A 115,343-nucleotide genomic window follows, 5' to 3' on the forward strand; every position below is an offset into this window, starting at 1 on the left:
GAGTAAAACTGTTGGGGAGTCATTCCTAAGCGACAGTTAGCGTAAAGCTGAATCAACTTTTGCTCTCGTTCAGTTATGGGACGAGTTTTGTTCATGATGCTGCTGCTGGAGTGAAAGGTTCGAGGTCTTCTTCCCAAGCCGTATCAGCAATTGTCCAGGCTGCGCTAGGACTATCTTTAGCCAACCAAATCAGGTAGCGCCACATCCAACAGCAGCGATGGGGAGCAAAGCTGTAAAATCTGCCGATCGCAATTCCCCAATCTGTGACATCATCAGACGAAACCCAGCGTAGTTTGTCGCCGTACAAAAAGCGAGGTATTTCGACGTTGGGGAAATGATTTGGTAACTCAATCGACGGCGGCGGAATTTCTAAATTAATTTGACCTAAAAGTAAATCAGATTTGCCTTGCTCAATAGCGCTTAAATAACTGGCGATTAAATTACTTTCGAGGCTATTCGTTAACCTTTGGATGAGTATTACTGCTAGGTTTTCTAGCTCTTGTTTCTCCACCAAGTATGCTGTATCAACATCTGGATGGGAAAAATTGCTTAACCGTGATAATAGCTGTGTAATGCCAAAGTCATCTAAAGCCTGTTGATAAATATCCGAGCGATCGCGTTGAACACTCACAGGGTTTACCATAGATAAAATCTCCTTGAATGGGGAAACCAGAAGCCAGCGTCAGCCGTGGAAAGTTGGGCGCTGGCTTTTGGTATTTTTTTTGGCTGCTCAAGTTCAGCAGTGAAGTCTAAATGTTGCCAATAGACTATGGAAGTTAGGATAGACCAAATGGGTCAGTTAATGCAACTGCTGTAGTTGCCGTATTTTATCTGCACAGACCAAATGCCACAATAAGGCTAATTCGTGTTGATAGGGCAGTTGTGACAGAAGAAGATAAGACAGTAAATTTCCGAGTTTTTCTGCCGGAGCCAGAGAGAACCAGATTCAAGATTGCCTGTGCCAAGCATCGAACAACGATGAGTCAAAAGGCGCTTGAGTTAATTCGTGCATGGCTGGATGCTGAAGAACAAGAAAACCCCTCATCCGGCAAGAGATAAGAGATTAATGGTGCAATTTCGCTCCTTCAAATCTGATATAAGACCTTGTTGTGACACTCCTGAGTTAGCACAGCTATTCATCATTGCTGTCAACAGGTTGCTGGTAGCGGATGTAGCATAACCACTGGCATCAATTATTTTTCTATCATCTAGAGACGTGGTTAAATTCACGTCTCTTTTTGTTGCCAAATTTTGATGAATAGCAATATAGCAAGGAACAGCCTTGAAACCCGCCTAGTGTCAATGTTTGAGCATTAGTTCTTGTCCTAATCTATGCTTCAACTGCTATATCAGCCAAAAATCTCCAGCCACTGACTACCTTTATCTCAAAATTTCTTTCTCAAGATATGCTTGTACTATTTCAGAGCAATTTTCACCTAACCTAAGAACTGTATCGAGTTTGGAATGGTTCCCAACTTCTTGGCACTTTCTACCAAAATCTGGAGAGTAAAGGGATTAGCACAACCATGTAATAGCTATGACAGGCAATGCTGTGATACTCCTTTAGCAGCGCAAATAATCATTGTCGTTAATGGCTTACTTGTACCGACGCAGCATAAAATACAAAGCATTTATCCCATCACTTGGAGAGGTGAATTGAATTACCTGTCTTTCTTCAATGCTTTATCAAGTTCACTGTCCAAAAATGTGTTGACTTTTTCAGAGCAATCCTCCCGCAAAGCAGCAAGTCTCACTACCTTCCAGCCCATAATTTCTTCTCCACATTCATCAAGCAGCTTGATTGCCCACTTGATTCGGCGCATCTGAAACTCTTCTACAGTTTCAACGACTGATTCCAAATAAGCCTGTGTTAAAGGCATTTGGTCAAGGTGTTTTTCCAGTAATGCAAGTAAGCCGATGGTTTTTCCGACCCTACTAATAGAAATTCTCTCTGGTTCATTTGCGTTAAGTAGCGATCTCACTCTATCTTGAACCTGAGTGAGAATTTGCTGATCTCGCTCATGCCAATCCACTCTCGCTACAGAAGGAACAGCAACTTGTAATGCGGGTGAGTTTTGATTGAGCCATTCCCTATCATTTCTGTATAGCCAAGTATAGGTTGCTGGTGCTAGCTTTCTCAGAGTTGTCTTTGAAGCTTCAGGATTTTGTGCTTGTAAAGCTATCCAATTTTGCCTGTGTTTGCATTTAAGTTCAGCTGCATAATTGGGATGTATTTTTGGTACTTCTTCTAAGTCTACAGAGCTATTCTCTTTTCTAGCCTGCCAATAAGCTGTCAGTTTGAGCAGAGATACATAGCGTTTGATAGTTCTGGCATCAACATTTAATCTTCTGGCTGTCTCCCGCAAACCCAACTTTTCAACTTCCACCAACTCTTTCAGCTTTTGCTCCCATAGTTGACCGAATGCCTTGACTTTACCGATGCGAAGTTTGTCTTCATCTGTTTCATCAGGCCCAGTCCGGCAATAAATCATTCCACAAGAACAAGAAAAAGTACCTACAGGCTTTTTTGTATCGCTGCATAAAGTAATGACTAAATTGGTAATCACTGGTTGTAGATAATGTTCTGCGGCAGCATTGAGACACAACCAAGGAGATTTGCCAAAAGGCTTGTATTCAGTATCTTGCTTAAAAAATTCTTCTACTGATGTTTTCAAAAAACGCATCATCAGCAGATGTCTAAGAGGATGGAAAGATTTCCTATGCTTCCTGGCAATACTAGTAACCCAGTTGCTTGAATCATTATGAGTTACCATTGAATCAACGGCACTGAGCATTTCTCGACCATAAAAAAACAAAAAATTATCCAGTAGTCTTGTCTGGTGAATTCGACCAGTTGCAGTTGCAAGACCTTGCTCAATCATCAGATTGGTATATTGTTTGCGAAACCACTGTGGTTCTTGAGAAAGTATTTCACTATTTATTAACCACCAAAAATCTTTGGCTAATACCTGTAATTTTTTCAGCGTATCAGTGCTAAAAATACTTGGTTCTCTAGTAATAGAACAGTTGTCTGTACTAGCTGCATAATATTCATGCTTATTAAAACCGTGTAAGGGAGCTAGACTATTTTGCAAAAATTCACCATGAAATGGACAAACTAAAACCCCTGGTATTTGATGGATGCGATGCCAGTAGAGTTCGCCATAATTTTTTAAGTCTTCTTCCTGGCAAGTTGAACAAAACCGAAAATATTTTGGCATAGTAATTGAGCTTGCCATAATTCCGGCTCTTGTATGAATATCTCCTCCATAATCTCCTTTCATAGATTCTAGAATCTGACTAGACCTATTTGCAGGCAGAAAAGGGCTGTATAAAGGATAGAGAGTATGTTTATATATGAAATCTTCAACTTGGTAATTTGAGATAAATTGTAGGTTTTGAATTAAATTATTAAGATTCGATGGTAAATCTACTGTTGCCACAGTAGTTTGTGAATTAAATAACTCTTGAAGTGTAATTTTTGGACTCGTATTGCCGCATCTAATATGATAACGAGTAATGACACTATATAAAATTTCATCTGGATAAGGTTTAGGAAAAAAACTAACCATATAGCCTTAAAAAATGCCGAAATTATCTAGCAGATTTTGATTAATCTGAATGGGGCAACAAGCAATTAATGCTTGCCCATGACGACTAAGCCGTTGAGATGTTGATGAATCAAACGGTGCAATTAGTAGCTCATATTCTTACAAAAATCATCTTTAGGCATTGCGCAATACCTAAATTATCTAATTAAATTAGGGATTACACAATACCTAGAGTGTTTGATAAAGTTTTAATATTTAACTTAAGTTCGGAATGTGTTTACTATGATGGGGAGGAATGTCAAAACTAGACGGCAATGGGTAAGAAAGGGCAAAAAGGTCAAAAAGACGTACCAGAACTGTACGATGAGGTAAAGAAACGAGTTAACCTAGCCCTAACTCCTACTGGGATTGATGGATTAGATGCGATCGCCGAGAGCATGGATTTAAGTCGGTCTGAATTTGTGGAGAGAATTGGTAGAAAGCTGATTCCAGTCAATGTGAGTTCTCTGAGCTTGGAGGATCAGCAAGCAATAAAAAAGCCCTAAACGAACTGATTGCTCTCTACCGTGAACGGTTAACCAGTCAGGGTTTGCCTGTTGATGATAGACAAGATTTAGGCGATCGCAAATTGCAAATACAGAAGCAAATTGAGGAATGGGAAAAAATTATCGCTAAAATTTCTTGGAAAGACGAGACTCAAGAGGACTAGTTTTGTACTCAGTGAGAACGTATTTATACTCACCAGTTGCCTCTTAAGGAAAGCAATTCATCTGTACTGGTGAAAGATATCAGTATATTAAACGCAAATACTTGAGCCTATCTTGTTGCTCAACGCCTAATAGCATCTCATAATGTTGAAGCACCCGCTAGATATTGAGGATAGATAAATTGAGCATTGTCCGGCTCAACGCCTAACGGCATCTAATGTTGAAGCACTCCTACATGGTTTGAGGTTTTTGGGACATCTTTATCTGCTCAACGCCTAACGGCATCTAATGTTGAAGCACACCCAATTCCTCAGCCAGCATCTGCCGTGACATCTGCCTGCTCAACGCCTAACGGCATCTAATGTTGAAGCACGGCGATCGCCAAACTTGTTGACTTGCCTAAGCTCTAGTTCAATTTTACAAGCATCTATCACTCAGGATTAGTCCAGTTGCAAAAATTAATAGCTATTCATAGCACAAGGAAAGTTGTTCAAGCCGTAAACTCTTGTGTTGAGTGTGTTACAGGAAATTGCAAGCATCTAGGATGCATATAAAATCCCTAAAAGGCTTGTCAAATAAGACGACAAGGCTATTGCTCATGGTATTGAGATTTCCCAAGCAAAGGTACTTGCAAAATAAAATAATAGCCTCTAATCACTTTGAACTGAAGTCCAAGATAATTCAGGTGGTTGCAATACTTGACATTCTTGAATCTCGTAACTTAACCATCGTGTTCCCCGCGAACCTACATGGTCTACCCAATAAGGTAAAGTTAACAACCCGTATTCATCTTGGATTAACCATCGCATTAGTTCTGCATAGTAATTTTTTGGTAAGAGGGTAATATCATTTACTAAATCCCGACTTTCACCTAAACATAGTCCACCAAACCTATTAATAGAAGCTGGGTTAGTAAATGCCTCTTCTAAACGTTGCACTAAATTGGGTTTCGCTTTATCTACCCCAGCGTCTACCCAAACTACAAACTCAATATTAGTTAGTAACTCCTGGTAATCAGGTTTATTATTTTTAGGGTCATGAATATTCTTCGTTTTCAATCTGTGAAAGGTACGAATTACAGTTGACTTTGCTGGTTCAGATATAAGTGCGATCGCCAGCTTTACCCCACAGTGTTTGTATCTATTAACTTCCCCTACAAGAGACAGTAACATCCCATATACTGTTGATGGTGGTGGTACAGGATAGGTTTCTACATACTCCCTAGCACGAGACTGGCGAAAACAAGCAATAGGGACTTCTACTTTTAAGGCAATAGTCGTCACATTATGAACTCCTTGGTGGGAATTGTAAGTCTCGTGTAATGACCTTTAGTAATTCTTCTACTACCTTCTTCACACCTGGGAACACATTTGCACCCAAATTTCCTAAATCTTTAGCAATTGCTCCTCCAATCCATAATTCCTTTGGGTCAATATCTTCAGCTTCTACCCGTCTAACCAAATCTGGAACTGATATATTTCCCCATTCATCTTGTTCAAAACAATACAAAAAACGAGGCGAGAAATCATGTGTCCAGCGTAGTATTATGCTATCTGGGGAAAAATCGTATAAAAAACGGGCATGATTTCCTCCCACTTCTCCAATTGAAATTAAGCCATTCAAAACTGCATTGATCCGAGATTTATCTTGGAGACTGTTAGGTGTCAACGCAAAACCATACTGATAACGAGTAGCATGAACTTCTGTTCCATAAAGAGAAGTTCGTCCTTTTGTTCCACTGACTGCATTAAAAGTAATGTTTCCCCCATAGGGAATCAATGATACTGCACGAGTAACCTCTAGTACACCTCTTTTAGCGGTGACTCTCCCTTGTGGCCTTTCTCGTCCTTTGCGTTGCGAAGTTTTTTTACGCTTGCCTTTAGAGCTTGTTGCCTCTTCATCTTGGGATACATTTTGAATTTCTCCTGCAGATGCTTCCTGGACTTCACCTCCAGATTGATCACCTGCTTCAACTCTTGCTGCTTCTGTTTGCATAAATCCTAAAACATCATCATCAATGAAGCGAACATTATTAAAGTTGATGTCTTGCAAGATATGAGCAGCAAGTGGTTGGGCATTTTCATCCCAACGCCGATTCACTTCATAACCAGAATTTTGCCAGTAGTAACGCAGTGCCCAACGAATTGCCTCTGCTGAGACAGTGGTGTTAACTTCGCCCTTCCAGTTTATTTTTTGTAGGGTAGTAATATTACCTTCATTTTCACCTCGATTATTAGCAGCAGTACCATAAATAGTTAAAATGTTACCAAACAGATGAGACATTCAGGATTTACCTAAAAATTGAAATTCATTGATTTCAGAAAATAGAAAAAATTCTAATCATTCACTAATTGTCTGAGATATTTCTGATGATTCAGGCTTAATGTTCTTACTTTTGGGATAACTAGCAATTGCAATAAAAGTTAAATCCCTAGCCATTTTCCAATTCATAATACCTGTTGTTATAGGTAGTAATTCTTCCCAGTGTTCTTCTAGAATTGACAGTTGCCCTGCTTTACCCCAAAATTCCGCAATAAATTTCCTAAAATTTTCAGCATTAGTGCAGCGTCCTAGTTGAGATATAATTTTTGTATTTTCTCTTTCAATTTGAGCGTATTCATTTTCCTTGGTTCGGGAATAAATTTTGGCGTATGTTACCTTTAATGCTTCATGACAGGCTTTAATAAACAGCTTTTGCGATTCTATGTCCCATTCAGACTCTTGAATCATCGTATAAATTCCTTGATTTTCGTCAGCTATTTGATTAAATAACTTACTAGATATAAGTATGTTGCCAAAATCATTCCACCAAGGCGAACCTAAGCCTAAATTATTAGCAATTATTCCTTGCACCAGACTTGTAAGAATAAAATGTTGATTTTGATAGTAAACGATTCGGCAATGGGGGAAACAACTGCGACCAAGCTTATAGTAGAAGCTCACTTTTTCCGTTAGCTCTAATATTGCTGTTTCTGTACGAACTTTTTGCTGTTCTGACCAAATTAGCGTACCAAAAGAAAAAACCTGACATCGTTTAACACAATTTTGGTTTACCTGTACTGCTGTTTCATCAGTCAGGAATTTTAATCCAGCGTCTCTTAAGCTAGATACATGAAAATCTCTGTAACTTAAATTACTCAGATTCCAGCAATGCTGGGCGTAAATCTCTAAATTATTTACTTCAGGGACAACCAGAATATACTTTGTAGATTGGGGTTTGGTGTGCGATCGCCAAATAAAATAGTGGCACGCTACAGGAGCAAACAACAAAGCTAGTGCATACTCTGGGTTTTCTTCAAATTTGGTTTGTTTTGCAAAAGCAAAATGACGAACTACTGCTCCTGGATACAGCCAACCTACTATACCAATTGGCTCTTGTAAAAATTGCCCAGATTCGTCACACAACTGTTTAGCAAAGTGCTGGTGAGCATAAGATATAGCACTTTTGTACTCAGTCACAAATTTTTTGCCGTCAACAATTATAGACTTTAATTTCTTGTTTGAAGATTTGAAAAACTTATTATGCTGTAAAAAAGTTCCTGTAATACCTTGATGGATTATTATTCGTCTTTCAAAATCCATTGTTTGTGGATTTAATCCTGTCAGAGCAATTAAGCCCTCATCACTAATTTGAAAAGATTGCTTTAGCAACCAGTCCAAAGCTGTGAAATCCTGTCCTTCCCAGTTAAGATTGATGCTATGGGGTGTCAGCACCCAGGTTAAATTACCAGTACGTTGAGCAGGATTCGGATATATGTTTTCCAACTGTTTAAGCGTCATCCAAAATCCTGCTATCCCTGCGCGATGTAACAAAGTAGTACTAGAGTCACCCAGATTTAACTGAATTTTGGAGTTAGCTGTTGTATTTATCATCTGCTTTTAAGCAACTGTTATCGCTTTTCGTTAACTGGTACAAACACTCCACAACCCATTTTCTGCTTTCCGCCGACACCGTATTTTTGCAAGGTTATTGAATCTTCATCCCTTAAATTTGTTACCTCTAATCCAAAACCTACTACTGTAAATTTCTTAATTTTGATACTTCTGCGTTCGGGTTTGCCATCAGCTTTGGTAGGTATACTGGCTATTCCCTGGATACCCAGTCTTTCCAGTTGACGCTGCGCTGCTGCTAAAAAAGCGTCTGGTTCTTCATATCCTTTGATAACCACAATACGCGATCGCAATTTCTCCACTGCCTGAAGGAGATACATTTGGGGAATTTCTAAACTAATCTTATGCCTGCCAATTGTTAGTGATTTACCCGCAAACGTATAAACTAAAGGTATTTTGTCTACTGGTAGCCGAATCCGAAGCCTAGAGTGGTTATTAAGATGAAGTGAATCTTTACCATCAGGAATACCAGGAATAGTTTGAATGCTGAGGTCATCTAGAGAATGAAGTTTGTCCTGTAAGTGAGTCAGTGCAGCATATAAACCATAGCCGTGGTCTATGGGTAAAGTCTGACCAATTACACGAAAGCTTAAGTCCACGTAGATTAACTGATGATTTAAAACCCCTGTGACATGGTTCTGAGTTGATAAGTGAAAATGATCAGCCATTTCTTTTATGTCTCAGAAAAATTACTACTTCTGAGGTTAATTGATGTTATTTCTCTACCATAATCTATTGCTATATCTTTAATCGTTATGCAATTTCAAGTAAATTAATATATTTTTTGCAAAAAAATATTTTGATATATTAAGTAGCCTAACAAGTATGTTATGTAAAAAATCTTTCTACAGAATTAGCTAAAAATTTTATTATCAATATATGTGTAATCCTGTCAATTACTGGATTCAGATCACAACCCAGTAAATAACTAGAAAAGTATTTCTCTGAATTTCTGATTAACTTTGGATTAATTATTTCTAGAAACTCTTGCCCATAAAATTTACAGATGGAATTTGAAAAAAATTTTTGGTTAAATCTAAATTTACCCCCAGGTAGGAGGTTCATAAACTTTTGATTAATTAAATAGTACTGATATTGATTGCGGAGCCAAGCCAAACCTTTAAAAGAAATATTGATATTACTTGTATCCCAAATATCCTGAGCCAAGATTAATAATTTTTCTACAGTGCTATCAGTATATTTGACTTGATTTTGATTGTACAGGCAGTTCTCTGGACTCGCAGCATGATAATGTATACCCTTAGAATCAACAGCTACAGAGCTATCATGCAAAATAATTCTATGGGTGGGACAAACTAATATACCTGGTATTTGGTGAATTCTATGCCAGTATGGTTCACCATATTCCTGTGTATCTTTTTCTAGACACACAGGACAAAACTTTAAAAAATTTGTTGAGTTTTCAGTAGGATGATTAACTACTTTTGCAACCTCTAGAATAGAGCCACTTAGCTTGTTCCTCATAGAGTCTTGTAATTGCCAAGCTTGCTGGGGTATTAAGAAAGTTGAATAAAAAGGGTATAGAGTATGATTTTGTAGCAAATCGCTGACTGTTAACTGAGAAAATAAAGACAAGTTTTTAACTAAATAATTCAAATTATTGGTTAAAGTAACTTTACATAGCTGCTGAGAACTGTAACCAAATAGTTCTAGGTCAGTTTGCTTGAAGGTTTTATTGCCACTTCGGATATGATATCTAGCCAAAGCACTATATAACAGTTCATCAGGATATAGGTTTGGGAAGAAACTAAGCATAGAATTAGGGGTTAGTGATAAAATCCTGGACTGGATCTTTGATAATTCCTGCCGATTTCAAACCTTCATATGCACTAGTTTGATTTTTCTTTGCTTTTTCAGCAATTTGTCGAATATCATTTACTTGATATTTTGGCTTTGCTTTGAGTATGCTAGTTCTCACTTTCGTTACAGTAGCCTCCTGAACTTGCCCCCCCAAAGCTAGAGTATAAGCTTGTTTTACCAACATAGGAATATCAGCATCTTCTTCGCCAGAATTAATTACTTGTGCTGCACATTCTTTGGCTAATTGTGGTTCTACATCTAATTCTAAAAGTTTAAGAATTATATGACGTTGTGTTGCTGATAAATGTCCATTTTCAGTTTGCTGTTTTTTCGCTAATCTGCTAATTTCTTGTAAATCTTTAGTTTCTAAATTAGATAAACAATTATTGTAATATTCTGTAGTATCAATAGGAGCTATATCTTTATACTTAATCATCCACTCCTTGTCTCCAGAGCGGATAGCATTTAGCATTGGTTTTACTAAAAATAATCCGTCTTTGGCAGATTTTTTAATTAAATTGACGTTTATTTCCTCTTTCCCACTCAGTGAAATAGCTCTCCATTGAACCATTTTATAAAGCTTAATGGCAATATCAATAATTCCTTGACTTTCATCATAAAAAACATCATTAAACTCATCGGAAAAATCAGTAGATATTTTTGTCCATTGATACTCCCACATGGTTTCCATGAAAAAGTACCATTCATCATCATTTCTCATCCTGTCCCAAATAACGCTTCCTTCACCAGTTCCCCTTCTAGCATTTCTAAAATTACCTTGAAGAATTGGAAAAGCTTCATTGGTACCAATACGAATAACAGGAACTCCAATGATGTTATCCATTTTTACTAAGAAATTCAGCATATCAGAGCAACTTCTTCTGGCTGTCACTAAATTTTGCATCTCATCAATCACTAAAACTCCCAAATGGTGTGTATGAGCGATTTGAGCGACTTGAGCCAGCATATAATCTTCAGAATTTCGTGATGCACCAAATTTTTTGAAATAGTTGGTTCCCAGTAACCTATCTATACCAAGAAATATATCTGTACATAAGCCTTTGAGAGAACCAGCATGAGGACAATCGACTTTTAACCAAACAATTTGGTAAGTGCTGTATTCTGGATGCAGAATTACTTGAGGATATAAATTAAGAATATTAATAAAATTAGTAGATTTACCCATCCCTGATGGGCCAATTAATGTTAAACCAGATGCGGATGTGGATGTGGGAACATTTACATAAACATCTAAATTTTTACCATCTCCCGCTTTTATTGCTTCATAAATTTGTCGGGATCGGCGTGCATAATCAGGTTTGGAAATATTACGTGCTATGTAGCCCTGCATTAATAATGCACACATAACCTGCTGTAAATTCACTGTTTTATTTAAAGGTTGAAAGTATCTAGATAATCGTTCAACGCAGTGAAATCGACGGTGTGCAGCCAATTCCCTCTCTTCAGGCGCGTAACTGGGAAGTATTATTGCTTTTTCAATAAATTCTTCTCCAGAAAGGATTGGAGGCAATGCTTGAATCAAAGGGTTATTATTGTACTCTGGTAATTTATGGTCATTATATTTAGCTACAGCAGCAGATTCACCATTTGGAATATCAACCCATGTCCAATCATCTATCTTGTTCACGCTTTCGTTCCTCTCGCTTCTGACGAAGAATATCAAGATAATTAGGCTGCAATGATTGTGGCTGTTCTACTTTTTGGATTTCATTATCCACAGTATTGCTAGTATTTTCATTATCACTCTTTTCTAGCTCAAAGCCTTCAATCTTTCTACGTTTAGACTTCTCAGCGCTTCTATTATCTCGAATACCTGCGGTTCTTTTTCTATTACTCAGTTTATCATCTTTCGTTTCCTCGGTCATTTTTTTTGCTTTATTCACGACACTTTCGATTTCTGCGATTAAGTCTACTTTCTGTTGTTGTTTTAAACCTTTATTTTTTTGTTTTTGTAGCTCTTCAAAAGCTAATAAATATTCAATTTCATGTAAATTTTTATTAAAATATCGTGATTCCGATTCTAAAAGAAAACATTTTTCAAAGTCTCTACCATCAGGAGAGCGAAGATATATATAATCAGGTTTTCTAATGTCATATGAAATTTCTAATTTTTTCTCTAACCTAGAAAGAGAATTACTTCTAGCTTTTTCAAACCAAAATTCGGTTTTTGCTTTTTCACAAGTGTAGTACATTCCTTTAAATTTAATGCCACGTTCGGTAATTGTTGCGTTTTCTGTTGGCATTAAATTTAGCTTAACAATATCTTCAGGAATAGTCCTAAGTCTACCTGACCGATTTGCAATTCCCCACTGCCATAATTGACTAGGTATGGGGGGAACATCATCAGCTATCATTGTCTCATCTCTTTCATAGTTATCTAAGTAATTTTCATTGTTGTGGTAGAGAATTATTTTAATAATAATTTCAGTAAACTGCTCTATATCAAGCTTGCTATCAAGTCGATAGTCTCTTGCTCCTCTTTCCCTGAAATCTTTGTCTATGTAACCTGGCACAAATGGTTTTATATGACCGTGGATGATGCCAAAATGTCTTTCTACTAAACCCTTCCAATCTGCTCGGTAGGGTGCAGCATTTTCGATACGAATACCGAGATTGGGAATTAGTGTTTCTACTTTCATACCTGCTAACTCGCCGCGATCGCCTAAAATTGCATCAGGAATATGATGACAAGGCCATTCATCTTCTGTAATCTCGATACCGTATTCTTTGCAAAATGCTACTTTATCACTGGCTGCATTTGCTAGAGCCATCATTGCTCCTATCCAAGAAGGGCCTTCAAGCCCAACATAAACTCCTGTTATCATTCGGCTAAAAACATCAATAACTACATAGATAACAGGTCTACCAACAATCCAGTTGCGATTGTAAGCAGAAACTAGGTACACGTCTGCAATCGTCGCATCTATTTGGTATCTAGAACCAGGGCCAATAGTTTCCATTGTGGAGTTTCCTGTAATTGCTCTATGTTCCAGAGCATATTTTTTAACTCCCCTGCGAGAAATTATTTTCTTTCTGATGTCCCCTTGCTCAACTTCATACCAATATTTAAACTGAGTTAATGTTGGCCTTTTATCTGGTGAAATTAATATATGTTTTTTGACACCATTCTCATCGTAAATAGTTTCCTCTGAATAGTAGTTTTTAACCATTAAATCATAAGCAGTGGTCAAAAAATTTTCTTTTCGATTGTGATAAAATTTAGTAACGGCTAATCTAAATATTTTTTTATCTTCGTTGGTTATATTAATACCTACACCAATTTCTGGCTCATGAGCATATTTTCTTGGTCTTCCTCTCTTTTTTTCTCCAGATGCTTTTACTTTGCCTTTGCCACCGGAATTTGCATAATCAGGTAAAAGAGAATTTTTATCTTTACCTCTTTGCCAGTATCTCCTTATAATCTGATAAACGCTTCTTTCAATTAATTTTCCTTCAGTCCTATTATGATTATAATTTTCAATAACTTGTTTAATGAGTGAGCCTCGTTTATCTCGATAGTATATAGATGGTTCTTGAATTACTATAGGTGAAATAATATCCCAATACTTATCTCTAATTTCTTTTTCTTTAGCGGATAAGTCTTCATCTCTAACGATTCTTGCCCAAGGATCTGTCCTCAGCTTCAATGCATGACCTTCATTAATTGCTTCTTGAATATCTGATACTCTTTTAGACACTGGAAATCCAGTTTTGATATTTATATCTATCGTAAAGGCAATGATATAGGCTTCATCAATCCAAAGAATTCTCTCTACAAAGTTGTTTCCTGATTCGTCAACCCACTCAATTAAGTCATTAACAAACAAATTATTATTCATAGGAATAACCAAGATAAATTTCTAGAAAATAATTCTTTGAATTTCTCGTGCTGAAATAGAACTAGATATTGCGCTTGTTTGCATATCCATGATTATTTTCTTATTGGCGAGGAGATGTTTAAAAATGTAGAGTGAAGTACCTACTTCTAAATTCATCTCTTTATCTAATAAGTTTGTAATTTTATTAATAGTGGAATCCCTTTCTTGCAATTTTGACTTTAAAATATTTGCGATGTTATGCAATTCATCAACATTGATTTCTGCGGCTGCTTCTAACTTATAACTAGAATGAATCCACTCAACATTCTTGACTAAAAACATGGGAATCTCTTTCTCTGTAATAATTCCCCAATCAATCCCTTTTGCTGCGTAATAACGCTTTTCTAGCTCAAATTTTTCAGCAATAGATTTAGTTCCTAAATCCTTAACCAGTTTGAAAGTGCGAGCTTTTTCAACTATCTGCTTCCCTTGCTTCACAGATAACATAAAGTCTGTAGTTAAAACATAGGGAGTCTCATTATTAGCATCTTTGGGATAGTCAATCCCCATTTCCGTAGCAATATTAATGGCTAAGTCTAAGTCAAGTAAAGGAAATTGCTCTCTTATATCAATAATGCTGTCCGACCACTCAAACAAATAAAATAACCGTTTCTCATTATCAGAGAACAGATGATGCTCTCGGTTTGTTTTCCAACCGGGTGGTCTGGATACCCTACCCTTTGACGGAAAATCTTGAATTTTTATCCAGGGTTGATAATTTTTTCCACTACCCTGACCTCGACCTTCCTTGATGTAGCGCTCAAACTTAGCTTGCGTCCACTCTTGCTTGGTTCTAGCCATAAAGACAATCTCCTACAGGTGGAATGATACTCACCCATAGGAAAAATTGTATAACTTTATTATGTGTTGTACAACTTTATTATTTATTGTACAACTTTATTATGTTTCCACAATTAAATGCGATCGCTCTCTAGAAACTATTCCACCGTTACCGATTTTGCTAGGTTCCTGGGCTGATCAACATCTAAACCGCGACGGGCGGCGATATGATAAGCCAATAATTGCAGAGGTATCACTGTGAGGATGGGAGAAAGCAATTCATCTACAGTTGGTACTGGTAATAAATCGTTGAAGATTTCCCCTGCTTCGCCATCTTTAACAGGAGTGACACCAATTAACCGGGAATCTCTGGCTTTGGCTTCTTGGGAGTTAGAAATAACTTTTTCGTACACGCTACCAGGAACTGCGATCGCAACTACTGGTACTTTAGCATCTAAAAGGGCGATGGGGCCGTGTTTCATTTCGCCGGCTGGATAACCTTCGGCGTGAATATAGCTAATTTCTTTTAATTTTAATGCACCTTCTAAAGCGATAGGGAAGTTGATTCCTCTACCTAAAAAGATCACATCTTGGGTTTCTGCAAATTCGTGGGCTAATTGTTCTGTTAAATTTTCTTGAATGTCTAAAGTTGCTTCAATTTCTTTGGGAATTTGTCGCAAACCTTCAATAATATCTGCAATTTTTTCCGGCGAAATTGTTTGCCTATGAACAGCTAAATCCAATGCTAAGGCGTAAAATGCCATTAATTGCGCAATAAAAGTTTTTGTTGCCGCTACCCCAATTTCAATTCCCGCTAAGGTATTAATTATATGGGGTACTAAATGACCAAGGCTGCTTTCTGGGCGATTGGTAATACCCAATAATTTGGCTTGATATTTACTTTCTTTACCTTGGCGACGTTCTTTTTCCATTGCTAAGGCTGCTAAAGTATCAGCTGTTTCCCCTGATTGCGTCACACCAATAATTAATGTATTCGCTATTAAAGGTGATGGCGCATAGCGATACTCAGATGCATAGTTAACTTGAGTAGAAATCCCGGCTAGTTGTTCTAACAGGTATTTTCCGACTAAAGCAGCGTGCCAACTCGTACCGCAAGCAACAATTTGTATTTGTTCGATGTCTGCGTAGAATGACTCAGGTAATCCCAGATTAATTGGTGACTGGGTATGACTAGAAGAATTATTTTCATTACTAAAGTAAGCTTCTAAAATAGCCCTTACCACTCCCGGTTGCTCGTAGATTTCCTTGAGCATGAAGTGCTTGAATCCCTGCTTCTCTACCATTGTGGGACTCAAGTTGAGTAATCGGGGCTGCTTTTTCAGCCTTTCGCCAGCAAAGTTGTAAATTTCTACGCCTAGAGGTGTTAAGCGGGCAATTTCCCCATTTTCTAATGGTAGCACGGCTCTGGTATAGGCAACGATCGCCGGCGTATCGGAAGCACAAAATAACTCACCTTGTCCAAACCCAATGACCAAGGGTGCTTGCTGGCGCACAACAATCAACTCATCTGGGTAATCAGCAGAAATAACTGCGATCGCAAAAGCGCCTTCTAGGAGGTTGACAGCTTGACGAACTGCTTCTAATAAAGAAGATGGAGATGTTTTGAGAATTTCGGCAATGAGATGGGGAATTACTTCTGTATCTGTTTCCGAACGAAATAGATGTCCTTTGGCTTTTAATTCCTCTCGTAACTCGCGGTAGTTCTCAATAATGCCATTTTGTACCACCGCCACTCGCATTGCCGTATCCAGGTGCGGATGGGCATTATATTCTTCTGGTTTACCATGAGTTGCCCAACGAGTGTGACCGATACCAATTTGCGCCGGAGTTTCTACTTGTTCTAGTTTAGAACGTAAATTTTGCAGTTTACCCTTAGCCCGCACGCATTGCACATCACCTTCCCAAATGGTAGCGATTCCCGCCGAATCATATCCGCGATATTCTAGTTTCTCTAAACCAGATAATAAAATTTCTGTCGCTGCTTGCGTACCAATATACCCAACGATTCCGCACATTTGTTTCACCCCCACCTGTGGATCATGACGCCGACTTTTTTAGTTGGTATCATAGAAGTGACATTTTAGCAAAGAAAAAGGAGCTTACCGCTCCTTGTAATTTTGATTATTTTTAAAGAACAATGCTGTAGGGTGGAAATTGCCACCCTACCATGCTAAAAATGCTTGCTAATGAAGACAGTTAATTGCGAGCAAAATCAAGATCCTAATAAGCTAGACCCATGCTGCGAGTTGTTTCAGCACCCAAGTAAACCCGGATGCTCAAAAAGTCTGTGGGACAAGCGGTTTCGCAGCGTTTGCAGCCTACGCAGTCTTCTGTACGGGGTGAAGAGGCGATTTGAGCAGCTTTGCAGCCATCCCAAGGTACCATCTCCAGTACGTCAGTGGGGCAAGCGCGGACACATTGAGTGCAGCCAATGCAGGTATCGTAGATTTTTACGGTATGAGACATTGAAAAAAGGCTCCTTTCGAGTGTTCTTCTCTGCGAAGGAATTATAATCAAGGCATAGTTTACCGCAGTGGCTGAGGCTCCGTAATCAAAAGGCTACATAACTTTAAACAATGTAATAGGCATCCAGTTAGATTAGCCTTGTGTCTATCGGTCTCTAGCGCCTGATTCCCCGATAAATCAACCAACTCATCAGCAGAAACTTACCCCCCACGCTTCCTGGAACAGCATAGACTTTGTGAAGATTTGTGAATTTAAATCAATCTCGATCCCACAGCGAAAGCGCAGGTAGAGAAGTTGGCGGTGGGACTTAGCAGGTTAAGTCAGGATGCAAAACTTAACTGAAGAACTGACTAAGCGATCGCCTGGGTTGATTTCGATGCCAATCATAGCATTTTGTCAATCTAATTTTGTAGTGCCCTTGGCGTTTATTGATGAGTTGACGGTTGACGGTTGACGGTTGACGGTTCAGAGAGATTTTCTTGTGATTTCTCCCTTGTCCTCCGCTCACTGAGCGAAGTCGAAGTGTGTCCTCCTTCCCTTGTCCCCCTTGTTTTTCTTCCGTGCTTGGTGAATGCTTAATTAGTGCAAACTATTAATTATCAGAAAAATAGGTCTAAAACCCCGTCCTTGTAGGACGGCTTTGGGAGATAATTTTAATAGGTTGTTGACCGTGAGAACGACGAGGAAACAGGTTAAACGTCCTACTCCGTGATCTCAAAATTCCTAGCAGTCAATGGTATTAAAGTAAATCCAAACTGTAAGGACGAAAAAAAGAAATAAACTACCGTAGGGCATACGGAAAGTTACGCTTGTGGGATTGACTCGTTAAGAGGCTTGCCCAATCGCGGGTGTAGTCGAGTCAGATATGATCGTGTAAGACCAAGATCAACATTGTTGGTGGAGGCAGCGATCAGCCCAAGAATCACCGCACTTTTAGGGCGGTGAGTTGTCAAAGTGTAAATCTCATCACATAAGCCTATGGAGCCAGACTCTTTACCAACCGAGGTGATATTGACGCATCCGCGTCAAACCCTCGGTAAAGCGCAACTGGATTGGACACCCCAACCGGGAAATTATCTCGATTTTGACGGCAAAACCTACGCCGTTTTAGAGCGCCGCCACAAATATCAATTAAAATCAGGGCGCTATCGCTTGCATAATATCGCCCTTTACGTACAATCTGCTCAAAGACCTGCTGAGAAAAGTTTCGTAGAGGGACGATGGGTAGTTGGCGATGCTACCTGTAGCTACAATGCACTTTCGGAAATTGTTCGTTGTGCAGTCAATCCCACCGGCCCTTGTACATCTTGCCGTTTTTATGAAAGGAAAAAGGCTGAAGCATGAAACTCATACTTTAGCCTTTTTCAATGATTTCGCCAACCGTTAAACGGCTACCATTAACAAAATCCCATCCCGACTGAGGACGTTTACCCGCTAGCTGAACTTCTCGCAACAACAACATACCTTCGCCAGTTTGCACAATCGCGCCAATTCCCTTGGTAATGCTCACCACTTCTCCCGGACTACCAGATAATGTTGACAAATCAGGTAATTTACGTATTATTTTCTCTAATTCTGGTGGTAGCTCATAGCTATAAGCAGAACCAAGGGGAACGGTAGCAGTAATTTTTAGCGATTGATTGCGAAACTTGGCACTACAGTTAGGGTAAAAGCCTCTGATTTGATTGTGTAATTCCATAGCGCTTCTAGACCAATCTAAGCCATAATCCTGCTTTTCAATTAAAGGTGCATAAGTCGCTTGAGAATCATCCTGAGGAATGGCGGTGATTTCTTGGCGTTCCAACTTAAATAAAGTATCCACTAGTAAATCTGCACCAATATCAGCTAGCCTTGTGGCTAAAGTGTGGGCATTGTCCAGTAACTCAATCGGTGTAGTGGCTTTTAGTAGCATGGCTCCCGTGTCCATTCCTGCATCCATTAACATGGTAGTAATTCCGGTTTCTGGTTCACCGTTATATAAACACCACTGAATCGGCGCAGCACCTCGGTATTTAGGCAAAATTGAGCCATGTACATTAATACAACCCAATTTCGGCATTGCTAAAATTTGTGACGATAAAATTTGTCCGTAGGCGACTACCACAAACGCATCCGCACCAGATTCTTTGAGTTTGGTTAAGGTAGCAGTATGCTTTTTCACTCGTTGTGGTTGCCATACTGGTACATTAGCAGAAATAGCGAGAGTTTTTATCGGTGAAGGTGTTAATTTATTCCCTCTTTCTCGGCGTTTATCAGGTTGCGTCACAACTGCCAATACCTCTATATTTGGGTTATTCAGCAATTTTTCCAGGGTAGGAACAGCAAACTGGGGAGTACCAAAAAATACGATTTTCATGTTAGTTAATCGGCAATAGTCAATAGTCAATAGTCAACAGTCAAGAGTCATTAGTCAAGGGTCATTAGTTGTGAGATAATAGCCAGTAGGCTATCTGGTATAAAGGTTTGACTGGCGACCATCATGCAATTATCTGGCAATATATAAATTTTTTGCTGCTAAAGTTGTTAAGTAATGGTGAAAGCAAAAATTCCTTGATAGACTTATAATTAGGTCTAAGTTAGCCAACATATCAGCTAGTAATAATTATTCTTATTTCTAGCGCCCTCAATGTTTGAGCAATGTCTGACGACTATTGACTGTGCATCTACCTGTTAAATTTAGTTTTATTGTGTTTCCTGTAATTAAGCTTTAGGTGTATTTACATCCAAATGTCAATAGGTTCTCACAATTAATGTAGAACAGATGACAATTGGTGAACTTGCGTAGATACTAGTATTTGGTTTTTCAGTAGGAAATATGTCGGGCGTCAGCTTTGCCAGTTTTTACGGTAACGTCTAAAATTTACCGAGATTCAGTTTCTGCGCTGTTGTCGCGGGTGATTAGGTAGAAAGTCCTAGACACCTAGGTACTCGAATCTCGGCTGTTGTTTATGTACGACTTAAATGATTAAGCTTAATACTCATTCGTGATTACCCCTAGGTAAAGTTGAGTATTAAATTTTGAGTATGCCTGTAGTGTATCTATAAGTATGCTTTGGATCGCCAAATTAATCTGTAATATTACTTGCTCGCAGGTTACTAAGCGAATATATTGAATGGTTATCAGATAAGGTGTTAACTATGATACTTGAGTTTTATAAAGCTGTAATAAATTTCAGGTAATTATCTCGTTAAAGCTTTTAGTTTCTTGTTATACCTATATCCATAGCCAAATTCATTGCTGCCCAGGTACGCTCCTCACACAGCAACTGCTACCCTCTAGAGAGTCAACCCATGCTAAAACCTCTTTTGCTGTCAGGATGGTTTCGCGCACAACCATTAGTTAAATATGCTGTCATTGCAGTACTGATCGCCCCTCTAGTAGCAGCATCAGGTCACTCTACCTCGGCTAATCAATCAGAAGTAGCAAATAACACTTCTGATCGTGAGAAATCCGGTTCAGCTACCGTAGAAATAGCGGCTGTTAGTGAACCAGATTTAGCCGATTTATTAACAGCAGATCCAAGCCACACCTCAACTCCAGAATCTGACTCTCAACTGCAAGGAATGGCTACTAGTGGAGAATCGCCATCAGGAGTAGAAAATCAGCAGTCTGCGGCTGGAGTGGAAGGTATTCTGCAACCAGGCTATGCTATTTCCCGCAGCAATGTAGGTGGTAAAGATCCATTAGCAGCCGTGGAACTTGCGCCATCAACAAAGCTAAATTCCGAACAATTAAATTTATTGCCAAAGTTAAAACACTCAAAAATTAAATCTTTACAAGCAGGAAATAATTCTCTGCCTAGAGATATAATTTTAACTCAATCACTGGCTGCAACTCAAGTTACACCTATTTTAACTCCGACCCAACCCAACGCGAACCCAGAAACATCGGTTTCTGAACAACCAGGTACAGAACAAGCAGCAAACGATCCCATAGGTAGTCCTCATCCGATTCCTTGGAAATGGATTACAGCGACTCAGGAAGCGATCGCATCTAATGGAGGTTCGGGAGTGCGTTATTACCGCAGCGTACCTGTAGCTTCTCCCGATGGTAAGTATGTGGTTTATAGTCGGGTAAGACTGGAAGTCAAACCCGAAATGTATAACAGCCGAGTTACTAGCGTGTTGTTTGTGGAAGAGGTAAAAACGAAGAAGTTGCGGGTAATTGCTTCAACTTCGGTATTGGGCGATCCTTTATTAAATGTTAAACAAACACCAGAAACCGGACAACCAGAAGGCACAATTGGGGTATTAGTTCCGGTTAGTTGGTCAGAAAAAGGCGATCGCTTTTTAGCGCGTCGGTTTGAAGGGATATTTAACACAGCTGATGCAACAGATCGCGCTGTGATTTGGGATAGCCAAAACAATCAAGCTAACACTGTTTCTCCTGTAGGCGAATCAGAAGAAGATCATGAAAAAATCGCTGTATTATTAGGCTGGAGTAAAGGTCAACCCGATCGCGTACTCTTCCGCGCTGGTCAATTAGGCGAGGAAGAATGGCCATTAGTACAGGTAGCAGCTGATGGAAAAATTGTCACTACCAACACAAATGCCGATCAGCCGATTACTTTTGGTCAAAAGCATACAGATGTATGGGCAGGGCCACAAGTTGCTTCTCGATAATTGAGTTTATCTAATCTTCATAATCCTGTTGTTAAATTTGTAACAACAGGATTTTTTTAGGGAATAAAAAGCCGACCCACTCCCATGTAATGCTAACTGGAAAATGGGCATTGGGCATGGGGCATTGGGCATGGGAAAGCGATATTTTCAAATTGGTATTAGTTCAAATTGATATTAGTTAACGATTTTAGAAATTTTAATTCTCACATCAAGATGTTAGCCATTAGCTGTGAGCTAATAGCCATAAAATCAAACAATAGTTAATAAAAAATTACAGCATTGTGGTTTCGCTGCTTTCTAATTCTTCTGTGGTTTCTGTTTCTTTAACTCGACGAATGGGTAAGTTAGCAATTAAGGCTGTGGTTCGTTGATTACTTTCTAGAGAAAACTCTAGATTCTCTGTATCAACTTCCACATAGCGACAGACAATTTCTAAAATTTCTTGTCGCATTTTTTCTAATTTCTGGGGATCGATGTCAGCGCGATCGTGGGCGATCACCAATTGCAGGCGACGTTTAACGTGAGTCCGACTGGTATCTGGTGCGCGAAAAAAAAGTCTTTCTAAAAGTTCGAGAATCATTGCTAATAGGTCTGCGGAGACGGAAGGATATAGTTATGCAAGTTTTGTCCACAACAATTTTCTTAATCGGGTAAAGATGTTGTCGTGAACTGAGTCTAGTTCAAGAAAAGGTATGGATTCCCCTTCTAATCTCCGTGCAATGTTCTCAAAGGCTGTAGCTGCTAAGGAAGGGGTATCAGATAATACCAGAGGTTCGCCACGATTGGTAGAAACAATTACACGCTCGTCGTCAGGGATGACGCCAATCAAGGGGATGGCAAGAAGTTCCTGAACATCTTGAACAGACATCATATCATTGGCTCGCACCATTGCGGGTCTGATGCGGTTGATTATTAGATGAATTCGCTTAATTCCTTGTGCTTCTAATAACCCGACTACACGGTCAGCATCGCGGACGGCAGAAATTTCCGGGGTGGTGACAATTAAGGCTTCTTTGGCGGGGGCGATCGCATTTTTGAAACCCATTTCAATCCCGGCTGGGCTATCGATAATCACATACTGGTACTTTTGCGCCAGTGCGTTTACCAATAACTTCATTTGGTCGGGGGTGACTGATTCTTTGGTGCGATTTTGGGCGGCTGGTAACAGTACGAGGTTAGTTTGCCGCTTATCTTTGACTAAAGCTTGTTCTAAACGGCATTCTCTGGCTAAAACTTCTACCGCCGTGTAAACAATGCGGTTTTCTAGTCCTAGCAGCAAGTCTAAATTTCTCAGACCAAAATCTGCATCAACTAAGGCTACTTGACGCCCAATTTTGGCTATAGCCATGCCCAGGTTTGCGGAAACTGTGGTTTTACCCACTCCTCCTTTACCGGAGGTAACGACAATAATGCGAGTCATGATCGAAACACGCTCAATTAGGGTTTAGAAATTATAGTAATTACTTACGGCTCTAGATTCATCCGATTTAATTGGTTACGGGAAAAATCTATCGCCCTAGCGATGCGAATACCTTGGGGTGTGATATGCGCTACTTCCGGGGAAAACTGGGTAGGCGATTTTTCTGGTGCCCTAGCTACGGCGTCTGCAATCCGCAATTGGGTAGGTTCCATTTGCAAGGACATGATCAGACATTCCCGATTACCACTTGCACCAGCATGGGCGACTCCGCGTAACCGACCCCAAACTAAAATATCTCCATCTGCTACTACGCTACCACCTGGATTTAAATCTCCGTAGATGATGACGCTACCGGGATGACGAATTTCTACTCCCGAACGTACTGTCATTTCCAGATACAAAGCATCTGCTAAGGGAGTAGGTGCGGCTTTGGTTTCGGAACTGAGAGAACTTTCTGGTTGTAGTTGTTCTACAGAATAACCAGAAGACACAGCTGCGATCGCAGTTTGGCGGCGACTGGTAGCTACAGATTTTAGTTGGAGTTGGACTTCATTTAAGACCTCAGCTAGTTCTTGCAGTTGTCTGCTATCTAACAAGCGGTCTTTCGCCAGCAGATGTACTGGTGTATTGGCTACCCGAAAGCGATCAGCTTGTAGGCGTTGGCGCATCTGTTGCCAAATTTCATACCAGCTAAAGTCTGCAGCGGGTACTTGGGCTTCTGTGGGTAAAATTAATAAAAGTTTTCCCTCCTGTGTTTTCCATTGAACTTGAATATTATTTTTGACTTTATTTTCTGGGGGTACTAAATCTAGGGTATTTAAATCAGACAAGGCGGAAATAAAGTCTAACTGAGAATTCGCCTCAGGTTGCTTTTCCCCTTCAGGATTTGCGGAATTTTCGACTGCATCTGTTGTTACAGAACTTTTCTCACCTTCTAGGTTGTCTTTTTTTATTTCCCCATCATTAGTCAGAGAATTTTGCTCTCCTTCCAGGCTATCTGCGTTTAATGGTGCATTAGCCTTTAAAAATTGCAGCACAGAATTTAACTCTGTGTCAGGGAGAATAGAATTTGACTCGCTAGGCGAAAGGTTAGATTGGGCTTCTGCATTAGGAATTGCAGAATTGGACTCTAAATTGGCAGAATCAGAAGTCATACAACACCCGCCACAAGAGAAAGAATAATCTGAGCAACGATCGCTAATAAATTAGTTGCAGTTGGCAATAACATCCTCACCCCAGAAACTACTGAGTGCAGAGTATATCAGATTGTGGTGAAAATATTCACGTTGCACTCTGCACTTTTTTGGTCAATCGCCGATAACTTGTTGCTAAAGCCTCAGCATCGCCAACATTACCAGGAAATAAGACGACGGGCAAATTCGGAAACTGGGGATGATCGATAGGTGTTAACACCATTGAACAACCTGCTAAAATTTGTCCCATTAATCGCGCTGAAGTTAAGGCTAATCCAGTACTTAAAACATCATTCGAGGTAATGCCGCCTTTACTAATCAAGAATCCTATATCAGATGGCAAACCTCGAACAATATCCATTAATAAACTAGAAACTTTGCTACCAAACTCTAATCTTGTATTGACATCCGCAAAAGTCAATTCTTGACGACTGGTATATACTACCGGTGTTTTACCAGCTGCATGTACTTCTTGAATAGTCGCTAAAATTTCCGTAAGTAATGTATCTGATGTATCTTCTTGGTTATCTAATAATCGCCCTACATTTACTTCAATGCCCACAGTACCATCTGCTTGCAACAGTGCTTCTAATTGTTGGGTAGTTTTTTTGACATGAGAACCAACAATAACTGCGCCTGGTTTACCATCACGAACATACTCTGCCATATTTTCGGCGGCGATGGGTTGGGGAGGTAAGGCAGCTAAAGCAGTTAAGATACTGGCAGCACTGCGGAATAAAAAGCGTTTACCTTGACTGGCGGCTGCTAAAATATCACCTGCTAATTTGTTGAGATCGGCTTGAATTTCGCCATCAACAACAACGCACTGATTACCAGTTAATTGTAACAATCGCTGCAAACTACCTGCACGGATATCATCTAATAGAAATCGGGTGACAGAATCAGCCGGAATTTGTCCTTGAGTTTTTTCTTCTACATATTTGGGTAAATAACTGTGATGGTAGGCGAAGACTGAATCACGGGCGAATTCAGTTTCATGGACTGGTTTAGGTTTACCCTCAACAATTAAATAATGGATGCTATCGATGGTGATGCGTCCCCCCTCAAAAAATGCGGGAACAAGAAAATGAGCATCAAAGGGGCCGAGTTCTTGAGCGATCGCATCTGTTTCGATGGGATAATGTCCGCGTAAAGTCGAATCAGAACGGCTAACCACCAAGAAGTCGGTAATATTTTCGGCTTTTAAAGCGACTTTTAAATTTTGGCAGACTTCTTTAGTTACTGCTGCGGCTGATTCTGGGGGAAGCGATCGCGTATTTGTGAGAATAAAGAAAATTGGCGATTCATCTTGCAAACCGATGCGTAAAGTCTCCACATCCCAACGCATCAGCAGCAAACAGCTGTGGACTGTTTGGGAACCTGTTGGATCGTCATCCAGAACAATAATTTTCGGTTTGTTGGTCATTGAAGTCAACGTTTTGGAGACTGTAATTTATTAATTTCTGCTTGCACATCCAAGGCAATTTGCAATGATTGATTGAGAAATTGCGCATATTCTCCCGCTTGATTGCTTTGTTGCAAAGCTTGGAGATTAGCTAAATTATTGACAAATAACTCTTGATTGTTAGCAAGCAATTTTTTATTATCACGTAAAATTCGTTCGGTTTTCAAAGCGCGAACTAAATCTTCGCGAATAAGTTGTAATGCGGAGATAACGCGATCGCGATCGTCGATGCTGCTTTGACTATTACCTGATGTGGCTAATTGATCGTTAATATCGATAGCGTGGATGACAGCGTGATATTTATCCACTTCATCTAAGAGGATAGTTAAACCTTGGGGACAAGTAAACTTGCGCCAGAGCGATCGCCCGACAAGTACAGCAATTGGTACTAAGATTAATAACAGAATGCCTAATTTAATTGAAGAACCAATAGCAGGCAGAATAATAAACGCATAAATTCCCCCGACAATAATCGGCGTTAACGCCAGCGCTACGAGTCCCTCATTAATCAAAAATCCTAATCGCTTCTCGCGGTCTGCCATAATAGAAGGTCGGAAAACGTCTTCTGGATCGAACCCAGTTAAGCGTCTCAATTCTCCTTTGCTAATTTCCAAACCTAATAAATCCGGCTGCACTGCTGGATACTCCTTAAGGAAGCGCGAGTTGCGTATATATTGTAGTCGGTTTGGCGTTGAAGCGATGGTTGTCTATCTTTTTTGCCAGCACATATAGACATTTACCAAAATTAAAGTTTTCATATCACATACTTGCACATTTATTTAAGAATTTTCTGTTGAAATTTGCAACGAAAACTTTACAGAACTTTTAACATTTCCCGACATAGCCCTGAAATTCTTGCACCATCAGACTTCGAGCATGATGCTTATATCCGCAAAATCACTAATATAAACTTGTGATTTCATCAAGACAGATCTGAAACAAGATAAGCAACGTAACTCTTTAATAAGATGTGTCACCATAAGTTAAAGCCATAGTGATACAACCGCATTTTGACTAATTTTTGGGTTATTAATGGGAAAAATGTTAAAAATCTGGGCTTTTACACCACGCTATCGCATCCTGCACCTCACTTGGATTGCATTTTTTGTCACGTTTGTAGTTTGGTTTAGCTTTACACCCTTTGCCACCACAATCCAGCAAGACTTAGCTTTGACATCACAGCAACTCAAAGTCCTGGCAATTTGCAATTTGGCTTTAACTATTCCGGCGCGGATTCTCATTGGGATGATACTCGATCGCTGGGGGCCAAGGCTGACTTTTTCTGGTGTCTTGATTTTTGCCCTTGTTCCTTGCTTAGTTACTGCAACGGCTGTTAATTTCCAGCAGTTGATCTGGAGTAGTTTAATGACTGGGATTATGGGAGCCGGATTTGTCGTGGGTGTACGCATGGTAGCAGAATGGTTTCCCCCCAGAGAAATTGGCACAGCGCAAGGAATTTATGGTGGTTGGGGAAACTTCGGCGCAGCAGCAGCTCAACTATTATTACCATCTGTAGCCGTAGCCACAGCTAGCTTTGCCGGTGGAAATGTGAACTGGCGGGGAACAATCGCAATCATCGGTATTATCTGCGCAATTTACGGAGTGATTTATTGGTGTACTGTGCAAGATACACCTCCAGGAAAAATTTACCGTCGTCCACAACACCACGGTGCTTTGGAAGTCACCAGCAGAGCCAGTTTTTGGGCAATGACAGCTTTAGATTTGGGACTGTTGTTATCGATAGGTTTATTGACTTGGCCTTTAGGAGAAACGGGGATTAATTTTTTGAGTCATTCCCAGATCGTGTTGATTTGGGTAATCTTAGGGATTTTATATGCTTTGCAATTTTATCAAAGTTGGCAGGTCAATCAAGAACTAATTGGTTCTTTAAATCCATTAGCACCAGACTTTCTCAAAAGTGATAAACGCTACCCACCAACAGAACGTTACCAAGTTCGTCAAATTGCCTTATTAGCTTTGACATATTTGACTAACTTTGGCTCACAGATTGCTGTTATTTCTGTGCTACCAACCTTTTTTGAGCAAACATTCCGCCTCAATCCGGTATCAGCAGGGTTAGTTGCAGGTAGTTATCCTGTATTAAATTTGATTTCCCGACCTAGTGGCGGCTGGATTTCCGATCGCTGGCGTCAACGCAAATGGGTGATGACAATTCTCACGGCGGGTATTGGTATCGGTTATTTACTCATGGCTGGGATTAACAGTAGTTGGTCATTACCTGGAGCGATCGCTGTGACAATGTTTTGTGCCTATTTTGTCCAAGCTGGTGCAGGCGCAACTTTTAGTTTAGTTCCTCTGATTAAACGTGAAATTACTGGTCAAATAGCTGGTAGTGTCGGTGCTTATGGCAATGTAGGTGGTGTCATTTATTTAACTATCTATAGCAGTAGCAACGCTCAAACATTATTGATGGTAATGGGCATTATTGCTTTAATTTGCGCTAGTTTGTGCGGTTTTTTTCTGCAAGAACCACAAAATTCTTTTACTGATGCTGAATAAGTCCGGAATTTGACGGCTGACACCAGTATTAATTCTAGGGGTGTATTTATCAATTACGGACTTAATTGCTGGAATTTACGCCTTTTTTAGCAGTTTAGGTTTAATAAACAGACAACTTTTTGTTGATATTGAGTAAAAAACGAGACTGAAAAATTTAAATTTTTCTTTGATTTCACAATTTAAACACAAGGAGGTATTTAACATTGCAGCAGCAAACATGGCATCAATCAGAATTACGAGAAAAAATTACACCAAAACAAGTCGTATCGCCGATATTATCAGAAGCAATTGACTATCTCAACCTGTTGCATCAAGAACAGCAACTATCATCAACGCAGATTCCCCAAAGATGGCAACAGATTCAGCAAGAAATTAGAACAACCGATACTTACTGGCAAACTATTGAAGAACTTACCTATGGAGCAAAATTAGCTTGGCGTAATAGTACACGTTGTATTGGGCGGATATTTTGGCAAAGTCTGATTGTGCGAGATTTACGTCATTTATCTAGCGCTGCAGAAATTTTTGCTGCTATTGTCGAACACATACAATTAGCGACTAATCAAGGTAGTTTAAAGTCTGTCATTAGTATTTTTGCACCCAATCAGCCAGGACAACCAGGAATCCGAATTTGGAATCCTTTATTAATTCGTTATGCAGGATATCAGCAAGCAGATGGTTCTATTCTTGGCGATCCTGCACAGATAAAACTCACCCAAATATGTCAGCGTTTAGGCTGGTTAGCGCCAGAAATTAAAACACCCTTTGATATATTGCCTTTAATCATTCAAATGCCAGGACAAAAACCTGAATTATTTGAAATTCCTGCTGATATTGTTTTAGAAGTCCCAATTTCTCATCCTGATTATTCTTGGTTTGCGGAGTTAGGCTTAAAATGGCACGCCTTACCAGCAGTGTCTGACTTACGTTTAGAAATTGGTGGCGTTTCCTATTCTGCTGCTCCCTTCAATGGTTGGTATATGAGTACAGAAATTGCTTCTCGTAACTTTGGCGATGTGCGCAGATATAATTTACTACCAAAGATAGCTGAATGCTTAGGGTTAAACACTCGTTCAAAATTGGCTTTATGGAAAGACCAAGCCTTATTGGAACTGAATAAAGCTGTTTTGCATTCTTTTGCAATTCACGGTGTATCAATTATCGATCATCATACTGCTTCCGAGCAATTTATCCGTCATATAGCACGGGAAGAAAGTCAAGGGAGAATTGTTCCTGCTAACTGGAGTTGGATTGTACCACCTATGTCTGGTTCGGCTACAGAGGTTTTTCACCGCGAATATGAAAATATCTGTTTTAAACCGAACTTTTTCACTCAACCAAATCCCGGGAATTATACTCAAGGTAGCGGAGGTTGTCCATTTCATTAATTTAAGCGATCGCATTTGCAAACAATTCAATTGCACCGCCTGACAACGGGAAAGTCTGAAAGTGAATCTAGTATTACCTATCCAAGGTAAACCAACGGCTAGCCAGAACCGCAAGCATCGCTATGATGGCAAAAATTTAGCTTTGTCACGCATTTGTCGTAGGGGCACGGCACCAGTAAGATTATTGTATATACCAGAAGATTGTAGATGCCGTGCCCCTACAGTGTTGTCTATTTACCTGAAAATTGCTGTAAGCTATGTACAGCAGATTGTCAGTTGGTTAGGTACAGATTATCGTTGATTGTAGGGGCACTGGCACTGCCATGCCCCGAAGCTTGTACTCATTTACCTAAAATATGCTGTATATTTACCTTGCGGCAATTGATGATGGGTGAAAAACTTTGTTGATAATTATTTAAGAGTTTGCACCCCAGAATATGCCAGAATTTTTGTGTCAACAGTTACTAACTGACAGCCATAAATTCTGGCAGTGGCTACAATAACTTGATCGAATGGATCTTTGTGAAAACCTGTGAGTTTGGTTGATTCAACGATAATTGGAATTGTTAGTTCGAGTAACTGTACTCCTGGGTAAGCTAAAGCTGCTGTTAACCAATCATCAACTGAAATCGAAAAAGATAGTTTATTATTTTCAACTAATTTAGCAACCTCCCAACAAGAAATAATACTGATTCCTAATCCTTGAGATTGATATTGTGCAATCCAATCTCGATATTTCTGAGTTAATCGAGCATTGTTATCAATCCACCAAATCCAAATATGGGTATCTAAGATTATCATTGCAGAACTTCCCAATCCTCTAGAGGTACAGGAGGCTCAAAAGGATCGTCATATTTAATAACTGTTCCCTCTAAAGGATAAGGATTAGATTTTGAAGGTTGAGAATCACGTTCTAAAATAATAATTTCTACTGCTTCGCCTGCCTGAAACGGTAAATCCTCAAGAATTAAGGTTCCATTTTGAGTTAACCTTGTTTCAATTCGGTGTGCTTTCATGGTTACTCTGCTAGTTATCAATCTAATAAATGAGCAAAAGATTTAATTTATTCTAGTTTACATGAGTTATCTTCGTAGAAGCATGGCAATGCCCGCGTCCCTATATTTATATTTATTTCACGCCGATTACAATTTGTTGTAACTAATGTATAAAATTTAATTTATGACAAATAAGAAGACGCAAAGCGCCTTGTCGTAGACATTAAATGAACTAATGACTCAAATAGCCCAGCACAACCCGAAAACCAACATTAATATATTTATTCTCCCGCGCATTACAATTACGCACAGCTGAGCGACAATTCCAAGGATTGAGATTCCAGGAACCACCACGCACCAAGCGATTGTGATTATCACTCAGCCAAACGCTGCCATCTGTAGGCGCACCGTTATAATTTTTATGCCAGTTATCTTGACACCATTCCCAAGTATTACCATGCATATCAAATAAACCGAAAGGGTTAGCAGGAAAGCTTCCTACATCGGTTGTTTGTCCCCGAAATTCGCCCTTTGTCCCAGAAGAATATACGTAATTCCCGTTATAATTAGCTAACTCAGTTGTAATCGTTTCCCCAAAGCAAAACGGCGTAGAAGTTCCCGCACGACAAGCATATTCCCATTCTGCTTCCGTGGGTAAACGATAAGGTTTTCCCGTAAATTGAGTCAGTCGCGCACAAAATTCAACAGCTTCATCCCAAGATACTTGTTCTACAGGTCGATTAGCACCTTTAAAATGGGATACTTCAGGATTTAAGGGAATATTTACCTTTTCAAAAGCCGCAACAGCTTTCCATTGACTCTGCGTTACCAGATACTTTCCCATGAAAAACGGTGGAATCGTCACTTTATGTTGTGGACTTTCAGAGTTATATCTTTCTGGTTCATCCTTTGGCGAACCCATAAGGAAGTCACCACCAGGAATTGCAACCATTTCTAAAACTATGCCACTATTACCTAATGTTTCAGCAAAAAATTTTGCTCGTCCGCGAATGCGATTAATTATCAAACTGTTGCTTTTCTGTACTAATTGAGATTTCACAGTCAGGGTAGCAAATTCAAATTCAAACAGTTGAGTTTTTACTTCCACTTTTCCATGTTGTGGTTTTTCGGGAAGTACTCTGGCTTCTATCACAGCGATATCTTCATCTCGTAATCCTAAATGTTGCTGATAATCTTGCAAATCTTTTTGCGTCGTCTCATTAAAAGGATAATGCTGTTTAACTGCATCAATTAAGACTTGTTCATATTCCTGTAACTTCTTTTGATATTCGCGATATGGTTGCAGAACTTGTTCGTGAATTTCTCGCGCCTTCTCTTCAGATAACCCTAACTCAATGCGTTTAGCTTCCAATATTTTTAACGCGAAAACGGAAAAATTTCCCTGTCCTTGTTGTGCGCGATTTCTCGCTTCTTGACGGTATACTTGCTCCACAGAAGGATTAAGCAAACGTGTTGGCGGTACTTTTAACGCTTGCAATGCTTCGCCAGCATGGGAATAGCGTAAACTAAAGTGACGCCGCACCATATTAGTTAATACTTCCGCCAAATGATCGTTAATTTGTACTTGATTGCGCCAGATAATTTCCCCTGTTAATGGATCTTCTGGTAATTGAGACGGTAAAATACCAGTTAATGCTTGAATAATGGTCATTCCCAAAGCATAAACATCGCTACCCAAGCAAGGTCTACCATTTTTTTGTTCTGACGCCATATACCCCGAAGTCCCGATGACAACGCTGGAATAGACTTCACCTTGAGAATTTACCATTAAAGAACCAAGTTCTTTAACTGCGCCAAAATCAATCAAAAAAATTCGCCCATCTTCATGTCGGCGCATTAAATTTTGCGGTTTAATATCGCGATGCACCACTCCTTTACTATGAATAAAAGACAAAACTTCTAGCGCATCTTGTAACAACTGAGTTGCATAATCCTCACTCAATCGCCTACCAGGAATAATTTCTTGACTCAGGTCTTGTCCTTCGATAAAGTCCTGAACTATGTAGAGAATTTCGTTCTCACTAAAATGTGCGAGTAATTGGGGAATTTGCGGGTGTTGTCCTAATTTTTCTAGAACAGCCGCTTCTTTTTCAAAGAATTCCACCACACGCGGATGGGATTGATTGGGACGCAATCGCTTAACGACACATAAAGGTTTGCTAGGTTGCAAATTATCCCTAGCCAGAAATGTTACAGCAAAACCACCGCCGCCTAGTTGCCGAATGATTTCGTAGCGTCCAGCCAGTGTGTTCAAGATGACTGTCAACCCCCAGAAACCTGATGAAGTTAAGTGTAATTGTCAATGATGGAATACAGCAAGAAATTTCAGGAATAAGAGTCTCACCCATAGATGCACACCTGTTGATCGCCGGGTAAAATCCTAATTTTATAACAAAGAAAGTTGCGTAGCGCCTTGATTAACTACATAAGTTACTGGTTTGTTATTTTTCTTCACCTTACCCTCAACTACAGCTCTATTTAACCAATCTTGCATTTGTGAGAGTCGGACATCTAAAGATTCAGCTAGAGATTTTGCATCTTTAGGTTGCTGTAAATGATTGAGAATAAAAGGTAAAACAGCCTCATAGATTTCTTTAGAATTACTTGTATTAGTTGCTTTTGATGTTTTATCCTCCTCAGTTGGTACTTGTGCAACTAAAGATGCAGTTGCTGTTAAAAGTTCTCGTAATGAATTATTCCAAGGTTCAATAGGAAAAGGTTTTGCTCCCTGATTATATAGTTGCTGATTACCTTCGCAAATATTCGGGTGCATCCGTACAAAAACAGGAATATCTTTGAGGCGTGATAGTGCTTCGACAGCACCAGCCCAAGTACCACCTTTACCAAAAGAGGAAGTGACGACAAGAGCATAATCAGCTAAAGCATAAATATACTTATTTCGTCCCATTGCATTACCAGTATTAAAACCAGCATCAGGATCGTAACTAGAAATTAAGGCAAGTCTACCTTCTTGGATACTGGAGCGATATTTGCTGTTTACTGCTGCTTTGGTTAAACTATCCGCTAGTATACCGATAGATGTGCCGCCAGCTTCTAATACACTGAGCATAGCTGCTTGATCTACTCCCTTTGCTCCACCTGAAACTACTTGCATTGCTTGTGCAGCGCAGGTTTGTCCTACTCTTTGGGTATAACTAACTATCTCTTCATCAATATCACGAGAGCCAAGAATTGCTAAACCCCCCAGAGACAAAAGTTCAATATTACCAACCCCATAAAGAATGGCGGGTGCAGAATGTTTTAATATCTGCTTTAAACGCTTGGGATAGTTTGCATCACTTCGTCCTAGTATCCATAATCCCAAGTTTGTCCACTTCTCCACTGCTAGACTCAACATTCCACCCCGTTCTAGTAAAGCAAAAAGCCTATTTGGGTTGAGTTTATTAATAGTAATTTTTTGTAACTGTTCTTTTGCTGTTAGTTCTAGTAAATCTGCTGGACGCATCTGATTTTCTCGCAACCAGTCTGCTAAAGAGTTATACTCACTCAGAGTCAGGGGTTGTGGTTCAATCTGACGATTTTGACCAAAACTGGCACACAAGAGCAAAATTGCTTGAGTATCTCGTGGTAGGACATGATTCAACATGATTTTTTAATCACTTTGACCTAATGAATTAAGTGCTAATGCTACGGGAAAAACCATACCACTGCCAGCATTACGCAACAGTGCTGCAATTATAGTAAAAGTCCAACGGGAATCTACCATATCATCAATTAAGAATACAGAACCATTGATTTCTGGACAAGAGTCAATAGCAAAAGCGCCATCCAAATTATGAGCTTGTTGGTAACTGTTACTCATATTTTTTTGTAAGTGGGTTTCGCGGATTTTGCGAACAATAGGTTTAAAAGGTAAGTTTAATTTTGCAGCCAAACTTTGAGCAAAATTAGGTACAAGTTCTGGGCGATTTAAAGAGGGAACACAAGTTACCCAAGTAGGAAATGATTGGGGTTGCCAACGTTGAATCATGTCATAAACACCTTGTACCAATGCATCATCAAAATGATTATTTATATATTTACCTTGCTTGACTAATTCTCCCCAACCAGCATCACCCCAAAGAGATAATGCCCTACCCATTTCTGCTTTGAAATTATCTTTAATTTTTCCAGAAAAACCATAAGTTGGTAAGGAATTAGAAATCCACATTTTACGTGGTTCGATAATTTGATCGCTACGACGTAAATATAGAATTGCTTGATTAATAAGTTCAGGTTGGCAATTTACTGGTAATAAAGGTTTACCTATGCACACAGCACATTTACCACAAGCTATGGGATCAGGATCGTCTAATTCTGTTGCCAAAAAAGTCATTAAACATTGTGGACTTTGCATATATTCCAACATTCGTGCTTGTTCTTGGCGGCGAATTTGGGTTAATTGTGCAATTTTTTGAGTATCAATTTGATAATTTATAGGCGTGGTATACCATTTGGAACCTTGCTTACTTATAGGTGCAGGAGATTCCAAGGACAGCAATTTTAAAACTTTATCAATTTGCCCTCGTGAAAGATTGAGTTGTTGTTCTAATTGCGGAACAGACAAACCATCTATAGCTTGATTGAGTACATTTAAAACTTGTTGGGTATGTACTTCGGGAGGAAAAGCCGTATTGATGAAGTAATTTGTAATCTCATCATCTTTATTACCACTCAGAAGAATTCCGTAGGCGATTTCAACCGCTCTACCTGCTCTACCTACTTGCTGATAATAGTGTACAACAGAACCAGGTCGTTGGTAATGAATGACAAAGCCTAAATCTGGTTTGTCAAAACCCATGCCTAAAGCTGTAGTTGCTACTAATACTTTTATTTCATTTTGTAGCAGTTCGTCCTCTAATTTAACGCGAACATCACTTTCTAAATTACTATGGTACGCTTTAGCATTTATATTTTGTATTTTTAACCAATCGGCTACTCTGTCAGCATCTCTAACTGTTAATGTGTAAATAATTCCGCTTCCTGGTAAGTTAGGTATATGTTCTGCTAACCATGCCATTCTTGCTGCTGGACTAGGTAGAAAAATATTTTGTAACCGCAAACTTTGTCTAATTAAATCTCCTCTTAAAATATTTATATTTGAACCTAATTGAGCGTTAATATCATTAACTACGCGATTATTAGCTGTAGCTGTTGTAGCCAGTACTGGGATATTTTGTGGTAAAGCTTGTAAAATTCTCACAATACGCCGATAATCAGGGCGGAAATCATGTCCCCAATCGGAAATACAATGGGCTTCATCCACAACAAATAAACCAATACGCCCTGATATAGGTAAAAGAATTTTGTCTCGAAATTCTTCGTTAGCTAATCTTTCTGGAGAAATTAGCAGAATGTCTACTTCACCTATTAGCAACTGAGTTTTGACAACTTCCCACTCTTCTGTATTGCTGGAATTAATTGTAGCGGCTTTGATGCCTATGCGTTGGGCGGCGGCGATTTGGTTTCGCATCAAAGCTAATAATGGCGAAATTAACAGTGTACAACCAGCACCGCGTTCGTCGAAGACGTTGGCGCAGCCATCGCGTAGCAAGCGAGTTGCTAAAAAATAAACCAAACTTTTACCCCAACCAGTACGTTGAATAACAAGTAACCGTGCTTGTTTTTGGAGTAACTCTTCAATAGCTTCCCACTGTCCGGCGCGAAAGTCAGCTGTTGAGTTATCCAAAGCCTGACGTAAAAGCAATAACGCTTTCTCTTTAAGTCTAGTTGTCATAAATACTCAGTACTTGGTTGCCATTTATGTTGTAACACTTGAGACAACACTCAACAATTAAATTGTGCAATTCTCAGTGTTAAAAAATACATAGTTTATCAAAGGTCAGCAAAAATAATTTCATCGCTTAGTTAATACTTACAGCAGTTTTCACCTATTTGAAACACATCTGTCGTAGGGAACACCAGTAAAATTATTGTATCTACCAAAAGATTGTCGATGTTCCCTACAGCGTGGTTTATTTACCTAAAAATAGCTGTAATTTCGCGATCGCCAAAAAAAGAGGCAGATAAATCATCCGCCTCTATTATGAGTTTAGTAATATAACTGGCTATTTATTTGCTTAAAACAAATGACAAATGACCAATGACAAATGACTATTAAGGATAAAGACCGCGATCGCTCAATGCTTGCGCAACTCTACCTACACCTAAAGTATAAGCTGCTAAACGCGGTGAAATCTGTCTTGCCTGAGATTGTTCCATCACTTGACGGTAAGCATTTACCATCAAATGTTCCATTTCGCGATTCACCCGTTCCTCATCCCAGAACAAATAAGAAAGTCCTTGTACCCATTCCAAATAACTCACTACAACACCACCAGCATTCGCCAAAATATCTGGTAACACTACTACACCCCGCGCTTCTAGTGCTTGGTTAGCTTCTAGAGTTACCGGGCCGTTAGCTGCTTCTGCTACAATATGCGCTTGAATTTGATTCACATTCTCTTGCGTGATTTGATTTTCCAAAGCTGCGGGAATCAAAACATCACAAGGTAACGTTAGTAAATCTGCGTTGCTAATGGGTACGGTTTGCGGAAAGCCTACAACGCTGCGATGATTCTTAGCTGTGTATGCTTTCAAAGCCGGAATATCTAAACCAGTTTCTGAATATATTCCGCCGCTACTGGTAGACACTGCAATAATAATTGCTCCAGCTTCATACAGCAATTCAGCTGCTGCCATACCCACATTACCAAAACCCTGAATGGCGACTCGTACACCTTCTAAGGATTTACCTCGATCCGCTAAAGCTTCCCGGACAATAATCATGGTTCCGCGTCCCGTCGCCATTTCTCGTCCTCTGGAACCACCAACGGAAATTGGTTTACCTGTAACAACTCCTGGTACAGCATGACCAACATTCATGGAATAAGTGTCCATCATCCAGGCCATTTCCCGCGCGGAAGTACCTACATCTGGTGCGGGGATGTCTACAGAGGGGCCGATATCTTTTATTAATTCGCTGGTATAACGGCGGGTAATTCGTTCTAATTCAGTAACGCTGTATTGTTTTGGATCTATAGCAATACCACCCTTTGCACCACCGTAGGGAATTCCTAACAACGCACATTTCCAAGTCATCAGCATTGCTAAAGCAGAAACTTCTCGCAGTGTGACAGCTGGATGGTAACGAGTACCGCCTTTATAAGGGCCTAAAATATCCGAATGTTGTACCCGATGTCCGGCAAATACTCTGATTTCTCCATTATCCAGTCTGACTGGAATAGAAACTGTAACTACTTTACGTGGATGGCTGAGAATTTCTAAAATTCCTGCATCTAATTTTAATTCTTTAGCTGCTGCTTCTAGGTAGCTACAAGCTTGATCGAAAGGACAAATATGGGCTGGAGTCGCAGGTTCCAGTGGTAATACAGGTGTTGCAACCATAAAATTTTCTCCTAATCGCGGTATCTTTGCGAACCGGAAATATATATATGCCTAGCTTATCCTTTCTTTTCAGGAAAATTAAAGTTTTTGTAGTTTTTGTTACAATTTTATTTAAATTTTATGCATACAGGTGAAAGCCGGGGCTTTAGTTCTAATTCTTCAACGCTAAATTGCATACTACGCAATTATCAAGATGAGGGAAATCTCAACAAAAGTTCATATTTTAACTAAATGCTTTAGGATCGATATGCTGCTGTGAATCTGTCAGGTTTAATGCTATGAAAACTACTCTGCCTTTACCTCCGGGTAACTTCGGTTTACCGTTAATTGGCGAAACAATCAGCTTTTTAAGCGATCCAGATTTTACTAATAAGCGGTATCAAAAATATGGATCGGTTTTCAAAACCCATCTATTTGGTCGTCCTACAGTAGTGATGATTGGCGCTGATGCTAATCGTTTTTTGTTAACTAATGAAAATCAATATTTTTCGATTAGCTGGCCGGATAGCACTAAAACTTTACTAGGCCCAGCATCTCTGTCTATACAAACGGGTGGTATACATCAAAAGCGGCGTAAGCTATTATCCGAAGCCTTTAAACCTAGAGCGCTGGCGGGATATGTCGGTAAAATGGCGGAAATTACCCAAGCTTATCTGCATAACTGGGAAAAGATAGGTGAATTGACATGGTATCCGGAGTTAAGAAAGTATACTTTTGATGTTGCCTGTAAATTGCTGATTGGTACAGATGCAGCTGCTGATAGTCATATTGCTGAGTTGTTTGAGGAATGGTGTGGCGGTTTATTTACTATTCCTGTAAGGTTACCTGGAACTAAGTTTAGTCGGGCGTTGCGTTGTCGTCAGCAGTTGCTAGATAAAATTGAAGAAATTGTACTTCAACGTCAACAACAACCTGATTCTTCTGAAGATGCTTTAGGGTTGCTTTTGCAAGCACGGGATGAAGAGGGTAATAGCTTAAGTTTGCCAGAACTAAAAGACCAGGTGCTACTATTACTTTTTGCTGGACATGAGACATTAACATCTGCGATCGCATCTCTATGTTTATTATTAGCGCAGAATCCAGCAGTTTTAGCCCAAGCTCGTGCAGAACAACAGCAATTAGCAATAGAGGAACCGCTAACGATGGCGCATTTACAACAAATGCAATATCTAGACTTAATCCTCAAGGAAGTATTACGAATTATTCCCCCAGTCGGTGGAGGTTTCCGTGAAGTGATTCAATCTTGCGAGTTTAATGGCTGGCGCATTCCTCAAGGTTGGTCGGTTCTCTACCAAATCGGCAAAACACATCATGATAGCAGTGTTTATACTGAGCCAAATCAATTTAATCCCCAGCGATTTGCACCAGAACAAGCAGAGGATAAACCGAAACCATTTAGCTATGTACCTTTTGGTGGGGGAGTCAGGGAATGTTTAGGTAAAGAGTTTGCCAAGTTAGAAATGAAGTTATTCGCCGCACTTTTAATTCGTGGGTATAATTGGGAACTATTACCAGAACAAGATTTAGATTTGGTGATGGTACCTACACCTAAACCCCGTGATGGTATGAAGGTAAGTTTTCGTTCTTTGAATTCAGAAGAAAAAGTATCTATATATACTGCTGTTTAATATCAATATACCCCACACCAATTTTGCGGTGTGGGGATGATGTCAATTAAGGTGAGACAAACACTTCAGGGGTGAAACTCCCGTGCAAACCGTAGGGTATATGATGCTTGAGATGCAAACGCGCGATCGCACTTTTATTCAAATCTCTTGCATCCAAAATTACCACATCTGAGCGATGATGAGCTGCATCATAAACTAAAGCCAATAACCAACCATCATCTTCTGTCTCTCCACCAGGACGAGGAACAAAAACCGGTTCACCTATAAACCCACGAGGTGCAGCACTCCAAAGTTGCTTTTCTCCCGAATCTAAATCAATTTTCAAAATCGCTTGTAAGGGAGCATTACCTGTTTCTGCGTGAGTTGCACCGATATATAAATAACGATATTGCTGTCCAACATTAGCCGGATTAATCGCCGGAAACTCACAGGCACGACCTTCAATTAATTTGCGTTCCACAGTTCTATTTTGCAGTTGCAATGCAAATCGCCAGAGTTTTCCTGGTGCATTGGCTTCAAAATTTACTTGGCGAAAATCGCTTTTAGGTTCAACTTCTGGTAAGGAATCGTAGCATATAGAATCAATCACAATTTCATCACCTACTTCAAAAGCATTAACGTGATGAAAGATGAAACCTGCTTGTGTTTCTAAAATTTTGATATCTTCTTTACCAGCTTTGGGGTTACGAGGAACCACGATTATCTGAGTAGGTCTATCCAAATGAAATTTAATACATTCCCCAGATGAACGGATTCCCAAAAGCATGGGAATGGGATTGAAAGTAACAGGATTTTGCAAGAAAATGCAGTAATTAGGAGTAATTACAAAGTCATGAACAAAACAGAACCCAGGTACTTTATGGGCTTGTTTTCTGATAACTTCCCCTGCTGGATTTAACTCAAAAATGGTTATTTTAGTAGAGAGTTGTGGCTGAATGGAAAAGTTAACCAAGCAAGGTGCGCCATTATCTTGCTGACAACGAGGATCTAATCGAGGATGAGCACTAAAAGGTTGGCCTTTAGATAACGCGCCATTAAAATATTCCTTTCCTAAAGTTTCTAAGGTATATGGATCTAGGCGATGGGGTTCAGTAGCTTCCCACAGTGCTAATAATTTACCACCCCAATAAATAACGTTGGTATTAGCAATAGTTTTAAGTTTGTAGTCGAGAAAATTAGCTAACCAACCACCAGGCCTTTGTGTACCAAATGCACCGCGATAAAGAATTTTGCCAGCTTTTTGTTCTGCTATATATTCTTCAGTCCTGACATAGCGATTGCGATAATGGGCACGACCATTAACAAAGCTAATACGGCTAATCATCCCATCACCATCAAAAGGATGATGAATGCGTTGACCATTAATATCTAATAAGCCAGGGCCATTTCTAAATAATGTACCTTGCAGTTCTGGGGGAATTTCGCCTTCAATATCATCAATCCAGTAATCGAATTCTTCATATAAAGATTCGTACCCTCTTTGCCAATCAGCACGAGTATAAGATTTTTCTAAAATGGTGTTTTCGGAGATGTTTGAACTCTGCATATCCTAAAATATCCTCTTGTTATCTTGCACAAAGACAGACAGGAAATTACAACACATTCAAGGCTTTATTTCTCCAGAAATAAAGCAATAAAGTGCTAGCTACAAAATAATTTTCATTTCCTTGTCTTTGGACAAAATATTTGCCTATTATCAACTTTGAATTTTGTTGTTTGTAGCTTCTACTTCAGATATCAACTCAGGCAAAAATAGCTCATTTGCAGAGGTTGGTTGCAATGAGGAAATCTGAGTTTGCTCTTGTGCGGCTGGTAGCCAGCTAAGAAATGGTAAAGGTAAAAGTGTGCTGAGGTTAGTAATTACTACTAGCAGCCATAGCAATTCAAAGTTAGTTTCAGTAATTCCTAACCAATGCATAACGATCGCCCCCAATTCATAGGACACCATGCCGGCAAGGTTACATACTGACATTAACAAAGCAAATAATGTGGCTTCTACTCCCGGAGGGCAGATTCTCGCCGCTAATACCAACACTGGCATATAGGCAATTTGTCCCATCACAGTAAGAATTAAGCTATCACCTAAACTAAACCAGCGATCGTCTATACCTAAAGCTCGGTTGGTATGGGTAACTAATAGCAGCATCGTCATTCCTAAAACTGTGGAAAGTACGGTACTCCAACCAAAAATGACGCGAAAAGGTACGTTTTTCAAGAAACGCTGGAAAACCCAAATACCTATTAAAGATGCAAAATTTGTAACTAAACGTACCCGTCCTAAAAATTCTGGTGCAAAGTGCAATTCATTGGTGCTAAAAAAGAAAAATGCGGCATCTGCTGTTGGGGTAGCTTGCCAAATAAAGACAAAGGCTGTAGGTAGCCAAATTGCTTTTTGGCTAATGGCTTTGCGTAGTTGTGTAAATTGATGTTTAACGCTAACAAAGTTATTTTGCTGAGGATTTTCTGGATCTTGATTAACAGGAGATTCAGCAATTAACCAAGCTACAGCTGAAACTAATAGGGGAAAGATAGCGGTAATTCCAAAAACAATGTGTGTAGAGAAATGTTCTAGAAGCCAACCGCTTAAATAAGCTGTGAGTAAACCACCAACTGCGGAAGCACCCCAGCAAATCGATTGTAATGAACCTGCATCGGCTTGGGATTCTCCTCTGGCGCGTTCAACTACTAATGAGTCAACGATCACATCACTAACAGCAACGGCAAGTGAGCCTAAAGCGATCGCTAAGGTCGCAGCCCAGGTAGTATGAACTATTGTTGCTAAACTTAACCAGGAAACTGCACCTAAAATTCCCGATAAAATTAAATATGGTCGTCTACGATAGCCAAATATGGGCAACCCGTCGGAAATAAAGCCAAATACAGGCTTGATAATCCAGGGTAAGGCGACTATACCCAACAGCGCCGACACCTGCGTCGGACTCAACAGCAGTTCATCTTTCAGGAAAAAACTCACAGCTAAACGTGCCAATCCTACGATACCTTGGACAAAGTAAACCGTAAGAATGGCAATTAACTCGGCATTAGGTTCATGACCGAAGAAAATTTTTGCTTTTACTGAGTCTTTGACCTTGGACAAGCCAGAGGATTGAATCAGCATTTGATGAATATTTTTTAAGTTTTGTCTACTTTTCTATCATATCTATAATCTATGAAGCTGGGCATGGGGCATTGGGCATGGGGCATTGAAACAATTTTGGATTTTGGATTTTGGATTTTAGATTGGAATCCAAAATCGCAAATCGTTCGACTGAGCGCTCACGACGAAGTCTAAAATCTAAAATTCCTTGTCCCCCCTGCTCCCTGCTCCCTGTCCCCTGCCTTATCCCTCTTCTCCATTCAGCAACGGCATAATTTCATCACACCAAGCTAACCAGCCTGTCTCATAGTATATTCCCCGCAATAAGGTCATGTATTGAAATCTTAAGCTTTTTGACAATTCTTGGGGGTTTTGGAAGTACTGACTCTGAATTTGTTGATAAATCGCTAGTCGCTGCTGATGTTGTTGGCGGTGGGTTGCTAGTTTTGCTATCACTATCTCGCCTGATACTAAATGTCCTGCATAAAGTTTCACGACTAAATCATCTTTGATGGCTACCATTTCCTCGGCTTCAGCAATCCACTGACACAACTGCTGTTTACCCAATGCTGTCACGGCATAAATTTTTTTATCGGGTCGATTTTCTTGTTGTACAGATTCGGCTTGTAGCCATTGCTTTTCTTCTAAGCGGTTCAGTTCTCGATAAATCTGCTGAAAACTAGCACTCCAGAAAAAACCAACCGAACCTTCTACAGAAGGCTTAAAGCGTTTGGCTAGATCGTAACCGCTACTGGGGGCGCTGACTAGGGCTGACAGAATGGCATAGGTAAGAGACATGGGCGATGAGTTGACATATTCAATTAATTGAATATACACTTAATTTTATATTCACTTAGTTGAATAATATTATTGTTGAATAGGTAGTTTCAAATCAAGAGGGGAAGTACGATGAGCTATTTTACTTACAAAATTGATTTACCCGAACATCCAGAAGCGGTAGTTTTTGTTAACGGTTTTTTAGTACGCGATCGCGCGGGATTTTTCTGGATGTGGAAAAATCTTTTATGGATCAAGAATGCAACTATTCAGGCTGAAGGCTGCGTACAAGTCAAAGCTGGTATTTGCGCACCCAATGAGGTAATTATGGTAAGTTATTGGCGATCGGAACTAGACCTCAAACAGTTCTTTCGAGGTGAAGCACATCGCCAGATGATGCAGTTTGTGATGAAAAACCCCCGTAGCCTGTGTTTGTACAATGAGACTTATCACCCATTGCACAGTGGAAAATATAGCCACGAACCGCAAGGTATGGCAATGCTTTACGCAAGTTTAGCCCGATAAAATTTGTTGATCAGCGATCGCTGTCAAAAATAGAAGTTAATTGTTTTCGCGATCGTTATTTAGAACTAGAACTAGGTACTGTTTCCGTAGTTGTAGCAGAAATTCGATTTACAACAAATATATTGCGATTCTTTTTGCCTACTCTTTCATAAGTAAACCTGTCTACACCTTGAATAGTCAGGTAAACTCCCAATCCCCCAATTTTGCGTTGCTCTATAGGTAAATCCATATCCTCTGGAAGAGCTTGCTTGGTGGGATCGTAGAATTCGCCAGTATCTTCCAAGGTAATGGTTAAACAATCATCTGTCAGTATCGCTTGGCAAACTACTGTGCCTTCGCGGCCTGCTTCTTCATAACCATGTACAATGATATTGGTTGCTATTTCGTCTACTGCCAGCCGGAGTTTATAAGAAGTCTTTTTGTCTAAGTTTGCACTAGCTGCGGCTGCTAAGACATATTTTGCAATATCGCTCAAAGAGTCAAGCGTTCCTTCAACCGTTAAAGGTTCCATAAATTATCTCATTGATTGCCAGTAATTTTTTTACTAAATAGCCTAGAGAAATTACTTAATTTCTCCTTCATTGATTATTTTCTAATCGCTGCACAGCCAGCATGGTAATATCATCAAACTGCGGAGCATTATCCATGTAGGCAAATAAGTTGGTTTTTATCCACTCTAAAAGTTGATTAGCTGAAGCTGGTGGTGGTTGAAACAAAGACAGCAGTCTTTGACTAGTAAACAACTTGTTATCAGGGGCCCGGGCTTCTGTGACACCATCTGTATAACCAATTAAGATATCGCCCGGAGCCAGTTGAATCTGCTGCACTTTAAATTTCATATGAGGCATCATTCCCACAGCCGGGCCTGTCGGCTTAAGAGTAGCTTTCACTCCTTGGGAATCAATCACAAATAGTGGCTCATGTCCACCATTGACGTAATAGACTATACCTGTTTTTGGATCTAAAACGCCAAAAAACAGCGTGGCAAACATGCTCATCTGGGCGTGCTGTTGAGCAATATAGTTATTGATCAGTGCTACAGCTTTCAGGGCTTCAGCTTGTTCTAGGTTACTGCTTATTTGCGTATCTGTGACAGCCTTTAATACCTCCTCATCACCAAGAATCGTGACATTACACAAATTAGTCTGTCCGGAGAAAATACGAATCAGACTGCGAAACAAAGCCATAAATAAAGCTGCACCCACACCCTTGTCGCACACATCTGCAATCACTAACCCTACATACCCACCAGGAAGCATGAAAGAGTCATAGAAATCACCTGCAACTTGTCTTGCGGGATAAAAGCAAGCTGCAATTTCCCAATCAGGAAGTTTTGGTAGATCCTCTGGCAGAAAATCTCGCTGAATCTGCCTACCTTTTTCTAATTCATAGTCCAAAGCTTGAGAATAAGCTTCTATCTCTTGTTTGGCTTGATCCAGAAAATTGTATGATTCTTCTAATTTGGCGTATAGTTCAGCATTTTCTAGGACTAAAGCGATTTCATTCGCCGTTTTTTGCATTAAGTTGGCTATTTCCCAACTAAAGCGATGAGGTTCGCAATGTAGCAATGTCAGAATACCTAACAAAGCATCTTCTCTGAGGATAGGTACAGCTAATGCTGAACGCACAGTATATGGTTGATTGGGCAGCTGTAACCAGCGTTCATCTTCTATGGTGTCGCTAATCAAGCCTATTTGGCGATGACGGTTCACCCATCCTGCGAGACCCTTGTCTAAAACGCTACCAATTAACTTTGATCGGGTATCTTTAGCTGTGGTCTTTTGTGTGAGAATACTGTCAGTGACCACTCCCTGATTGTTGAGTAAAAATAAACTGCCTGTTTCTGCCCCTGTGAGTTTGCAACAAACCTGTAATGCTTCTTCTAAGGTGATTTTGAGCATTTCCTCCTGTTCAGGAGAACGTGCCATTGCTACTACTTTTGCCAGCAGTTCTCTTTGCGCCTCAAAAGCAGCTTGTGCAGCTCTCAGTGTTATTACTTCTTGGCGCAACGACTCCAATTCCTCGTAACATTGGTCTTCTCTCAAAGGTTTGTGAGTATCCATAGATTTTATGTGGCGGTATATGGTAGGAGCCGTTTGGCGCTGCGGTTATCTCAATTTTGCTCAGAATTTAGTCAAGGCAGCGCATTAGTGACAAAATTTAAGAGTCACTTTGGCAGTAAGATTTTTTAAGTAAGGAAAATAAAGATGTTTCTCATTATACTTGAAAAGATTTGAAAATTTTGCTGGCAATCTAAAAAAAGCTAAAGGCTAAACAACTTTAGCCTTCATACTTCAAACTTTTTCCTAATTCGCCACTATGAGAATTAGGCTACTTCGTAGGTATCCTGGATAATTACACTTTGGTCAAAACCAGTTTTTTCTAGAGTCTCTAGAACCTGTTCTTGCCCACCGACTATATAAATATCAGCGTCAGTGCCCATCTTCTGTTTCGCGGTAATCAAAACGCGCAATCCAGCACTGGCGATATATTCAAGATCTTGAATGAATAACACTAACCGCTTAACTCCAGGAGTGCCGGCAGCATTTTCCACCTCTGCTTTAAAAATGCCTGCAGAACTCGCATCTAGTTCGCCAGTTAAGGTAATTTTAGCGGTATCGCCTGTAATCTCGAGAGTTGCACTAAGAGCCATAATTTTATTCTCCGTTTTGGTGAGTTTTGGTTGTTAATTAAAATTTCGTCATCTATTACTGACGAAACACAAAGATTTATTTACCTACGAGAATAGCTACTGAGCGATCGCCTAGTAAAATTCCCTGCTGATTTCCTAATTCTGGTTCTGTACCAGGTTCCCAGCTAGCTTCTGCAGCAGGCGCACCAGTATTAGCAAATACATGCCACTTCAAACCTGCTGGTGGTTGGGGAATTTCAAACCAGTGAGCTTCCCAGTGCATATTCATGGCAACGTAAATATAGTTATCATTAACTGTGCCACCTTTAGCATGTTTGCCACAAAGCATAAAAGCTAGGGTACGACTAGAATCTGACCAGTCTGCATTCCAAGCTTGAGTACCGTGCCAGGAAATATCAGCATAGCCGCTACCAACATAGTCGCGATTTTGGAAGTGCCAGTGATTTCTCAGTACGGGGTGGGCTTTGCGGAAAGCGATACAATGTTTGGCAAAGTTGAAGAGGTCGGCATTAGACTTTAACAGATCCCAATTCAACCAGTTCAGATCGTTATCGTGGCAGTAGGTATTATTGTTACCGTTTTGAGAGCGTCCGACTTCATCGCCCATAAGGAGCATGGGTACGCCTTGGCTGACTAACAACAGAGCGATCGCATTTTTCATCTGCCTTTGACGCAAAGCATTGATGCCTGGATCGTCTGTCCAGCCTTCTGCGCCACAGTTCCAACTATCGTTATCGTTGGTGCCGTCGTTGTTGTTTTCGCCGTTGGCTTCGTTATGCTTACCGTTATAAGAAACTAAGTCAGCTAAGGTAAAACCATCATGGGCTGTGATGAAATTAATCGAAGTTGCAGGTGCGCGTCCTGCCCAAGCATACAAATCTGGTGAACCTTGCAACCGTTGCGCCATATCGCCAACTCTTCCTGGTTCGCCTTTCAGGAATTTGCGAATACCATCGCGGTATTTACCATTCCACTCTGCCCAGCGACCAAAAGCCGGAAAAGAACCGACTTGATATAAACCGCCCGCATCCCAGGCTTCAGCAATCAATTTACATTTAGCCAAAATTGGGTCAAAGGCTAAAGTCTCCAACAACGGCGGATTCGCTAGAGGTGCGCCCCAAGGATCGCGTCCGAGAATTGAAGCCAAATCAAACCGGAAGCCATCGATATGATACTCTGCTGCCCAGTAACGCAAGCAATCAAGCACAATATTGCGCACAATTGGGTTGTTACAATTGAGGGTGTTACCGCAACCACTAAAGTTGTAATAGTAACCCTCTGGGGTAAGCATATAATATGTCTTATTGTCAATACCCCGGAAGGAAATCACTGGGCCATTCTCATTCCCTTCGGCGGTATGGTTAAAGACCACATCTAAAATTACCTCAATGCCATTAGCATGAAGTTCTTTTACCAGTGTCTTCAACTCATCAACCTGCATCCCAAACTTACCTGTGGCTGCATAACCTGCTTTGGGTGCAAAGAAACCCACAGTACTGTATCCCCAGTAGTTGACCAACAATTCGCCTGTTTGGGGATTGGGACGAGAATTTTCAAACTCGTCAAACTCATATACAGGCATGAGTTCGATGCAGTTTACTCCCAACTCTTTTAAGTAGGGGATCTTCTCTCGAATCGCCGCAAAGGTTCCTGGATGCTTCACCCCAGAGGATGGATGACGGGTAAAGCTGCGGACATGCATTTCGTAAATAATCAAGTCTTCTGGTGGAAGTTCCAGAGGTCGCTCTGATTCCCAATCAAAGTCATCAAAAGCAATCCGGGCACGATGATGGTAGATATCACTCCAATCTGGCGTCACTCCCCAAACATCCCGACCGCCAATAATTTTGGCATAGGGATCTAAGAGAATTTTGCTTTTATCAAACCAGTGTCCGGCTTTGGGATCGAAGGGGCCATCCATGCGATAGCCATACTCGATTTCTTCATAGTCCAAGTCAAACACCACCATGCAAAAAACATTCCCAATCCGAAACTCTTCAGGAAACGGAATTTCAGCAAAAGGTTCGGACTGATGTTTTTTAAACAGTACTAAAGAACAGGATTTGGCGTGACTGGAAAAAATAGAAAAATTTACCCCCCCTGGAATCAGTGTGGCTCCAAAAGGGAAAGGTTTACCCCGACGGAGTTTAAACCCGTCGTAGATATGGGTGGGATTAACGTCGATGCGCTCCATTGTTCTTTGCTAATGAGTGAAATGGCATTCAGATCCGCCAATGGTAGAGACAGGGACGCGGTATCCCAAACATTGGTTAACCGCGTCTGTTGCTGATGATTCTCAATCCTTGAGAGTTGATTCAGCCGGTAGAGAATCAGCTTCGACTTCGAGAGATGCTAAACCCGATTTTATGTTTTTGCTAATAGTGAAGAAGTTGAGAAATCCAGTAACCTCCATCGTATCTTGAATTTCTGGTGCAACTCCTACCAGTACCAATTTCCCTTCTTGATCGCTAAATTTGCGATGTAGGGATAGCAAGGCACGTAAGCCAGCACTGGACATATAAGGAACTGTTGTTAAATCCAGCAACAATTTACTTTTGGGTTTTACCAAAGGTAATACTTGATCTTGGACTTCTGGTGCAGTTTTCCCGTCTACATCACCTTCGAGCTCTACTAAAGTCACTTCTTCATGCACTTTTACCGTCGTACCGTTTTCCCCTTCTTTGGTTGCTGTTACTTTGATTGTTTTGACAATGATTTTCATAATTAATCACTTCCAGCAGACTAAGCGGCAGGGACAATTGTAACTTTGACTTTCACTTGAGCTTTGGTGTCTGGTAGTTTCACCGTTAAGCCTTCAGCGTCAAAATCGCTGTATGGTTCGCCGTCAATCCAGACTTTATCAATCTTGATGCTACCAGGAGGTAGAATATCTGGCTGCACTCGCAGGATGTTGTCCTTGAATGCACCTGGTTGGGGTTTAAAGTATAGGTCTAGTGGTTGCTTGGTAATCAGCAGGTTGGTATAAACTACTGACAAATAGCATAATTCTGTTGAGTGGTAAGCACTCATAGAGTGAGAGCCTTTGAAGCGTTCGTTACCCAACAGGTAAGGTAAGCCGTTGGCTAAAACGTTGAAGTAAACCGCACCGTCATCATGATCCAGGAAGAAGGCATTATAAAAGGCTGCGGCTTCATGGGCTTGAACTTTGTATTCTGGCTTGTTTAAGATACCGTAGAGAATGAGGTAAGCGAGAATAGCTTGTTCTTGTTGCCACCAAGCTTTGCGATCGTGCCAAACAAAGCGGTGTTGTTCTTCACCTTCAGCAAGAACTCTTTCAACTACGTCATACCAGCCGCCTCTTTGTTGGTCGCTACCAACTTTGGGCATGAGGTGAGCGATTTTTTCCGCTAGTTCTACATATTCTTCTTTAGACTTGAGGGAGTTCATCCGCATCAAGTTCCAAGCAATTTTTAGGTTGTGACCGACTACGGCGCGGTTTTGCTGCCAACCCCAGGTTTGGTCTTTACTCCAGTCTTCAAAGAATTTCTCTTGGACAAAGGGGCTGTCGTCGTAGTCGGGGAAATATTTGGCGATGGTGTCAAAGGTGTATTCGAGGAAGTCGGCATATTTTTTCTCGCCTGTGGCTAACCATAAGTTGATTAGGTAGGCGGGTGCATGGTCACCGACTGAGTTCCAGTTTTTGCGGGCGCGGTTGCGACCTAAAGATTCGGCACGGGGATCGAGAGTAATCGGGTCAATGTGGGAGAAATAGCCACCACCATCTTTGTCGAGGAAGAATTTATCAAATAAATCCACGGTCATCTCTGCGTCTTTGAGAATGCGCGGATCGCCTGTAATCCGGTAGGTTTGAATTGGCCCAGCTAAAGCGTAAATTTGTTCGTAGGCGGGGATAGCGTCGTAGTCATCGCTAAACTCGGAGGTGAGTAGCTTTTGTTCTCTGCGTCCGGTAACTTTTACACCGTGATACCAGTAAATGAGGTTTTCATCAGGATCGTAGAAACGCATGTGTTCGCGCAGGTAATCTGTGCCTCTTTCTGCTGCTTCGAGAAAGCGGTCTTCACCGGTTAACAGGAACGCTGAAGCAAAACCATAGACGAGACGAGAAATGGTATCAGTTTCTTGTAAGAAGTCGTCGCGTTTCTTACCACCAGCTAAGTGTAAATATGTACGATATTCGTGGTAATCAATTTCGCGATCGGGATAGTTAAATTGCCATTTGAGGTAACTATCAGCAATGGAACGGATTTGCTTAATCCACCAGTCTGGTTCTTCGTGGCGATAGGAACCTGGTTTATCGTTGGGGAAGACTAGGGACTTAGCTTCAAATTTGTATCCATCTCCCTGGGGATAAAAAACACCGTAAACAAATACGTGCTGACCTGGTACTAGCAGTTGTTCAATTTGTCCAGTACAGTCTCTATAAGGCTCTTCTAAGTTTTGGGCAATTCTGGCATAAACAGTTGGGGTGAGGTATGCTCTGTATTCTTGCTCCCCTGAGGTTTTAATACCAAAAGACTTATCACTGGGGTTAAAGTCAGTGACGTAACCAGTGATTGTGTCTGAGATTGAGAAGTTGAGTTTGTTCATCTTTGTTGTTACAGAAATAAAAGGATAGATATTGTCAGACTTCCGTCGGTATCCTGTGAAACTCGATGCTTTTGTGTTCTCAGCGTCGTGGGCGCTTGATATTTCTGATTTTGTGCCTGTCTATTTTGTTGCGAAATCTAAATTTTGACGTAGGTAATCTATTTAATTTAATTTCGCAGATTTATTACTTGTTGCATCGTCAGAGTAATTGTTTGTAATAGTCCTGGAATTTATCAATATCTAGTTCGACTATCAAAAAGCATTGCTGTTTTTATGGCTGGGAACGCTTTAACTGTCTCGACACTCATATATATCAAGATGAATTCCGTAAATTTTACTGGCTCAGAACAAGAGACATTCTACATGTTTTTGACGGCTTGAGTAGCAAAAAATGTAGCGATTCTCGTAAAACTGCTGAAAATGAAGTAGTTACACAAACCTACATAATGATTGTTCAAGCAGAATTTGCATAAATTACCCAACTCAGATGTGAAACGAACCTCGTAAAATAGTTTTCCATGAGTAGTTGATATTACGGTTCTAATGAACAAAAAATTATGGCAACCGCCAAGATTACGTATTGGTGAAGATAGTAGTCACGAAAGACGCGCTACTTGGCTAGAGCTGTTTTACGATTTGATATTTGTAGTAGCGATCGCGGAATTGGCTCACAATCTCAGTAAAGATGTTACTGTACTAGGTGTTGTCGGTTATGTTGCTCTGTTTATCCCGATTTGGTCTTGTTGGCTAGGTGCTACTTTTTACGCCAATTTGTTTGATACTGACGATCTGGCCGATCGCTTATTAACCCTCCTCCAAATGGTGATGATTGCGGCTTTAGCAGTTAATGTGCATCACGGTTTGGGTAAATCTTCTACTGGCTTTGCAATTGCTTACATTGGCGCTCGCAGTATACTCATTATTCAATTTCTCATTGCTAAATATCATGTGCCTGTAGCCCGTCCCTTACTTAATCGCTATATTGGCGGTTTTGGTCTTGGTGCTGGTTGTTGGTTATTATCCTTGTTTGTACCAGTTCCTTGGCGGTTTGCACTGTGGGCGCTGGGGCTGTTTATAGACTTGATTACTCCCTTAGGAACAGGTCATTTAGCCACTGAGATCACCCCAGATATCTCTCACATGCCAGAGCGGTTGGGACTTTTTACCATGATAGTTTTAGGCGAGTCGGTGGCCGCTGTAGTTAAAGGTGTAGCGGAAAAAGAGTGGAATCTATCCTCGGTTTTCACTGCCTTAATGGGAATGAGCATTGCTTTTAGCTTTTGGTGGCTGTACTTCGATAGTATCGATGGTTCGCCACTAGAAACAATGAAGGCAGGTAAAATTAGTACATTTATCACGTGGCTTTATTCTCACTTGCTACTAGCTATTGGTTTAGCGGCTACAGGGGTAGGCGTTGAGCATGTGATTTTCACCAGTACAAAGAATGTCGTCCCAGAAAAAGACCGTTGGCTACTTTGTGGTGCTGTTACCCTTTGCTTGCTGGTGTTAGCTCTGATTAACTTCACAACTTGTATTTTGGAGAAATACCGCAAAGGTAGAATTTTAAGCACTTATCGTTTAGGAGCAGCAGGATTTGTCTTAGTCTTGGCGATTGCCGGGATGAACTTACCGCCTGTATTTTTAACTACATTGGTTGCGATCGCTTGTGTAGTGACAGTTGCTCTAGATTTATGGAGCAGAAGCCGAGAACAATTTGTTTCTCAGGAGTAGATTCACAGCCGGTTGTGTGTTGACACAACCGAGTCTGCACCATCACAAATGTTTGCCATTTTGCAATTAAATTTGTTGAGCTAATTCTGGATTCCGCGAGCTAGCTTTCTCAATTTCTTTGACAAACTCTTCCATAAACTGGTCTACCATTCCCGGATGCTTACCTGTAATCAGGTTACCATCAATAACTAAATCGACTGTCATATCGTTTTCATAAACCACATCTGCTCCAGCGTTTTCTACGTCACAAATGATGTTATGGGCACAGGTAACTTTGCGATCTTTAATCAAATCGGGATCGGCACAGAACAACCACAAACTATGACAAATTGTCCCTAATTTCACATTCTCTGTTGCCATTGCTTTCCGCAGAAAAGCCACTGCTGGCGCTTGATTTTTTTGACCTTTCTTAACATTTACTTGATATCTCAGGCGATCCATTGCATAGGCTCCAATGCAAATTATGCCTTTATAATCAGCAGGGTCAATATCGTTAACTTCTGTGGTAACTGTGACATGGAATTCTATCTGGTCATTTTCCGGATTAGAGCCAAAGTGCAATTCTTTATTTCCCCATAGGTGAGAAATATACTCAACTTCATAGCCTTTTTCGGGAAAATACTCATTGAAGCGACGAAATTCTGTAGCATCAAAATGTTCTTCAATTAGTACACCGATTTTTCCTTTTGATTCAGTCACCATTTTGTTTTTAATCCTTAATTTTCAAAACACTCAAGGCTACTTTACAGTTTGAGCAAAAATTATCAACTATTTGTATAAGCCAAACAGTTAAAAACTCAAATTTTGCTTGAAATTTGAGATGAATATTTTTGACAACTTCATCTCAGGTTGTCCACTAATTATTCAAGAGCATCCCCTTGATTCAATGTATTGTTGAACACAATTAAAAAATTGCAGTTAATTGAATTGCTTGAGAAACATTTTTTTCAACTAGGGAATGCTCTTAATTAGTTTCCTTTTTAGCAACTCATTCTAGTAGAAGCTAAAGGTTGTTAATAACTCTCATAAATGTGTATTTGCTGATTTAGCGATCGCAACGCAATTGCTTCTGACTACTAACTTTGCCAAGGGGTCATATCAGCGTAAACTCGCCATTCACTGACCTTATTACCACGCATCCGGTAGATGTCACAGCAAGAAACTTTAACATGCTTTTTATTGTGAACCAATTCGTATTTGGCATCCATTTCGATGCTAATGATGTCTGGCTCTATCCAAATTTTTCTGGCATCATGACCATAAAACTTGGCAGTAGTTTTAAAGGTCTGTTTGAAGAAATCTACCACAGCGTTGGGGCCATACATTGGTTCGGCTGAACCCACCTTGTATAATAAATCATCAGTTAGGTAAGTTTTCACTCTTTCCCAATCTTCAGCCATAATTGCCGCAGATAGTTCCCCAACGGCTTTTAACTGTTCTGAGGAGGCTACTTTACCATTTTCGCTTTCAATAGACCATTTAGGACCAGCAGTTGACCATTTAGGCACATATCCTTGAGCGACTCTTTCTTTGCCTTCTGGATGCTCCGCAAAATGTCTTCTCATTGTTCCTGGCGGTAGAACATGCTTACCTTGGCTGACTGTCAGCACAGAAGCAGATTCAGGAACTGGGATAGTTGGATCAAAGACAGGATTCACATCCATGAAAATCCTCAATTCGCTGAACTTATCCCCCTCAACTCGGAAGATATCAAAGCAAGGAAGTGATATCATCGAGCCGTCTTTGCGCCAGTAAAGCACATCCATTTCCACAAATACCGCATCACCTTCTTCCCAAATTACCTTGATTTCGTGGTAAACGGCGTCGATTTTACTAAAGAAGGCATCGGCTGATTTTTTGATCGACTCTTTATCCAGACACACATCAAAGTTGCCAAACTGATATACTGGCGTATCTGTAAAAAAGGTAACAAAACCTGCCGAGTCAAATGCTTCACCCCTAGAGAACAAACGCTTGACTAGGTCTGTATTTGTTCCAGAAATTGGTTCTATTGCTGGATATTGTCTGTTTTTTGTTGATGCTTCTACCATCAACTGACCCATCATTGACTCGACGAGTTGACCAAAAACTACATGCACTTTACCAAGTGCTGATACCAATTCTTGGTGACTTAATTCATAGCCGTTCTCTTGAGCAATCTTCATGAATTGCTCGGCTGTATCAGCAGTATGAAGTTTTTGTTGTAGATTTGGCTGTTCAAATGCTGCTTGTAAAAGCTCTAGTACTTTATGTGACATCACTATCTCCTAGATTATCTTAGTTTTGCCAAGGGGTCATATCAGCGTAAACTCGCCATTCACTGACCTTATTACCACGCATCCGGTAGATGTCACAGCAAGAGACTTTAACATGCTTTTTGTTGTGAACCAATTCGTATTTGGCATCCATTTCGATGGTAATGATGTCTGGCTCTACCCAAATTTTTCTGGCATCATGACCATAAAACTTGGCAGTAGTTTTAAAGGTCTGTTTGAAGAAATCTACCACAGCGTTGGGGCCATACATCGGTTCAGATGAACCCACCTTGTATAATAAATCATCAGTCAGGTAAGTTTTCACTGTTGCCCAATCTTCAGCCATGATTGCTGCAGATAGTTCTCCAACAGCTTTTAATTGTTCTGAGGGTGCTTTACCGTTTTCGTTGCCTATAGACCATTTAGGTCCAGCAATTGACCATTTAGGAACAAATCCTTGGGCTACTCGTTCTTTACCTTCTGGATGCTCTGCAAAATGTTTTCTCATGGTACCAGGAGGGATAATTTGCTGACCTTTGCTCACTGTCAGCACAGACGCAGATTGGGGCACAGAGATCCTAGGATTAAAGACAGGATTCACATCCATGAAAATCCTGAGTTCGCTGAATTTATCTCCCTCAACACGGAAAATATCACTGCAAGGAAGTGATATCACTGAGCCGTCTTTGCGCCAATAAAGCACATCCATTTCGACAAATACCACATCTCCGGCTTCCCAAATCATCTTGATTTCGTGGTAAACGGCGTCGATTTTACTAAAGAAGGCATCGGCTGATTTTTTGATCGACTCTTTATCCAGACACACATCAAAGTTGCCAAACTGATATACTGGCGTATCTGTAAAAAAGGTAACAAAACCTGCCGAATCAAATGCTTCACCTCTAGAGAACAAACGCTTGACTAAGTCTGTATTTGTTCCAGGCAATTTATTGGACATTAAGTTTCCTCTATTAGTTGATGCTTCTAGTTTAAGATTGTCTTTTTTTTGTGTTTCTCGCTTTTCAGCAACTTCTTTGGCGCTGAGTACAGCTTGCTGAACTGCTTTGTGAAGTTTATCTGCAACTTTGGAACCCAGCTTTCGACCTTCTTCATTGACAGGTTCCCAGTTGAGCTTGTAGTTAATAGTTAGAGGAGCATTAGGCTCTTTTCCTCGGACAACTGTGTTAACGATTTTGCCTTGGAATAGCGGATTATCTACTAAATTATGGGTGATAGATCCGGCTTGCTCATCTATAAAGATTCTTTCTTTAACAACCATGCCGAGTGCATTCATTTGGCGGAGCATACCATCGTGATATCTCGCCAAAATTTGCGGGTTTTGAGCTTCAGGATTATAGCGTGCTGTATTTTCAATTTTGTCTTTGACTACATCCCAAACATTTGCCCAAGAAGCATATACAGGAACGCTAAATGTGAAATATAGCTCTGTTTTATCTGAGTTTTGGCCATTTGCACTTTGGTGAAAGCCGTTAACTCCTGAGATATTATTACCAACTTTAGCGTCGGGAAAAATGAAGGATGTACCGTTAGCTTGGTTATATTCCTCCATCGATTCTTGGAAGCGATTTTTCACCTTGCGGGTAACTTGGTTAAATTCCAATTGTTCGCCATTTGGGCCTTTGCAATAAAACAAAGACCAGCCTTCCATTGGATCTTTGCTCCAGTCTACTTCTGGTTCGCCGGCTGCGATCGCTTCTGGTTCATTCCAAAATTTAAAAGAATTGTATCTCAGCGCAACTGCTCTTCTTTCGGCTTCCGATTTGACATGGATAACGCGGTTACAAACCACATTTGTCATGCCTCTTCTGTGAGATTCTTCTTCCAATATTTTGGCAAATTCATTCAGATCAACGCCCTCTTTGACGTTGAAAGAAATATGCATAGCATTGACATGACCAATATGGGAAGGAATACTTTTCACTGAACCATAAGGAGCATTAGCTTTGCCAGCTTCTCTCACATAAATCAGTTCAACGACAGTATTACCAAAAGAAATAAATTTGACATCTAAAGCGTCTTGTTTACCACTGCGTAAATGCGGAATATCAGCTTTCTCTGGATCAATTCCTTTAGCTAATGCATCCAGTTCTTCTTTTTGAAAAAGTGTATTTTGGATGACATCACCGACTAACTCGCTTTCCCCAACAACTAATTTCCCTCCTAATACTTCTGTATAAAATTCGAGGGATTTAGCCATGTCATGAATTGTCACACCAACGTGCTGCACGCCTTGCAATAAATGACCCAGTCCAGAACTAGAAATTAGCTGATGTTTTTGCAGAGCATCTTGACCATTCTGAGCTAAAACTTTACCGTTTGCGTAATCAGTCTGACCATTAATCATTAGTGAAACAATATCATTCTGGATTTGGTTAGCAGCGCCAATTTTAGTAATTAAATCGGCTACCTTGGCACTTCGCTGACCGGCGAGAGTCATCTGACTGTTATATACAAAGGTATAAGCCGACCTTTCGGAAAAAGGTTGGATTTGTTTGATATATTTAGCTGCATCTTGCAACGCTGCGGCATAATCAGCAGAGGCAAAAAACTTTTCCCTGTCCAACGGATTCAAGAAAGCAATTTCACAAGCTGCATGATATTGCTTGGCTGGTGGTTCGTAATGACTCACCCCTGCTGCATCTGGGCGCGAATTATCAACTTCTTCAAATAGATGCAAGCGTAATTTAAGTACTGCATCATTGTTGCTGACTTTGGGTGCAAATGTCTCTGTCAGATAACGACGAAAAACTTCTGTACTTGCACCATCAGCTTTTTTGATTAAAACGTGGAATTTGATGACTCCAACGTCACCGTTGGGATCGCCTGTGGGGATACGATCTATATAAGTGATGGAATTACCAGGACTGCTGTTGTAACCGATAGCTTTACGAAACAGGTTATGCTCGTCATCCATGAGAATAGCTGACGCTTTGAACCATGTTTGCCGGTCTGCATCACTTTCAAAGGTTAACTCTGCAATCCCATCAAAGTTATCTTCAATGTCCCAGCTATAATCTAAACCGGGAATTTCTGGCCATAAACACCCTTCATTACGAGCTACATGAAATTGCCAATATTGATATTGACCGGGTAGTCTAGCACAGACCGGGCCGTGAACGTCTTTCCAGTAATTATCAAATAGCTCTAGGGAAATGGCATCTCGTTTCCACAGAAGGACGTAGAAAGCTACTTTTCCTTGATGATCCCGTGCTGAATAATCAGCTAGGTTTGATTGTTTGGTTGCTGAAAGCATTGCTGCTGTCCTTGGTATGCTATTTAAATTGTCAAAAATCTGGTTCAGGGTGCCGAAACAAGCCGCGACTTTATTAAAACCCGCATAAACGCATAGGAACAGCAGCAGCTCTTCAATTTCTTCGCGGGTGGCTCCCTGTTTGAGAGCCATATTTATATGGGCCGCGAAAGGGTTGCCAGCACCTCTATGATCCTGATTGACAACATCAATAGCGATGGTAATCAGAGCCTTAGTTTTTTGGTCAATTAGTGGCAGACCCCAGGCTTCACCTGCTACCCGAATTACAAAGTCACCAAACTTGGGATTGATTTGTTTTAAACTTTCTTGCAGTTCTTGGTCATCTAGGACGGCATTTTTATATGCTCTTTCCTGTTTCATTTTAAGCTGTGGTGATCAAGGTCAGAAGTTCATTGGCAGCAAATACATCGCGATAGAAAGTCAATTGTTCTGTTTTTAAATAGCAAGCACCACGATGACCTCGGCGTACCCAGGTGACATTACCTTTGGCTAAAGTTTCGTTGGTTTCGTCGTCTACACACTTCCATTCAAAGTATGTGTGTTCGCCATAAAACATGACGATGGGCCAGCACATGGTAACTCCTGGTTGCGCAATTAATGCCCACCAATGTTTTTCTCTTTCTTTTTGTTGTTCTAAACCTTGGTAGGGCCCATCTTGACACAAATAAACTAAATCGTCACGGTATTCTCCAGTTAAGATATCGCCTCTTCCTTGTCTCAAGGCTTCACAATGTGTCGGCCACCATTCTCTGTTTTCCCGTTCAATTTGTTCTAAGGTGTAGTATGAATTGATTTCTGGCAATCTGGGTTCTTTCATTGCCACAATTTTTTCTGCATCCTCAATTAGCTTTTTGGCTACGTAGGGGCTAACCAGTCCCGGACGGGAATAATCAGCTGACAAACCTTGGTAATAATTGGTGCGCTTCTTGGCGGGTTTTGGCTGGGTTGGGGTGGCTTGAGCCGAACCATAACCGTTGGTTGGAGAGCTGTAAAGATTGTAATTGAGCATGAGAGATGTGATGTCCTCTTGAAGTTGATTAACTGCACCGATATCTGTGATCAGTTCGGCTACTGAAGAACTGCGTTGACCGGCTAACGTCATCTGACTGTTATAGACAAAGGTATAAGCCGACCTTTCGGGGAATGGTTGGATTTGTTTGAGATATTTAGCTGCATCTTGCACTGCTGCCGCATAATCAGCAGAGGCGAAAAACTTTTCTCGATCCAGATGATTTAAAAAAGCAATTTCAAAAGCTGCATGATATTGCTTGGCTGGTGGTTCATAATGACTCACCCCTGCTGCATCTGGGCGAGAATTATCAACTTCTTCAAATAGATGCAAGCGTAATTTAAGTACTGCATCATTGTTGCTGACTTTGGGTGCAAATGTCTCTGTCAGATAACGACGAAAAGCTTCTGTACTTGCACCATCAGCTTTTTTGATTAAAACATGAAATTTGATGGCTCCAACTTCGCCGTTGGGATCGCCTGTGGGGATACGATCTGTATAAGTGATGGAATTACCGGGGCTACTGTTGTAACCGATGGCTTTACGAAATAGGTTGTGTTCGTCATCCATGAGAATAGCTGACGCTTTGAACCATGTTTGCCGGTCTGCATCACTTTCAAAGGTTAATTCTGCAATCCCATCAAAGTTATCGTCATTTTCCCATCTATAATCTAAACCGGGAATTTCTGGCCATAAACCCCCTTCGTTATGAGCCACATGAAATTGCCAGTATTGATATTGACCTGGCAATCTAGCACAGACTGGGCCATGTACGTCTCTCCAGTAGTCATCAAAAATCTCTAAGGAGATTCCTTGTCGTTTCCACAGGAGGACGTAGAAGGCTACTTTTCCTTTACTATCCCGTGCTGAATAGTCAACTTTTGCCGCCTTGTTGATGGTTGAAACCATGCTTGCTGTCCTTTGTCCACACTATGGTTGTTCTCTGGTGATATCACACTCTACTTATGTCACTTTAGGTAACCAAGAAAGCTGAATTTTAGGGAAAATTAAGGTTTTTGCTAGTCTTAACCTGAGTTTAAGCAGATAGTGACAAAAAAGCGTGGTAAGAAACTCCGATGCTCATAATAGCTATCAGCTATGATGAATATCAAGAGATGATTTTGTTTGTTAGGCGATCGCTATCCTTGATGCCTAGAAGAAATATTTCTTGTGCGATCCTGAATTTCTCAGATTGCAACTGTTTTGTTTGCTGACTCAAGCTCTAAAAACCTTGTGGGTTAATTTATCAGATGCGATCGCACAACAACTATCTCTGTAGTACAACAAGACAAAAGAATTCCAGATCTTATGCTCTAAGATTTCGATCCTGTGCCACCTGAAGGTTGGTGTTTGTCCTTTTGTACTTATTATTCTCTACATATATAGAGGAATAACATCTATATAGGCGATATCAAGAAGAAGTCTTGGGGAATCTCTCTCTATCTATACCTTACCAGAGCTACTTTGTAGGGCTACAATGCGGAATATACTGATTTCGGAAATTTGCCCCTGTGTTCTACTTGAGAATTTCGTTGAGCGTGCCAAAACAACCTGCCACTTTATTAAAACCTGCATAAACACACAGGAATAATAATAGTTCTTCAATCTCCTCCCTAGTTGCTCCTTGCTGGAGTGCCATATTCACATGCGCACCAAAGGGGTTGCCCGGCCCTACCTGATCTTGATTAACTACGTCAATAGCGATTGTGATCAGCGCTTTGGTTTTTTGATCAATGAGCGGCAAACCCCAAGCTTCACCGGCAACCCTGGTGACAAAGTCACCAAATTTAGGATTGATTTGTATTAAAGCTTTTTGTAGTTCTTTGTCATCTAAAACCGCATTTTCGTATTTCATTACCCAACTTTTCCCTAATTTTCTCAGTAGTGGTTATGAACTGTGTCAACTATAACTTCTTGCTTGGGATCGATTAAGTGTTTATGCAGCAAATCTAAAGATTTATGCAGTAAAACTTAATCATCACTTGATCGTTATTAAGCTAAGATTTCATATATATCGAATTAAGGGCGATCGCTTAGGTAGGTATGGGACTTTTGCCGATCAATTACGATCTCAGTTATAGAGCAGTAGTTTTGCTGTGACTTTAAGTCTTGACTGAATAACCGACAGTTAGTCGGGGTGTGCCGAGGGTTATCTCACTAAACATTTGACTGATAGTGAGGTTGAATTTTTAGTACCATATCTTAGCCCCGATGGCAAATGCGGGGCTAACAAGCTTGCTGCTTGCTTTATATGTACTTCTTACTAAGATATTGGCATGACTCTATTTTTTCATCACCCTGAATTTAATAACTTTTTACATCTGGATAAAAAAAACACCAGAAAAGCTTGCTGTGAAGGCAACATTCCTAAAAGTTGAAGTTGGTTCTAATCCCACCAATGATAATATCTTCATTGCTAGCATCTTGGTTGGGCGATGTAATCCAAATCAAAGAGGGACTAATAGAGACTTGCTCGGAAAGCTGGTGGCGATAATAAGCTTCGATATGCAATGAGGTATCATTTTTGAATTCTGCATAGGGCAGATTAGTTCTTAAACCTGTCAGGGTCGGTTCCATACCAACAATTAAGCCTCCCTGATTACCTTTTCTAAATAAATCGGGAAAGGCTGCTTGCACTGAGTAAGTCCAAATATCCGCATCACCTTTGCCAATGAGTCTAGCTTTGATCAGGTTAGCCCAGCCCCCAAGCAGTACTTTAGGACTAATGGCCACGAAGCCGCCAATCTGATAAGCATTAGTGCTAACCGCAGATGCATCGTTAAATAATACACCAGCATCATCAAAGCGATTTGCCAGGGCAGAACCAACAAAACCATTATCGCGAAAAGTTTGACCGTTATGAAAGCCAAAATTACCGGGATTAAAATAACCGTGTTGGTATAAAAGTTGTAAAAAGAAATTCGGGCTGGGATTATAGTTAATCTGGGCAGCAGCAATGTAGTCACCATTGAACCAACCACCTGCTTGGGATTCGTTGGCAAAGGTTCCTAAGTAAGTCAAAGTTAATACTGTCGAGTCAACAATTTTATAGCTAGCAGAAACACCAGAGCCTGCACCGACTAAATAAATTGGGGGTGCTTCTGCAAAGGCACTGGTAGGGCCTTGACCTAGCCGATAGTAAGGAGCGTATTGTGATAGTAAAAATGGGCTAAAACGATAGCGATTAGCAGCAACTACATCGATTAATAATTTTTCGCCAATGGGAAATTGATATTCTAAACCGATGAGGCGAGCGAAACTACCGGTGTCACCTGAGCCTGTAGCATCGCTAGAGCCTTCCCTAGTGGTACCAACATCTCTGCCATTGTTGGTGTTAGCCAGTTCGGGAAATTGGGTGTTAGTCACACCAATTGCCGTCAGCAATAAATCTCTACCCGTGAAACTACTGAGTAATCCCAAGAAAAGGTTGTATTGGATATTAGCACTAGGATTGCCATCACCGGAAAAATACGCATTAGTTTGTACTCTTAAATTACCAAACAGTTTGGTGGTGGTGGAAAACTGATTGGCTTCTAATTCCGTAGTACGTGCTTCTAAAGCATCTACCCGACCGCGAAGAGTGGCTAATTCACTAGCAAATTCTTCTTGTAAGCGCTTTAAAGTTTCTAGATCTTGTTTTGTGACTAACTCTTGAGTAGCCGTACCAATTAGTTCATTTATCCGGTCTAAACAAGCATTTAAACCTGCGGCAAATTCATAACGAGTCAAAGCGCGATCGCCACGGAATGTACCATTAGGATAGCCAGCTATACAGCCATAACGCTCAACTAAGGATTGCAGCGCCGTAAAAGCCCAATCTGTAGGTGCAACGTCTTGCAACTGAGAAATGTTGGTGACTTGAGCCATCGGATCTGTTTGGCCATCCTCTGCGTTCGATGGCGCTAACAGATGATTATCCCCTGCTCCTGGGGAAATTGTGTTTGGGTTAGATACAGGCTGACTAGTTGTTTGGGCAATAATTATCTGATGATTTTGTGCTGGTAAAGGGGTTTTGCTCGCGGTAACAGTTGTTGGTGACGATGGTAAAAATAGCAATTGGTCTGTTCCTGTGCCATCTAATAGCTGTTGCCCTGTGAGAGATTGAGCGCTAATTGTTTTAACTTCTTGTGCGAATACCTGGGTGTAATTAGGTAGTATTTGGTAAACTAAAATTGCTGAGATTGTGAGCAGTATCTGCCTGTAAACAGAACGATAGTTGCCTAGTAATTGCAAATTTCTCATGAATTTTCAGTATTTGGGTCAGGCGATAAACATTGTTAGGTTATACTTTACACCTTTGAGATGTCTATTGTTGTGTGCAAAAAAATTTTGAGTGCTGTCTTCACTCAGATCAATGAAACAGTCTGAAGCATCGGCAATATTGATGATGAGTTGCGTTTAGCGAAAACACAATCTAACGTCAGATAACCAGGACTTACGCAAAAATTATCAAAAATCTGAATTTATCGAATCGTCCTACCTTTCGGGAACGGGTTCAGCAGTGACGCTCCTACGTCGCTAAGGCTTCGCTAACGCAATCGACGCAAAGCATTAAGACTGCGACCGCTTTACCAAGATTAGTGCAGTGTCTCCCCTTGGCAGAAGAATTCGTAGAGTGTGCGTAAGTCCGAATAATTATAAAGTTTCTCTAAGCTTCAAATTCACTTGTACAATAACATCGTTAAAATCGCGATCGCCACCATTAGGTAAATCCTCAAAGCCAAAGATGTTATTTCCTAACAAACGAATATGATCGACCTTATCTGAGTTAGCTCCCAAGAATGGGAAGTAAACAGATGGATCGTTACTAGAGTTATTATCTAAAATTGCCTCTGGTCTACCTCGAACAATAATAAATGGTGCAAAAATGGAACCATCTGTGAAAATTCCACTATAAGATGCTGTACCTTGATTATTTACTGTTAAATCTATACCTGCAACCCGCCCACGCACTGCGGCTTGAGCATAGCCTGAGTCACCAGGACGCAAGTCAACATTACCATCGCCATTAATATCAATACCACCACTCTCGTCATTGACTTTATAGAACCCAACAAAATTGTCATAAGCAGCTTCTCTATTGACTATAAAATCAGCTGTCACTTGTTGTGTCACATTCCGTAAATCTATGACTTCTGTTTGTGAGTTTCCTTGCAAACCTACGCCGAGAGGTAATGGATCGTTAGTAACCTGAATTTTCACTGATAAAGCTTGAAAATCATTCACGTTGTTACCAGAAGCATCCTTCCAAGCTAGAGAAAATTCACCATTATTTAACTGTGTAATTTGGCTTGATGACTCAGCAAATAACACTTCTGTTGTAGAAGTAATTCCAGCCTGAACAGCATCAATAGTGCTATTTTTTACTAATAAAAACCTCAATTGAGTACCGGACTGTAATTCCAGCAACCTTGTAATATTGTCTATCTTAAATCCATTAGGAGTATTAGCAATAACGGAGAAAATAGTTTTTGATCGCGCTAAAGCAGCTTGAATATAACCTGCTGCACCAGGAGCAATACCATTAATTGTACCAGTACTATCATCAACAAAGAACAATCCTAGTTCATTTACTAAATTAGAATTACGTCCTATTAGAGTAACTTTGAGGTTTACTTTACCATTACCTTGAATGCCAAAAACATCATTATTATTTTTGATCAGGAGTGGAGCTAATGTGGCAGAAGCTGTAGTAATTACCGTCGATTCATATTCGTTTTCATCTCCTAAGTAAATTAGCTCATATTCACCATTTTCTTTACGGCTAAAAAGAACTGGTTCGCCTACAGCATCTGGTAAATCGGCAAAGGTTCCAGAAATTTCTCGAATGTTATCATCAGGAGTTAATGATGCATCAAGATAAAATTCATCATATTTATTGCCTTCACAGCAAGAGCAACTTTCATCATCATCATCATCATCATCATCATCATCATCATCATCATCTTGATCAATTTGACTTGTTCCCTTAAAAGTAAATACCTGAATTTGATCGCGACAATCGATGATAGAACCCTTAGCAATTGTTGTCAGGTTAGCATAATTGGTTTGAACAGGGTAGCCATTTGGCTCATCAGGTCTTTGGAGTATATAGCCAGAGGTCACATCTACCTCTTCTGTATATTCATCTCCATAAGGTTGGAATTCTTGAGACAACAGCGTTGTATGATGTGCTGTATCATCACCATTTAACGTACCTTTTTCAGCAATTAATTTGCCGCTATAAACTTCTACTAATCCACGTCCACCATTACCTTGAGCTACAATGATGTCGCCATAATTATCTCCGTTAATATCTCCTACTGCTAAATTAATTCCACCTTGAAAACTTTCTTCATGATGAAATGGAGTAATGCGACTAAATAGTTTATAGTCTTTACCACTATAAATTTCAATTATTGGAGTTTTCCCTTCACCTAAACCGCCTAAACCGACAACTATATCTGCGAAGCCGTCGCCATTGAGATCGCCAGAGCTAATGGATGCAACTTGAGTTGTTGATATAGGGATATCTGGAAAAGCTGTAATCTCTGTAATCAGTAAGTTTTTTTCATCACCATTAAAAGTCTTCGTTAACGCTTGTTTATCTATTAAGATTTTGCCATCAAATACTTTGACAGTAAATTTATCGTTTAGAGAATTACCTAAAGAACGCTGGATTGTGATGATGTCAGTTATATCATCACTTTTACTGATGCTACTGTCTTGACCATGTTTATAATTAACATCGGCAATAGCAAGGTCTACTCCCTTATTGAAGTTTGTACCATAGGGAATCAGCCTAATATTTTGTGTATTGCCAGTTGTAAATAAATTATTTGCTCTGAATAAGTCTATTTGTCCTTGGGCGTCATTTGAACTTAAACCCAACCAAATGTTTTGTGTATTCACCATAGTTTTAATAGCCATTATTTCGACAATTTTTATCCACTATTTCTATTTAATAGAATCATGAGATCAAGTACATTGCATCTCAATACTTTCAACTCAGCAGTACGAATGCGATCAGTTATTGTCAGTAAAGCATGAATAGCAATACTCAGCAATAAAACAAATTAGACGTAAATTATTGCACTCAATATTCTCTAAAACTATAGTATATTTACTTTATGTAAACAAGTATTAAATAGAACAAATATCCTTGACTGTGGTTATACATGCTGATTACGGGCAAGTCAAACAATTTTTATACATTTTTATACAATTTAATAGTTATTTACACTCTGCGAAAAGTGTAGTACATAGTGCATAATTTAAAAGCAATTATTCTTGAGGAGACATCTCTATTTTTATTTTATAATTCATCTACAACCTGCCATGTAAGTAAACAAATTTACTATGCATCAAGGGTTTCAGCCCATGAGTAATTGAGAATTTTGCAAAACTTGGTAAAAAGATAAGAATTGTAAACCTGGGCTGCTAATTTGGCTTATATGGCTAAGTACTTCATTTATTTTAAGTAAAAAATATTACTTAATTGCAACAATTAGCTGATGGTCGCAAACCTTTTGCCAATTTTGAGTAATTTTGTCCAGGAGATAGGCTGTTAGAACCGATAAAAGACAAGCTTTTGAGAGACATTTTTCTCGGTTCCAGAACACTGCTATCCCTGGTCATGACTTCTCTGTGTAGTAGTTTTTTATCCCAACAAAAATTAAGAATGATAGTATTTTTTTTGTCTCATAGATACTTGCACTCAAATAAAAGATGTTATAATTTTTACAATTTTGCGATTAAGCATTATCTAGCATTTTATTAGCGGTAGCTATGTAATAAACTCACGAATATGAATCTTTAATTTGGTTACTTTGTTAAAGGAAAAATTTCCCTTCTACTATAGAAGCTAAAACAGTTCATGGGTTCAATAAACTACTAAGAATTTCATGCTGTTAACTGCTGCCTACCTAGCATCAAATCTACTTACCAAGTATTAAGAAAATGACACATACTACAGGCCCAGTTTTTGCGATTGATGGAACAGTAACGCCCACTAAAGTTATTGGTGAATACAAGATAGTTAACCGGAACGATACATCTAACCGAGCGGTTTATGCTTCTGGTGACCTTTACACTTTCCTAACAAGTACGAGAGAGAGTGCTCGTTCTTTTAATTTCTTTGACTTTTTTCTGCCAGTAAATGGCGGGCCGCCCCCCCATATTCACCCTTTTGAGTCGGAGATTTGGCATGTCACTGATGGACAATTCCAATTCAACTTAGGTAACCAGGGAACTGACAGTTTAGTTGTACCTAAGGGAACAACTGTATTTGGGCCAAAAGACCTGACTCACGGATATCGCAACCTAGACTCTACAGCCACAGTAATCGGAAAAACGCCGGGAGCTAGAACCCTATCGATGACTGTGCCTGGGGCATTAGACTTATTCTTTGATGCAGCAGCAAAACGAGTAATAGATAGAAATGAGGAAATACCGACATTTTCTGGGCCTACACCCGATGATTTTCTTAATCTTGGCAAATTTAATGCCCGGACTAATGCTGGCATCATCTTAACAGCCTTAAGACCGGGGTATCAACCACCAGCAGATGCTCTTGATTATATACTCGTGCTGCCAGAAGACGCACAAGGAGAAGTAGTAGATAATGCTAAGTCGCTGATAGGTAAGCCTGGTTTCCAGGTTTATACCACTGGTAATCAGGAAGGGATTGAGAAGCGTCCGACCGTGGTGGGGCAGTTTGGGATCAACTACACTTCTTTGGTTAATTTTACAGAATCTGGGAATCAATTTTCCTATAACGAGTTTTCTCTGGCATCCCAACCTAGTAACCCTTATCCAGATCAAGTTGTTAGTGATAAAAATGAAATTTTCTATGTAGAGAAAGGACAACTTTCACTAAAGATTGGTGACGAAGAAAAGACAGCAGGCCCAGAAACCTATGTTTATATTGCACCTCAGACTCCCTATTCAATAGTTAATAAAGGAACAGAAACAGTAGAGGCGTTGGCAATTACAGTCAATCCTCAAGAATACCAACAAAAATACCTTGCTAGCCAAAATACATCAAACCGTCCGCAAGTCTATCAATACCAACCCGATCCGCTATTTCCCTCACCTCTAAATCCCCTACCATCTGTAAAACCAAATAAAATCATACACCTGAGCAATAATAACGATTACTTTAACGAGTCTGAGTCTGATAATCCTAATACCTTCAGGTATTTATTTGACGTTTCTGCAGGATATTCAGACTTTAATTTAGATCCACAGAAATTTAATGGATTACAGTATGATGGCACTTTTGAGACTGCTACTGTTAATCCATCTACAAATGAATTAGTTATAGATCAGGGTGTATTCAATGTTATTGATGGGCAAATTGGGGACGATAGTCAGTTGCATATTATTGAAATTTTACGCTACGACTATGCAGAGGCTGGTAGGAAGGGAGTAATTACTCAGGTATACTTACCAGAAAGCCAAGCACTCAGTACAGTGCCCGATGTAGTAGAAGAATTACCCACAGATACACAAGCGGGTTTATCAACTACTGACACAATAGTAGTATTACCCTTTGATGCGCCGCCAACACAGTATGATTTTTTAGTGACTCCGGCTGAGGAGTTTGCCTTTGATGTGTTCAGAGATAAACCAAAAGCTGAGGGTGGTCGTCCTGTTCCTATTGTAGGGGAAGGTTGGTCTGTAGAAGGGTTTGAGAGCCGACGCCTGATCTATGCTGGTAAGGGAGACGATGAAGTTTACGCTTCTAAGTATGATAGGGTGTATGGTGAACAAGGGAACGATATTTTAGATGCTTCTGAGGGTAAAGGGTGGAATAAACTGTGCGGTGGACAAGGTAGCGATACCATTATTCTCAACGTTAACGATCGCGGTTTCGGTGGTGCTGGAGACGATTTCATTGACGCTTCCGTTGGGATCGGTTTAGAGGGGCTTGACGATAAGGGTCACAACCTTCTCGATGGCGGTAGTGGTAAAGATACTCTGATTGCAGGTAGTAACGATCAACTGTGTGGGGGTAGCGGTAACGATAAACTTTACATCCGCCAAGGTGGTAATAATCTCCTTTATGGTGGTGCTGGTAAAGATCAATTCTGGATTGTGAGTGCTGGATTACCTACTGATACAGTGAAGGTTGAATATTCAGATTCTGCCAAGTCTCTCTTACCAGCTGGTTTGTCATACCCAGAACTGTCGGATACAAGAAACACGATCATGGACTTTAGATTGGGTGTTGACAAGATTTACATCCAAAAAGTTGGTGACATTGTTGAGTTTGATGATTTACAACTGTTGCCTACTTTTAGCGATCTTGGCAGTACCAGTATTATCGCTAAGTTTACGGATGGCGGAATACAGAAGGAGATATCCCTGGCAAATGTCAGAAACATTTATTTCAATGAATTTACAAGTAATGACTTCGTTTTTGTCTAACTAGCTCACAAAAACCTGGTTCTTAAACTCAACTTTTTCTGATTGCGAGGGCTTCGCTAACAAGGTAAGCCCTCTTTTATTGCAATACCTTCTCTGAAATAAGAGGGTAAAAAATTTTGGCAAAAACGACAAAATAACCTAAAAATAACCTATATATAAGCCAATACGGTTCAGTTAAGGATAATTGTAGGTTGGGCTTACCGTGTGTAAACCCAACAAACTCCTGGAAATGTTGGGTTAACCTACGGGAAGCCGCTCCGCGTCTACGTTCCTCAACCCAACCTACGCAGCTAAGAAGCCCAGGGAGCAAGATGCTCCCACTACTTTTAAAACTATGGTTCTCAAAATAGATGTGGTTTAAGTGTTGCGGAAATGATTATATTACAGAGTTGTGCTTGCAAATAGCGACAGATGATTAGATTATTCAAAAATAAATAACATCAGGAAACAAATATGGCTAATATAGACCATCAAATATCTGTAAATCGTCCTTTAAGTAGCAAAGTCGCCATTGTTACAGGTTCTTCTAGAGGAATCGGACGAGCAATCGCTGAACGTTTAGGGCAAGATGGTGCCAATGTAGTTGTTACTTATATAGGTAATGAAGAACGGGCACAGGAAGTCGTCTCTAAAATTCAGCTTACTGGAGCCGAAGCAATCGCAGTGCAGGTTGATCTGCGCAAAATTGCTGATGTTCGTAGTCTGTTCCAAAAAACCCTCAACCATTTTGGCAAGGTTGACATTCTAGTTAACAACGCTGCTGGGAAAAATTTATTCAAGCCAACTGCTGAAATGAATGAGGAGGAGTACGATAGTATGTTTGATATTACCAAAGGAGTTTATTTCGCGCTTCAGGAAGCAGCACGACATCTGGCAGATGGTGGTCGAATTGTCAGTATTTCCACAGGCGGCACATCAATGGCACTTCCTGCTGCGGGAGCTTATACTGGCAGCAAAGCTGCTATTGAGCAATTCAGCAAGGCGCTAGCCAAGGAAGTAGGTGTACGTGGGATTACGGTCAACACTGTTGCGCCTGGAGTGACTGAAACGGATGGATTAGTACTGAATCAAGAGCAAGTGAACCACCTAATCGATCAAACCCCTCTGGGACGATTGGGAAAACCTAGTGATATTGCAAGTACTGTTGCATTAATCGTTTCTCAGGATGCCCATTGGATTACAGGACAAAATATTCGAGCGACTGGCGGAATTGTTTGACACTGAACTACCTACGCTCACCGCTTGCGGTGAGCGTAGGCTTTGAAGTAGCCCTGAACTATCTATACTGAGTTCATATGGCCTTGGGGTTTCTACTTACCTTGTATTGAAGATTCTTTGCCCAGGAGAGGCGAGGGTATAAAAATTTACTCGCCGCAATTTCATGCTGTGCTTTGCAAAGATTCAACTCTTGTTTTCAGAGCCTCATTCATCTGTTCAAAGCCTTTGTCTGCATCACGCATCATCGGCGATCGCTGGAACAATGGACTTAACATCCCACTGTAATATTCTATATTTCTTAGCTGAGTTCGGTTGCCCTCAAGTTGCGTTAGTTCAAACCGATGTTCGCCATCAAAAACCCCTTTCATCATTGTCCTAGCTAGCCATGCAAAGCAAAGGTTTTTTTCGCATGTGATGACAGTAGGTTCAAATACAAAGCCTTTTCCGTCTGGCAAACGCAATTCCAACTTTAGCTTGCTGCCTACAATCGGATCGCCACTATGAAATAATAGTAGATCGTTCCACTGGGAGTAAGCGCCGAAATCAGTCAACACCTTAAAGACTCTGTCAGGTGGCGCATCAATGATAATGCTTGTATCGATTACAAATGCCATAGATTCCTTCCTCCTATTACGGACTTGTTTCAATTCATAAATGTGCTTTTTTTGTCAAAAAATTCACTTCTGCCCGCATTTGATTATACATGCTCTAGAATTCGAGACTACCTTACTTCTACTCACCTTGGAGAGTAAAAGCTGCCCAAGAATAAGGTGATTGATATTTGCGATCGCGCCACATTTCCCTTTTTGCTGCTCTGAGTGCGGCAGCAGGTTGCAAGTTATTTTGTAACATGAATCCATAAAACTTTTTCATTAATTCGGATGTTGCCTCGTCATCAACACTCCACAAGGTGACAACTACTCTGAAGCTACCGTTTTCCAGTTAGACACTCATTAATAAATTCCCCAAGCAAACATGAAAATCTCTCTTTGCTAACCTCTCATACCTAGTCCCTATGTTTTAATACTTTATTAAACTGCCCAAGAGAGACACAGGGGAGAAGCCAGCGAATTTTTATACCCAATGCTCAATGCCCAATGCCCATTATTTACCAACTTCCGATTGGCGTATACTATCCAGTATGGCTGTTACCTTGGGAGGAACAGCTGTAAACCGAATTTGAAAATGCTGTTCATTTTCTGGAGATTTTTTCAGCACCTTGGCATAAATATCGCCATCTCCCGGCGCAATTTCGGGAGCATTAACCAATTTCATTTTCAGATTCATTAAAGGTTCTAACGAATTCGGCGATCGCAATTGTCCGCCATTATCTGACAAGGAAACAAGCTCACCTGTAAATATAGTGCCTACAGCATGTTTACCTTCTAAAATGGTAAATTCTAGAGGAATTTCCTGTGATAAATGCAAGAAATTTTCTTGAGCTTGGGGTATGTAAAGATTATATTTACCACCAATACCGCCAATATCATAGATAGTAATTGGGGCTTTAATTCCCTTTGGTTCTACTCGCAATTCGCCATCAATTCTTAAGTCAATATTAGCATCTTTAATGGTTTCTTCAGAAATCAGAATTTGACCGCCCACGGTATAAGATTCAATCCGGGCGGTAAGATTTACATGACTACCAACAACAGAATATTTAGCACGTTTTTGCGAGCCAACATTACCAGCTACCACTTCGCCTGTATGTATGCCAATTCCCATTTCTAACAGTGGTAAATTCATTTGCTGGTTATGTTCGTTTACAGGCTTCATCGCTAATTGCATTGCAATTGCACAAGCGATCGCTCTTTGAGCATCATCTTCGCGGCTAACTGGCGCACCAAACATGACAAAGATCCCATCGCCAATAAATTCATTAATTGTGCCATTGTATTGATTAATCACATCCGCCATTGCGCCTAAATAGATATTGAGAATGGCTACTACCTGTTCTGGGGCTAATCGTTCCGATACAGCAGAAAAACCTCTTAAATCCGACATTAGCACAGTTACTTTCCGCCGTTCTCCTCCTAGCTTCAACCCTGAAGGAGTTTCGAGTAAATTTGACACTACTTCATCTGTTACATAACGCCCAAAGGTACGGCGCATTTCTGCTGCGCTACGGGCAATATACTGCGTAACTGCGATCGCCGATCCTGTTAAAGCTAACAGCGAGGGTACTACAGGAATCCACCAAGAAAAAATAAACGCCAGGTAACTTCCACCCAGTAAACAGGCGCTGATAATAAAGATGCTACCAGTACCATTAGCGATAAAAGGTATATGTCTTTTCTCAGTACTGCTATGTCTTTGTTGCCAACACCAAGTAGCACCAAAAATTGACCAAAATAAAATCCATAACCACTCTAATTCTTCAGGCAAAGTCTTAATTTCTGAGCGTCCTTGTAAGGCTGAACTTAATATTTGACTAATTAAATTAGCATGAATTACTACCCCAGCCATTCGTTCAGGAGAGGTAAATAAATTACTACTATATGGCGTCCAAAATAAATCTTTTAAACTCTCCGCCGTCGAACCAATTAAAACGATTTTACCTTGCATCAAGTTGGGGGGAATACGGTTTGTTAAAACATCATTGATAGATATTTTATGAAACTGATTCATTGTTCCTCTATAGTTTAAGAGGATTTGATAACTACTGGCATTAGCCCCCATATATCCCCCATCATTGGGTTCAAAAATGGGAAAAGTACCTTTACCAAGTTGTAAGTAATTAGGGTTTCTGGTTGATGGCTTTTCCGTAATTCCTTCTGGTTTTAAATATAATAATGCCAGTTTCAAGGCAAAACTTTCTATAATACTGTTATCTTTTAAACCTACGTACAGCAAACCTCTGCGGATTTTCCCATCACTATCTATAGGTAAATCATTTGCACCTACTTGTTGGCGTTTTTTCAGTTCTGGAGGTGCTTCTACATCAAAACTATCAGGTGTATGGGATATCTTTTGTACTCCAATTAAGTTGGGTGTGGTCTGAAATATTTTCACTAAATCTTGATGACCGGGATTGACAGGTAAGTCTCGATAAATATCCAAACCAATGGCTTGAGGTTGTTGCTGTTTGATATTATTGAGAACTTTAGCTAATACAGCATCAGATATAGGCCATTCTCTCAGCTTAATAATATCTGGTTCATTAATCTCAACAATAACAATCCGCTCATCAACAGGATTTTTAGGGCGTAAAATCACAAACTGATCTAGGGCTGCTAACTCTAATAATTGCAGCAATCCAGTAAATCGTAGCGCAATCACAATAGCTGTGACATTAGGTACTGCTAGCAAAACTCCCCGCCATTGCCATATTAGATGTTTTAGCTTTGCCCCCATCATATTTAATCCTGATTCCTGAGTTTTAATTAGTTAAATATTGCATGGATGAAATTTTTTCTTACTTAATTTTCTACTGGATAAATACCAATATTATTCAGTTAAAGATAAATTATCGGTTGGTTTGGACGTAGTGAAACCCAACAAACTCGCGGAAATGTTGGGTTTTGTTCCTCAACCCAACCTACAGATGTGAATTATATATAACATTAGCAAACAATATTTTGCATCATTAAAAATTTAGATTCACTAATAAGTAAGTCGGCACGATAAAACCAAGGTATGTTGAGTTTTGTAAAAAACCTGGAACGATTCATTTATAAGCTCTTTGCTGACTTTACACTTCGTTACATAGGTTGATTTTTTAACGCCGACTTACTTATGAGTCTTTTATGTTTATTTTCTTTGCAAAGCTTATTATATTTCAACACAGATAAGAAAGGGCACAACATATTGTGCCCTAATGATTATCTTTATACCTGACTGGCTAATTAACCAGTAATGTATTAAAAATTATTGCTTATTGTTACAACAATCAAGGATGGGTTCGGATGCAAACTGACTTAAATTAACCGATTGAAAGAATTTTCGCCAATCAGCTGTAACCTTAAAATTATTTGGTTCAGCACAACGTAATGCAACTAAACTAGTTATTGCTTCATGCCAAATTCCCGCATCTGCATACAGAGCTGGGCGCTTGCGTAAATCCGCTTGTTCTAAAGCTTTTGATAGTTTTGGTTCTGGTTGTACTCGTTCAACCCATCCTTCTAGAGAAGGATTTCTCGGGGGATTTTGGCGATCGCAAACTAAAGTCAAATACCAGTGGTAACGCTTACCTACTTTTAAAGGGGGGCTATTCTCTGGAAGCGTAAATTTCATAATCCCTGGTTGAGTCGGCACATTTAAAGTTGTTTCATAAACTACATCATCTTCTATGCTATTCTCATCGCCTTCCACCAAAATGGAAAATTGCGCTGTTTTAACTGTATCTTTAGGCACATGCCAAAAAAAGCTGGGCCGTTCCGAAAAAGTTAAGCCGATATTTTCTTTTGGTAGTAAGGTGGTTAATAACTGATTTTGCTGCACGCAATAGGAGCCACGGGTAGCACCACCAGCACTGGGAGGAGCCGATCCGCGTTGTGGTGGTTTGAAGCCTTGACTAATTAGCAAAGACTGTGTTGGTTGTTGAGTCAGGGATGCTGAGTTAACCTGAGCTTGGGCCTGTGTTGCTATAGTAGGAATAGTAGCAAGTTCCAAAAATACTGGTATCGAAAATGCTACTAAACTGATAGATTGCTTGATCCACTTCATTCCGGAATCTCCTCTCAATTAGTTATATAACCATATAATTGCTTTAGTTGTTGCTCAACTAAGAGACTGGCAGCTATTAACTGAAACAATCAATAGACTATAAAATTACTGAATTATTGGGAAGCTAAATAAAATATAGTATTACCTGAAGACAGGTGTTACCTGTGATATCAGTCGAAAACACATTAGTATTGTTCCCGTTAACTACTACACCAGCGAGGAACTCAAGTTCGTTAACTCAATCGCGCCCTCGTCCCCCACTGAATTCGGTACTCCAAATCAGTGGCGGGATATAAGGCGGGCGATGACGATTGCATCTTTGAGCGATTCTTCCTGCAAGGGAGACAGGGAAAAGATGTATGAGGAATCGCCAAATATTTCCGGAATAGTGTTACTACAATATAACTACAAACTAGAACGTAGTGGTGGGAAATTGATAGAAATAAATCGATGGTTCCCCAGTTCCAAACTTTGCTCTAATTGTCATTACCAAATATCTGAGTTACCGCTTGATGTCAGAACGTGGACTTGTCCTAGTTGCGGTACTCATCATGATAGGGATGGAAATGCAGCGATGAATATTAGAGCAGAAGGTATCAGAATGCTTGCATTGAGCGCAGCCGAAATGCTGTCCTCCTCTGGGACAGGGGAGGCTAACGCCAATGGAGAGGATGTAAGACCAATTCGCGGGCGCAAGCCTAAGATGCGGCAATCTTCTGTGAAATTGGAAGCCAACACTGTACTTGGTACTCCAAGTCAGTGTGGGTAGTTCACTGTTCGATAATTGAGGGAGAGGAAAATATTCTCGCGACACAAAAATTTAGCTTTCAGGCGAGCAAATATCTAATTTTTGTGTTCATTAAAATTTTTACCCAAAGCAATCACAGCATTTTGTCCGCCAAAGCCAAAACTTAAACAAAGGACATACTGAATCTTTTGTTGACTTGTCGCAGTGACTAAATTTAAATCAAACTCTGGTTGCTGTAATCCCACACATGGGGGCAAAATCTGCTGTTTTAAGGCTAGCAAGGAAAAAGCTACCCCTAAAGCTCCTGATGCACCTAGAGTATGCCCTGTAGCTCCTTTGGTGGAACTGACTGCAACTGTTTGGGGAAATAGATGCTTAATTACCTTGCTTTCTACAAGGTCGTTGATTTGTGTAGCTGTACCATGAGCATGAATATAATCAATATCACTTGGTGCGAGATAACTACGCTCTAAGCATTGCTTAATGGATGCGATCGCAGTTTTTCCCTGGGGATCTGGTGCATTTGGGTGATAGGCGTCGTTTAGTAAACTAAAACCCAGAACTTCACCATAAATCTTCGCTTGACGCTGCTTGGCTAATTCTGCCGATTCCAGCACAAATACAGCTGCGCCTTCCCCTAAAACCAAGCCTTCACGGTGTAAATCAAAGGGATAAGCCCCAGTTTTCGCCAAAGCACCCATTTGCTGAAATCCTGTCAAAGTTAAGGGTGTAATTGGGGCTTCAACTGCACCCGCGATCGCTCTTTGATATTGTCCAGTTTGGATTAAACTTGTCGCCTGAGCGATCGCCCAACTTCCGGTAGCACAGGCTGTCATGGGTGCTAATACAGTGCTTACCGAGCCAATTTGTCTAGCTGTGGCGATCGCATTCATGTGGGGTAATGTCTCTAACCAGTTCGCCATTTCCCCATTTGCGACAGATGAAAAGCGATCGCTACTATAAATTTTGCTTGCTAGCATTTCCCACTCAGCTTGATAGCTGCGACTTGAGCCGATAACCACAGCACAATCAGCTAAAGGCGATGATAAACCAGCATCTTTTAAGGCAGCTTTAACTACCAACTCTCTCAGTATTTCTAACGAAGTTGGTTTTTGTCCAATCAACCCTACAGGCAGAGGTGACAATTCTGGAAATACTTGCTGCAATTTAATTCCAGACTTACCTGCGATCAAATTCTGCCAGCTATTTGCTAAATTTTCTCCTAAAGCTGAAACTAAACCGATACCAGTGACAACAACCTGAACCAATGGAGAGTTGTGAATTTGAGATTGAGGATTGGTCATGGGTAATCAAGAAATTCTATTACCCATTACCCGATTGCTAACTATTTACCAGGGACTTTTAAGTTTTCTGCGCCTTTGGTGACTTTAGCAGAATCAATGCGATCGCCTTGCTGAATCTTGTTGACTACATCAAAGCCTTCGGTAACTTTGCCAAATACTGCATATTGACCATCTAAAAAGCTTTGATCTGCAAGGGTAAAGTAAAACTGCGAAGATGCAGAGTCTGGTGGTTGCGATCGCGCCATTGCAATTACACCCTGTTTATGAGGTAAGACAACGGCTTTAGAACTAGCATTAAATGTTGTATTGTAAAGCGGTTCATCTGCGCCTTTGGGCTTAATTTCTAAGGGAATATAGCGGACTTTTTTGGTATCAGGGTCAATAAAACTACCTGTTCCCAGTCTATTAGCCGGAACTGCCGGATCTTTACTTTGAGGATCGCCCCCTTGAGCTACAAATGGTTGGGGATCGCGGACTACACGATGAAAAGCTGTGCCATCGTATACACCTTTTTGTACCAAATCAACAAAGTTGCCTGCTGTAATTGGGGCATTGGTACCGTCTAACTCGATAGTAATTGGTGAGCCTTTCACCGTCATCACCACTGTAGCCTGGCCTTCGAGCCGTGGTAAATCTTTCATTCCTGGAATACTCTCACTAGTAGTTTGTGATACAGATGTTGCCTCAGTGCTTGTACTGCCGCTAGTCTCGGTTGCTGTTGAGCTAGCTGTTGCTGCTGGAGAAGAGGGAGAAACAGCTTGCTGTGTTGAACATCCACCTAAAGCCAAAGCTCCAATAATTACAAGTGCAACCAAAAATTGTGGAAATTTTAACCGCATTACCAATTACTGACTCAACCTGAGTATCTTATCGTTTCCTGACGATTATAGATTTTGAATCTACTGATTGAGGGCTTGATGAGGCAAAAAGCCAGAAAACTGTAAATAAATTATTGCTTCTTAGCCTTTAGGCAACTGACAACTGACAACTGACAATTGTACAGACGCGATTAATCGCGTCTCTACCACTAACAATTAGCAATTGTTAATATTTTTTACAAACCTTCTAAAGGTACTCCCAAAAACCGAGCTAACTCTGCACCTTGAATTTCTAAATCTTTTAAGGGTAAAGGTTGACCGACTCTGGTTAGGGGAATATCTCTTCTGCCTTTAACACGCAAATAGAGAGCGCGACGGGGATTAAGGCCGTCTTTCACCGTGAGTTGTACCGATTGCACATCTTGAATCCGATTTTCTAGTTCAATGCGGCGATTTTTCCCAGGAAATCCATTACGAAAAATTTTGACTGTGCCGGCTTCTTGGTTAAATTCGTTATACCCGCCGCCTATATCCCATAAAATCGTTAACCATTGGTATAGAGCTAAAAGTAAGCCAGCCGCCCCATATAACCCCATAACCAAACCTTGAGGGACAAATATCAGTTGTGTGGGGTCGGTAACTATGAGTAAATTAACTTTGAGGTAACTAGAGACCGAAGCTAATACAAAGCCTGTAGCTCCAAGGGTAACGACCGTTGCCCACCAGTAGTTGCTAAACCGACGAGAACCTAAAACTTTTTGATTTAGAACACTTGCCTTAGAGCGATCGCCATTAGATGAATCGCCTTTATTAATTGTTGATGCCGTCATAGAACTACCTTGGCCTGTGACATATACCCTTTAAAAGTCTGCCATTGGAGCAGTATCTATTGCAAGTTGATTTTGGGCATGGGGCATTGGGCATTGGGCATTGGGCATTGGGCATTGGGTATAGAAACAATTTTGGATTTTGGATTTTAGATTAGAATCCACGAATCGCAAATCTAGCTTAAAAAATGCAGAGCGCCGACTTCCGGCGCTCTGACTTTTCGCAAAATTTAAAATTCCTTGTCCTCCTTGTCCCCCTTGTCCCCCTTGTCCTCCTTATCCCCCTTGTCGTCCCCCTTCCCTTGCCTCCCTTGTCTGTTCACCATGCCCCATGCCCAATGCCCCATGCCCAATTTTTAATACCAATTGTTTAGATTTCTGAGAAAACTTGTGTCAGATTGTAAAATTTCTGATATTCATAATATTTAATAGCTTCGTGTGAAATCACCTGATTCACTTGCGTGGATCGGTCAAAAACCCGGAGGAATGTGATAAGTTAAGAATCATTAAGCTACCACAAACTAGATTACTAGCCAATGGTACGGGTAATGGCATAACCCTGAGAAATCCAGACTAAACAGGCTGTGAATTCTCAGAATATCAGTAGTTTTAATGCTGCTGAAAATTGTCAAAAAAAACGTTAATTCCTCAGAAACGCTGAAATTTTAGTAAAAAAGAGGATTCTAGTTCAATGACCATCGCAGTTGGACGCGCCCCCAGTAGAGGGTGGTTTGACGTTCTAGACGACTGGTTGAAGCGCGATCGCTTCGTGTTTGTAGGTTGGTCAGGAATTTTATTATTCCCCTGCGCTTTCCTAGCACTAGGCGGTTGGCTGACAGGTACAACCTTCGTCACGTCATGGTACACCCACGGTTTAGCATCTTCTTATTTAGAAGGCTGTAACTTCATCACCGTAGCCGTATCCACTCCAGCAGACAGTTTGGGACATTCCCTATTATTGCTCTGGGGCCCGGAAGCTCAAGGAAACTTTACCCGGTGGTGTCAACTTGGCGGTTTATGGCCATTCGTAGCGCTACACGGAGCCTTTGGATTAATCGGCTTCATGTTACGCCAATTTGAAATTGCCCGTCTAGTGGGAATTCGCCCTTATAACGCTTTGGCATTCTCTGCGCCCATCGCAGTATTTGTTAGCGTCTTCTTGATGTACCCCTTGGGACAATCGAGCTGGTTCTTTGCACCCAGCTTTGGTGTAGCCGGAATTTTCCGTTTCATCCTGTTTGTTCAAGGTTTCCATAACTTCACCCTCAACCCCTTCCATATGATGGGTGTAGCAGGTGTATTGGGCGGTGCATTACTTTGTGCGATTCACGGTGCAACAGTAGAAAACACCCTATTTGAAGACGGCGAAGCAGCAAACACCTTCCGCGCCTTCAACCCCACCCAATCAGAAGAAACCTATTCAATGGTGACAGCAAACCGCTTCTGGTCACAGATTTTCGGGATTGCTTTCTCCAACAAACGCTGGTTACACTTCTTTATGTTGTTTGTACCAGTAACTGGACTGTGGATGGCAGCAGTAGGCATCGTTGGTATCGCACTTAACCTGCGAGCTTACGACTTCGTATCCCAAGAATTACGGGCTGCTGAAGACCCAGAATTTGAAACATTCTATACCAAAAACATTTTGCTGAATGAGGGTATCCGTGCTTGGATGGCACCTCAAGATCAGCCCCACGAACAATTTGTATTCCCTGAGGAGGTTCTACCTCGTGGTAACGCTCTCTAATAGATTGGGCAGTGGACGTGACATAGAATCAACAGGTTTTGCCTGGTGGTCTGGTAACGCTCGTTTAATCAACCTTTCTGGCAAACTACTGGGCGCACATGTTGCCCACGCTGGTTTGATTGTCTTCTGGGCTGGAGCAATGACTTTATTTGAAGTTGCTCACTTCATCCCGGAAAAGCCTATGTACGAACAAGGCTTAATTCTACTACCTCACCTCGCTACCTTAGGTTGGGGCGTTGGTACTGGTGGTGAAGTCATCGACACCTTCCCCTACTTTGTAGTTGGTGTACTGCACTTAATTTCCTCAGCTGTGCTGGGTCTTGGCGGTATTTATCACGCTGTTCGCGGCCCAGAAACCTTAGAAGAATATTCTTCCTTCTTTGGTTATGACTGGAAAGACAAGAACAAGATGACCAACATCATCGGCTTCCACCTGATCATCTTAGGATGCGGTGCATTGCTGTTGGTACTGAAGGCAATGTTCTTTGGTGGTGTCTATGATACTTGGGCACCAGGTGGTGGTGACGTTCGCGTTATTACCAACCCAACATTGAACCCCGCAGTTATCTTTGGTTATCTAATCAAGTCTCCTTTTGGTGGCGACGGCTGGATTGTCAGCGTTGATAACATGGAAGATGTGATCGGCGGTCACATCTGGATTGCTTTCATCTGTATTGCTGGTGGTATTTGGCACATCTTCACTAAGCCTTTTGCTTGGTCTCGTCGTGCTTCCATCTGGTCTGGTGAAGCTTACCTTTCCTACAGCTTGGGCGCTCTGTCCTTAATGGGCTTTATCGCTTCTTGTATGGTTTGGTACAACAACACTGCGTACCCCAGTGAATTCTACGGCCCCACTGGCCCTGAAGCTTCACAAGCACAAGCTTTAACCTTCTTAATTCGTGACCAACGCTTAGGTGCTAACGTTGGTTCTGCTCAAGGCCCCACCGGTCTGGGTAAATACTTGATGCGCTCTCCTACAGGTGAAATCATCTTCGGTGGTGAAACCATGCGCTTCTGGGATTTCCGCGGCCCTTGGTTAGAGCCTCTACGTGGGCCTAACGGTCTTGACCTAGAAAAAATCAAGAACGATATTCAGCCTTGGCAAGCTCGTCGTGCTGCTGAATACATGACACATGCTCCTCTGGGTTCTTTGAACTCTGTAGGTGGTGTGGCTACCGAAATCAACTCTTTCAACTATGTATCTCCTCGTGCATGGTTGGCAACTTCTCACTTTGTACTAGGTTTCTTCTTCCTCATTGGTCACTTGTGGCACGCTGGTCGCGCTAGAGCAGCAGCAGGTGGTTTCGAGAAAGGTATTGACCGTGAGAACGAACCAGCTATGTCTATGACCGAACTAGACTAGTTCGTCAGTCTTCTTTCATCACTGACAATTGATGTCTCTGGCTCTTGTGTAAAAGCAAGAGCTTTTTTATTGCGTTGCGTTTGTCAGTAGTAGAGACGCGATTAATCGCGTCTGTACAATTGTCAGTTGGGGACTTCTAAGAAATAAATTATCCAATCTTGTGGGGTGGGCAGCGTTCGACTGAGCGCTCACGCCGAAGTCTTGCCCGCCTTTGACTATGGGCGGGCGAGACGCCCACCCCACAATCAATAGTTGTATATTTTTTATTTGGAAGTCCCTTGTCATACCATTTCACAAAAAATCTGATGTGGATGTAGTGCTTTGTCTCATTAATTATGTAGGGTAAGTTTCTTCTTCTTTTCTCTTCCTTCGCGGACTTCGCGTCTTCGTGGTTCGTTTTTCCCCAGCAAAATTAATGGGACAGACCCGTATCTTGGGTCGAAGGTCGTGAAACCCAACAATTACAGGACTTTGGGGTGTTGGGTTGCGTTCCTCAACCCAACCTACATTTGTAGCGATCATTTTTCAAGTTGGTATTATTTTTAGAAATTGTTAATAGTTCGTGTTGCTGTAATATGACACAATCAAATTTATCGGCAACAGATTTCAAAAATTAAGTTTATTAATTTTTATTGCTACAAAAAACAGTAATTAATTAAGGAATATTCAAGATGAGTAACACTAATTTTTCCGATGCTTTGGGATGGACAGCAGAAGCGAAAGAAAAACTCAAAAATATTCCCTTTTTTGTCCGCACGCAAGCAAAAGCCAGAATCGAGCAATTAGCGCGTCAAGCAAAGCAAGATGTGATTACAGCAGATTTGGTGGAAAAAGCAAGGCTGGAGTTTGGACAGTAACTATTAACTGGAAATAATGTTGACGGTTGACTGTTGACTGTTGACGGTTGACTGTTGACTGTTGACTGTTGATTGAAAAAATAATTTTACACTTAATTTTAGGGAGAATATTTGTTGATGGCACTTCCTGCTTGAATTTTGAATTCTCCGGTAGAATGCTGACCCCATTCTAAAGTAATCTCTAAATTTGCGGTGGAAGTACCTTTGACTAGTACAGGCGTTAATTTACCTGATTCTAGGGCAATTTCTACACCAAATTTGACGCTAGCCCTATCTGGCTTGACTTTTTGGATTGCTTCTGCGATTTCCTTAGTTAAAGATTCAATTGCAACGGTTACCTCTCTAAAAGGTCGGGTAGGAGTACTTAATTTGCGTTCGCCAATTAGTGTGGCTTCAACTCTGACATTTGTACCATCGGACAGTTCTACGGAAATAACTTTATTTTGCGCTTCCATGTGGGTTTGAAAGAATTACTATGCATTTATACCATTCAATCACTTGTAATAAAAACAACCATTAATACAAAATTTAGTTGTCGATTTTGGGACTTCCAAAGAATAAATTATCCCAAATTGTAGGGGCGGGGTAACCCCGCCCCTACGAGTTGCGGGCTTGGTAAGTTACAGCATCTTCCTGTAAATAGACCACCCTGTAGGGGCACGGCATCAGTAAAATTATTGTATGTACCAAAAGATTGTCGGTGTTCCCTACGATAGATGTGGTTAAAATAGGTGAAAACTGCTGTAATGATTGGGATATTTTTTTATTTGGAAGTCCCTTTGAGGATAAAAATGTTTCATCCTCAATTACCCTACAGGCTACTCAGTAGGCTGGATAAATTTAGGTTGGGTTAAAGGTCGTGAAACCCAACAATACCAAAGTTTTCGGGTGTTGGGTTACCCTACGGGAAGCCGCTCCGCGTCTACGTTCCTCAACCCAACCTACGCCTACGCCTCTACTCGGTAGGGTGGTATGAGCATAGCAATAAAACCCACTGGCGCTAAAGTCTAAAATTGCTATGAACCTTCTCCTACATTCATTGCAGCTAATACAGCTTTCTGTCTGACATCTTGGTAAACAGTCTCTAAATACTTCATGACTACATCGCCGGAAGTAATATTTACTACTGTTTCCTCTTCTTTACCTAAGGGTATTGCCCCTAATACATCTAATACTGTCTCGCTGGCGCTAGGTGCAATTACTACTAAGGAAGAATCTAGTGGTTCGGTGTAATGCCAGAATGAGTCAAGTTTAATTGTGTTTTGATTTGTAGTAATTGGCTGTTGAATATCTGATTCTTGGGTTGTAGAAAGGTCAATTTTGGTGCTGCGTAATTGGCGTAAATCGCTGATAATTTGCTCTTTGGTACGTCCGCGTAATTTGAAGAGGACAAAGGGGTCTTCGCTGAATCTATCGCCTAATTGATAATATACTGCACCTACATGTTTACAAGGGTTAGCTTTATCAGGACAGGAACATTTACTGCGAACATCTGACAGGGTAAATGGAAATAAAGAAAGACCATTTGCGGTGAAGACTTCTTCGATATTTTGCGGCATTTCTCCGGCTAATAATTTAGCAGCAAAAATCGCTTTTTTGGACATGGTTTCAATTACATAACCCCATTCTTCATCAGTGAATGGTTCTAAAGAAAGAGAAACTTTATAAGGTTCTGGTTCGCTACCTTGTACTCTGGCTAATACTTTGGCACCTTTAAATTCAATGCTGAGAACATTTCCCTGGCGCGAATAATTTCTGGCGCGTTCTAAGCGTTTTTTAAAGCGATAGGAATCTAATAAATCTAGCCACCTTTGTGACCACCATTCACGGCTTGCTTGTAGGGTGTAGTTAGTCATAATTAATATTCAAGTTGACAATTTAATTTTTTGGTTAAAGGGGAAAGGGCAATAATTACGAATTACGTTAGCGCAGCGTTAGCGACGAAGGAGCGTCACTTGTACTGAGCTTGTCGAAGTATTACGAATTACGAATTACAAATTATTCCCCTGCCTTGCGCTGTAACCTCTCAACCAATTGGCGTGAAAAATCCAAGTCCTGATCGCGTAGACGCTCGTTAATTTCCAGAGCAGCTTGTGCCAAGGGTAGCGCCTCTGTGTAGCGCCCCTCCTCTTCTAGAACTCTCGCCAGCCCCGCTTTAGCACGAGCCACCTGGTCTTGGCGTCCCACTTCCTGGGCTAAGGCTAATTGACGCTCGTACCAGGGGCGGGCTGCTGTGGGTTGGTTGCGGTCAAGGGCGAGATTTCCCAAGTTGCCCCAATAAGCTGCTTGTTTTTCTTTCTCTCCTAGTTTTGCTGCGATCGCCAGTGCTTGCTTATAGTAGGATTCAGCGCGATCGTATTGTCCCTGCGATCGCGCAACTCCTCCCAGATGGTTGAGATCGATCGCCTCATCTGCTTCCTCCCCCAACTCTCGGTCAATTGCTAACGCCTCCTGATACAGCCGCTCCGCTTCCGCCCAATTCTGGCGTTGCTGTGCAATTAATCCTTGAAACTGAATTGCAGTAGCCTGATCCCGACGGCTACCGCCCCGTTCCATAGCCTCTGCCATCTGTGCTGCCCAACTTGCTGCCCGTTCTGTCTCTGCGCGACTGTAGTAAATCCAGGCAACATTGTACGCACCCCAACCTGCATCACTCCACTGACTCAGCGCCTTTCCTGCCTGATATCGCCACTCACTCAAGCGCACCCCCTCATCCCAGTAGCCGCGAAACCAGAGGAAGTTAGACAAAGCATCTTCCAAATCGATGAGCATCTGAGCAGCTTGTCGGTCTTTCAGCGTACCAGGGATACCTGCTATTTCCCGTAAGGTTGTGGCTACACTCTCTAGGTTTTGCCATTCGGCTTCCAGCTTGTCATAGGTTTTGTAGGCATCATTGCCTTCACCCCCATACTTTTGAGCGTAGTCCACCCAGTAGCGCAGGACTTTGCGTTGAGCAGCAGAGTCAAAGAGAATTTTACCAAGGGGCTGTGTTCCTATAGTATCTGTGCCACTGATAGCTGCGCGAATATAGGTGCGGGTAAGGGGGTGCAGTCCAAACCGTTCGCCATCCAAGTCATTCACCAAAGATAAAGTAACTAACTGTTCAACAGCAACTTGGATTTCATTGGGGGCTAAATCTGTAGCATCTGCCAGCGCTGCTTTTGTTGCTGGTGTGCGAAATACAGCTAGGGCAGACAGCACTGTGCAGTCATTTTTAGAGAGAGTTTCGGCAGCGTCGGCAAACAAGAAGCCGTAAAGATCGGTGGAGTTGGCAGCATTCCGCAACCGTTCTAGGGCAAAACCGATCGAGTAGCCTTTGTGTGCCACTTGTCCGAGAGTCCAGTCCAAAGCTAGGGGGTTACCACCAGCAGCTTCATATAAAGCGGTCAATATTTCTGGTTTGGTTGCGTTTAATTCTTGGGCTAGGCGAGGATATAACCGTCCCTTCTCGCGCATTAATTCTAAAGCCTCTTCTTTCAAGAGACGATCTAAGCGGATGGTGAGGGCGCTTTCTCCAGTACGGCGACGGCTGGTGATAATAGCTTTATTGGGGGTGGGCAGTTTCCGCAGAAACTCGGCAATCATGTCGCGTTCTTCTGTATTTAGTGTTTCCAGGTTGTCCCAAATTAGCAAGACACGCCTTCCCCGCAGAGCATCTAAAAGGGCGCGGCGGCGTTCGATGCTATCAGTGATATTTACAATATCTGTTTGCCCTAAGCCTTTGGCAAATTCTCGGCAGAAGCTATCCAAGGAAGATAGGGCGAGGGTTTCTAGTCTTACTCCCTCAGTTGTCAGCCAAGTAGTCTTGGCAGAAACAAATAGATAAGCATCAAACAGCGCTTGCTTACGGGCTAGGTGGGCTACCTCCAGGGCTAAGGCTGTTTTGCCCATTCCGCCAATACCATCAATGGCCACACCCCAGCCCCGCTCCTCTGGTGAAAGTGCTTCCATGCAACGGGCAATTTCGGCTTTGCGTCCGATAAATACATCGGTGTAGCGGGGAAGGTTATCGGGTACTGTTACGGTGCGCTTTCCCTGTAACTGATTTAATCGCGCTTCTAGGCTAGCTACTTCTTTTTGTTTGTCCTCAAGTTCAATTTGCAAATCTGGTGGAACTCGAAGGCCATAAGCAGCTTTTTCTTCTTCTATTATCTGGAGGGCGCGACGGGCACGGTTGAGAGTGCGCTCTAGTGATTCTCGATTGTCCATAGAGTTATATCAATATTAAAAAAATATGCGATTAATTATGATTAAATTAGCTTTTTAGTTTATTTGAGTGGCTGGTTAGGGGAGATTTTCATCTCATTTGATTGTATAAGTTTTTCACGGCCTCCCTGGAAGGGGGAAGGTTGGTGTAAATTTCTCGGCGTTTCGTGTTTGGAAGGGGAAGGTTGGTGTAAATTTCTCGGCGCTTGGTGTTTGGAAGGGTAAGGTTGGTGTAAATTTCTCGGCGCTTGGTGTTCGGAAGGGGAAGGTTGGTGTAAATTACTCGGCGTTTGGTGTTTGGAAGGGGAAGGTTGGTGTAAATTTCTCGGCGCTTGGTGTTTGGAAGGCGAAGGTTGGTGTAAATTTCTCGGAAGTCAATATAATTTTTAGGGCATGGGATTGCCTATTTGTGTCAACTTAGCGTGAAACCCTTTTGGTTGATGAGATTTTATCCTCACCCCTAATCCCTCGCTTACCCAATAAACCGCCGTCACCCTGGAAGGGTGCGGCTAATTGAACAAAGCCCACCTGCGTGGGCTAGATTTTCTTAGCCCACGCAGGTAAGCTCTTGTAGCGTTAGCCCCAGGCTTATAGCCTGTGGGCGTTCTGTTGGGTAAGTCAGAGAAGTTACAGCATCTTCCTGTAAATAGACCACGCAGTAGGGGCACGGCATCAGTAAAATTATTGTATGTACCAAAAGATTGTCGGTGCCGTGCCCCTACGATAGATGTGGTTCAAATAGGTGAAAACTGCTGTAAATTAAAACCAATGGGCATTGTTGTACTTTAATTAATCTAATCCGGTTGTTTGATGGCGGGATTCTAATTCAATTACTTGGCGGCGTTTTTCTTCCAATTCAATTTGCAAATCTACGGGAATCCTGATTCCATAGGAAGCGGCTTGTTCTTCTAAAATAGCTAATGCTCGTTTTGCTCTTGCGAGTGCAGGTGTGACGACTTCGCGATTCGTCATTATTTTAGGCGAGTCTGGGATAAATTTTGCTAGTCCTTTTCCGCCGCGCAACATGGCTATGGGGAAATCTTCTGTTGCTGTATCAAAAAATGGCGTTTGTTCTTTTCTACACAGGGTTCTAGCGCTTTCTGGCACAGTTTTCCCTAAATGATTGATGAGGTTTGAGAGCATAACTGTGATGTCTCCTGGCTTGTTAGCTGCTCCCTGCAATGCTTCGATGAGATGATAAGTGTAGAGGCTCATGGTTTTATCGGGGCGTATCCAAGAACTCTGATTACCCCTGGATGATGTAAATACTGCCCTTCCTTCTCCTTGCTTTAAGTCATCTATCACACCCTTGGGTAAGGCTGTGGCGATAAAATCGGCTGGTAGTTCGCCTTTGGAAGTAGCCATACCTTCTGCATGACAGCTATCAATTACTACCCACAACCGCTTGGCTTGAATTTGTCGCAAGGCTTGTGTAAATTCTGCGGCAGATAGGGCGGTGTTAGCAATATCTGAGTATTTGAAGTCATGTTGCAGTAAGTAATAACACTGGCTTTTTTGGTCAAAGCATCCATGACCGGAGTAATAAACTACTATTGTCGCATTGCGATCGCTTGCTGCTTTTTCTTGTAACCAGGTTAATCCAGCGATGATTGCGCTACGTGTTGTCTGCTCATTCTGCAATAAGCGAATATTTGCGGAATCATAGGCACACAAGTTTGCATCGGTTAGCACGGTTTTTAGTGCTTGCACATCTTTGACTGTAACGGGTAATGACCATTTTGTTTCGGCTGTTTCACCAACTCCAATTAATAAAGCATAACCGTGGGCAAATTGGTTAGACATAATCGTAGAGTCTAGAGAATAAAGCTAGTAAATCGACCATACTGTAGGGGCACGGCATCCACAATCTTCTCAGATATACAATAATCTTACTGGTGCCGTGCCCCTACTACTTTGTATTCTGTGTTATGGCTGAGGGTGTAGCAGCTTAAATTTTGGATGGTGCGTTGCGCTACGCGACAACACACCCTACATTGGAAATTTTTAAATTATAACTACGACATTATTCTGTATCTTCTTCAATTACAGAACTGCGATCGAGTAAAAGTAAATTGCGGAGTTGGTCGGTATCTAATTCTGTTAACCAATCTTCGCCTGCACCTACAACTTGTTCTGCTAGTTGTTTTTTACTTTCAATCATGTCATGAATTTTTTCTTCTAATGTGCCAGTACAAACAAATTTATGTACTTGTACATTGCGGGTTTGGCCTATACGAAATACTCGGTCTGTGGCTTGATTTTCGACTGCGGGGTTCCACCATCTATCGAAGTGGAAGACATGATTTGCTCTGGTTAAATTTAAGCCTACACCCCCAGCTTTTAAGGAGAGAATCATAATCGGCGGCCCTTGGGGGTCTTGTTGGAAACGGTCGATCATTTCCTCACGTTGTTTTTTACTAGTGCTACCATACAAGAAAAATATTTCTCGCCCTAGCTGTTTTTCTAAGTGGGGTTTGAGTAATTTACCCCATTCGGCAAATTGGGTGAAGATTAAAGCGCGATCGCCTTCTGCTATTGCTTCTTCTAGCATTTCGTCCAAGCGCTGAAGTTTGCCAGAATTATATTTATCTAGCGAGTCTGCTTTTAAATATTGGGCTGGATGATTGCAGACTTGTTTGAGCTTAATTAATAAGGCTAAAATCATTCCCCGACGTTGCAATCCTGTAGCGGTGTCAATCTCAGATAAAGACTCTTCTACAACTTTTTGATAAAGCGTCGCTTGTTCGGGGCTAAGTCCGCAAAATACGGTCATTTCTTGCTTTTCTGGCAAGTCTTGAATAATATCTTTATCTGTTTTCAGTCGCCGCAGAATAAAGGGTTGAACTAGGGAACGCAATTGATTTAAAGAAGCGGAATCGCCATACTTTTCAATAGGCATTGCAAACCGTCTTTGAAAGAATTGTTTGTTACCTAAATAACCGGGATTGAGAAAATCTAAAATAGACCAAAGTTCTTGCAGTCTATTTTCTACTGGCGTACCTGTTAAAGCGATGCGAAATGTTGCTTCTAACTGTCTGACTGCTTGGGATTGTTTAGCATCAGAATTCTTCACGTTCTGGGCTTCATCTAATACTATGGCTTGCCAATCAACCGTCTGCAATGATTTGAGGTCGCGATGAATTAATGAGTAACTGGTGACGACTATATTGTATTTTTTTGCTGTTTCTGTAAATGTCTTACCTTTAGGGCGTTTATCACCGTGATATTGTAAAATTTTGATTGTGGGGGCAAATTTTTTAACTTCTCTTTCCCAGTTACCTAATACAGAAGTCGGGCAAACTAGTAGGGTGGGTTTTTCTAGTACATCTTGTTCTTTGAGGTGTAGTAGAAAGGCGATGAATTGGATGGTGTTATGGCAGATGATATCGTTGGCGACGAAGTTGTGATATTTTCTTACTTCTAAGTCATATACCCAGCCTTGGTAATGGATATCTTCGATAGTTTCTATTCTGGAATATAAGACTTGTTGATGGCTCAGTTTTTGCCAAGATTGCTGTGTTAAATCTATCGGAGAGTCGGCTTCTAGGGTTTGAGTTATTGATGTGGGAGGTTTGAAGTTTTTTAAACGCAAAGGGGCGCTGAGGGTTTCGCAAAGGGGCGCTAAGGTTATAGTTGATTTTTGAGTGTTACATAAGGTTTTGGCTGGTACAGCAATGTAATCACCTACTTTTAAATTATTTGTCCAACCTTGATGGGTAAGTAGTTGATGGCGACGAGTAATGGTGATGCTATTCCCATTTTGTAAGGTGATTTTTCGTACAGTCTCGCGTATTTGCTGCCGATATAAATGCTTAACTTCGGCTTTGACAATTTTACCTGTTTGGGTGTCTAGGGAATTAACTATTAATTTTTCTGTGGGAACAGTCCAAAATCCTTCGCCATCAAATTCTGTTTGGCTGGCGTAATTTGTCCAAATTTCTTCGGCTGTACATAATGTGCCATTGATATTTACTAAGGTATCAGGTGCTACACACTTTCCTAAACCCATGTCGTCGGCGAGACATGCGCCTAAACCCCAGCGTTCGAGGAAGGCTAGCCAAGCTGCACCACGTTGTTGATAAGGTCGCAATTCTCCTTTAAAGTTAGCAGGTGTGGGTAAAGGTGCGATCGCTTGATTGTTGGTTAGCGCCCCAATTAATTCTTGTAATGCACCAGAGGCTTCAAAGCTAACTACTGGTAATTTTTCGATGGCTTGGGTATCTCCTGTACTTAAACGCAAAGCATCTTCTAAGGACAGGGACATTTTTTCTTTACGGGAAGCAAAAAAGGACTGGGCGGTTTTAATATCTTGGGGACGTAACTCTACCCACTCGCCGTTGATTTCTACTAGGGGGCTATTTAATGCTACCAGCCTGTCAAATTGGGCTTTAGAAATTGTTTGTCCGCCAATCGCTAATTTCCATTGAAAATTGAGTAAGCTTTGTAAGCCTAAGCGCCCTTGCTGTTGATTTGGAGTTTCGGCGGTAATTTTTAAGCCTAAACGGTTCGCCCAGCCTTCCCGGTTTGCTAAACTCGCTGGTAATACCACGCCTAAACCGCTATCTTCTAAGCGCCAAGCCACAGATTTAATAAAATCGTAAGCCTGTATGGGGTTGAGACTCAAAGATTCAGGAAATTCTGTTTCTAAACTGGGCGCGATCGCGGGATATAATCGCGAAGCTAACCCCAAACCGCGCATAAAAGTTTCCTGGGGTTGTTCGATGGTGCGATTTTGATAAACTAGTTGCTCAACAGGATGTTGCCAAATTGTTGCTGCATCCACTAGAAACGCTGGATCGTCCGCAGCTTGGAGATAATATATTAATTTCCATGCCGATTCTCCCACTTCAGGCGATCGCAATTCAAAACAAGTACGAAATAAAGCTTTATGAGTTAATTGATATTGTAGCGGCAAAGTCCAAGCTGTTAATGCGGCTTGCAGTCTTTCTACACCAATTGCATCTGCATTAATTGTTGGCGATTCAGTCGTTAAACCTTGCAACCACTGACGCACTCCAGCAGGTAACGCCGCCATCATTCTTGGTTCAATTATTGCTTGAGAACCTAACATTTCTCGCACTTGTACATCAATTGTACTGTTGAGAAATCCTAAAATTAATTCCTGCGGCGGTAAAGGTAAGTCTACATATAATTGAGATTTGGTAAATTCTTCAGCCTCAATTGCTGTTTGATATGTCCGACAACCTAAAGGCATTAATTGCGAGAATTTTTCTAATCTTGTCCCATCTACTGCACTATCTAAAAGTACTTGCCAGCTAGTAATTAATTTCTCAGTTTCTCGTTGAATAGTTGGTAAAAACTTACCCCTAGCAATTAAATCTAAACTCCATCTAGCTACCTGCGACCAAAAGCGTAAATCTCCACTTAAAAATGCATCTTTGCCGCTAATATTACTTAAGGGAAGAGAAGCTAAAAATTTGATAGCAGCGCTAGGCTGAAGACAAAAACCCTCGACTTTCCAAGGATGTAGATATGGTTGGGAATCTATTGACTCAACAGCAGAATGTATAGGCGAAATACTATTTGCTGATATTTGAGTTGGTAAAGCAATAATTTGCGCTTGGCTGGGTAAAGGTACTTCTTTGACTGCTGTACTTTGACGTTTGCGTCCAGCAGTAACAGCTACTTGCGGCTGTTGGATAAAGTTAGCAATTTTCAGGTTGCGGGAAGTTAACCATTCACTTAACTCTTGTGGTGTCATCGCCAAGGGATGTGATGGTATCTCAGCGTCACTAATATCAGCATTTACCTGTGCAGAACGCCAAGTTTCTCCCCAAATAAATAAACAGCTATTTTGTTTTTTATTTAACCAAATACCATGTAAAATTGCCATTTTCCAACTACCGATATGCTACTAATTTGTTTACAACCAACAATAATTAATTCGTAAATATATAGTTACATTAATTACTTATATGTAGTCTTTTCGTAAAAATAAGTTTATGCTTTTACAGCAATCATAGATAGGTTGTGAACAAAAAATGATTATAACGAACCGCGAAGTACACAAAGTACACCAAGAAAGAACACAGAGAAGATTTTCAAGAACAATTTAGATTTGCTGTATGATAAATCGCTATATATTTACATATTTTACTTTCTAAATCTCTTAAAAACTCCTATTTACTTAACTCACCCATCTCATAAATCTTGGTGTCCTTGGCGTCTTCTCTGCGAGACGCTGCGCGTTGGCGGAAGCCTCTCGCAGAGAAGGCGGTTCAATCCATTAAAATTATTGTTCTTTTTTCGCAGCCATATACAATTTTACCTTTACAAAATATAATAATATTTACCATTATGAATAGTCATAAATTAAATTATTGATAAATGCAACTTCCCGCAACTCAACAAACAAAAAATGGCATAAAAGTAGAACTAGATTACATGCATCCGCAAGAACAAGAGGTAGTCAGGGCATTACTAAATCTAGTAATTGTTGAAGGGAAAACCTATCCGCAAAAGCAACCCCTGTCACAAGCAGAATTTGCAGCTTACTGGTTGAATCAGGACGCTTTTGTTGTTAGGGCTGTTGAGCCGGGTACTACAGACAAACCCAAAGATATATTAGGGGCATTTTATTTAAAACCCAACTTTCCCGGTCGGTGCAGCCATATTTGCAACGCTGGTTTTATTGTACAACCAGCCGCGCGGGGTCAAGGCATAGGACGGTTGATGGGAGAGTCGATGTTAGCGCTCGCAGCTCAATTAGGCTACGAAGCAGTCATGTTTAATTTGGTCTTTGAAACTAATATACCGTCAATTAACCTGTGGCAAACATTGGGTTTTGAGATTATCGGCCGCATTCCCCAAGCCGCCAAACTAGCTGACGAGCAAACGGTCGGGGCATTAATGATGTATCGTGCCTTAAGTTGACAAGGTTATTTATCTTTGTATGTACCTGAAGCCAGCTAGAGGGCATAAATGTTAGGATTGCCACAGAGAGAGAATAGCGTGCATAGAAGGAAAAAAAACTGAATGACAGAAGTTGATAAGTCAATATCCTTTGACGGACGGGATATTCGACTGAAGGTAGGCCTGCTAGCACCCCAAGCTGGTGGGTCAGTTTTGATACAATCAGGGGATACAGCTGTTTTGGTGACGGCTACGCGATCGCAAGCCAGAGAAGGCATTGATTTTCTTCCCCTCACAGTAGATTACGAAGAAAGACTGTATGCTGCGGGTAGGATTCCCGGCGGGATCATGCGGCGTGAAGGTCGTCCCCCAGAAAAAACAATTCTTACTAGCCGTCTGATAGACCGTCCCCTGCGTCCTTTGTTCCCTTCATGGTTGCGGGATGACTTGCAAGTTGTCGCCTTGACGTTGTCAATGGATGAGCAAGTACCGCCCGATGTGCTGGCTGTTACAGGTGCTTCAATTGCTACCTTGATTGCCCAAATTCCCTTTAACGGCCCAATGGCAGCAGTCAGGGTAGGCTTAGTAGGTGATGATTTTGTCATTAACCCTACCTACGCAGAAATTGAAGCCGGAGATTTGGATCTGATAGTAGCAGGTTCACCAGATGGGGTAATCATGGTTGAGGCTGGAGCCAATCAGTTACCAGAACGGGATATTATCGAGGCGATTGATTTTGGCTACGAAGCTGTTAGGGATTTAATCCAGGCGCAACTAGATTTAGTTCAAGAACTCGGTCTAGAAATTGTCAAAGGCGAACCGCCAGAAGTAGACCCAACTTTAGACCAGTTTATTAGCGATCGCGCTAGTGCAGAAATTAAGAAAATTCTCGCGCAGTTTGAATTAACTAAGCCAGAGCGAGATGCAGCTTTGGATGTAGTTAAGGAAAGTATAGCGAATGCGATCGCGGAATTACCGGAAGAAGATCCCATCCGCCTAGCCACAAGCGCCAACAGCAAAGCCCTTGGTAACACCTTCAAGGAAATTACCAAGCACTTCATGCGCCGTCAAATCGTCGAAGACAACGTTCGGGTTGATGGGCGTAAACTTGACGAAGTGCGTCCCGTTTCTTGTTTAGTTGATGTTCTACCTAAGCGAGTTCACGGAAGTGGCTTGTTTAATCGGGGACTCACTCAGGTATTATCTGCTTGTACCTTGGGTACACCGGGCGACGCCCAAAACCTCAATGATGACCTGCAAACAGACCAATCTAAACGCTACCTGCACCATTACAACTTCCCACCCTTCTCCGTTGGCGAAACTAAGCCCATGCGCGCCCCCGGTAGACGGGAAATCGGTCACGGTGCTTTAGCAGAGCGGGCGTTGTTACCAGTGCTACCACCGAAAGAACAATTCCCTTACGTAATTCGCGTAGTATCGGAAGTTCTATCTTCCAACGGTTCTACCTCAATGGGTTCCGTATGTGGTTCCACCCTCGCCTTAATGGATGCTGGCGTACCGATTATCAAGCCTGTTAGCGGTGCGGCGATGGGTCTGATTAAAGAAGGCGATGAAGTCCGGGTTCTCACGGATATTCAAGGTATCGAAGACTTTTTAGGCGACATGGACTTTAAAGTCGCGGGTACAGATTCGGGGATTACAGCCTTACAAATGGATATGAAAATCTCCGGTTTGTCCTTGGATATTATCGCCCAAGCTGTCCATCAAGCGAAATCGGCCAGGTTGCACATTTTAGATAAAATGCTGCAAACCATCGACACACCCCGCACGGAAACCTCACCTTATGCCCCACGCTTGCTCACCATTAAGATCGATCCTGACATGATTGGTCTGGTGATTGGCCCTGGTGGTAAGACAATTAAGGGCATCACCGAAGAAACTGGTGCCAAAATTGACATCGAAGATGATGGTACGGTCACGATTTCTGCTGTGGATGAAAGCAAGGCCAAGAGAGCGAGAAATATCGTCCAAGGCATGACCCGTAAATTACACGAAGGTGATGTTTACGTGGGTCGCGTGACTCGAATTATACCCATAGGCGCGTTCGTAGAATTTTTGCCTGGTAAAGAAGGTATGATTCACATCTCTCAACTAGCAGACTACCGTGTAGGCAAAGTTGAGGATGAAGTAGCTGTTGGTGATGAAGTGATTGTCAAAGTGCGCGAGATTGACAACAAAGGTCGAATTAATCTCACACGTTTAGGTATCCATCCTGACCAAGCAGCTGCAGCGCGGGAAGCAGCAGCAGTTAATCGTTAAAACGATTGAGGATTTTAGATTGAATCTAAAATCCGCGATGCCTTAGGGCAAGGCATCGCTGTGTGCTTCTCTCATTCAGTCGTAGAATGAAAATTGCGGCGACGTATCATTCAGGACAGGTTAAGACCCAATTAGTTTTGTCATTTAGTAGTGACGCGATGAAGGCGATTAGGGGTTAGGTACAAATTAAATATTTTTGGACGGTCTCAAGTGAGAATGAGTGATGCTTTTTTAGTTAGGCTTAGAAGTAGAGTGACTTTTAGCCTTGAGCAGCACAAAGACGAAAAATTCTGTTTACTGTCCCCGATTTCGTTAATAATTTCAGCAATATTATTGATTGACAAATTGCCGATAATCTTAACCTGTCAAGAATGCATCTCAGCGAGCGAGCATAGTTGAGAGATTAGGTGTTAACTGACATTGCTGGGGAAAATTCCCTGTACAAAAAGTTAACAGAGCAAATCTGGACTCCAGAAGATAGACTACACTAGTTATTTGTGAATGTAGTTTTGTAAAATCTTGATGGTTAACTGTTTTATGCTAACCAGACTTTCAGCAGATGTTTATAGGATGAGCGCCACACCAACTGTAGCACCGACAAAGTCTACTCAAGTTGTGCGCAAGCAGTATCCCAATTACAAAGTGATTGTGCTAAATGATGACTTTAATACATTTCAGCATGTAGCTGAGTGTCTGATGAAGTATATCCCCGGAATGACTAGCGACCATGCTTGGGATTTGACTAACCAAGTACATTTTGAAGGTCAAGCGATTGTCTGGGTAGGGCCCCAAGAACCAGCAGAACTATATCACCAACAACTACGACGGGCGGGTTTGACAATGGCTCCTCTAGAGGCAGCTTAACTATAATGGGCAAACCCAATGATGGTAGACTAGTCTGGAATCACTCGACCCACATCGATGGACTCATTCCAATTTTAGAGCGCCTGTGTCAGCAACCAGGAATTCAAACTGTGACACCAGGCGTCATTGGCCGAGTTAAAGGTCATGCTCCCAAAATACAACTGCGCGTGTCTGTACCGATTCGTGGCGGTTATAAAGTAATCGCCCGACAAGGTAGGACAGTGCAAGAAGTTTTTATTTTGACCACTTTAGATCAAAATAGTCTGTTAGAGGCGATCGCGATCGCCATGAAACTTTGATCGTGCCAACGGTTAATAGTCCATAGTCTATAGTCCATCGGTCATCGACTATGCACTGTTTATCTAGTCTTCTACTTGATGTACTGCAAATCTGTTTAAAGGCAAACTGAGAATACAAGAAAACGTTAAAAAATATGACAAAGCTGTAGTAATTTTCAAAGTCATGAGCATCGGTTCCCAGCTAGGTAGCATGACTTTTTCTATGCCAAAAGCAACACAGTAAACTAGCCAGTAAGAAAAGCTCATTCTCAATAGAATCTCTTCTGTTTCTTCTAATTCATTTTTTTGTGTTTGCTGCTTACTGTCCCATAGTAACAACAGACCAACAATACAAGCCACAAAGGAAACAGCAACTACAAACTCGTGACAAAATATATTTACCGAATGCATTTGTCTCGATCCCAATCTTTCTGCAATTGAGATTCAGTCTAAAGGAATAGTCCTTAGGGTTGCACAAAATAGTTACAAACTGCAATAGTGTAGGAAATCTTTTGTAAAAAAACTCAACATTTTGCTGATCGTCTCGGCATTCATGATGTCAATTAACATCAGTTAAGAGAACTCCAAAAAATAAAGGCATGGGGTATTAAACAAGATCATGCACAACTACTGACTACTGACTACTGACAAATAACTAGCGAAATTTATGGATAAAAATTTAATTATTGATGTTGGTGTCCATACAGGTCAGGATACAGAATTTTACCTAAAAAAAGGTTTTAAAGTTGTTGGTGTTGAGGCGAATCCTGAAGTTTATAAAACTACCAAGCAACGACTAAATTCATATATAGAAACAGGTCAATTAACTCTCTTAAATGTAGCAATTTCCTCAAAAAATGAGCCTTTGACTTTTTACGCTAATTTAAATCAAAGTATTTGGGGTACAATTTCCCCAGATTGGGCTATAGCTAGAGAACGCTCTTTTAATGCACCTTCAATTGAGATGACGGTACAAGGATGTACATTTGAAAACATATTACAGGAATATGGCATTCCCTACTATCTCAAGATTGATATTGAATGTGCTGATTTATTGTGCGTTAAAGCATTACGTCAATTTGATAGCAAACCACAATTTCTCTCAATAGAATCGACAAAATCATCTTGGAAAGAGCTACTTGAAGAATTTGCTCTATTGCAAGAACTTGGTTATCAGAAATTTAAAGTTATCAATCAAGCTCATGTACTCGAACAAGTCTGTCCCTCACCCGCATTAGAAGGTAAATATATTCCACATCAGTTTGAATATGGTTCTAGCGGACTCTTCGGTGAAGAAACCCCAGGGAATTGGCTATCCTATAGGGAAATCCTCAAAATCTATCAAGGTATTTTTTGGACTTACAGAATCATTGGCGTCAATGGGATAATTCATCGCTTCACTCTAGGGAAAATGCTGCTTGACGCACTTAACATCAAAGAACCCTGGTATGATACCCATGCAAGTCTATAAAAACAGTCACTAATCTGGAATAGGCGGAATGCTTGTATCCGTCAAAAATTTATTGTATGGCTAAGAAATACCAAGCTAACGCTTTTTTGAAATTAGAAACCGAGAAATTATATGCTATCTTCGCTTGGAGTCAGCGAACAGCAGAAATTATTCCTGCTAAATCATGGCTGACAGTGTTGGAAATTTTTGTGCATGAAAATTCCTTAGAGAAAGCATATCAAATTTTTCAACAGGTTAAGTTAGCTCCAATTGCCGAGAAAGTTAGACAAGAACTAGCTGAATATGAGCCATTTATTAACGATGCTGTAGTTTCTTTAGCTAATAATAGTATCACCTTTTTTGCTAAGGGATTTCGCAGTTTTATCGAAAAGGAATTGCAATTTGAACTGGGCTTATTAAGTCAAGCAACTTACCAAGTTCTACCACAATTGTTTGCTCAATCTTCACTAGAGGATGATTTAGCATCTATTGCAACTATCCAAGACTTTGAAAAATTAGTAGAACGCCTCGAAAATATTGGTTTATTGTCACCAGCCAAAGGTGCAATAGATTGGGGTGATTTAAAAAAGACAGTTCCGATTTGTCAGGTATTCGGCTTTACGCGCGGTACTCCAGTTGATAGATATTATCTCAACAAATTTATCCAAGAAATTCAACCGCAAATTGTTGGTAATATTTTAGAAATAGGTGGCACACCTAAAGACAAGGATTTCTATCAAGTTAATCCAGGGACTTCATATCGCATTCTGAATATAGAAGCGGGGCCGGGAGTTGATATCGTTGGGGATGTGCATGATACATCACTAATAGAACCAAATTCTTTAGATTCGGTGATTATATTTAATGTTTTAGAACATTGCTATGCACCTTGGATAGTAGCAGAAAATATTCACAAGTGGCTGAAACCAAGTGGTAAATGTTTTGCAATGGTACCCAGCGCCATGAGAATTCATGCTACACCTGTGGATTATTGGCGACCTTTACCTGATGCTTTCAAGTGGATATTCAGAAACTACGCACAACAAAAGTTATATGTTTACGGTAATACCCTAACTGCGATCGCTAGTTATCATGGCATTGTTGTCGAAGAACTGACAACGGCAGAATTAGATGCTTTTCATCCAGATTATCCGGTCGCTACTTGCATTATAGCTGAAAAGTAAAGCTAAATATTCTGTAAAATAATGCTAGCTTTTCACTTTCAATACTCTGATTTTAAACCTGAAGAATCCTCATTATGAGTCCTATTAGTTTTGACATAAATCCTGAAATATCTGTGGTTTTATGTACATACAATCGCGCTAACTATTTAAACAAATGCATTGATAGTGTCGTTAACCAAAGTTTTAGCAATTGGGAATTGATTATATCTGATGATGGCAGCCAAGATAATACCTTTGAAATTGTCAATCCCTATTTAGAAAAATTTAATAATATTCGCTATTTAAAACATCAAAATAGAAAACAAGCTTATGCTAAAAATGTCGGGATTCAAGCATCATTTGGCAGATATATCACTTTTATTGATAGCGATGATGCATACAAACCCAATCATTTAGAATCGCGCCTAGCATATATGAAAGCTCACCCAGAACTTGACTTAATTCAAGGTGGGTTTGAATCTGATGAAGATATTTTTTTTGAAGACTTCTTTGAGCCAGGAAAACTAATTAATTTGCGAGACTGCGTTTTAGGCCCAACTTTTTTTGGTAAGAGGTCAGTGTTTTTTCAGTTACAAGGATTTAACAATCTTCCCTATGCAGAGGATACAGAATTGTGGGCGCGAGCGGAAAAAATCTTTAAAACTCACACAATAACTGAACCGCAAACTTATCTTTATACTAGGGCTGAAACTAGTCTGACTAAAACTGTTTATAAAGACATTTCCCCATCTAGTTAACTACTGGACATGAGAACTAACATTATTCCCTCTATCAGGAATTTTTTTGGCGAATTTATCGCTTCTCCTCGGCGGCTTTCAATTATCGCCGTTGCCTTTTGTTTATGTCTAGTATTTCTATCTAGTTGTCAAAGTCCAGTCAAAAAAGATAATAATGTAATTCATCTGACACTTTGGCAAGGAATCAATCCGCCTGCAAATCGGGAAGTATTTCAAAAACTGGTAGCTAAATTTAACCAAACTCATACTGATGTTCAGGTAGATTCTATTTTTGCTGGCGGATACGAACAACAATTACCAAAAATATTAGCAGCAGTTGTTGGTAATTCATCTCCTGATATTCTGGCATTTTATCCCCAAATTACCGGACAATTAGTAGAATTAGGGGCTGTGAAATCTTTAGATGATTGGTTTGAAAAATTGCCCATCAAATCAGAAATTAATCCCAATTCACTGGCAGAATTGAAATTAGAAGGTCACCTGTGGTCAGCCCCACTTTATACTAGTAATATGGGCATCTTTTACCGTCCTAAGCTGTTTAAAGCTGGGGGAATTACAGAAACTCCGAAAACTTGGGAAGAGTTACGAAAAGTTGCCAAAAAATTGACCATAGATAGCAATGGTGACAAGCGACCAGAACAGTACGGGATGTTATTACCCTTAGGTAAAACAGAATGGACTGTTTTTAGTTGGTTTCCCTTCTTATTGAGTGCGGGGGGAGAAGTTGTTCAAGATAACCGACCAAATTTAACTAATCCTGGTGCTATTAGCGCTTTACAATTTTGGCAAGATTTAATTAAAGATGGTTCCGCTACTCTTTCTCCGCCAGAACGGGGTTATGAAGAGGATGCTTTTATCGCCGGTCGTATAGCGATGCAAATTACCGGCCCTTGGACTTTTATTACTAGGTCTAATGTTGATTATGGGGTATTTCCCATCCCAGCAAATGTGAATCAAGCTACAGTGACTGGTGCGGCGAATCTGTTTGTGATGAAGACTAAACCAGAAAGAGAAAAAGCTGCGCTTAAGTTTTTAGAGTATGTTTTGGGTGAAGAATTTCAAACAGAATGTAGTATTGGTACAGGTTTTTTACCTGTGAATATGAAAGCGGCTGAAAGTGAAGCTTACCAGCAATATCTCACACAAAAACCTTGGTTAAAAGTGTTTGTGGAGCAAATGCAAACCGCCTATATGCGACCTACTATTGCTGGTTATAGTCGTCTTTCTGATAGTTTAGGTAGAGCGATTGAGTCTACCTTAATGGGTAAAACAACTGCGGAAGTTGCGTTGAAAAAGGAGCAAGAGCGGTTAGATTTAATTTGGGGAAATTAGTCAGTTGTTAGAGACGCGATGAATCGCGTCTGTACAATTGTCAACCGTCAACAAAAAAGTTTACTCTGTTAAACCTAATCTGTCTAAAATAAAGGCGTATTCAAAAGCTAGTTCGCGTAAGCTTTCATAACGTCCAGATGCGCCGCTATGTCCTGCACCCATGTTGGTTTTTAATAGGAGAATATTGTTATCTGTTTTGAGTTCTCTGAGTTTAGCTGTCCATTTTGCTGGCTCCCAATATTTGACGCGAGAATCATTTAAGCCGGCGGTAATTAACATATCTGGGTAATCTTTCGCCTCAACGTTATCGTAAGGCGAGTAAGATTTCATGTATTCGTAATACACTGGATCGTTGGGATTACCCCATTCTTCCCATTCCATTGCTGACAGGGGTAAGGAAGTATCGAGAATTGTCGTGACTATATCAACAAAGGGAACGTGAGCAACTACTGCTTTGAATAGTTCGGGACGCAGATTAACAACGGCTCCCATTAATAAACCACCAGCACTACCACCTGTAATAATTAGGCGATCGCTCTCTGTCCAATTTTCTTGAATCAAATACTCAGCACAGGCGATAAAATCTGTAAAGGTGTTCTTTTTCTGTAAAAATTTCCCGTCTTCATACCATTGTCGTCCCATTTCCTCCCCACCCCGGATATGCGCAATGGCAAAGATTACACCTCTATCTAACAATGTCAGGCGATTTGAGGAAAAGGTAGCCGGGTAAGAAGAACCGTAAGCACCGTATCCTGTTAGTAGCAGGGGATTTTTACTATCTTTTTTAATTCCTCGTTTATATACAATTGAAATGGGAACTTTTGTACCATCTTCAGCAGTAGCTATCAGCCATTCGCTTTGATATTGGGTTCTGTCGTAACCTCCCAATACTTCCGTTTCTTTTTGCAATTCCCGCTCATTTGTTTCCATGTTGTAGTCGAAAACAGATTGCGGGGTAATAAACGAGGTGTAATGGAAACGTAAAATATTTGTATTAAATTCTGGGTTACTACCTTCGTAAAATTCATAGGTAGGTTCAGGAAAAGTAATATTACTTTCTTCTTCTGTTGTCAGGTTTCTGATTCTGGCAGTTTCTAAACCACCTTTTCGTTCATAAATTACTAAATGATTGGCAAATAAACTAATGCCTGATAATAATACATCTGCTTGATGAGGAATTACAGGTTGCCAATTTTCTTTACTGGGTGCAGTGACTAATGTTTTGACTAATTTAAAATTGGTAGCTTCATCGTTAGTTACAATATAAAAGTAATCGCTGTGATGATCGACTTCATATTCCATCCCTGTAGTGCGGGGGTGAATTAACTGCCAATCGCCTTCAGGATGATTTGCATCTAAATAATGAACTTCTGTGGTGATGCTGCTTCTTAACAGCATGAAAATATAAGCTTGACTGCGGGTTTTATCTACATATAAATGGTAAATATCATCAAGTTCTTCATAAATTAATACATCGTCTTCAACATCAGTTCCTAAAGTATGGCGTAATAGCTGATAAGGACGATTAGCATCATCAAGTGTAGTATAAAATATTGTTTGATTATCGTTAGCCCAAGCCACAGAAAAATAAGTATCGGGAATAGTTTCAGGGGCTAATTCATGAGTATTTAAATCTAAAAAATACAGTGTATATTGCTCAGAGCCACAGGTATCAACTGAGTAAGCTAAAATTTGATGATTGGGAGTAATCTCAAATACACCTAAGCTAAAAAACTCATGTCCTTTGGCGAGTTCATTTTCATCTAACAGCACTTCTTCTGGTGCTTCTAAACTACCGTATTTGCGGCAATAAATAGGATAATCTTTACCTTCTTCTGTACGGATATAATAGTAGTATTCATCTTTGCGGTATGGCACTGAAAGGTCAGTTTCTTTAATCCGTGCCAACATTTCCTGATAAAGTTTAGTTTGCTGCGATCGCGTGTGTTGCATCATCGCCGCAGTATAAGTATTCTCAGCTTCTAAATAAGCAATAACTTGGGGATTTTCATCATCCCGCAGCCAAAAGTAGTTGTCAATGCGGCGATCGCCATGTAACTCCAACTCCTCTGGCTGTTTGTTGGCAACTGGTGGTTTAGTAATATTGGGTACAAAATTATCCTGAGACATTATCAATAATCGGCAGCAATTGACTGCTTAGTAAGCTTAAGATGAGCTAGAATTTACAGATTTGGGGTTTTGCTTTCTTTTTAAAGTACACAAGCCAATTGCGGGAATAAATCCCAGAATAAAAGCTGTAAATCCTTGCCCATTCCAATACAATATCGAAGTCCGGCTAGCTTCGGGAATAAAATTTTGCAATAAAGAAAGCAGCCAAATTAAAGTACTGATGAAGAAGAAGCAAACGGCTGGAAGAAAATTCCACCACCAACAGTTGAGGGTGTAGCGTCGCAACACTAGCCACTGACAAAATCCCAGCCAAACGCCAGAAATAATATAAGCCAATGTAGATAAACCACCAACAATCACCACAGCTTCCGGTGGTAAATTTTCGTTAAAGGATGCAGCAAGAGAGTTGATATAGTTAATCCAGGCTGTAGAAACGCTGCTCGCAATTTGCCAACCGATGGTGGTAGCTAGTAACCACCACCAGCCGGGGATATAGGGACGAATTACCAGCGCTTGATCGGCGGCGAAAATTAAAGCAAAGACGATGCTGCTGACAAAGCTGACTAAAAAATTCCAGATTTGCGGATCTGGAATAAAATCTGGTGATAACTGATTGAGCAGATTTTCCGCAGCTATACTAGCAAAGCCACCTACAACCCATCCCAAACAGGTGATGCAGGTAAACTTGATCAGGAAATTTTGAGTTTGAGAACGCGGGATCAAAAACTTTCCAAGTTTGGCAGCGTTCTGATTGGCTGGAGCAGGAGCGGAAGTTGGGGAATCAGCTGACATATAACTGATATATAAAGTTAAGTTAAGCAGATACTAATACCGCTTGAGAAAAATTAAAAGTCAAAAGACTTTGATTTTCGGCTGTTGCAGGTTCTCAATGATGGAATGATTGAGTTGGCATCTATGAGGTGAGATAGCTTCCTGAAAAAGCGTAATCTCGGAATGATAAGCTAAACAGTGGCATAAAAAAGTGACTTAGGATGAAGTGTTAAATGGGTGTTTCCTCAACAGCTCCTAGACTCCTCATGGCGGCTCGCGGTGAAATAGTAGACCGTCCTCCTGTATGGATGATGCGGCAAGCGGGAAGATACATGAAAGCATATCGAGATTTAAGGGAGAAGTATCCTTCTTTCCGCGATCGCTCAGAAATTCCCGAAGTAGCAATTGAGGTATCCCTACAGCCTTGGAGAGCCTTTCAACCAGACGGGGTAATTTTATTCTCCGACATTGTAACGCCATTGCCTGGTTTAGGCATTGACATGGACATTGCTGAAGGTAAAGGGCCAATTATTCACTCGCCCATTCGCACTCAAGAACAAGTTGATAACCTGCGTCCCTTCGAGCCTGAAGCATCCCTGCCGTTTATCAAAACCATATTGCAGGCGTTGCGTCAAGAGGTAGGGAATCAATCAACGGTATTAGGCTTTGTCGGTGCGCCTTGGACATTAGCTGCTTACGCAGTCGAGGGTAAAGGTTCTAAAACCTACTCGATTATCAAGAATATGGCGTTTTCTGACCCGACAATTCTGCATCAGTTTTTAGCAAAACTCGCAGATGCGATCGCAGTTTACGCCCGCTACCAAATTGACTGTGGCGCTCAAGTTGTGCAAATGTTTGACTCTTGGGCTGGTCAATTAAGTCCTCAAGATTATGACACCTTTGCCCTTCCCTATCAAAAACGGGTGTTTGAACAAGTCAAACAAACCCATCCCGATACACCGTTAATTTTGCTGGTTAGCGGTAGTGCTGGTGTATTAGAGAGAATGGCAAAATCTGGTGCAGATGTTGTGACTGTAGACTGGGCTGTAGATATGGCAGATGCTAGAGCCAGATTGGGTAAACACGTGAAAGTACAGGGAAATCTTGACCCTGGTGTATTATTTGGTTCTAAAGCGTTTATCCGCGATCGCATTCTCGATACCGTTCGCAAAGCTGGTAATTGGGGTCATATTCTTAACCTCGGTCATGGTGTACTACCAGAAACTCCAGAAGAAAATGTCGCTTTCTTCTTTGAAACCGCAAAGCAACTGAATGTATTGGTTTAGTCAGTTGTTAGAGACGCGATTAATCGCGTCTGTACAATCCGCGATTAATCGCATCTGTACAGTCGTCAGTTGTCAGTTGTTAGTTGATAATTAATAACTGATGATTGACGCATTTATTTATGCTTTTCAGCCAACGCTTAATTAATCGCTCCATTGGGAACTAAAAATTCAATAGCAGCAACTAATATAAATAAACTTAAATAAATAAAACTTAAAAATATTTATGACCCAGAAACGGATTTTAGTGACTGGTGCAAGTGGTTGTATCGGTCACTACATAGCTGAAGCCTTAATTCAAGAAACAGATTACGAATTATATTTACTAGTTAGGAATCCAAACAAGCTAACAGTTAATACTCAGGCGCGTTCTGGTATCACCGTGTTGCAAGGTGATATGTTGCAAATTAGCCAGTTTGCTGACTTGCTATCAACAATTGATACTGCGGTGTTAACAGCGACAGCTTGGGGCGGTGAGGAAACATTTAATATTAATGTTAATAAAACACTAGAATTGCTGAAGCTGCTAGATCCGGAAAAATGCGAACAAGTCATCTATTTTTCTACCGCCAGTGTTTTAGATCGCCACAATCAACCCCTTAAAGAAGCCGGCGAAATTGGCACAGATTACGTCAGTTCTAAATATCAGTGTTTGCAGCAACTACCAAAATTAGCGATCGCACCGAAAATTACCACTGTTTTTCCTACTGTAGTATTAGGCGGCGATGCTAACAAGCCCTACTCTGCTGTAACATCGGGGATTCCTGAAGTGACAAAATATGTAAATTTAATTAAGTTTTTGCAAGCCGATGGCAGTTTTCACTTTATTCACGGAAAAGATATAGCCACCACAATCCGCTATTTAATAGATAATCCTCCCACAGAACGGGAACCTCGCAGATTTGTTTTAGGTCAAGAACAATTAACAGTCAATCAAGCAGTAGAACAAGTCTGTACCTATCTGGGGAAAAAGATATATTTTCGCATTCCTCTATCCTTATCATTGGCAAATTTGATTATTGCTGTCTTCCGCATTCAGATGGCTGCTTGGGATAGATTCTGTATGCATTATCGACATTTCACTTACGATAAAGTTATCAATCCCACCAGTTTTGGACTACCAAATTACTGTGCAACCATGAGTGATGTGTTAAAAATTAGCGGCGTGAAAAGTCCTGTTAGCCAAATTTAAAATACCGATTTTATATAAATTATTTTAGGGCTTTAGCATTGCTAAAGCTTAATTTTTTTGTTACTCGTGGAGTGCGCTGTCTGCTTGTATTGATGAGCAAGGAGTCTATAACAAGTGTTGACTGAGGCTGGGTTAAAGAACAACAGCCCACAGCCCAAAAACTTGTTATTGTGAATTTTACTCCATTTAACCCAATCCACATTTATTTTTCTTAGTTTTGATTGCCAAAAGGTGGTTAAACAGAGGATTTCTGTTTTTTTCTCTGAAATCATAGCCGTATTAGCACGGTGAACTACTAGGTAGTTTCACAGAAATTTATAATATATTTGCGTAATAATCTTCTAGAGCTTTTCTTTTAAAAAAACAATAATAGTAAACATGAACAATTAAGTTTTTACAAAATATAAATAACAATGGATGAGCTAATTCTCAGCAACCATCAGGATTTTCAGCATTCTAATTCTGGGTTAGAAAGAATTGATGCTTTGGTGAATCCTTTATTCACGGATGTGACAGAATTGAGTTTGCAAAAACGTTTTGTGTTAGTAGGTGAAACATCATTTGACCCTTCGCAATACCAAGCTAACACCAAATCAGCAATAGATTTTATTCCTGGTAGTGTAGTGCAGATTATTACTACAGTTTATCGGGCAATTGATTCTACCAAAGACATTTTAACAGGTTTAGCAAATAACCCTCAACTCGATAATATTATGGGAGTTGCTTTTGGGTTTGATTATAACCACGTTACTGCTGATAATTTGCTGAATCAGTTTGCACAAAATAACTTTACTCAAGCGCCTCATATAGAGTTAGTATCAGGTCAAAACTTTAATGGAGCTTATGCAAAAGAAAATAATACCATTTATTTATCTCAGGAATTTGTAGCTGATAATGTAGATAATTTTGAAGCAATTAAAGGAGTTTTATTAGAAGAATTTGGTCATTATTTAGATTCACAAATTAATGTGCAAGATGCTGCTGGAGATGAAGGGGATATTTTCTCAAGATTAGTTTGGGGACAGAGTATCAGTCATGAGGAATTGTCAGCATTAAAAATTGAAGATGATCATGCCAAGATTTTCCTGAATGAAAAAATTATTTTTATAGAGCAACAATTGATTCGTGGTGATTCGGGAAATAATACTAGCTATGGCACTAAAGATAGCGATCAAATATACGGTTATAACGGCAATGATTCTCTCTATGGAAACGACGGCAAAGATTCAATTTATGGAGGCGGAAATGATGACAAATTATGGGGTGGAAACAATGATGACAAACTCTGGGGTGAAGATGGTAGCGATGAATTAAGAGGGGATGATGGTAATGATGAACTCAGAGGTGGTGGCAATGATGACAAACTCTGGGGTGGTAATCAAGATGATAAATTATGGGGTGAAGACGGTAACGATCAATTAGTAGGAGATAGCGGTAATGATGAATTGAATGGAGGGAATGGTGATGACAAAATTTGGGGTAGTGGAAACGATGATAAACTCTGGGGTGAAAAAGGTAACGATCAATTAAACGGTGATGATGGTAACGACATCCTTTATGGTTATGGATTTAGTAGCACTGAGAGAGATACGCTGAGTGGTGGAAATGGTTCAGATAGATTTATTCTAGGTGATGCCAGCAATATTTTTTATGACAAAAGTAAAAATTCTGATTATGCAGTGATTACTGATTTTATTCGCGGTGAAGATGTAATTCATTTGAAGAAGTTAGGATTTACTAAATCTAATAGCAATCAGGCTTATGGCTATCGTTTAGTTACTGTTGGTTCAAATACACAAATTTGTGTGGATGGTAGTAATGAACTTGTTGCTCTTTTACAAGGTGTAACAGGACTAAGTCTAACAGGAAAAGAATTTTATTTCGAGGGTGGAAACTCTAGCCCAACTATTTATGAACACGCTAATTTTGGTGGACGAATTAAAACATTAGAGGCTAGAGAGTATACAAACCTGTTTTTTGATACCGCTTCAGGTGGTAATTGGAATGATTTCATTTCCTCTATTGATATTCCCGAAGGATGGATAGTTGAAGGCTATGCAGATATTAATTTTAGCGGACAAAAAGTTATTTTTGATAGCTCAAAATCTTATGTAGGTAATGATTGGAATGATAAGATTAGTAGTTTAAAAGTTTACCAAGTACCAACTTTTTACGAACATGACAAATTTGGGGGAAATGTCCTAACATTAGCGCCTGGAGACTATAGTAGCCTGCTGAGTTTAAGTAATGGTTCAGGAGGTAACTGGAATGATTTCATTTCATCCATTGAAATTCCTAAGGGATGGATAGTTGAAGGCTATGAACATATTAATTTTGGTGGACAAAAATATGTTTTTGATAGCTCAAAATCTTATGTAGGTAATGACTCTAATGATAAAATTACCAGTTTGAAGATTTATCAAGCACCGACTATCTATCAACATGCTAATTTTGGTGGTAATGCAAAGACATTAGCGGCTGGAGAGTATAGCAGCTTGCTGAATTTTAGTAATGGTTCAGAAGGTAACTGGAATGATTTCATTTCATCCATTGAGATTCCTAAAGGATGGGTAGTTGAAGGCTATGAACATATTAATTTTGGTGGACAAAAAGTTGTTTTAAATAGCTCTACACTTTACGTTGGTAATGATTGGAACGATCGGATTAGCAGCTTGAAGATTTATGCTGGTTACTACCGTGAGCTTTCTACCCTAAGTGATGCTGATTGGAAATATCAAAGCCGTGATAATTTATTCTTTGATGGCAATACTCAAAATGGGGAAAGTCTTACATCTGTCAAGCAAATTTACTCTGATCTTTCAAATGGGATTTTCGGTTCTTATAAGGCTATGACTGCTGGATACTTTGATACGACTAACTACTCTGGCACTCATTATGGTATTGACATGGCTGGACTCGCTGGTAATCAAGTGAAAACAGTAGTTGGTGGTAAAACTAGGATAATTGGTCCCACTACTGGTAATTTCTTTATCGGTGTTGAAGGAGATGATGGGAATCTTTGGATTTATGGACATTTAGAAAACTACTCTGTGGATATTGGTAAGCGTGTAGAAGCCGGAACTATTATTGGTACAGTTTTTGATGGCGCATATCTCAATCCAGATAAAAAAACAGGATGGATGAATCAGCACTTGCATCTAGAAGTTCACAAAGGTCACACTTACAACCGTGATAACTCCATAAGTCCTATTCAAGCTTATTGGAAACTAAGAAACCGATAACTTAAGTAGACATACCCTCACTATTTTTTTAACTTGTAAATCAGAGGGAGTTATCTTAATTACTTTGTCAGGTGCGATCGCATCTTTATTCTAAATGATTGTAAGGGTTTAGCATTGCTAAACCCTTAATTTTTTGTGTGAATTGTGGAGTCGATCGCCTGTGCTGTTTTTACTGCTGATAGGTGAATAACAATAATATAAATTTGTTTTAATTTAGAAATTAAACCTACTTAATGTTCAGAAATAATCAGAGAATATCACGGTTTATCCGAAATTATCAGCTTTGAATCATATCGAGATTAACTGCTACCACATCAGTAAGTAAAATCTGGATGATAAATCAAGACCTAAGAGCCATAAAAATCTAACCTTTGCTTGGAACCTTTTTACTCATATTTTAGACCACTTTCTTATATTCTTCTTTGCGCCTTTGCGTCTACTCTGCGAGAACGACTTCGTCGAATGCGTGAGAACAAAGATTGAATAAATAGCTGAACCCGCTAAGATAAAAAGTCAAGAAGTCTTAATTTTCGTTAAAGTGGGATAACAATCAAAGTGTGAGGGTTGATACTGTATGCGAGTCCTGCTGGTGTATCCAATATTTCCAAAAACTTTTTGGTCTTACGAGAAAATTTTGGACTTAGTCGATCGCAAGGTTTTGTTACCACCTTTGGGTTTAGTCACAGTGGCGGCGATTCTCCCTCAAGAATGGGAATATAAGCTTGTGGATCGCAATATTCGCCCAGCTACCGAAGCAGAATGGGCTTGGGCTGATATAGTCATTTTCTCCGCCATGATTGTCCAAAAACAGGACTTACTCGACCAAATTCAAGAAGCAAAGCGGCGTGGTAAGTTAGTAGCTGTGGGCGGCCCCTATCCCACCTCTACACCCCATGAAGTGCAAAATGTCGGCGCAGATTTTCTCATCCTTGATGAAGGGGAAATTACCTTACCGATGTTTGTGGAAGCGGTACAACGGGGTGAGACTTCGGGAACTTTCCGCACCAGCGAAAAGCCAGATGTCACCACCACACCAGTACCCCGCTTTGATTTATTAGAACTAAATGCTTACGATATGATGTCCGTGCAGTTTTCGCGCGGGTGTCCGTTCCAGTGCGAATTTTGTGACATTATTGTTCTCTATGGTCGCAAACCGCGTACCAAAACCCCAGCCCAATTGTTAGCCGAATTAGATTACCTTTATGAATTGGGTTGGCGACGGGGCGTGTTTATGGTTGACGATAACTTTATCGGTAACAAGCGCAATGTGAAATTGTTGCTCAAAGAGTTAAAAGTCTGGATGGAAGAACATCAATATCCCTTCCGCTTTGATACTGAAGCTTCCATTGATTTAGCACAAGACACGGAATTACTAGAGTTGATGGTTGATTCTGGTTTCTCTGCGGTATTTTTAGGGATTGAAACCCCAGATGAAGATAGCTTACAACTGACGAAAAAGTTTCAAAATACCCGTAGTTCCCTCACCGATGCGGTGCAAACTATCGTTAAAGCTGGATTGCGCCCAATGGCTGGGTTTATCATCGGTTTTGATGGGGAAAAAGCAGGTGCAGGCGATCGCATTGTCCGGTTTGCGGAACAAGCTGCCATTCCTTCTACTACCTTCGCTATGTTACAAGCGCTACCTAATACAGCCTTGTGGCATCGCCTGAAAAAAGAAGGTAGATTACGGGAAAACACAGACGGGAACATCAACCAAACTACTTTGATGAACTTTGTACCTACCCGTCCTCTAGAAGAGATTGCTAGAGAATATATTGAAGCCTTCTGTGCTTTATACGACCCCGTCAAATATTTGGATCGGACTTATCGCTGCTTTTTAATGATGGGTGCGCCACGTTGGAAAGCGCCATTTAAATGGCCAGAATTGGTAGTGATTAAAGCACTATTGATTGTAATTTGGCGACAAGGTATTAAACGCGAAACTCGTTGGAAATTCTGGCATCACTTGTTTAGCATTATCAAGCGTAACCCAGGAGTAGCCGAGCATTATATTTCTGCTTGTGCCCATAACGAGCATTTTCACGAATATCGTCAAATTGTCCGCGATCAAATTGAAAGCCAGCTAGCAGAATATCTCGCACAAGGTACAGAAACACCCTATGTAGTACCTGTCAAAGAAAAAGCTGAAGTTGTCGCTAGTTAATTATCGAGAAACGCAGAGGGCATAAAGCAAAAGCCTGTCCTCTGCCTTTAAAACTCCAGTGTTCATTACTAGGAATTACGCACAAAATTTCTCAATCTCTTATTCCTCTGCGTCCTCTGCGTCCTCTGCGGTTTATTCATACCAATTTAAAAAGAATACGACAGATTTTAGGGACATGGCAGTGCCATGTCCTTCTTCAATATTTGCTATGTCGCCAATATTATTTGCTAGATACGCGAGTAACGAAAATGCAGTCTGAGTAGACGTAACCAACGCATCCAAACAAGTGAAGGTTGTTCAAAAAAAGTGAAGATATCTCCGAAACCTTGGTTTGTTTTTTGATGGTGTAACCAATGTCTTTCAGGAGTAGTAATAAAGAGAATTTGGCACAAAATAGTGACAAATTTTGGTGTTTTCCAATCCAGAACACTAATATGTCTCCACCATACATGCAATTGACCTAAAATCAGCCCAGAAATCACGCCAATTGGGGAAAAAGACCACAAAATCAAAGCCATTAATAAATAAGGTAAAGCACCCAAAATTCCATCTAATAAAACTTGGGTATTTAAAGTCAAAATCGCATAATGGCGAAAGTCTTTCTTCCAAGAATGATGGGTTTTTAAGTGGAGGCTACCAAAAACATGCTCGGGAACGTGGTAAACAAAAGTTGATAATAAATCACCAAAAAACAATAATAGCCAAGCAACTGCGATCGCCTCTAACATTTGTACTCCTCACATCGAATTAAGAAAACTCCAAAGCAAAAATGCAGATGTCATACTCAAGATGTAGACACTGCTCACATCAATTCGTAATTACGAAACTTTTAGAAAGTTGCTAGAACAGTGGCTATAGCAAAATGCTACTCACTAAAACCAGAGAAGCATCTATTCTGAGATTTATTCACACAGCGTTATTCAGGGAATTCTGCAACACAATTTCCCTAATTTCTGCTATCTATCGCTATCCGATTTAATTTTTTCAAAAACTCTAATTTTGATTTTGTCTCTGGGGTGATGGGACAAATACATCTTAACTCCAATCGGAATACCGTATCTTAGCATATTAACATCACAATCTTCTTATTAAGACTGACAGGATTAGCAAAGATTGAGTTAAAATTGGTAAAAATTTAGGTTAAGATATTTTGTGAAAGTGTTGAGACTCAGTAGAGGTTGCTAAAGGCGATCGCCTAAATATTATAACTATAAATATTACCAAACCATAATCAGATTTTTACCAAATTTTACTATGTCAAATCTAAAACACCATTAAATAGTAGAGAGTAGATAAATTGATTGACTTTAACCAAATCCAAGTTTTAACATTTGATTGTTACGGTACGCTAATTGATTGGGAAAGTGGTATTTTATCAGCAATCAAGCCGATTTTATCTGCTAAAGGGCATAACTTAGGTGAGGAAAATATTCTGCAATTATTTGCCCAATTTGAGTCTGCAATTCAGCAAGGAGAATATTTCACTTATCGGGAAGTGCTGAAAAGGGTACTTCAGAAATGTGGCGAACATTTTAACTTTGTTCTTTTTAATGAAGAATTATATGCGCTGGCTGATTCGATTCAGGATTGGTTACCGTTTCCCGATACAGTTAAAGCCTTGAAAGCGCTGAAGCAGAAATATAAACTGGCAATTATTTCCAATGTCGATGATAATCTCTTTGCTTTTTCTGCACAA

The 115,343-nt window shown here is 40.6% G+C and carries 85 protein-coding genes and 1 pseudogene (1 of these 86 running past the window's edge); 30 read left to right on the forward strand and 56 right to left on the reverse strand.

The features are described 5' to 3' along the window. Nucleotides 1-91: 91 nt before the first annotated feature. Nucleotides 92-643, reverse strand: coding sequence for a hypothetical protein (locus AACW45_RS03925; protein ID WP_190631306.1), 552 nt, complete (start codon nucleotides 641-643; stop codon nucleotides 92-94). A 239-nt stretch (nucleotides 644-882) separates the two neighbouring features. Between AACW45_RS03925 and AACW45_RS03930 the strand changes: the two genes are divergently transcribed. Then, entirely contained in the window at nucleotides 883-1,059 is a 177-nt protein-coding gene (locus AACW45_RS03930; RefSeq protein ID WP_190631308.1) for a plasmid partition protein ParG, read from the forward strand. 602 nt (nucleotides 1,060-1,661) lie between these two features. Here AACW45_RS03930 and AACW45_RS03935 read toward each other — a convergent pair. After that, nucleotides 1,662-3,572: a TnsD family Tn7-like transposition protein gene (locus tag AACW45_RS03935; RefSeq protein WP_190631311.1), complete on the reverse strand. Its 1,911-nt coding sequence runs from the start codon at nucleotides 3,570-3,572 to the stop codon at nucleotides 1,662-1,664. Between the two features lie 293 nt (nucleotides 3,573-3,865). On the opposite strand from AACW45_RS03935, the gene AACW45_RS03940 reads away from it, so the two are divergent. Continuing rightward, nucleotides 3,866-4,096: a hypothetical protein gene (locus tag AACW45_RS03940; protein ID WP_190631313.1), complete on the forward strand. Its 231-nt coding sequence runs from the start codon at nucleotides 3,866-3,868 to the stop codon at nucleotides 4,094-4,096. Between the two features lie 812 nt (nucleotides 4,097-4,908). On the opposite strand, the gene cas5 is transcribed toward AACW45_RS03940, so the two are convergent. The 10 genes from cas5 to psaC all read right to left on the reverse strand — a co-directional run bounded on the left by cas5 (nucleotide 4,909) and on the right by psaC (nucleotide 17,136). Beyond that, entirely contained in the window at nucleotides 4,909-5,541 is a 633-nt protein-coding gene (gene cas5 / locus AACW45_RS03945; protein ID WP_190631315.1) for a type I-MYXAN CRISPR-associated protein Cas5/Cmx5/DevS, read from the reverse strand. A 1-nt stretch (nucleotide 5,542) separates the two neighbouring features. Then, on the reverse strand, nucleotides 5,543-6,541 hold the full coding sequence (locus AACW45_RS03950) for a type I-B CRISPR-associated protein Cas7/Cst2/DevR (protein ID WP_190631318.1): 999 nt from the start codon (nucleotides 6,539-6,541) through the stop codon (nucleotides 5,543-5,545). Nucleotides 6,542-6,598: 57 nt separating this feature from the next. After that, nucleotides 6,599-8,131, reverse strand: coding sequence for a type I-MYXAN CRISPR-associated Cas8a1/Cmx1 (cas8a1, locus tag AACW45_RS03955; RefSeq protein ID WP_190631319.1), 1,533 nt, complete (start codon nucleotides 8,129-8,131; stop codon nucleotides 6,599-6,601). Between the two features lie 17 nt (nucleotides 8,132-8,148). Further along, nucleotides 8,149-8,817 carry a type I-MYXAN CRISPR-associated protein Cas6/Cmx6 gene (gene cas6, locus AACW45_RS03960; protein ID WP_190631321.1) on the reverse strand — a complete coding sequence of 223 codons (669 nt, stop codon included), beginning with the start codon at nucleotides 8,815-8,817 and terminating at the stop codon, nucleotides 8,149-8,151. 160 nt (nucleotides 8,818-8,977) lie between these two features. Continuing rightward, on the reverse strand, nucleotides 8,978-9,925 hold the full coding sequence (locus tag AACW45_RS03965; protein WP_190631323.1) for a TnsD family Tn7-like transposition protein: 948 nt from the start codon (nucleotides 9,923-9,925) through the stop codon (nucleotides 8,978-8,980). 4 nt (nucleotides 9,926-9,929) lie between these two features. After that, nucleotides 9,930-11,618: an AAA family ATPase gene (locus AACW45_RS03970; protein WP_190631325.1), complete on the reverse strand. Its 1,689-nt coding sequence runs from the start codon at nucleotides 11,616-11,618 to the stop codon at nucleotides 9,930-9,932. Then, nucleotides 11,602-13,830 (reverse strand): Mu transposase C-terminal domain-containing protein, encoded by a 2,229-nt coding sequence (locus AACW45_RS03975; RefSeq protein ID WP_190631327.1) that lies wholly within the window; start codon nucleotides 13,828-13,830, stop codon nucleotides 11,602-11,604. Before AACW45_RS03975 ends, AACW45_RS03970 begins: the two co-directional genes overlap by 17 nt. Nucleotides 13,831-13,851: 21 nt before the next feature. Continuing rightward, complete coding sequence (locus AACW45_RS03980; RefSeq protein WP_190631329.1) at nucleotides 13,852-14,670, reverse strand: TnsA endonuclease C-terminal domain-containing protein; 819 nt, start codon at nucleotides 14,668-14,670, stop codon at nucleotides 13,852-13,854. A gap of 137 nt (nucleotides 14,671-14,807) precedes the next feature. Further along, nucleotides 14,808-16,685 (reverse strand): glutamine--fructose-6-phosphate transaminase (isomerizing), encoded by a 1,878-nt coding sequence (gene glmS, locus AACW45_RS03985; protein ID WP_190631331.1) that lies wholly within the window; start codon nucleotides 16,683-16,685, stop codon nucleotides 14,808-14,810. Between the two features lie 205 nt (nucleotides 16,686-16,890). Continuing rightward, on the reverse strand, nucleotides 16,891-17,136 hold the full coding sequence (psaC, locus tag AACW45_RS03990; protein ID WP_012411495.1) for a photosystem I iron-sulfur center protein PsaC: 246 nt from the start codon (nucleotides 17,134-17,136) through the stop codon (nucleotides 16,891-16,893). A 325-nt stretch (nucleotides 17,137-17,461) separates the two neighbouring features. Here psaC and AACW45_RS03995 point away from each other — a divergent pair, with 325 nt between their 5' ends. Together AACW45_RS03995 and AACW45_RS04000 are read left to right on the forward strand one after the other, a co-directional pair. Next, a complete protein-coding gene (locus tag AACW45_RS03995) occupies nucleotides 17,462-17,590 on the forward strand; it encodes a hypothetical protein (protein WP_277880282.1) in 129 nt (42 codons plus the stop codon). Between the two features lie 524 nt (nucleotides 17,591-18,114). Beyond that, the gene (locus tag AACW45_RS04000; RefSeq protein WP_096643843.1) at nucleotides 18,115-18,480 is read left to right on the forward strand and encodes a DUF6464 family protein; all 366 of its coding nucleotides are present in this window, start codon (nucleotides 18,115-18,117) and stop codon (nucleotides 18,478-18,480) included. Between the two features lie 10 nt (nucleotides 18,481-18,490). On the opposite strand, the gene fmt is transcribed toward AACW45_RS04000, so the two are convergent. Then, nucleotides 18,491-19,492 carry a methionyl-tRNA formyltransferase gene (gene fmt / locus AACW45_RS04005; protein ID WP_190631333.1) on the reverse strand — a complete coding sequence of 334 codons (1,002 nt, stop codon included), beginning with the start codon at nucleotides 19,490-19,492 and terminating at the stop codon, nucleotides 18,491-18,493. 935 nt (nucleotides 19,493-20,427) lie between these two features. On the opposite strand from fmt, the gene AACW45_RS04010 reads away from it, so the two are divergent. Then, nucleotides 20,428-21,759 carry a hypothetical protein gene (locus tag AACW45_RS04010; protein ID WP_190631335.1) on the forward strand — a complete coding sequence of 444 codons (1,332 nt, stop codon included), beginning with the start codon at nucleotides 20,428-20,430 and terminating at the stop codon, nucleotides 21,757-21,759. 271 nt (nucleotides 21,760-22,030) lie between these two features. On the opposite strand, the gene minE is transcribed toward AACW45_RS04010, so the two are convergent. From minE to AACW45_RS04035, 5 genes are all read right to left on the reverse strand, one after another. Further along, nucleotides 22,031-22,339: a cell division topological specificity factor MinE gene (gene minE / locus AACW45_RS04015; RefSeq protein ID WP_190631337.1), complete on the reverse strand. Its 309-nt coding sequence runs from the start codon at nucleotides 22,337-22,339 to the stop codon at nucleotides 22,031-22,033. Nucleotides 22,340-22,372: 33 nt separating this feature from the next. Further along, complete coding sequence (minD, locus tag AACW45_RS04020) at nucleotides 22,373-23,179, reverse strand: septum site-determining protein MinD (RefSeq protein ID WP_190541183.1); 807 nt, start codon at nucleotides 23,177-23,179, stop codon at nucleotides 22,373-22,375. A gap of 44 nt (nucleotides 23,180-23,223) precedes the next feature. Next, nucleotides 23,224-24,333 carry a septum site-determining protein MinC gene (gene minC / locus AACW45_RS04025; protein WP_190631338.1) on the reverse strand — a complete coding sequence of 370 codons (1,110 nt, stop codon included), beginning with the start codon at nucleotides 24,331-24,333 and terminating at the stop codon, nucleotides 23,224-23,226. A gap of 127 nt (nucleotides 24,334-24,460) precedes the next feature. Further along, nucleotides 24,461-25,798, reverse strand: a complete 1,338-nt coding sequence (locus AACW45_RS04030; RefSeq protein WP_190631340.1) for a four-carbon acid sugar kinase family protein — start codon at nucleotides 25,796-25,798, stop codon at nucleotides 24,461-24,463. A 5-nt stretch (nucleotides 25,799-25,803) separates the two neighbouring features. Next, nucleotides 25,804-26,472, reverse strand: coding sequence for a hypothetical protein (locus AACW45_RS04035; protein ID WP_190631342.1), 669 nt, complete (start codon nucleotides 26,470-26,472; stop codon nucleotides 25,804-25,806). Nucleotides 26,473-26,878: 406 nt separating this feature from the next. Here AACW45_RS04035 and AACW45_RS04040 point away from each other — a divergent pair, with 406 nt between their 5' ends. The 3 genes from AACW45_RS04040 to AACW45_RS04050 all read left to right on the forward strand — a co-directional run bounded on the left by AACW45_RS04040 (nucleotide 26,879) and on the right by AACW45_RS04050 (nucleotide 30,046). Next, entirely contained in the window at nucleotides 26,879-28,357 is a 1,479-nt protein-coding gene (locus tag AACW45_RS04040) for a NarK family nitrate/nitrite MFS transporter (RefSeq protein WP_190631344.1), read from the forward strand. Nucleotides 28,358-28,560: 203 nt separating this feature from the next. Continuing rightward, nucleotides 28,561-29,745 (forward strand): nitric oxide synthase oxygenase, encoded by a 1,185-nt coding sequence (locus AACW45_RS04045; RefSeq protein WP_199331046.1) that lies wholly within the window; start codon nucleotides 28,561-28,563, stop codon nucleotides 29,743-29,745. Nucleotides 29,746-29,806: 61 nt separating this feature from the next. Then, nucleotides 29,807-30,046 carry a hypothetical protein gene (locus AACW45_RS04050; protein WP_190631346.1) on the forward strand — a complete coding sequence of 80 codons (240 nt, stop codon included), beginning with the start codon at nucleotides 29,807-29,809 and terminating at the stop codon, nucleotides 30,044-30,046. Between the two features lie 110 nt (nucleotides 30,047-30,156). On the opposite strand, the gene AACW45_RS04055 is transcribed toward AACW45_RS04050, so the two are convergent. The 6 genes from AACW45_RS04055 to AACW45_RS04080 form a co-directional block, all read right to left on the reverse strand. Next, complete coding sequence (locus AACW45_RS04055; protein ID WP_190631348.1) at nucleotides 30,157-30,546, reverse strand: type II toxin-antitoxin system VapC family toxin; 390 nt, start codon at nucleotides 30,544-30,546, stop codon at nucleotides 30,157-30,159. Then, nucleotides 30,543-30,761: a hypothetical protein gene (locus tag AACW45_RS04060; RefSeq protein ID WP_190631350.1), complete on the reverse strand. Its 219-nt coding sequence runs from the start codon at nucleotides 30,759-30,761 to the stop codon at nucleotides 30,543-30,545. Before AACW45_RS04060 ends, AACW45_RS04055 begins: the two co-directional genes overlap by 4 nt. Before the next feature lie 211 nt (nucleotides 30,762-30,972). Further along, nucleotides 30,973-33,015 (reverse strand): bifunctional serine/threonine-protein kinase/formylglycine-generating enzyme family protein, encoded by a 2,043-nt coding sequence (locus tag AACW45_RS04065; RefSeq protein ID WP_190631357.1) that lies wholly within the window; start codon nucleotides 33,013-33,015, stop codon nucleotides 30,973-30,975. A 132-nt stretch (nucleotides 33,016-33,147) separates the two neighbouring features. After that, entirely contained in the window at nucleotides 33,148-34,368 is a 1,221-nt protein-coding gene (locus tag AACW45_RS04070) for a DNA-processing protein DprA (RefSeq protein WP_190631360.1), read from the reverse strand. A 6-nt stretch (nucleotides 34,369-34,374) separates the two neighbouring features. Then, complete coding sequence (locus tag AACW45_RS04075) at nucleotides 34,375-36,498, reverse strand: RecQ family ATP-dependent DNA helicase (protein WP_190631362.1); 2,124 nt, start codon at nucleotides 36,496-36,498, stop codon at nucleotides 34,375-34,377. A gap of 380 nt (nucleotides 36,499-36,878) precedes the next feature. Continuing rightward, nucleotides 36,879-38,168, reverse strand: a complete 1,290-nt coding sequence (locus AACW45_RS04080; protein WP_190631363.1) for a Glu/Leu/Phe/Val family dehydrogenase — start codon at nucleotides 38,166-38,168, stop codon at nucleotides 36,879-36,881. Between the two features lie 278 nt (nucleotides 38,169-38,446). Here AACW45_RS04080 and AACW45_RS04085 point away from each other — a divergent pair, with 278 nt between their 5' ends. Further along, nucleotides 38,447-39,796, forward strand: coding sequence for a cytochrome P450 (locus AACW45_RS04085; RefSeq protein WP_190631365.1), 1,350 nt, complete (start codon nucleotides 38,447-38,449; stop codon nucleotides 39,794-39,796). A gap of 46 nt (nucleotides 39,797-39,842) precedes the next feature. Here AACW45_RS04085 and AACW45_RS04090 read toward each other — a convergent pair whose 3' ends face one another. From AACW45_RS04090 to AACW45_RS04100, 3 genes are all read right to left on the reverse strand, one after another. Further along, nucleotides 39,843-41,342 carry a carotenoid oxygenase family protein gene (locus tag AACW45_RS04090; RefSeq protein ID WP_190631367.1) on the reverse strand — a complete coding sequence of 500 codons (1,500 nt, stop codon included), beginning with the start codon at nucleotides 41,340-41,342 and terminating at the stop codon, nucleotides 39,843-39,845. A gap of 150 nt (nucleotides 41,343-41,492) precedes the next feature. Beyond that, complete coding sequence (locus AACW45_RS04095; protein WP_190631370.1) at nucleotides 41,493-42,914, reverse strand: folate/biopterin family MFS transporter; 1,422 nt, start codon at nucleotides 42,912-42,914, stop codon at nucleotides 41,493-41,495. Between the two features lie 222 nt (nucleotides 42,915-43,136). Beyond that, nucleotides 43,137-43,691, reverse strand: a complete 555-nt coding sequence (locus AACW45_RS04100; protein ID WP_190631592.1) for a PadR family transcriptional regulator — start codon at nucleotides 43,689-43,691, stop codon at nucleotides 43,137-43,139. 111 nt (nucleotides 43,692-43,802) lie between these two features. Between AACW45_RS04100 and AACW45_RS04105 the strand changes: the two genes are divergently transcribed. Then, the gene (locus tag AACW45_RS04105) at nucleotides 43,803-44,195 is read left to right on the forward strand and encodes a monooxygenase family protein (RefSeq protein ID WP_190631371.1); all 393 of its coding nucleotides are present in this window, start codon (nucleotides 43,803-43,805) and stop codon (nucleotides 44,193-44,195) included. Nucleotides 44,196-44,250: 55 nt separating this feature from the next. Here the strand turns inward: AACW45_RS04105 and AACW45_RS04110 are convergent, their stop codons facing one another. From AACW45_RS04110 to AACW45_RS04135, 6 genes are all read right to left on the reverse strand, one after another. After that, nucleotides 44,251-44,706, reverse strand: a complete 456-nt coding sequence (locus tag AACW45_RS04110; protein ID WP_190631373.1) for an ATP-binding protein — start codon at nucleotides 44,704-44,706, stop codon at nucleotides 44,251-44,253. A 67-nt stretch (nucleotides 44,707-44,773) separates the two neighbouring features. After that, entirely contained in the window at nucleotides 44,774-46,258 is a 1,485-nt protein-coding gene (locus AACW45_RS04115) for a PP2C family protein-serine/threonine phosphatase (protein ID WP_190631374.1), read from the reverse strand. 263 nt (nucleotides 46,259-46,521) lie between these two features. Then, complete coding sequence (locus tag AACW45_RS04120; RefSeq protein ID WP_190631376.1) at nucleotides 46,522-46,848, reverse strand: anti-sigma factor antagonist; 327 nt, start codon at nucleotides 46,846-46,848, stop codon at nucleotides 46,522-46,524. 76 nt (nucleotides 46,849-46,924) lie between these two features. After that, entirely contained in the window at nucleotides 46,925-49,042 is a 2,118-nt protein-coding gene (glgX, locus tag AACW45_RS04125; RefSeq protein WP_190631378.1) for a glycogen debranching protein GlgX, read from the reverse strand. Nucleotides 49,043-49,144: 102 nt separating this feature from the next. Beyond that, on the reverse strand, nucleotides 49,145-49,570 hold the full coding sequence (locus tag AACW45_RS04130; protein WP_190631380.1) for an STAS domain-containing protein: 426 nt from the start codon (nucleotides 49,568-49,570) through the stop codon (nucleotides 49,145-49,147). A gap of 20 nt (nucleotides 49,571-49,590) precedes the next feature. Beyond that, nucleotides 49,591-51,417 (reverse strand): AGE family epimerase/isomerase, encoded by a 1,827-nt coding sequence (locus AACW45_RS04135; protein ID WP_190631381.1) that lies wholly within the window; start codon nucleotides 51,415-51,417, stop codon nucleotides 49,591-49,593. A 543-nt stretch (nucleotides 51,418-51,960) separates the two neighbouring features. Here AACW45_RS04135 and AACW45_RS04140 point away from each other — a divergent pair. Next, nucleotides 51,961-53,148 (forward strand): low temperature requirement protein A, encoded by a 1,188-nt coding sequence (locus AACW45_RS04140; RefSeq protein ID WP_190631383.1) that lies wholly within the window; start codon nucleotides 51,961-51,963, stop codon nucleotides 53,146-53,148. Nucleotides 53,149-53,214: 66 nt separating this feature from the next. On the opposite strand, the gene AACW45_RS04145 is transcribed toward AACW45_RS04140, so the two are convergent. The 7 genes from AACW45_RS04145 to AACW45_RS04175 all read right to left on the reverse strand — a co-directional run bounded on the left by AACW45_RS04145 (nucleotide 53,215) and on the right by AACW45_RS04175 (nucleotide 66,613). Further along, nucleotides 53,215-53,850, reverse strand: a complete 636-nt coding sequence (locus AACW45_RS04145; protein ID WP_190631385.1) for a DJ-1/PfpI family protein — start codon at nucleotides 53,848-53,850, stop codon at nucleotides 53,215-53,217. A gap of 374 nt (nucleotides 53,851-54,224) precedes the next feature. Next, on the reverse strand, nucleotides 54,225-55,406 hold the full coding sequence (locus AACW45_RS04150) for a nuclear transport factor 2 family protein (RefSeq protein WP_190631387.1): 1,182 nt from the start codon (nucleotides 55,404-55,406) through the stop codon (nucleotides 54,225-54,227). 19 nt (nucleotides 55,407-55,425) lie between these two features. After that, nucleotides 55,426-59,055 (reverse strand): nuclear transport factor 2 family protein, encoded by a 3,630-nt coding sequence (locus AACW45_RS04155; RefSeq protein WP_242045739.1) that lies wholly within the window; start codon nucleotides 59,053-59,055, stop codon nucleotides 55,426-55,428. A 1-nt stretch (nucleotide 59,056) separates the two neighbouring features. After that, nucleotides 59,057-60,613, reverse strand: coding sequence for an EthD domain-containing protein (locus AACW45_RS04160; protein ID WP_190631390.1), 1,557 nt, complete (start codon nucleotides 60,611-60,613; stop codon nucleotides 59,057-59,059). Between the two features lie 607 nt (nucleotides 60,614-61,220). Beyond that, a complete protein-coding gene (locus AACW45_RS04165) occupies nucleotides 61,221-61,559 on the reverse strand; it encodes a carboxymuconolactone decarboxylase family protein (protein ID WP_096603731.1) in 339 nt (112 codons plus the stop codon). A 512-nt stretch (nucleotides 61,560-62,071) separates the two neighbouring features. Beyond that, a complete protein-coding gene (locus AACW45_RS04170) occupies nucleotides 62,072-63,946 on the reverse strand; it encodes an iron uptake porin (RefSeq protein ID WP_242045740.1) in 1,875 nt (624 codons plus the stop codon). Nucleotides 63,947-64,339: 393 nt separating this feature from the next. Continuing rightward, the gene (locus tag AACW45_RS04175) at nucleotides 64,340-66,613 is read right to left on the reverse strand and encodes a DUF4114 domain-containing protein (protein WP_190631391.1); all 2,274 of its coding nucleotides are present in this window, start codon (nucleotides 66,611-66,613) and stop codon (nucleotides 64,340-64,342) included. A gap of 1,029 nt (nucleotides 66,614-67,642) precedes the next feature. Here AACW45_RS04175 and AACW45_RS04180 point away from each other — a divergent pair. Both AACW45_RS04180 and AACW45_RS04185 read left to right on the forward strand, forming a co-directional pair. Next, complete coding sequence (locus tag AACW45_RS04180) at nucleotides 67,643-70,114, forward strand: cupin domain-containing protein (RefSeq protein WP_190631393.1); 2,472 nt, start codon at nucleotides 67,643-67,645, stop codon at nucleotides 70,112-70,114. 453 nt (nucleotides 70,115-70,567) lie between these two features. After that, complete coding sequence (locus AACW45_RS04185; protein ID WP_190631394.1) at nucleotides 70,568-71,332, forward strand: SDR family oxidoreductase; 765 nt, start codon at nucleotides 70,568-70,570, stop codon at nucleotides 71,330-71,332. A gap of 161 nt (nucleotides 71,333-71,493) precedes the next feature. Here the strand turns inward: AACW45_RS04185 and AACW45_RS04190 are convergent, their stop codons facing one another. The 4 genes from AACW45_RS04190 to AACW45_RS04205 form a co-directional block, all read right to left on the reverse strand. Beyond that, entirely contained in the window at nucleotides 71,494-71,946 is a 453-nt protein-coding gene (locus tag AACW45_RS04190; RefSeq protein ID WP_190631396.1) for an SRPBCC domain-containing protein, read from the reverse strand. 118 nt (nucleotides 71,947-72,064) lie between these two features. Beyond that, a complete protein-coding gene (locus tag AACW45_RS04195; RefSeq protein ID WP_190631599.1) occupies nucleotides 72,065-72,274 on the reverse strand; it encodes a CHAT domain-containing protein in 210 nt (69 codons plus the stop codon). Between the two features lie 162 nt (nucleotides 72,275-72,436). Continuing rightward, entirely contained in the window at nucleotides 72,437-74,686 is a 2,250-nt protein-coding gene (locus AACW45_RS04200; protein WP_190631398.1) for a CHASE2 domain-containing protein, read from the reverse strand. A 513-nt stretch (nucleotides 74,687-75,199) separates the two neighbouring features. Next, nucleotides 75,200-75,997: a DUF928 domain-containing protein gene (locus tag AACW45_RS04205; RefSeq protein WP_190631400.1), complete on the reverse strand. Its 798-nt coding sequence runs from the start codon at nucleotides 75,995-75,997 to the stop codon at nucleotides 75,200-75,202. Between the two features lie 406 nt (nucleotides 75,998-76,403). On the opposite strand from AACW45_RS04205, the pseudogene AACW45_RS04210 reads away from it, so the two are divergent. After that, nucleotides 76,404-76,766 (forward strand): annotated as a pseudogene (locus AACW45_RS04210) (zinc ribbon domain-containing protein); the annotation flags it as partial. A gap of 74 nt (nucleotides 76,767-76,840) precedes the next feature. Here the strand turns inward: AACW45_RS04210 and AACW45_RS04215 are convergent. From AACW45_RS04215 to AACW45_RS04225, 3 genes are all read right to left on the reverse strand, one after another. After that, the gene (locus tag AACW45_RS04215; protein ID WP_190631402.1) at nucleotides 76,841-78,049 is read right to left on the reverse strand and encodes a beta-ketoacyl-ACP synthase; all 1,209 of its coding nucleotides are present in this window, start codon (nucleotides 78,047-78,049) and stop codon (nucleotides 76,841-76,843) included. Nucleotides 78,050-78,090: 41 nt separating this feature from the next. Continuing rightward, entirely contained in the window at nucleotides 78,091-78,888 is a 798-nt protein-coding gene (locus AACW45_RS04220) for a peptidylprolyl isomerase (protein ID WP_190631404.1), read from the reverse strand. 215 nt (nucleotides 78,889-79,103) lie between these two features. Then, the gene (locus tag AACW45_RS04225) at nucleotides 79,104-79,697 is read right to left on the reverse strand and encodes a photosystem I assembly protein Ycf4 (RefSeq protein WP_190631406.1); all 594 of its coding nucleotides are present in this window, start codon (nucleotides 79,695-79,697) and stop codon (nucleotides 79,104-79,106) included. Between the two features lie 688 nt (nucleotides 79,698-80,385). Here AACW45_RS04225 and psbD point away from each other — a divergent pair. From psbD to AACW45_RS04240, 3 genes are all read left to right on the forward strand, one after another. Further along, nucleotides 80,386-81,441, forward strand: a complete 1,056-nt coding sequence (psbD, locus tag AACW45_RS04230) for a photosystem II D2 protein (photosystem q(a) protein) (RefSeq protein WP_096643895.1) — start codon at nucleotides 80,386-80,388, stop codon at nucleotides 81,439-81,441. Next, nucleotides 81,425-82,804 (forward strand): photosystem II reaction center protein CP43, encoded by a 1,380-nt coding sequence (gene psbC, locus AACW45_RS04235; protein WP_190631407.1) that lies wholly within the window; start codon nucleotides 81,425-81,427, stop codon nucleotides 82,802-82,804. The genes psbD and psbC overlap by 17 nt, the downstream gene beginning before the upstream one ends. A gap of 671 nt (nucleotides 82,805-83,475) precedes the next feature. Continuing rightward, nucleotides 83,476-83,661 (forward strand): PCP reductase family protein, encoded by a 186-nt coding sequence (locus tag AACW45_RS04240; RefSeq protein ID WP_190631410.1) that lies wholly within the window; start codon nucleotides 83,476-83,478, stop codon nucleotides 83,659-83,661. A 98-nt stretch (nucleotides 83,662-83,759) separates the two neighbouring features. Here AACW45_RS04240 and AACW45_RS04245 read toward each other — a convergent pair whose 3' ends face one another. From AACW45_RS04245 to AACW45_RS04265, 5 genes are all read right to left on the reverse strand, one after another. Further along, nucleotides 83,760-84,116 (reverse strand): CU044_2847 family protein, encoded by a 357-nt coding sequence (locus AACW45_RS04245; protein WP_096643898.1) that lies wholly within the window; start codon nucleotides 84,114-84,116, stop codon nucleotides 83,760-83,762. Nucleotides 84,117-84,677: 561 nt separating this feature from the next. Beyond that, complete coding sequence (locus AACW45_RS04250; protein ID WP_190631412.1) at nucleotides 84,678-85,517, reverse strand: SWIM zinc finger family protein; 840 nt, start codon at nucleotides 85,515-85,517, stop codon at nucleotides 84,678-84,680. Between the two features lie 142 nt (nucleotides 85,518-85,659). Beyond that, complete coding sequence (locus AACW45_RS04255) at nucleotides 85,660-87,870, reverse strand: tetratricopeptide repeat protein (protein ID WP_190631414.1); 2,211 nt, start codon at nucleotides 87,868-87,870, stop codon at nucleotides 85,660-85,662. A 786-nt stretch (nucleotides 87,871-88,656) separates the two neighbouring features. Then, a complete protein-coding gene (locus AACW45_RS04260; protein WP_190631416.1) occupies nucleotides 88,657-89,670 on the reverse strand; it encodes a caspase family protein in 1,014 nt (337 codons plus the stop codon). A gap of 220 nt (nucleotides 89,671-89,890) precedes the next feature. After that, nucleotides 89,891-93,721: an SNF2-related protein gene (locus AACW45_RS04265; RefSeq protein ID WP_190631418.1), complete on the reverse strand. Its 3,831-nt coding sequence runs from the start codon at nucleotides 93,719-93,721 to the stop codon at nucleotides 89,891-89,893. A gap of 494 nt (nucleotides 93,722-94,215) precedes the next feature. Here AACW45_RS04265 and AACW45_RS04270 point away from each other — a divergent pair, with 494 nt between their 5' ends. From AACW45_RS04270 to AACW45_RS04285, 4 genes are all read left to right on the forward strand, one after another. Next, a complete protein-coding gene (locus AACW45_RS04270; protein ID WP_190631420.1) occupies nucleotides 94,216-94,761 on the forward strand; it encodes a GNAT family N-acetyltransferase in 546 nt (181 codons plus the stop codon). Between the two features lie 102 nt (nucleotides 94,762-94,863). Continuing rightward, nucleotides 94,864-97,020: a polyribonucleotide nucleotidyltransferase gene (locus tag AACW45_RS04275; RefSeq protein WP_190631422.1), complete on the forward strand. Its 2,157-nt coding sequence runs from the start codon at nucleotides 94,864-94,866 to the stop codon at nucleotides 97,018-97,020. A 537-nt stretch (nucleotides 97,021-97,557) separates the two neighbouring features. Continuing rightward, nucleotides 97,558-97,884: an ATP-dependent Clp protease adapter ClpS gene (gene clpS / locus AACW45_RS04280; RefSeq protein ID WP_096647717.1), complete on the forward strand. Its 327-nt coding sequence runs from the start codon at nucleotides 97,558-97,560 to the stop codon at nucleotides 97,882-97,884. A gap of 5 nt (nucleotides 97,885-97,889) precedes the next feature. After that, nucleotides 97,890-98,183 carry a DUF2103 domain-containing protein gene (locus AACW45_RS04285; RefSeq protein WP_190631424.1) on the forward strand — a complete coding sequence of 98 codons (294 nt, stop codon included), beginning with the start codon at nucleotides 97,890-97,892 and terminating at the stop codon, nucleotides 98,181-98,183. 63 nt (nucleotides 98,184-98,246) lie between these two features. Here AACW45_RS04285 and AACW45_RS04290 read toward each other — a convergent pair whose 3' ends face one another. Further along, nucleotides 98,247-98,573, reverse strand: a complete 327-nt coding sequence (locus AACW45_RS04290; protein WP_190631426.1) for a hypothetical protein — start codon at nucleotides 98,571-98,573, stop codon at nucleotides 98,247-98,249. Between the two features lie 256 nt (nucleotides 98,574-98,829). Here AACW45_RS04290 and AACW45_RS04295 point away from each other — a divergent pair, with 256 nt between their 5' ends. The 4 genes from AACW45_RS04295 (at nucleotide 98,830) to AACW45_RS04310 (ending at nucleotide 102,865) form a co-directional block, all read left to right on the forward strand. Next, complete coding sequence (locus tag AACW45_RS04295; RefSeq protein ID WP_190631428.1) at nucleotides 98,830-99,633, forward strand: FkbM family methyltransferase; 804 nt, start codon at nucleotides 98,830-98,832, stop codon at nucleotides 99,631-99,633. 56 nt (nucleotides 99,634-99,689) lie between these two features. Further along, on the forward strand, nucleotides 99,690-100,796 hold the full coding sequence (locus AACW45_RS04300) for a methyltransferase domain-containing protein (protein ID WP_190631430.1): 1,107 nt from the start codon (nucleotides 99,690-99,692) through the stop codon (nucleotides 100,794-100,796). Nucleotides 100,797-100,870: 74 nt separating this feature from the next. Beyond that, complete coding sequence (locus AACW45_RS04305) at nucleotides 100,871-101,533, forward strand: glycosyltransferase family 2 protein (RefSeq protein WP_190631432.1); 663 nt, start codon at nucleotides 100,871-100,873, stop codon at nucleotides 101,531-101,533. A 9-nt stretch (nucleotides 101,534-101,542) separates the two neighbouring features. Beyond that, the gene (locus tag AACW45_RS04310; protein ID WP_190631435.1) at nucleotides 101,543-102,865 is read left to right on the forward strand and encodes an ABC transporter substrate-binding protein; all 1,323 of its coding nucleotides are present in this window, start codon (nucleotides 101,543-101,545) and stop codon (nucleotides 102,863-102,865) included. Between the two features lie 60 nt (nucleotides 102,866-102,925). Here the strand turns inward: AACW45_RS04310 and AACW45_RS04315 are convergent, their stop codons facing one another. Then, nucleotides 102,926-104,995 carry a S9 family peptidase gene (locus AACW45_RS04315; RefSeq protein WP_190631437.1) on the reverse strand — a complete coding sequence of 690 codons (2,070 nt, stop codon included), beginning with the start codon at nucleotides 104,993-104,995 and terminating at the stop codon, nucleotides 102,926-102,928. 36 nt (nucleotides 104,996-105,031) lie between these two features. Next, complete coding sequence (locus AACW45_RS04320) at nucleotides 105,032-105,787, reverse strand: hypothetical protein (RefSeq protein WP_190631439.1); 756 nt, start codon at nucleotides 105,785-105,787, stop codon at nucleotides 105,032-105,034. A 212-nt stretch (nucleotides 105,788-105,999) separates the two neighbouring features. On the opposite strand from AACW45_RS04320, the gene hemE reads away from it, so the two are divergent. The 4 genes from hemE (at nucleotide 106,000) to AACW45_RS04340 (ending at nucleotide 113,647) form a co-directional block, all read left to right on the forward strand. After that, nucleotides 106,000-107,052, forward strand: coding sequence for a uroporphyrinogen decarboxylase (hemE, locus tag AACW45_RS04325; RefSeq protein ID WP_190631441.1), 1,053 nt, complete (start codon nucleotides 106,000-106,002; stop codon nucleotides 107,050-107,052). Nucleotides 107,053-107,275: 223 nt separating this feature from the next. Continuing rightward, a complete protein-coding gene (locus tag AACW45_RS04330; protein ID WP_190631443.1) occupies nucleotides 107,276-108,241 on the forward strand; it encodes an NAD-dependent epimerase/dehydratase family protein in 966 nt (321 codons plus the stop codon). A 413-nt stretch (nucleotides 108,242-108,654) separates the two neighbouring features. Beyond that, nucleotides 108,655-111,483, forward strand: coding sequence for a peptidoglycan DD-metalloendopeptidase family protein (locus AACW45_RS04335; protein ID WP_190631445.1), 2,829 nt, complete (start codon nucleotides 108,655-108,657; stop codon nucleotides 111,481-111,483). Between the two features lie 574 nt (nucleotides 111,484-112,057). Further along, nucleotides 112,058-113,647: a B12-binding domain-containing radical SAM protein gene (locus AACW45_RS04340; protein ID WP_190631447.1), complete on the forward strand. Its 1,590-nt coding sequence runs from the start codon at nucleotides 112,058-112,060 to the stop codon at nucleotides 113,645-113,647. A gap of 227 nt (nucleotides 113,648-113,874) precedes the next feature. Here AACW45_RS04340 and AACW45_RS04345 read toward each other — a convergent pair whose 3' ends face one another. Further along, nucleotides 113,875-114,375, reverse strand: coding sequence for a sterol desaturase family protein (locus tag AACW45_RS04345; RefSeq protein ID WP_190631449.1), 501 nt, complete (start codon nucleotides 114,373-114,375; stop codon nucleotides 113,875-113,877). A 569-nt stretch (nucleotides 114,376-114,944) separates the two neighbouring features. Between AACW45_RS04345 and AACW45_RS04350 the strand changes: the two genes are divergently transcribed. After that, nucleotides 114,945-115,343, forward strand: partial view of a haloacid dehalogenase type II gene (locus AACW45_RS04350; protein ID WP_190631452.1) — the 5' portion only. It continues 306 nt past the right edge of the window; only the first 399 of its 705 coding nucleotides appear in the window; its start codon is at nucleotides 114,945-114,947; its stop codon lies beyond the right edge, outside the window.

It is taken from the genome of Calothrix sp. FACHB-168 (assembly GCF_963889195.1).
GTDB classification, from domain to species: Bacteria; Cyanobacteriota; Cyanobacteriia; order Cyanobacteriales; family Nostocaceae; genus Aulosira; species Aulosira anomala_A.

Excerpts from the sequence above, each read along its gene's own strand:
- AACW45_RS04040 (WP_190631344.1), top strand. The coding sequence starts at position 26,879 with ATGTTAAAAATCTGGGCTTTTACACCACGCTATCGCATCCTGCACCTC.
- AACW45_RS04070 (WP_190631360.1), bottom strand. The coding sequence starts at position 34,368 with ATGTTGAATCATGTCCTACCACGAGATACTCAAGCAATTTTGCTCTTG.
- AACW45_RS03975 (WP_190631327.1), bottom strand. The coding sequence starts at position 13,830 with ATGAATAATAATTTGTTTGTTAATGACTTAATTGAGTGGGTTGACGAA.
- AACW45_RS04240 (WP_190631410.1), top strand. The coding sequence starts at position 83,476 with ATGAGTAACACTAATTTTTCCGATGCTTTGGGATGGACAGCAGAAGCG.
- AACW45_RS04205 (WP_190631400.1), bottom strand. The coding sequence starts at position 75,997 with ATGAAGTGGATCAAGCAATCTATCAGTTTAGTAGCATTTTCGATACCA.
- AACW45_RS04085 (WP_190631365.1), top strand. The coding sequence starts at position 38,447 with ATGAAAACTACTCTGCCTTTACCTCCGGGTAACTTCGGTTTACCGTTA.
- AACW45_RS03950 (WP_190631318.1), bottom strand. The coding sequence starts at position 6,541 with ATGTCTCATCTGTTTGGTAACATTTTAACTATTTATGGTACTGCTGCT.
- AACW45_RS04295 (WP_190631428.1), top strand. The coding sequence starts at position 98,830 with ATGGATAAAAATTTAATTATTGATGTTGGTGTCCATACAGGTCAGGAT.
- AACW45_RS04000 (WP_096643843.1), top strand. The coding sequence starts at position 18,115 with ATGGAGCCAGACTCTTTACCAACCGAGGTGATATTGACGCATCCGCGT.
- AACW45_RS04275 (WP_190631422.1), top strand. The coding sequence starts at position 94,864 with ATGACAGAAGTTGATAAGTCAATATCCTTTGACGGACGGGATATTCGA.
- AACW45_RS04185 (WP_190631394.1), top strand. The coding sequence starts at position 70,568 with ATGGCTAATATAGACCATCAAATATCTGTAAATCGTCCTTTAAGTAGC.
- AACW45_RS04165 (WP_096603731.1), bottom strand. The coding sequence starts at position 61,559 with ATGAAATACGAAAATGCGGTTTTAGATGACAAAGAACTACAAAAAGCT.
- AACW45_RS04285 (WP_190631424.1), top strand. The coding sequence starts at position 97,890 with ATGGGCAAACCCAATGATGGTAGACTAGTCTGGAATCACTCGACCCAC.
- AACW45_RS04200 (WP_190631398.1), bottom strand. The coding sequence starts at position 74,686 with ATGGGGGCAAAGCTAAAACATCTAATATGGCAATGGCGGGGAGTTTTG.
- AACW45_RS04315 (WP_190631437.1), bottom strand. The coding sequence starts at position 104,995 with ATGTCTCAGGATAATTTTGTACCCAATATTACTAAACCACCAGTTGCC.
- AACW45_RS04330 (WP_190631443.1), top strand. The coding sequence starts at position 107,276 with ATGACCCAGAAACGGATTTTAGTGACTGGTGCAAGTGGTTGTATCGGT.
- psbD (WP_096643895.1), top strand. The coding sequence starts at position 80,386 with ATGACCATCGCAGTTGGACGCGCCCCCAGTAGAGGGTGGTTTGACGTT.
- cas6 (WP_190631321.1), bottom strand. The coding sequence starts at position 8,817 with ATGGCTGATCATTTTCACTTATCAACTCAGAACCATGTCACAGGGGTT.
- AACW45_RS04010 (WP_190631335.1), top strand. The coding sequence starts at position 20,428 with ATGCTAAAACCTCTTTTGCTGTCAGGATGGTTTCGCGCACAACCATTA.
- AACW45_RS04300 (WP_190631430.1), top strand. The coding sequence starts at position 99,690 with ATGGCTAAGAAATACCAAGCTAACGCTTTTTTGAAATTAGAAACCGAG.
- AACW45_RS04110 (WP_190631373.1), bottom strand. The coding sequence starts at position 44,706 with ATGGAACCTTTAACGGTTGAAGGAACGCTTGACTCTTTGAGCGATATT.
- AACW45_RS04225 (WP_190631406.1), bottom strand. The coding sequence starts at position 79,697 with ATGACGGCATCAACAATTAATAAAGGCGATTCATCTAATGGCGATCGC.
- clpS (WP_096647717.1), top strand. The coding sequence starts at position 97,558 with ATGCTAACCAGACTTTCAGCAGATGTTTATAGGATGAGCGCCACACCA.
- AACW45_RS04170 (WP_242045740.1), bottom strand. The coding sequence starts at position 63,946 with ATGAGAAATTTGCAATTACTAGGCAACTATCGTTCTGTTTACAGGCAG.
- AACW45_RS04265 (WP_190631418.1), bottom strand. The coding sequence starts at position 93,721 with ATGGCAATTTTACATGGTATTTGGTTAAATAAAAAACAAAATAGCTGT.
- AACW45_RS04145 (WP_190631385.1), bottom strand. The coding sequence starts at position 53,850 with ATGGTGACTGAATCAAAAGGAAAAATCGGTGTACTAATTGAAGAACAT.
- AACW45_RS04250 (WP_190631412.1), bottom strand. The coding sequence starts at position 85,517 with ATGACTAACTACACCCTACAAGCAAGCCGTGAATGGTGGTCACAAAGG.
- AACW45_RS04245 (WP_096643898.1), bottom strand. The coding sequence starts at position 84,116 with ATGGAAGCGCAAAATAAAGTTATTTCCGTAGAACTGTCCGATGGTACA.
- AACW45_RS04190 (WP_190631396.1), bottom strand. The coding sequence starts at position 71,946 with ATGGCATTTGTAATCGATACAAGCATTATCATTGATGCGCCACCTGAC.
- minE (WP_190631337.1), bottom strand. The coding sequence starts at position 22,339 with ATGATTCTCGAACTTTTAGAAAGACTTTTTTTTCGCGCACCAGATACC.
- AACW45_RS04260 (WP_190631416.1), bottom strand. The coding sequence starts at position 89,670 with ATGTCTAACCAATTTGCCCACGGTTATGCTTTATTAATTGGAGTTGGT.
- AACW45_RS04335 (WP_190631445.1), top strand. The coding sequence starts at position 108,655 with ATGGATGAGCTAATTCTCAGCAACCATCAGGATTTTCAGCATTCTAAT.
- AACW45_RS04075 (WP_190631362.1), bottom strand. The coding sequence starts at position 36,498 with ATGACAACTAGACTTAAAGAGAAAGCGTTATTGCTTTTACGTCAGGCT.
- AACW45_RS04290 (WP_190631426.1), bottom strand. The coding sequence starts at position 98,573 with ATGCATTCGGTAAATATATTTTGTCACGAGTTTGTAGTTGCTGTTTCC.
- AACW45_RS04115 (WP_190631374.1), bottom strand. The coding sequence starts at position 46,258 with ATGGATACTCACAAACCTTTGAGAGAAGACCAATGTTACGAGGAATTG.
- glgX (WP_190631378.1), bottom strand. The coding sequence starts at position 49,042 with ATGGAGCGCATCGACGTTAATCCCACCCATATCTACGACGGGTTTAAA.
- AACW45_RS04340 (WP_190631447.1), top strand. The coding sequence starts at position 112,058 with ATGCGAGTCCTGCTGGTGTATCCAATATTTCCAAAAACTTTTTGGTCT.
- minD (WP_190541183.1), bottom strand. The coding sequence starts at position 23,179 with ATGACTCGCATTATTGTCGTTACCTCCGGTAAAGGAGGAGTGGGTAAA.
- AACW45_RS03995 (WP_277880282.1), top strand. The coding sequence starts at position 17,462 with ATGCAAAACTTAACTGAAGAACTGACTAAGCGATCGCCTGGGTTGATT.
- AACW45_RS04030 (WP_190631340.1), bottom strand. The coding sequence starts at position 25,798 with ATGACCAACAAACCGAAAATTATTGTTCTGGATGACGATCCAACAGGT.
- AACW45_RS04090 (WP_190631367.1), bottom strand. The coding sequence starts at position 41,342 with ATGCAGAGTTCAAACATCTCCGAAAACACCATTTTAGAAAAATCTTAT.
- AACW45_RS04305 (WP_190631432.1), top strand. The coding sequence starts at position 100,871 with ATGAGTCCTATTAGTTTTGACATAAATCCTGAAATATCTGTGGTTTTA.
- AACW45_RS04150 (WP_190631387.1), bottom strand. The coding sequence starts at position 55,406 with ATGTCACATAAAGTACTAGAGCTTTTACAAGCAGCATTTGAACAGCCA.
- AACW45_RS04255 (WP_190631414.1), bottom strand. The coding sequence starts at position 87,870 with ATGGACAATCGAGAATCACTAGAGCGCACTCTCAACCGTGCCCGTCGC.
- cas8a1 (WP_190631319.1), bottom strand. The coding sequence starts at position 8,131 with ATGATAAATACAACAGCTAACTCCAAAATTCAGTTAAATCTGGGTGAC.
- glmS (WP_190631331.1), bottom strand. The coding sequence starts at position 16,685 with ATGTGCGGAATCGTTGGGTATATTGGTACGCAAGCAGCGACAGAAATT.
- AACW45_RS04105 (WP_190631371.1), top strand. The coding sequence starts at position 43,803 with ATGAGCTATTTTACTTACAAAATTGATTTACCCGAACATCCAGAAGCG.
- AACW45_RS04140 (WP_190631383.1), top strand. The coding sequence starts at position 51,961 with ATGAACAAAAAATTATGGCAACCGCCAAGATTACGTATTGGTGAAGAT.
- AACW45_RS04135 (WP_190631381.1), bottom strand. The coding sequence starts at position 51,417 with ATGAACAAACTCAACTTCTCAATCTCAGACACAATCACTGGTTACGTC.
- AACW45_RS04155 (WP_242045739.1), bottom strand. The coding sequence starts at position 59,055 with ATGAAACAGGAAAGAGCATATAAAAATGCCGTCCTAGATGACCAAGAA.
- AACW45_RS04180 (WP_190631393.1), top strand. The coding sequence starts at position 67,643 with ATGACACATACTACAGGCCCAGTTTTTGCGATTGATGGAACAGTAACG.
- AACW45_RS04160 (WP_190631390.1), bottom strand. The coding sequence starts at position 60,613 with ATGGTTTCAACCATCAACAAGGCGGCAAAAGTTGACTATTCAGCACGG.
- AACW45_RS04120 (WP_190631376.1), bottom strand. The coding sequence starts at position 46,848 with ATGGCTCTTAGTGCAACTCTCGAGATTACAGGCGATACCGCTAAAATT.
- AACW45_RS04055 (WP_190631348.1), bottom strand. The coding sequence starts at position 30,546 with ATGATAATCTTAGATACCCATATTTGGATTTGGTGGATTGATAACAAT.
- AACW45_RS04220 (WP_190631404.1), bottom strand. The coding sequence starts at position 78,888 with ATGCGGTTAAAATTTCCACAATTTTTGGTTGCACTTGTAATTATTGGA.
- AACW45_RS03925 (WP_190631306.1), bottom strand. The coding sequence starts at position 643 with ATGGTAAACCCTGTGAGTGTTCAACGCGATCGCTCGGATATTTATCAA.
- AACW45_RS04345 (WP_190631449.1), bottom strand. The coding sequence starts at position 114,375 with ATGTTAGAGGCGATCGCAGTTGCTTGGCTATTATTGTTTTTTGGTGAT.
- AACW45_RS04310 (WP_190631435.1), top strand. The coding sequence starts at position 101,543 with ATGAGAACTAACATTATTCCCTCTATCAGGAATTTTTTTGGCGAATTT.
- AACW45_RS04175 (WP_190631391.1), bottom strand. The coding sequence starts at position 66,613 with ATGGCTATTAAAACTATGGTGAATACACAAAACATTTGGTTGGGTTTA.
- AACW45_RS04320 (WP_190631439.1), bottom strand. The coding sequence starts at position 105,787 with ATGTCAGCTGATTCCCCAACTTCCGCTCCTGCTCCAGCCAATCAGAAC.
- AACW45_RS03980 (WP_190631329.1), bottom strand. The coding sequence starts at position 14,670 with ATGGCTAGAACCAAGCAAGAGTGGACGCAAGCTAAGTTTGAGCGCTAC.
- AACW45_RS03935 (WP_190631311.1), bottom strand. The coding sequence starts at position 3,572 with ATGGTTAGTTTTTTTCCTAAACCTTATCCAGATGAAATTTTATATAGT.
- AACW45_RS04095 (WP_190631370.1), bottom strand. The coding sequence starts at position 42,914 with ATGCTGATTCAATCCTCTGGCTTGTCCAAGGTCAAAGACTCAGTAAAA.
- AACW45_RS03965 (WP_190631323.1), bottom strand. The coding sequence starts at position 9,925 with ATGCTTAGTTTCTTCCCAAACCTATATCCTGATGAACTGTTATATAGT.
- AACW45_RS04080 (WP_190631363.1), bottom strand. The coding sequence starts at position 38,168 with ATGGTTGCAACACCTGTATTACCACTGGAACCTGCGACTCCAGCCCAT.
- AACW45_RS04270 (WP_190631420.1), top strand. The coding sequence starts at position 94,216 with ATGCAACTTCCCGCAACTCAACAAACAAAAAATGGCATAAAAGTAGAA.
- AACW45_RS04060 (WP_190631350.1), bottom strand. The coding sequence starts at position 30,761 with ATGAAAGCACACCGAATTGAAACAAGGTTAACTCAAAATGGAACCTTA.
- AACW45_RS04130 (WP_190631380.1), bottom strand. The coding sequence starts at position 49,570 with ATGAAAATCATTGTCAAAACAATCAAAGTAACAGCAACCAAAGAAGGG.
- psaC (WP_012411495.1), bottom strand. The coding sequence starts at position 17,136 with ATGTCTCATACCGTAAAAATCTACGATACCTGCATTGGCTGCACTCAA.
- AACW45_RS04215 (WP_190631402.1), bottom strand. The coding sequence starts at position 78,049 with ATGACCAATCCTCAATCTCAAATTCACAACTCTCCATTGGTTCAGGTT.
- AACW45_RS04100 (WP_190631592.1), bottom strand. The coding sequence starts at position 43,691 with ATGTCTCTTACCTATGCCATTCTGTCAGCCCTAGTCAGCGCCCCCAGT.
- hemE (WP_190631441.1), top strand. The coding sequence starts at position 106,000 with ATGGGTGTTTCCTCAACAGCTCCTAGACTCCTCATGGCGGCTCGCGGT.
- AACW45_RS03940 (WP_190631313.1), top strand. The coding sequence starts at position 3,866 with ATGGGTAAGAAAGGGCAAAAAGGTCAAAAAGACGTACCAGAACTGTAC.
- minC (WP_190631338.1), bottom strand. The coding sequence starts at position 24,333 with ATGACTTCTGATTCTGCCAATTTAGAGTCCAATTCTGCAATTCCTAAT.
- fmt (WP_190631333.1), bottom strand. The coding sequence starts at position 19,492 with ATGAAAATCGTATTTTTTGGTACTCCCCAGTTTGCTGTTCCTACCCTG.